This window comes from Duganella sp. GW821-FHT07F09 (assembly GCF_059418705.1).
Window position 1 is genome coordinate 510,626 of record NZ_JBWKQJ010000004.1, and the last position, 115,343, is coordinate 625,968.

A 115,343-nucleotide genomic window follows, 5' to 3' on the forward strand; every position below is an offset into this window, starting at 1 on the left:
GCCGTCCGGGCACACCACCAGCGGCAGTTCGTCCGGCGTCGGCTGGTAGTGGGCCAACAGCTCCGTCGCCTGCTGGTCCACCTCCGGATCGAGCACGCTGTACGGATGGCCGTTGGCGGCCAGGAAGCTTTGCAGGGTGTGGATGCGGCCGTGGCCGCGCGGGCCGACGATGACCGGGCCGCCCGAGTTCTGTTCGATCAGGCCGACGCGGCGCAGGATCAGCGCGCGCACGATGCGCTCGCCCAGGTCGGCGTGCGCGACCAGCAGCGCGCGCAGCGATTCGGGTGGAATCACCAGCACCTCGACCTCGCCGACGGCGTCGGCGTTGCCCAGCGCCGGGCGTCCCGACAACTGCGCCACTTCGCCGGAGAACTGGCCCGGCGTGTGCGTGGTGATATACGAAGTGTTGCCCAGGCCGTCGAAGCGGGTGATCGCGACGCCACCCTTGAGCACCAGCAGCATGCCGTAGCTGCTCTTGCCCGCCTCGGCGATTTTTTCGCCGTCGCTGAAGTGGCGCACGTGGCCGAAACGCAGCATGTGCTTGATGTCGCCGTCGGACAGGGTCGGGAACATCTGGTGGCGGCGGCTTTCCAGATCGGCGGGCAGCGCGGCCTGCGTTTCAGGGGTGGCGTCGGGCAGCATTTCAAGCGGGGAGGTGGACATGGCGGTCGAGTGGTGTAAGAGTGGTCGGCGCGGGCGTGGTGCGTTGCAGCGATGACGCAAGTCTAGCGCATGCCGCCGTTCCAGTCCAAAGACTTCCGGCACTTTACCTCCTCAGGCAGGGGCCTCGCCGGCACTTGCAATACGCGCAACGGCAACTCGGATTAAAATGCATGTTTTGGCGAAACCACTGAAGATTGAACACGATGGCTTACAAGACTCTGGAAGATACGATCGGCAATACACCGCTGGTGCAGCTGACCCGCCTGCCCGGCGCGGACGCGGTCGCCCGCAACAATATTATTCTCGGCAAGCTCGAAGGCAACAACCCGGCCGGTTCGGTCAAGGACCGCGCCGCCATGTCGATGCTCAAGCGCGCCGAGGAGCGCGGCGACATCAAGCCCGGCGACACCCTGATCGAAGCGACCAGCGGCAACACCGGCATCGCATTGGCGATGGCGGCGGCGTTGCGCGGCTACAAAATGTTGCTGTTGATGCCGGAGAACCTGAGCATCGAGCGGCGCCAGAGCATGGCCGCCTACGGCGCGCAGATCATGCTCACGCCCAAGACCGGCGGCATGGAATACGCGCGCGACATGGCCGAGCAATTGCAAAAGGACGGCAAGGGCATCATCCTCGACCAGTTCGGCAACCAGGACAACGCGCGCGCGCACTACGAGGGCACCGGCCCGGAAATCTGGCGCGACACCGACGGCCGCGTCACCCATTTCGTCAGCGCCATGGGCACCACCGGCACCATCATGGGCGTGTCGCGTTATCTGAAGGAGCAGAATCCGAACGTGCAGGTCATCGGCGCCGAGCCGGAAGAGGGCTCGTCGATCCCCGGCATCCGCAAATGGCCGGAAGCCTACCTGCCGAAAATCTACGACCGCACGCGCGTGGACAAGGTCGAGGCGGTGTCGCAGGCGTCGGCCGAACGCATGGCGCGCCGGTTGGCGGCGGAGGAAGGGATTTTCTGTGGTATTTCGGCGGCGGGCGCCTGTGAGATCGCGTTGCGTCTTTCGCAGACGGTCGAGAACGCAACGATCGTGTTCATCGTGTGCGACCGGGGCGACCGCTATCTGTCGACCGGTGTGTTTCCAGCGTAAATTCGCCGCCGTAAACTCGGCGCGCAAAAAGATGTATCCCTCGCCCCTGCAAGAGGGGGGAGGGACACAAGGGTAGAACGAAGCAGGTCAGTGCCGGGGTGAAACTTAACCCTGGCCCTGGCCTGGTTCGCCTTCCTTTGGTTTGAACTGCTTATCGCTGATGCGGAACTTGTTGCGGCGGTCGCCCATCAAGTAACGCAGGTCACGAATGCTCAGATCGCTCACTTCGTGCATGCGGATCAGCAGCGAAGCGCCCACCGGCAGGCGGTGGTGGCGAATTTTGCTGATCACTGGCGGTGCGACTTCCAACGCGCGCGACAGGGCCGCGTCGTTTTTCAAGCGCAGGTTTTCGATCAGGGTATCGAGCAGGCGGTTGGGATTGTATTGCAGCAGGTCATCGCCATCCGCATCGTTGTTCATATCTATGCCGACTTGGTTTGTCATGATTTCGTCTTTTCCTTCTGTAAGTTGTCCTGCAAAGTAAAACACTCGGAGCTCGCTTTGCTGCGTTAATGTTCATCCTTACCAAGGAACGAATTTACACACGGACCGATTCCGGGATAACAAGTTTCATAATATATACACAATTATACAACATCTCGCATTGTAATACTCGACAGCAATAGAAAAAAACTGCATAGACGAGTATTGTTGTCCCGATGCAACATTGTGTGAGAATTATACACCGACTCCTGTGCTACGCTATGGTGCACGCTATTATTTAGCAACTAAAGTTAATTATAAAACAATTTCGTTGTATGGATGCTTATGATTTGATGCTCTAGAAGCCAGTTTGGATGAATAATTTCCAAGTGTCAACTAAACAATACCGCGTGCAAGTGGGGCGAACAATATTCGTTACTGTTGCTTACATCCCTCTTTGCCATCCTTACACGTGGCCGGACAAAATTTCTACAGTCCGCCGCGCGCCAGCCGCACCGCGCGGCCCAGCTCGATCACCGACATCGCATAGAAATAGCTGCGGTTGTATTGGGTAATTGCAAAGAAATTACTGTTGGCCAACCAGTATTCGGTTGGGTCGGCGCCGTTTTGCAGATCGACCAGGCCATAGGTCTGCTGCTCCGGCACAGGTACAGTGGTGGTGACCCCCGCGGCTATCAAGTCCTGGGGTGGATATTTTGCCGTCAGGCCCTGGTGCAGCATTGGTTCCCACGCCTTGTTGGGCGACACCGTGGCCGCGTATACCAGCGGTCCGGCGTTTTCGCGTTGCCAGCCATGCGCCGCCAGGAAGGCGGCCACGCTGCCGATGGCGTCGGTGCTGGAGCCGAGCAGGTCGATGTGGCCGCTGCCGTCGAAGTCGACCGCGTACTTTATCAGGCTGCTCGGCATGAACTGCGGCATGCCCATGGCGCCGGCGAACGAGCCGCGCAGCGACAGCGGGTCGATGCCGTCGCGGCGCGCGAACACCAGCGTGGCCTCCAGCTCGCCACGGAAGAATTCCATGCGGGCGGCGCGCTGCGGCGCTTCCGGATAGGAGAAGGCGAGCGTGGTCAGCGCGTCGACGACGCGGAAGCGGCCGGTGACGCGGCCGTACACGGTCTCGACGCCGATGATGCCGACAATGATCTCGGCCGGGATGCCGTACAGCGCCTCGGCGCGGTTGAGCGCCTCGGCGTTGTCGTTCCAGAACTTGACGCCGCCGTCGACCCGCACCGGCTCGATCGTCAGCGCGCTGTAGGCCTTCCAGTTTTTCGGCTTGCCCGGCGGCGCCGGCTTGACCAGCTGTACCGTGGCGTCCACATAGCGGACCTGGGCCATCAGGGTGTCCAGCTCCTTGCGGTCGAAGCCGTTGCGGCTGGCGACGTCGTCGAGAAAGGCGCGCACTTCCTTCCATTCGCCGAAATTGACGTATTCGCCGACGTAGTCGATGGCGGGCACGGTTTTCTTTTTGACGGGCGGGGCTTTTTTCTTCTTGGCTTTTTGCTGCATGCTGGGCGGCAGTTTGTAGCCGTAGCGGTCGACTTGCGCGTGGCCGGCGCCGGCGGCGGTCAGCAGCGCGGCGGCCAGCAGGGGAGTAATCAGAGTCTTCATCGGCATAAAGGTAACAGTGTTTTCAGCGTCTTGAGCGACGCCGTTCGTTGTTCGGCCCCGGCGCCGCCGTATTTCAGCGCGCCGTACAGGGTTAAAAAGGTCTCCATCGCCGCGTGTTTGTCCGCGCTGGCGGGCATGTCCCGCAGACGGGCAGCATAGCTGAGCGGGCCTTCATCGGGGCGCCGCGCATAACCGTGACGCGCTTGCAGCCGGCAAAAGGCCTGGTACAGTGCGTCGAGCGGCGCTGCCGGCCGGCGCTGCCGCCGCCAATGCAGCAGCCAGGCCAGCGCGCAGACCAATGCCGCACCGAGTGCGCTGCGCCAGTTGCCGAACACGGAACCTAGTTCTGCAAGGAAACTTCGCTGCCTGTCTGGATTGTAATCCAGGACCCATTGATTCCAAGAATTATTCAACGCGGCATAGCGGAATCTGAGTTGCGCCAGCCACGAATCGGGATCGTTTTGCAGCTCGATGAACTGGCCGAAGCCGAAGGCGGACGGCGCCGGCAGCGCCCGCGCCAGATTGCGGGCGATACGCTCGGGCGCGACCGCGCCGGTGGGATCGACCCGGCGCCAGCCCAGGGACGGCAGCCAGATCTCGGCCCAGGCGTGGGCGTCGGACTGGCGCACCGTCAGGTAGCCGTCGAGCGGATTCATCTCGCCGCCCTGGTAGCCGGTGACCACGCGCGCCGGCACGCCCATGGCGCGCATCAACACCACATAGGCGCCGGAATAGTGCTCGCAGAAGCCGGCCTTGCTGGTGAACAGGAAGTCGTCGACCATGTCGCGCCCGGCCAGCGGCGGCTGCAAGGTGTAGCTGAAGGTGTCGCGGCGGAACATCGACAGCACTTGCCGCGACAGTTGGCCGGCGTCGGGCTGGCCGTTCGCCGTCGGCGGCACGGCTTGCTTGAGCCGTTGCGCCAGCGCCAGGGTGCGCGGGTTGAAACCGTCCGGCAGTTCCAGCCAGCGCATCAGGTTCTCCGGCTGCTCATTGGCTTGCAATTGAAAATCGACGTAGGCGCTGGCGGCGTAGCGCACGCGCCGGGCAACCGGTTCCATCGTGAACTGTTCCATCTCGTCCGACTCGCGCACGTTGAAGCCCGGTACGCCGAATCGCGGGCCGGTCAACTCCAGCAGCGCCAGCCAGCGCTTGCCGGTCGGTTCCATCGTCACCTCGTGACGGACGGCCTGGCCGCGCACGCTGATGGCGATGTCCGCTCTTTGCGCGCCGCGCCGGCGCGGCACGCGGGTCCAGGTGCGGCCGTCGTAGTCGCCCAGCACGATGCTGCGCCAGTACAACTGGTTCTGCGGTGGCGCCTGGTCGAGGAAGCGCACGCGGAAGGCGACCTCGTCCGACTGGGCCAGCGACGACAGCGTGCCCGGCGCCATGCTGTCGGAGATGCCGCTGCGGCCGCTGTGGGCGTCGCCCGGCATGCCCCACAGCGGCCCCTGGACGCGCGGAAAACCGATGAACATCAGCAGCGCCAGCGGCGCGGCCAGCAGGAACAGCTTGATCGAGGTGCGCAGGCGCCGCGCCAGCGGCGGCACGGTGCCGGTGTACTGGAACGATTGCTGCGCCGTCAGCAGCACGATCAAGGTGGCGGCCATGAACAGCGCCGCCGGCATCGTCTGCGAATAGAAAAAGCTGGTCAGCAGCACGAAGAAGCTGAGGAAGACCACGACAAACAGGTCGCGCTTGGCGCGCATCTCCAGCAGCTTGAACGCCAGCAGCAGGGTCAGCATGGCGACGCCGGCGTCGCGGCCCAGCAGCGTGCGGTAGGTGAGGTAGACGCCGGCCATCGCCGCCACCGCGACCGGCACCAGCAGCCACATCGGCGGCATGCGCTTGCCGCGCCAGGTGATGGCCGCGCGCCACAGCAGGGTGGCGCAGACGGCCGCGCTGACCCACGGCGGCAGGTGGGCGAAGTGCGGCGCCAGCACCATCAGCGCGGCGGTGAGCAGCAGCAGGGTGTCGGCCTTGTCGCGCGGCAGGGCCGCCAGGCGCCCCCCGAGTCCCACTTTGGGGCCGCGCCGCTGAGCATCGCTCATGCGCCGCCCTCCCGGCCGAACAATGCCAGCGCGCGCAGGCAGGCGGCGCGGTGGGCGTCGCCCAGCGCCGGACCGTAGGCGTGCTGCGCCAGACGGAAAGTGTAGGGCAGGGCGCGCTGCTCCGCCTCCAGCACCCATTGCGTCATGCGCGACAGTTTCAGTTCCAGGTCCAGCTGCAGCGGCAGGTCGGCGAAGTCCAGCGCCAGTTCGGCCACCGCGCCGCCCTCGAAATGCTTGGTCACCAGCTGCCCGCCCAGCGCCGGATCGTGGCGGGCGATCTGGCGCCACGCCAGGTGCCGCATCGGGTCGCCTTGCTGGTAGCTGCGGATGCCGGCGAAATTATCTAGCCCCACGGTGCCGTGGCCGTCCTCGCTGGCGGCGCCGCGCGACGGCAGCGGCTGCGCCGGCGTCTCCGGCGCCGGATACACCAGCACCCGCAGTTCCGGCTGCCAGTAGCTCCATGCCTTGAACAGGCCGAGCGGAAAACGTGTCGTCAGCTGGATGCGCGGCGCGGCCAGCCAGCCGCGCTCGCGCGTCGGCAGCGACAGCACCACCGCGCTGGCGCCGCCGGCCGCCACGTCGGTCGCCTGGCGTGGCTCGCCCTGCGTCTGGAAGCCGAGCCAGATGGCGTAGCGCTCGAGCCTGGTGGGGTTGGCCAAATGCAGCTCGAACTGCGCCTCCTCGCCGGCGAACACCGGCTGGGCGCGGCCCGGCGCCAGCTTCAGCAATGCAAGGTTGCGCGCTGTCAGGAACATGTCGGCCACCGCGCAGGCGCCGGTGAAGAAGGTCAGCGCGAAGCCCAGGCCGAGGTTGTAATTGAGGGCGCCGATCAGCATGATCAGCAGCAGCAGGGTGAAGGACAGGCCGGCGCGCGTGGGCACGATGAAGACGCGGCGCGACGTCAGGGTGACCTCGCCCGGCTCGCTGTCGCGCAGCTGGAACAGCCATTTGTCCCTGCCTTTGCGGTATAGCGCTTGCAGGCCGGAATTCACTACAGTGGCACCGATTTTTGCAACTGCAGCACCAGGTCGCGGCTGGCCAGCGCCACGCCGTGCGCCGCCTTGAGCGGGCGCAGGCGGTGCGCGCAGACCGGCACCAGCACCGCCTGCACGTCCTCGGGCAGCACGTGGTTGCGTCCCTCCAGCGCGGCCCAGGCGCGCGCCGCCTGCAGCAGCGCGATGGCCGCGCGCGGGCTCATGCCTTCGGCGAACATGCCGTTCTGGCGCGACGCGGCCGCCAGCGCCTGCACATAGTCGACCAACGACGGCGACACGTGGATCTGCTTGAGCGATAGCTGGGCGGCGGCCAGCTCGGGCGGCGTCATCGCCGCCGGCAGCGTCTTGAGCAGCACGCGGCGGTCCTCGCCCATCAGCAGCGCGCGTTCGGCGGCGGCGTCCGGATAGCCCAGCGACAGGCACATGAGGAAGCGGTCCAGCTGCGATTCCGGCAGCGGGAAGGTGCCGATCTGGTGGGTGGGATTCTGCGTGGCGATGACGAAGAACGGCAGCGGCAGCGGGCGGGTGACGCCGTCGGCGCTGACCTGGCGCTCCTCCATCGCCTCGAGCAGGCCCGATTGGGTCTTCGGCGTGGCGCGGTTGATCTCGTCGGCCAGCAGCACCTGGGTGAAGATCGGGCCGGGATGGAACACGAAGCCGTTCTTCTCGCGCTCGTAGATCGAAATGCCGTTGACGTCGGCCGGCAGCAGGTCGCTGGTGAACTGGATGCGGTTGAAGCGCAGCCCCAGCGAGATCGCCAGCGCGTGCGCCAGGGTGGTCTTGCCCACACCAGGAACGTCCTCGACCAGCAGGTGGCCGCCGGCCAGCAGGCAAGTGAGCGCTTGACGTATCTGCAAGTCCTTGCCGACAATGATGTCTCCGACCTGGCGTGCCACCGCGTGCAATTTTGTGTACATGATATGTATGGTAGATTAGCGCCTGGGATCAGCAGAATCAGGCGCGGCGTTTGAACGATTCTATGCGAGAAACCGCGCAGCGGATATAGCGTAGTGAGAGAGCATTCACCGCCCTGTAAAAACCATAGACATGACCACAGCCATTTACAGCCATCCCGATTGCCAGCGCCACGACATGGGCGAGTGGCACCCCGAATCCCCGGCGCGCCTGCAAGCCATCGCGGACCAGCTGATCGGATCGCACATCAGCGACCTGCTGGAGCACCGCGAGGCGCCGCTGGTGGCGCTGGCCGACCTCGAGCGCAACCACAGCCGCAACGCCATCGCCATCGTGCGCGACAACGTGCCGGCGCCGGGCGGCACCTATCCGATCGACGGCGACACCTCGCTCAACGCCTGGAGCTGGCTGGCCGCGCAGCGCGCCGCCGGCGCCGCCGTGGCCGCGACCGACGCCGTCATCGATGGCGAGATCGACAACGCCTTCTGCTCGGTGCGTCCGCCCGGCCACCACGCGCGGCCGATCGAACCGATGGGCTTCTGCCTGTTCAACAACGTCGCCGTCGCGGCCAAGCACGCGCTCGACGCGCGCGGCCTGGCGCGGGTGGCCATCGTCGACTTCGACGTCCACCACGGCAACGGCACCGAGGAAGCCTTCCTCAACGAGCCGCGCGCGTTGATGGTGAGCTTCTTCCAGCACCCGTTCTATCCGTACACCGAGCCCGAGCCGATCACCGCCAACCTGGTCAACGTGCCGGTGCCGCTGGCCACCAACGGCGACGCCGTGCGCAAGATTGTCACCGACCAGTGGCTGCCGGCGCTGCACGCGTTCAAGCCGGAGATGATCTTCATCTCGGCCGGTTTCGACGCCCACCGCGAGGACGACATCGGCGGCATGGGCCTGGTCGAGGCGGACTACGCGTGGATGACGGAACAGGTGATGGAGGTGGCGCGCCTGTACGGCAAGGGCCGCATCGTCAGCTGTTTGGAGGGCGGCTACAACCTGTCGGCGCTGGGCCGCAGCGTGGTGGCGCATTTGAAGGCGCTGGCCGAGATTTGAGGCCGCCGGCCGTGGCGGCCGGGTTCGCCCCGGCCCGCCGCAGCCTATTCAGCGCGCTTGAGGTGCTGGTCGAGGAAGGCTTCGACCTGCCGCCAGAAGGCGATATTGGTTTTCTCGTTGCGCCAGCCGTGGCCCTCGTTGTCGTAGATGACGGAGGTGACGTTGGGGTTGTGCGCCTTGATGGCGTCGCGGAAGCGGCTGGCGTGGACGATCGGCACGCGCAGGTCGCCGGCGCCGTGCGCCATCAGCAGCGGTTGCTTGAGTTCGGCCGCGCGCAGTAGCGGCGAATTTTTGCGAAACATGTCGGCGTCGGCGGCGCTGTCCGGGTCGCCGATCAGGGTGCGCATGCTGTAGCCGAGGTCCTCTTGCGACGCGTCCGACTCGCTCGCCGTGAACATCAGTTTGATATCGGTCACGCCCGCCCATGCCACGCCGGCGCGGAAGATTTGCGGGTCCTTGATCAGTCCCATCAACGTGGCGTAGCCGCCGTAGCTGGCGCCCATGATGCCGATGCGCTTGGGATCGGCCCAGCCCTGCTTGACGGCCCATTGCGCGGCGTCGGCCAGATCGTCCTGCATCGCGCCGCCCCATTGCTTCCAGCCGGCCTCGAAGTGCGCCAGGCCGAAGCCGGTGCTGCCGCGGAACTCCGGCTGGATCACCACATAGCCGCGCGAGGCCAGGAAGGCGGCCTCCTGGTCCCACTCCCACGCGGCGCCGCGCACGTGCGGGCCGCCGTGCACCAGCACCACCGCCGGCCGCGGCCCGGCCGCCTTGACGGCCGGCATGGTCACATAGGCGGGAATGGCGCGGCCGTCGCGCGCCGTGTAATGGTGGAAGCTGCGCGGCCCCATCTGCGCTGGCTTGAGATCGGGATGGATGCCGCCCAGGCCGATCACGGCGCCGGTGGCGCGGGTGTAGAGCACGTATTGCGGCGGCTCGCGGTCGGAGGCCGAACGGATCAGCAGCACGGGCGAGCCGAGGCAGTCCGCGCCGCACAGCACGGTGTTGATGGTGCCGGGCAGGGCGGCGTCGATCTTGGCCTGGTCGGCCTTCATGCGTCCGTTGAACCAGACCGTGGTGTCGGCGTCGGTTTCCAGGTGGATGCCGATCAGCCGTTTGGTCGGGTAGTCGATTTCGGCCGTGCCGCGGAAATCGAAGCCCTCGGCCTGCACGGTCGGCTCCTTGTCCATCGCCATGGTCTTCAGGTCATAGCGGAACAGCGCGGCGTAGCCTTTGTGTGACGCTTGCACGTAAAGCGTGTCGGCGCCGTCGAAGAACAGCGGCGTGAAGCGCCGGTTCTCGTAACAAACGCCGTTGTCGATCTGGGCCCAGTTCGTCGCGTCCGGTTGGCGGTAGGAGGCGATGCAACGGCCCTTGACCTGCGACAGCACCACGCGCGGCACGGCATTGGCGTCGGTGATCCATTGATCGCTGGCCTCGGGCTGCGTGCCCTCGAACGTGCTGCTCAGCTTGAGCGTGCGGGTGTTGAGCCGGTACAGGCGCGACGAGGCGGGGCCGATGTCGGTGTGGTTCCAGCGGTATTTTTTCACGAGGATGTCGTCCGAACCGTCGTTGGCGGCGCCGTGGAAGGCGTAGTCGGCGGTCAGCACGCGGCTGGTCAGCATCGAACCGGTCGGTGGCGCGTCGTTGTTATGCGACCAGTTGCCGTTGATCAGATGCCGGTGGTTGCCGCCGTCGCGGTCGATGGCGAACTCGTCCAGATTGGTCTCGAAGTTCAGGCGCATGTTTTTCAGCGTGAAGCCGATGCGGTTCTCGGTGATCCAATGGGTGGCGTGAAACACCGCCGTCTCCGGATCGACCCGGCTGACGACCTTGACCTGTTTGAGGTCGGCGGTGTCGCGGATCACCAGTGCCTGCGTGCCGTCGGGCAGCATGGTGACCATGGCCACATAACCGCCCTTGGGCGAGAGTGCGGCGTGGCTGACCTGGCTGGTCTGGAAGAAGCTGGCGACGGCCGGCATGTCGTTGGCGGCGGCAGGGGGATTCTCGGCGGCGCCGGCGCCGGGGTGTAGCGTGGCCGCGCACAGTGCGGCGGCCAACAGGTGGGGAGGTGAGCGTCGCATGCGATGGCCAGGGTGGTTAAGGATTTGATAATCCTATGTCGTATGGAACTATTTGTCCATGCGCCGGCGCAAGATCGCCTTGCTGCAACCGCCCTCTTTGTGGTCCCGGCCGGCACCGTTTGCTTACACTACTGGGCCTGCTTGACGTTTTTGTCGAGGAAGGTTTCCACCCGTCCCCAGAAATCGACCCGGGTCTTTTCGGTGCGCCAGCCATGACCCTCGTTATCGTAAATCAGCTGGGTCACCTTGTCGTTGTGGCTGCGGACGGCGCCGGCGAAGCGGTGGGCGTGATCGACGGGCACGCGGCGGTCGTCGCCGCCGTGCGCTATCAGCAACGGTTGCTTGAGTTCGGCCGCCCGCAGCAACGGCGAGTTCTTCTGGAACAGCCCGGCGTCGGTGTCCGGATCGCCGATCAGCGTGCGCATGCTGTAGCCGAGGTTCTCCTGCGAGGCGTCCGACTCGAACGAGGTGAACATCAATGTGAGGTCGGTCACGCCCGCCCATTCGACCCCGGCGCGGAAGATCTGAGGATCCTTGATCAGTCCCATCAACGTCGCGTAACCGCCGTAGGAGGAGCCCATGATGCCGATGCGCTTGGGATCGGCCCAGCCCTGCTTGACCGCCCAGCGGGCGGCGTCGGCCAGGTCGTCCTGCATGGCGCCGCCCCATTGCTTCCAGCCGGCCTCGAAGTGGGACGCGCCGAAGCCGGCGCCGCCGCGGAATTCCGGCTGGATGACGACGTAGCCGCGCGACGACAGGAACGCCGCCTCGCCGTCCCACTCCCATGAACTGCCGCGCACCCCGGGGCCGCCGTGCACCAGCACCACGGCCGCTTGCGGACCGGCCGCCTTGACCGCCGGCATTGTCACGTAGGCCGGGATGACGCGCCCGTCGCGGGCCGTGTAGCGGTGGAAGGCGCGGGCGCCGGACTGGGCCGCCTTGAGCGCCGGATGGATGCTGCCCAGCCCGACGAGTTGTCCGGTGGCGCGGGTGTAGAGCGCGTACTGCCTCGGCTGGCGGTCCGACGTCGAGCTGACCAGCAGCACCGGTGACTCCAGGCATTGGCGGGCGCATTCGATGGTATTGATGAAGCCGGGCAGGGCGGCGTCGATCTTGGCCTGATCGGCCTTGAGCGCCGCGTTGAGCCAGACGGTGCCGCCGGCGTCGGTGGTGAAATGGATGCCGACCAAGCGTTTGGACGCGTAGTCGATCACGGGCGAGCCGGAAAAATCGAAGCCCGGGGTTTCCATGATCGGCTCGGCGGCCAGCTTCCTGGTTTTCAGGTCGTAGCGGAACAGTGCCGCCAGGTCCTTGTGGACCGCCTGCACGAACAGCGTGTCGGCGCCGTCGAAGAACAAGGGCGTGAAGCGTTTCGATTTAAAGCACGGGCCGCTGTCGATCTGCTCCCAACTGGTATCGGCCGGCTGGCGGTACGAGGTGATGCAGCGGCCCTTGACTTCGGACATGACGATGCGGGGGACGGCGTTGCCGTCGGTCAGCCAGCTCTTGCTGGATTCGGGCTGCGGCCCCTCGAAGGCCGAGCTGAGCGAGGCGCTGCGCGTATTGAGCCGGTACAGGCGCGACGACGCCGGCGCGAGGTCGGCACTGTTCCAGGTGTATTTCTCGACCATGATGTCGTCGGAGCCGTCATAGGTGACGCTGTGGAAGGCGTAGTCGGCCGTCAGCATGCGCGGCGCGATCAAGGTGCCGATCGCCTTCTCGGGCTTGAATCCCCAGTTGCCGTTGATCAGATGTTTCCTGACGCCGCCGTCGCGGTCGACCGCGAACTCGTCGAGATTGGTGCGCGCGCCCATGTGCAGGTTCTTGACGGTGTAGCCGACCCGCTTGTCGTTGACCCAGTGGACGTCGTAGAACGCCGCCATCGTAGGGTCGAGCTGGCTGACGACCTTGGCTTCCTCGGGGGCGGCTGTGTCGCGGATGACCAGCGCCGGCGTGCCATCGGACAGGATGGTGGCTATCGCCACATAAGCGCCGTTGGGCGACAGGCTCACATGGCTGATCTGCGGTGTCTGGAAGAACGCGGCGACGGCGGGCAGGTCGTCGGCCGCGCCGGCGCCATGCGACAGTGCGGCCAGACACAAGGGGGCGGTAAGGCGGAGGAGAAGGTTGCGGCGCATGCGGAAGCCCGGTTGATGTTAAGAATTTGCCAATTATAGTTCCGAATTGCAAATTCGTCTATCCTGGGCGCAAGATGACTGTGGCGCAATCGCACTGCGCCGTCGTGCGTCGCCGAACGGAATGCCCCTGATCCAAAAACAACTCCGGGGTCAGGTCCACCATTTCTACACGTCCTGGGCTGTAAGGCGGGCGAGTGTCCCGTTACGGTTCAGCTTGTGTAGAAATGGTGGACCTGACCCCGGAGTTGCGGGTTGCTGCTTTGTATCAGGCGTTGACGGCCTTGCCGTTCCTGGACGACCAGCGGTACAGGCCCACCACCACGAACGCGGCGACGACCAACGAGATGATCATCGAGTGCGATTCGCTCAGCGAGGTGTGGATCGCCAGCGGTTCGCCTTCGCCCGACAGCACGATCAGGCCGGCCAGCGCGACGTTGAACAGGCTCTCGCCGACGATGAAGCCCGACATCACCAGCACCGCGAGGCGCTTGGCCGTTTCGCCGCCGGCCGATTTGCCGCAGGCGCGCTCGAAGAAGTAGCCGGCCACCGCGCCCACCACCACCGGCGTGATCACCGAACTAGGCAGGTAGATCGCCAGGCCCACGCCCAGCGGCGGCAGGCTGTATTTGTCGTTGCTGGCTTTTTTCAGCACGAAGTTGATCGCCACCAGCAGCAGCCCGACCATCACGCCGTAGCCGAGCAGGTTCCATTGCAGGTTGCCGCCGATGACGCCCTTGGCCAGCGTCGAGATCAGCAACGCCTGCGGCGCGGCCAGCGGCTGGTCCGAGATCGAATCGAGATTCGGCGCGCCGACGAAGCCGTTGGCGTGGTTGAGCAGCTCCAGCACCGGCGGCACTACGCACGATCCGGCGAACACGCCGATCAGCAACGCGACCTGCTGCTTCCATGGCGTGGCGTCGACCAGCTGGCCGGTCTTCAGATCCTGCAGGTTGTCGTTGCCGATGACGGCCACCGCCAGCACCACGGTGGTGACGAACAGCGCGAAGGCGATCAGCGCCTGCGCCACTTCCGGACCCATGATGCTGCGGCCGACCATGCCCACGCTCAGCGCCGCGCCCAGGATCGTCAGAATGGCGATGCCCGATACCGGCGAGTTGGAGGAGCCGATCAGGCCCGCCATGTAGCCGCATACCGCCGCGGCGAGAATGCCCGCGACCAGGATGTAGCCGATGCCGACGGCCACCAGCGGGAAGGCGATCGACGACAGCGGGCCGCCTTGCAGGAAGCTGGTGAGCAGCCAGCCGGCCGGCACCATCGCCACCAGGGTGACCAGGCCGACGATGAAGATCGGCATATCCATCTCCGTGCGTTCCAGTACCGCGCCATCGAGCTTGGCGCGGCGCGCCGTGTCCATGGCCGATTTCAGGCCGCCGAAGATCGGCTTGGCCAGGCCGGCCAGCGTGATGATCGCGGCGATGCCGATCACGCCCGCGCCCATCATGCGCACTTCGGTTTTCCAGATGCCCAGCGCGTGGCCGGCGGCGTCGACGCCGGCGGCGGCCGGGGTCAGGGACGTCATCAGCGGCACCATGATGCCCCAGGCGATGACCAGGCCGGCGAGCATCGCCAGGCCGACCGTGATGCCCATCAGGTGGCCGGCGCCGATCAGCGCCAGCGAACCGGAGGCGCCGATGCCGGTGGCGCCCGCGCCCGTGCGGAAGTAGAACGACAATTCACCGGCCATGACCTTGACGGCGGCGCCGGCGGCGAACAGCGCCGAGCTGACGGCGCCCAGCACCACCGCGCGCAGACCGGCCTTGCCCTCGGCCGCGCCGGCGCGCGAGGCCGTGCCGACCTTGAGCACCTCGGCGGCGGCGACACCCTCCGGATACGGCAGGTTCGATTGCGACACCAGCGCGCGCCGCAGCGGCACCGTGTACATCACGCCCAACACGCCGCCGATGGCGCAGGCGCCGAAGGTCGGCCAGAACGGCACGTGCGCCCACCAGCCGATCATCAGCAGGCCTGGCAGCACGAAAATCACCGACGCCAGGGTGCCTGCGGCCGAGGCGATCGTTTGGACGATGTTGTTTTCCTGGATGGTAGCGTTCTTGAAAGCGCTCAAAAGCGCCATCGAGATGACGGCCGCCGGGATCGACGTGGCGAAGGTCAGGCCCACTTTCAGGCCGAGGTAGACCTGTGCCGCCGTGAATACCAGCGTAATCAGGATGCCCAGGATAATGCCGCGGAGGGTGATCTCCCTCGGGTTGGACGGTGCAGCTATGCTCATCTTCAGCACTCCGGTTGAAAAATATTGTTTATATGGTCAGAAAAACGGAAAAGCGACTCATGATATCCGAATCCCGGACGGGCCAGCAGGTAAAATAGCGGATTGTCAGAACGATTTTGAAGGTCAGCGCATGTCGATACAATGGTACCCGGGGCACATGAACGCCGCCAAGAAGAAGGCGGCGGAGCAGATGGAGAACACCGATCTGGTGATCGAGGTGGTCGACGCGCGCCTGCCGGAGGCCAGCACCAATCCGATGGTGGAGGAGCTGCGCAAGTTCCGCCAGCGTCCGTGCTTGAAGATCCTCAACAAGATCGATTTGGCCGATCCCGCCGCCACGGCGGCGTGGGTAGCGTATTACAACGCGCAGGAGGGCGTGACGGCGTTCGCGATGACGACCAAGAAGCCGGCCGACGTCACGCGCGTGCCGGAACTGGCCAAGCAACTGGCGCCGCACCGGGGCGTGCCGACCAAGCCGCTGCGTATCATGATCATGGGGATCCCCAACGTCGGCAAGTCGACCCTGATGAACGCGCTGTTGAAGCGCAAAGTGGCCAAGGTCGGCGACGAGCCGGCGGTGACCAAGCAGCAGCAGAAGCTTTATCTGGACAAGAACACCATCCTGGTCGACACGCCCGGCATGCTGTGGCCGAAGATCGCGCTGCCGAGCGACGGCTTGATGCTGGCCGCCAGCCACGCCATCGGCTCGAACGCGCTGATCGAGGAGGAGGTGGCGGTGTTCCTGGCCGACGAGATGCTGAAGTACTACCCGCAGCTGCTGGTGGCGCGCTATGGCTTCAAGGATATCGAAACGTTCGACGGCATCGCGGTGGTGGAGGGCGTGGCGGCCAAGCGCGGCTTCCGCCAGAAGGGCGGCGACCTGGATTTCGAGAAGGCGTCGCACACCTTCCTGGGCGACTACCGTAGCGGCACATTGGGCCGCATTTCGCTGGAGACGCCGGCGTCGCGCAAGGAGCGGTTGGATACGTACGCGGTGGAGGCGGCGGCCAAGGCGGCCGAGAAAGCCGCGATCGCCGAAGCCAAGGCCGCCGAATACGCCAAAGGCAAACGCGGAACGTAAAACCACCGCATATCGCTCCGCCAAGGAGACACGTAGGGCGGATTAGGCGGAACGCCGTAATCCGCCATCGACGAGCCGCCAACACCGACCGCGTTGGTTACGCGCCGCCGAACCGGAAACTCGACACCGCCAGCGCCCCCATAAACGCATCCTCGTGATACGGCACGGACGCCGGCTCGTCTTCGGCCGCGCCCAACGCCACCATCAGCGGCAGCAAATGCTCCTCGCGCGGATGCGCCATGCGCGCGGCCGGCGCCTTTTCCCACTCGATCAACGCCGCCGAGCGCTCGGCCGGCGGCAGCGCCATGGCCGCCCGCAGCCAGCCGTCGAATTGATGCGACGCCGCCGCGCCCTGCGCGTTGAACGCCCGCAGATTGTGGTAACTCAGGCCGCTGCCGATGATCAGCACACCTTCCTTGCGCAGCGGTGCCAACAGACGGCCAACCTCCAGATGCGTTTTCGGATCGAGTCCCTGCTTGAGCGACAGCTGCACGATCGGCACGTCCGCGTTCGGATACACCGGGTACATGGCGCTGAAGGTGCCGTGGTCGAAGCCGCGCTGCCCGTCCAGTTGCGTGGGGTGGCCGCCGGCATCGAGCAGTTGTTTGATGTGCGCCGCCAGTTCCGGCGCACCGGGGGCGCTGTATTGCACCTCGTAGGTGTGCGGAGGGAAGCCGCCGTAGTCGTATAGCATCGGCGGCTTGGCCGACGACGACAGCATGAAGTCGCGGCCTTCCCAGTGGGAGGTGACGACCAGCACCGCCTTCGGCGTGACGCCCAATTGGCGCGGGATGTCGCGCAGCGAGGCGTCCAGTTTTGCGTAGAGGTGGCCTACTTGGTCCATCATGAATGGCCACGGACCGCCGCCGTGGGACAGGAAGTAGGTGGGGAGGGTTTGGGTGGTGCTCATGGTGGTGCTCCGGGTATGGTGTTGATATCCATACTATAGGGATGCCGGGGCCGGCGATCAATGCGCGAAATGTAGATAGGTCATATCTATTTCCTGAATCATGGAGGGCTGGTGGCGGCGCATGCGTGGCGGATTACGGCGTTCCGCCTAATCCGCCCTACGTGTCTCCACGGTGTTCTTGGGTCCCAGGTCTTGGTCGATGTTGGCAGGCGTATAATGCCCGGGTTCTGGTGCCTGCGCATGTGTTCACGTGCGCGGTTAAACGGGAAACACAGGCCGCTTTCGCACTCCGCGAACCGGCCAAGGTGTGCTGCCCCCGCAACGGTAACGCCTGCGCCTTGTCGAGATATCTCCGACAACCGCGCCGGCCAGCCCGGATATCGGCCAGACAGGGGGGAGCGCGCGCCGTCGACCGGCGCGCGGCTTCCGTACACTTCCGACTTGCGGGGACGCAGGCGCGGATGTCTCTTTTGAAAACGATTTGCCATGAATTCCTTCGCGTTTGTTCCGCCTTCGGCGCCACGTTTGCTGGCCGCCGCCGTTTCCCTTTGCTTCACCGCCGCCGCCATCGCCCCGGCCGCCGCCACCGCGCAGGAAGCCGTCGGCGCGCAGGTCGCCCAGGTGCTGGCGCCGGTCGTCATCACCGGCTCCCGCTTCGACGCCGATCCGGCCCTGGCGCCGATCGGCGCCACGGTGATCTCGGCCGAGGATATCCGCCGCTCCGGCGCCAGCGACGTCAATTCGGCGATCCGCAAGATCGGCGGTGTCTACGGCCGTCAAAGCCTGAACGGCAGCCCGGATTTCGATCTCGATCTGCGCGGCTTCGGCACCAACAGCAGCCAGAATCTGGTGATCGTTCTCGATGGCGTGCGCCTGTCGGAAAATGAACTGAGCACCGCCATCCTGTCGACCATTCCGGTCGATACGGTGGACCGCATCGAAATCACGCGCGGCGGCGCCAGCGTGTTGTACGGCGACGGCGCCACCGGTGGCGTGATCAACATCGTCACCAAAAATCCCGGTAAGAACACGCGCCGTGGCAGCGTTTTCGTCGAGGGCGGCCGGTTCAACGCCGGCGAGGCGCGCGTGTCGGCCGCGCAGGCTTGGGAGGGCTTCGCGGCCGATGCGACCCTGGGTCACCAGCGCACCGACAACTACCGCGACAACAACGAATTCAAGCAAACGCAGTTCAGCGGCGGCGCGCAGTGGTTCAACGAGGCCGGTCGCGTGGGCTTCCGTTACGAGGGCGCGCGCCAGGATATGCGTTTGCCAGGGGCATTGAACGAGGCGCAATTCAATGCCAACCCTCGCCAGGCGACCACGCCCGACAACTACGGCTCGCTCGACAGCGATCGCCTCACCGTTTTCAGTCAGTACCGGGTGGCCGGCTACGATCTGGCGGCCGACCTGTCTTATCGCAAGAAGAACGTCGATTCGGCGTACTTCTACGACGGCGGTTCGTCGGTCGGCACCAGCGACAGCAAGCAGATTCAGTTCTCGCCGCGCTTGCGCCGCTTGAGCGAGATCGGCGGTATGCTCAATGAAGTGGTGGCCGGCGTGGACCTGAGCAAGTGGGAGCGTACCGCCGCCAGCGCCGACGCGGAGCAGAAATCGAAGGCGTTTTATCTTCGCGACGAGCTGCGCTTCGACGCCGCGCATCAGGGCCGGATCTCGGCCGGGGTACGACGCGAGATTTTCGACAAGGACTTCAGCAGTTCGAGTGGTTTCGGTTCTACCGGCTACGACGTCGCGCAGGGACTGAACGCTTGGGAGCTGCAAGCGAGCTATATGCCGCTTGCCGGTGTGACGGTGTTCGGCAAGGTTGGTCAAAGCTATCGAATCGCCAACGCCGACGAGAACGCGCTCACGCGGGTGAGCAACGTGGCGCTGCTGCCGCAAAAGTCGCGCGATCTTGAACTAGGCGCCAGCTACGCCGACGCCTCGCGCAAGCTGACTGCGCGCGTGTTCCGTCATAACCTGAGCAACGAGATATTCTACGATCCGACTGTCAACGGCTTCGGCGCCAACGTCAACCTCGACCCGACCAAGCGCCGGGGCTTCGAGCTGGATGCGGAACAGCGCATCGCCACCGACTGGACCGTCAGCGCGCACTACCAGTATGTCGACGCCAAGTTCCGCGAGGGCGTCAACAGCGGCAAGCAGATGGTGCTGGTGCCGAAAAACACGCTGAGCGCGCGTCTGAGCTGGACGCCGGCAGATGGCCAATCCGCCGATATCGGCACGCAGTGGGTCGCCAGCCAGCGTTACGGCTCGGACTTCGATAACAGCTGCGCCGGAAAAATTCCCGGCTTCGCCACCGTCGACGCCCGCTATGCCCGCAAGTTCGGCCAGTGGGAGTTTGCGGTGTCCGGCCTGAACCTGACGGACAAGCAGTACTATTCGCAAGCGTTTTCTTGCAAGGGCGGTATCTATGCCGCCGACGGCCGCCAGCTGAAACTGTCGGCGCGCTACGAGTTTTAAGCCGGTTTTAACCCACTCCCGGGCGCGAACGGCCACGTCGCGCCTGAAAAGTGGTAATCTCCGCTCGTGGCGTGGCTTGATTTGTCACCCGCCGCGCGAAGATGCGCTTTAATTTGGAACGGGTACGAAAATGAAAGAAGTTAGCGACGAACGAAAGGCCGCCGAAGGCAAGGTGATGCATCTTTACAAGGAATCGTCACCGGCCATCGAGACGCTGTTCGAGTGGGCGTATATCAACCATGTCGCATGGAGCCTGGTGGTGGTATTGGCGGGCCTCGTCTTCTGGCTGGTGGTCGCCTTGGCCAACGCGGAAAATCAGCGCTATGCGTTGATGACCAAAAAGTGCGAAGACCCTATGTTCAAGGGCGAGATCGACAAAAAATGTCTGCGGACCGTCGATTCGCGCGACCACTGGTGGCAGCATGTGACCTACGCGCTGAAAAACACCAGTCCGGAGAAATAGTCCAAACCACAAGCCCGCGCCAGCGGGCTTTTTTACAAGGCGAGCGATGAAACAAGTGATGGTGGTGACCGGCAGCAGCCGGGGCATAGGCGCTGCGACGGCCCTGATGGCGAGCCGCCGTGGCTACGCCGTCTGCATCAACTACGTCAGCAACGGCGATGCGGCCGAACAGCTGCGCGCGCAAATCAGCGGCGAGGGCGGCGAGGCGATCGTGGTGCGGGGCGATATGAGCGTGGAGGCCGACGTGCTACGCCTGTTTGCGGCGGTCGACGCGCAACTGGGGCCGATGACGGCGCTGGTCAACAACGTCGGCGTGCTGGAACAACAGTGCAAGCTGGCCGAGATGTCGGCCGAGCGGATGCAGCGTGTTTTCACCACCAACATCATGAGCGCCTTCCTGTGCGCCAGGGAGGCGGTCAAACGCATGTCCACGCGCAGCGGCGGACAGGGTGGCGGCATCGTCAACATCTCTTCCGGCGCGGCCCGGCATGGCGGCGCCAACACCTATATCGACTACGCGTCCTCCAAAGGCGCCATCGATGTGATGACCCTGGGCTTGTCGAAGGAAGTGGCGGAGGAGGGCATCCGCGTCAATTGCGTGCGGCCCGGCGTCACCGACACCGAGATCCACGCCAGCGGCGGCATGCCCGATCGGGTGGCGCGGATGGCATCGAGCCTGCCGATGGGGCGCGCCGCGCAATCGGAGGAAATCGCCGAATCCATCCTGTGGTTGCTGTCGCCGCAGTCTTCCTACGTCAGCGGCGCGATCCTGGACGTCGCCGGTTCGCGCTAGCCTCCGTTAGCCGTGGATCACCACCGTGCAGGTGGTGCCGGCCACCAGCGCCAGGTCCTTGGGCTTCTGGTCGATATGGATGCGCACCGGCACCCGCTGCGCCAGCCGCACCCAGTTGAAGGTGGGGTTGACGTCGGCCAGCAGCTCGCGTCCCACGCTGGCGTCGCGGTCGGTGATGCCGTGGGCGATGCTCTCGATATGGCCGCTCAGTTGCGCCGCGCCGCTCATCAGGCGCACTTGCACCGGGTCGTTCACCTTCAACAGCGGCAGTTTGGTTTCCTCGAAATAGCCGACCACGTAGAACGACTCGCTGCCGATGACGGCCAGCTTTGCCGCGCCGACGGCGGCGAAATCGCCCGCGTGCACGTTCAGGTTGGTGACATAGCCGGCCACCGGCGCCCGCACCACCGTGCGTTCCAGATTGAGCTGCGCCAGGTTGCGCGCGGCCAGCGCCGCCTGATATTGCGCCGACGCGGTGCCGACCGCGAATTGGGCCGTCTCCATGCTCTCGGCGGAGATGATGGAGCTGTCCAGCGCCGCGCGGCGGCTGGCCTCCTTGCTGCGGCGGCCTTTCTCGACCTGCTGCGACGCCAGCATGGCGTTGGCCTGCGCCAGCGCGTTTTGGTAGCGCGCCTTGTCGACGACGAACAGCACGTCGCCTTGCTTGACCATCTGGTTATCGCGCACCATCACATCGGTTACGGTGCCGGCGACGTCGGCGCTGATGGTGACCACGTCGGCCTTGATGCGGCCGTCCCGGGTCCATGCCGATTCCATGTAATGGTCCCAGGCGGTGCGCCCGATCCACAGGGCCGCCGCCAATAGCAGCATGGTCAGGAAAAAGCGGAAGATTTTGGATGCGCTCACGTTAGCTCTCGAAAATGGGTTGGATTATTTGTATAGCGTCAGCAGCAGGGCGCCGAAGATGCAGACGAACAGGCAAAGGCGCACCAGCGCCGGATGCCAGCTTTGACGATACGCGCCGACGTGGCTCAATACACTGTCCAGCGCGACCTGCAGCAGAAGGCTGACGAGGAACAGCGGCAGTACGCCTGGCAGCAGTACGCCGAAGAAGTCGATTTCACGCGGCATGATGGGGTTCTCCTGTTGATAGCTGGTCCAGCAAGGACGTATAAATGGAATGCAGGTCGGTCAGCGCGGTGTGCAGCGGCAGGCGGCGTTCGGGCGCGGCGTCGGCCAGCACCGCGCGCACCGCCGTGCCGGCGTGTAGCAGCGATTCCAGCGCGGTCGCGCCGTGCGCCGGTGTCGGCGCGCGCAGGTAGTCGGCCAGGTGTCGCACCACTTGCTGCAGGCCGTGGCGCGCGGGACCGGGCTGCGAGGCGGCGATCAATTGCCGTAGTTCGATGACGGCGTGGCCAAGTTCCAGCAAGGTCAGTCCCTGGCGCACCACGGAGCGCGCCGCTTCTCCCGGCACCGGTCCCGAGGCCGCGTTCAACTGGCTCAGAAGATCGCGCACGCGATTGTCGAAACGGCGCTTGAGCCGGTTCAGCGGCGCCGTGCAGGCGTTCAACGCCTCGCGCCACAGCGCGGCGGCGACATGGCCCTTGTGGCCCATCGTGTGCTCGGGCAGCACCACCTTGAACATCACGTAGGCGACCACCACGCCCATCGTCAGCGACAGCTCGCTGCTGATGAAGGCCTCGACGTCGTAGCGCATCTGGTTGGCCGGCACCAGCAGGGTGGCCGAGAACATGCCGATGCCGATACCCACGCCAGCCCATCTGGGACCGGTGCTCAGATAGGAGCCCAGCGCCAGCAGCGGCAACGCCACCAGCACCATCGGGCCGAAGTCGTCGGCGCGCGTCATCAGCAGGAACTCGGTGAGGAAGGCCAAGGGCGCGGCGATCAGGAAGCCGGTCAGCACCTGCTGCACCAGCGCCGTCGGCCGCGGCGACGACGACGCCAGCGCGCAGAAGATGGTCGCCATCAGGATGGCGTTGGCGGCGTAGGGCCAGGCCAGCCAGTACCATGCGGCAGCCGCGATCAGCAGGGTGGCCCCGGCCCGCAAGCCGCTGGCGACGACGATGGCGGGCGGCGTCTTCGGCGTGTAGGCGCCGGGATCGCTGACCTGCCGGCGCTTTTCGTGCGTCAGGCCGTGATACAGCGCCGCGAACTCCTCCAGATCACGCACGAAGCGATCCAGCAGTTCGACCGCCGTGTCGAAGTCGATCTGTTGCGGGCGCCCGTCCAGCGGGGTGGATGCCAGCCGCGCGCGTGCCGCCGCGATGTCTTTCGCCAGTTCCACGCGCACCCGTGCCAGTTGGCCTGCGGTCAGGTCGGGTTGCATCGCCCGCGCCAGATGCGCGTGCATCGGTTCCACCAGCTCCAGCACGGGGCCGGTGGCGTTGACGCGCAGGCGGTGGATCAGGCGGTGCAGTGTATAGAAAGTGGTCAGCACCGTCATGAAAGCCGCGTTGAAGGCGTGCAGCTGGCGCGTGTGGGAGCGCGCGTGGTCGGCCTCGAAGAAGGCTGCCGCGCGGCCCGATTCCAGCGCCGCGATATCGGCGGCGAACTTCAGGTGGTTCAGCTCCGCTTCCGCCGGTGACAGGCGCCGTTCCAGCACCTGCTGGCAAAAGGTGATGAAGCCAGCGTAGCGCGTCTGCACGGTGCGCATGACGGCGTGCGAATGGCGGCGCGGAAAAATCACGTCATGCACCACGGCGGCGCAGATGATGCCCAGTCCGACCTCGGTGACGCGGGTGACGGCCAGCGTGAATACGTGGGCCGGCGCGTCGATGGCGGGAACGACGATCATGCAGGCGGTGTAGCCGGCCAGCACGAAGCTATAGGATTGCTGGTTGCGGTGCATGGCGGCGCCGCCGGTGCACAGCGCGACCCACAGCGCCACGCCGATGAACAGCACCGGCGCAGACTGCGGGAACAGCGCCACCAGCAGCAGCGAGGCCGCGCAGCCGACCAGCGTGCCGAGGAAACGGTAGAAGGCTTTTTCCAGCACCATGCCGCTGCTGGGCAGCGCGAGGATGACGGTGGTGGCGAGCGCGGTGGAGGGAGAGTCGAGGCCGAGGCGGAAGGCCAGCCATAGGGCGCAGAAGGCGGCCAGCATGGCCTTGGCGACGAAGACCCAGCGCTGGCCTTCGGTGTCGAACCAACCGGCGGTTTCGGAGCGTAGCCACGCCGCTCCCTTGTTCACCGCTCCCCGCGCCGCTTTGTGTTCTTGTGTTGGCGTGGCGGCGGAGGGAGGGTTCATCGTGTGGGTTCGGCTATGTAAGTGCTTCCAGGTTGTTCAACTGCCGTTTCAGCAGGGCTTCCAGTTGTTTGACTTCTTCCGCGTTGTAGCCGTCGTAGGCGTGGGTGGTCGCGGCCCATACTTCCGGCAGCACCTTGGCGATCAGCGCGCGTCCGGTATCGGTCAGCGAGATCATCACGCAGCGGCGGTCGCCCGGGCGGTTGCCGCGCGTGATCAGTCCCTGCGCTTCCAGGTCGTTGCACACGCGCGTCAGGTTGGCGGGCTTCTCCATGCAAGCCTCGCCCAGCGTGGAGGCGGTGGAGGTCTCGTCGTCCGAGCCATACAGCACCGCCAGCACCATGTAGCTGGCATCCACCAGGTCATATTTGCGCAGCGCGGCGTTGCTCAAATCTTTCATCCGTTTTTGGATGTGGTAGGTCATGCGCATCAGGCGCATCAGATCCTCGGGGAAGTCCGGCATGCGGGCATGGATGTTTTTCAGGCGTTTTTTAGTCGCTTCAAAACTGCTCATTGCCTTGCTCCTCTTATAATTTTTGAAGGATTGATTGTACTTGGAAGCTCCCCGCTTAATCCACTTTTATACCCCCGCCAAGCGCCGACATCAACAAAGCGTAGTTATCCAGTTGTTTGCTCGCCACTTGTGCCATTTGCTGCTGCTCGTTTAACAAAGTCAGCTGCGCATTGATGACGTTGAGCGAGTCGGTCATGCCGGCGTTGTAGGCCCGTTCGGCCAGCTGCTGCTGGCGGCGCGCCGACGCCAGCGCGCGTTGCGCCAGCAGGTCCTGCTGCTTGACGGAGGCGATGCGCACCACCGCGTTGGCCACATCGGCCATCGCCTGCACCACGGTGGCGTTGTACTGTTCGACCGCACCGTCGTAGAGCGCGGTCTGGTTGCCCAGTTGGGCGTGCAGCCGCCCGCCGTCGAAGATCGGCAGGCTGACGGCCGGCGTGATGCCGCGCATCTGCGAGCGGCTGTCCAGGAAGCGCGAGAAGCCCAGCGACTGCAGGCCGACGAACGCCGCGAGATTGATGTTCGGGTAGAAGTCGGCCTTGGCGCCGGCGATGCGCGCTCCGGCCGCTTCCACGCGCCAGCGCTGGGCGACGATGTCGGGGCGCCGGCCGACCAGTTCCGCCGGCAAGGTGTCGGGCACCGCTTCGCCTTGTCCCGATTCAAGGGCCAGCTTCGGCCGGGCGATCGTTTCACCGTCGCCCGGTCCTTTGCCGATCAGTGCCGCCAGCTGATTGCGCAACAGGGCGATCGATTCGTCGATCTGCTCATGGTCGCGCCGTCCCGCCGGCAGTGTCGTTTCAATGTTGGTGACGTCGATGTCGCTCACCAGTCCCGCCGCATGGCGCTTGCGCGTGATCTCGAGGATGCGCTGGCGTTGCGCCAGGTTGTCGGCCACGCTGTCGCGCAGCGCGTAGTCGAGCGACAGTTGAATGTAGCTGCGTACGATGGCCGTCTCCAATGTCAGCCGTGCCATCTGCGCTTCGGCCGACGCCAGGCGTACTTCGTCGAGTGCGGCGGCCAGCGCGTCGCGGTTGCGGCCCCACAGATCCAGGTCGTAGGAACCGGACAGGGTGGCGGTGTTCTTCCACGCGTAGTTGCCGGCCAGCGGAGCGGGCACGGTGCTGTGCGCGGAGTACAGTTCGCGGTCGATGCTGGCCGAGGCGTCCACGCGCGGCAAGGTGCCGGCTTTGGCGACGCCTGCCAGCGACTCGGCCTGGCGCACGCGCGCTTGTGCCGCGCGCAGGCCCGGATTGCCGGTCAGCGCCGCGCTCACAAGCTTGTTCAACTGTTCGTCGTGCAGCGCTTCCCACCAATGCTGCGCGGGCCACGCCACGTCGGCGCTGGCGGCGGCGATGGCTTTGCCGGGATTCAGTTGCGCGGGCTTGAGCGCGGTGGCTTGCGGCTGGATGTGGCCCATGTCCGCGCATCCGCTCAACACCGCCATCGCGCACGCCAGCATGGCGGCTGCGAGGGGACGTGGCGATGGATGCGTGGTCATGGTGATCTCGACGCGCGTTTAGTTGGCGACGTGTTTGCGGGTTTGCGCGACGTCGAAGTCGGCTTCCGTTTGCAGCAGCGTGCCGTTCTTGCGCGCTTCGAGGAATTCGGCTTGAACCTGGGCGCGGGTCAGGCCGGTCGGCTGTTGGGCTTTGCTCGCGGCGACGGCGGTGGCGGCGACGGCGGTGGCGGCGACGGCGGTTTGCGCGGCGGCCGTGCCGGTTGCCGTTTTGGTGGCGCTAACGGAGGTGGTGGCCGCGCCAGTGGTGGTGTTAGCGGCTGGCGACGTGGTCTGGGCCGTGGCGACGGTGCTACCGGCGATGGCGAAGACAAGGGCGGCGGTGCGCAGCAGGTTGTTGGTGACGGTGCTCATGATGGACTCCTTCGTGTGTGTATGGAGTAACTATATCTATGAATAGTACATTTGTAAAGTAAAAAATTCCTATCGGGCCGATAGGGCTGTCCGATGCGTCTCCCCTATATGCGAGCGGGCGCACGGACCGGCCGCCGCCGCAGTGGTCCAATCGGGTTTTCATTGGAAGGAGCAGATCATGTCCGACAGTACACTCGACCCCGATAACATCCCGGCAGGTAACGATCGCGTGCTGGGGCGCGGCCACGGCACGCGTTCGCTCGGCCCAAGCGACAACTCCGACAGCGGCAGCGACGTGGCCGGCAATCCGGACCTCGCGCTCGACAGCGACACCGATGCCGAAGGCACCGGCGAGCGTGGCGATGTCGCGATCGACAAGGTGGAGGCGGGCGCCGACATCGGTTTCGATCGCATCGAAACCATCCCTGGCGCAGATGCGATGGTGGACGGCGATTTCCACGACGTGGTGCCGTTGGAGGACGACGGCAGCGTGCCGGATGACGACGTGCCGCCGGATCAAACGTTGGAGCGTGGCGAGAAGTCGCGGTTGAACGGGCAGCCGGGTTCCCGCCAATAAGTACTTATTTGTGGACGGACGATACCGCCCACAAATTGATATCGCCTTCCTTGGCTTGCTGGTCGATCGCGGCCAGTTCGTCGGCGCTGAAGCTCAGGTTCTTCAGCGCGGCGACGTTCTCGCGGATTTGCGCGCTGCTGCTGGCGCCGATCAAGGTCGACGTGATGCGGGCGTCGCGCAGCACCCACGCCAGCGCCATCTGCGCCAGCGTTTGTCCGCGCGCCTTGGCGATCTCATTGAGGGCGCGCACGCGGGCGAGGTTTTCATCGCTCAGGTGCGATGCCATCAGCGAGCCGCCGCCCGGACGGTTGATGCGGGCGTCGGCCGGAATGCCATTCAAATATTTGTCGCTCAGGATGCCCTGCGCCAGCGCGGTGAAGGTGATGCAGCCGATGCCCTGTTTACCCAGGGTGTCGAGCAGGTCTTCCTCGATCCAGCGGTTCAGCATATTGTAGGACGGCTGGTGGATCAGGCACGGCACCTTCCACTCATGCAGCAGGTGGGCGGCTTCGGCGGTTTTCTCGGCCGAGTAGGACGATACTCCCACATACAACGCCTTGCCCTGCTGGACCGCGTGCGCCAGTGCGCCCATGGTTTCCTCCAGCGGCGTGGCCGGGTCGAAGCGGTGCGAGTAGAAGATGTCGACGTAGTCGAGGCCCATGCGTTTCAGGCTTTGATCGAGGCTGGCCAGCACGTACTTGCGCGAGCCGCCGCCCTGGCCGTAGGGGCCGGGCCACATGTCCCAGCCGGCCTTGGTGGAGATGATCAGTTCATCGCGGTAGGGCTGGAAGTCGGATTTGTACAGGTGGCCGAAATTGGACTCGGCGGAGCCGTATGGCGGGCCGTAGTTGTTGGCCAGGTCGAAGTGGGTGATGCCCAGGTCGAAGGCGGTGCGCAGCATGTCGCGCTGCGAGGCGAGGTTGTTGGTATCGCCGAAGTTGTGCCACAGGCCGAGCGACATCGCCGGCAGCTTCAAGCCGCTGCGGCCGCAGGTGCGGTATTGCATTTCTTCGTAGCGGTGGGGTGAGGCGAGGTAGGTCATGTAGGCAATCTCCAAAATGGTCTCCGGAGATTATATGCGGCGTACGCGGGATATGTCGCCGCGACGCACGCATTGGCGGATTACGGCGTTCCGCCTAATCCGCCCTACGTGTTTGTCGGGAATTCATACGCCAACGAATGTATGCCCCGCGCCGCGAACGCGTGGAGGGCACGCACCGCGAATACACAGGGGAGACACGTAGGGCGGATTAGCGCAGCGTAATCCGCCATGCATGCGTCAAGTTGGCGCATGCATGGACCGACTACGACGGCATTCAGGCGAAGTTGGCCGCCGCGAAGTCCCAGTTGGCCAGCTTGAAGAAGGTTTCCAGATACTTAGGACGCACGTTGCGGTAGTCGATGTAGTAAGCGTGCTCCCACAGGTCGCAGGTGATCAGCGCTTTGGCGTCGGTGGTCAGCGGCGTGGCGGCGTTCGAGGTGTTGACGATGTCCAGCGAACCGTCGGCCTTTTTCACCAGCCAGGTCCAGCTCGAACCGAAGTTGCCGACGGCCGACTTGGTGAACTCTTCCTTGAACTTGTCGAACGAACCCCACTTGGCGTTGATCGCATCGGCCAGCGCGCCGTCCGGTGCGCCTTTGCCGTTTGGCGTCAGGCTGTTCCAGTAGAACGTGTGGTTCCACACCTGGGCGGAGTTGTTGAACACGCCGCCGGACGATTTCTTGACGATCTCTTCGAGCGACAGGTTCTCGAATTCGGTGCCCTTGATCAGGTTGTTCAGGTTGGTGACATACGTCTGGTGGTGCTTACCGTAGTGGTATTCCAGGGTTTCTTGCGAGATGTGCGGCGCCAGGGCGTCGATGGCATATGGCAGTGGTGGCAGGGTATGTTCCATTGTTATTCCTTTGTTTGGGGTGTTAAAACCGAGGGTGAATTATGGCGAAACGTTCATCATTGTAAAGCGGATGCGCCTTCCATGCTCAAAAGGCCCGCTTTCCGTGTGGATACTCAGCGCACCCGGCGGGTGGTCTCGCGCACGATCAGTTCCAGCGGCGGAATCTCGCCCTGCGCGTCCTCGCCGTTGATCACGCGCAGCAGCGCGTGGGTGGCGATGCGGCCGATGTCGTACAGCGGCTGGCGGATGGTCGTCAGCGGCGGCGTCGTGTAGGACGAGCCCGGCAAATCATCGAAACCGACCAGCGAGATGTCGTCCGGCACGCGGATGCCCTTGCGGTACAGGGCCAGCCGCGCGCCATAGGCGCTCAGGTCGTTGGCCGCGAACACGGCCGTGAATTGCTGGTGGGTATCGAACAGCCGGTTCATCGCCATCATGCCGCTGGCTTCGTGGTAATTGCCCTCGACGATCAGGTGCGGGTCGGTCTCGATGCCGGCCTCCTCCAGCGCGCGCTTGTAGCCGGCCAGGCGTTCGTCGGCGTCCATGTTGTTGGCGGGGCCGGAGATGAAGGCGATGCGGCGGTGGCCCAGTTCGATCAGGTGGCGCACGGCAAGATAGGCGCCGTATTCGTTGTTGATCTTGAAGCCCAGCGCGGTGCGGGTCTTCAGTTCGCGCCCGGTCGAGACGATCGGCCGCTGGGTGGAGAAGCCGAGCACGGTCTCGTCCGAGATGCGCCCCGACAGCAGGATGATGCCGTCGACCTTGCGCGCCAGCAGCAGGCGGATGCGCTCGGCTTCCTCGTCGGCGTTCCAGTGGCCGCTGACGATCACCGAGGCATAGCCGGTGCCCTTGAGGCCGTCGTCGACGCCGCGCAGTGTTTCATCAAAGAAAGGGGAGGAGATATCCTGCACCACGATGCCGATGGTCAGCGAGCGGCCTTTTTTGAGGCCCTGCGCCATCTGGTTGGGAGCGAAGTTCATCTTCGCGATGGCGGCCAGCACGGCCTCGCGCTTGTCGTCCGAGACCTTGGCGGTGCCGTTGAGGATGCGGGAAACCGTACTGGGCGATACTCCCGCCTGGCGCGCAACATCCATCAGCGTCGATGGGCCGGAGGGGGAGGGGGTAGCTGCCAAGGGGGATCCTGTTGTCTAATATGAAAACCTTTTCACCCAAGGTTACCATATTCGCTATCCTTTCGGCCAGTGTCGGCCGCGCATTGACTTTCCCCGGCGCCGGGTATCTAATGAAACCAGCGTTGAAAACGATTTCATAAAGGTGCTGCCGTATAATCCGCATAACGAACCGCACCAACAATAACAAAGGAAGAGACATGGATCGCGCATCCTTTTCGCATCTGGCGAACGGCCCGCGCCTGCTGGCCGACATCGGCGGCACCAGTGCCAGCTTCGGCCTGGAGACGGCGCCCAACCAAATCGACGCCATCTGGGTCACCGACTGCGCCGCCTATCCCACCCTGGGCGCGGCGCTGGTGGCCTACCTGTCGCAGCCGGCCACGGTGGCGGCGGGCGGCTACCAGGCGCGCTTCGCCGGCATCGCCATCGCCAATCCGATCGACGGCGACTGGGTCACGATGACCAACCACCACTGGTCGTTCTCGATCGAGGCGGTGTGCTCGCAATTCAGCTTGAAATCGCTGGTGGTGGTGAACGACTTCACCGCGCTGGCCAGCGCCTTGCCATACCTGGCGGCGGACCACAAGCGCCAGATCGGCGGCGGCGTGGCGCGCGCCGGCGCGACCATCGGCCTGGTGGGCGCGGATGCGGGCCTGGGCGTGTCCGGACTGGTGCCCTCCGGCGTCGACGGGCGCTGGATCGCCATCGACAGCGAGGGAGGGCACAGCACCTTCGCGCCGATGAACGAGCGCGAGATCGATATCCTGCGCTATGCACGGCGCTATCACGAGCATGTGTCGAGCGAGCGGCTGGTGTCGGGCATCGGCCTGGGACTGGTGTACCGCGCGCTGTGCGAACGGGCGCGCGTGGAGCCGCGCAACCTGGGCACGACCGAGATCATGGAGCAGGGCCTGCATCGCCTATGCCCGGTGTGCGAAGAGACGCTGGAGGCGTTCTGCGAGATGCTTGGGACGGTGGCGGGCAACGTGGCGCTGACCCTGGGCGCCAAGGGCGGCATTTATATCGGCGGGCGCATCGTGCCGCGCATGAGCGAGTTTTTCGAGCATTCCGGATTCCGCGCGCGCTTCGAGCAGAAGGGGCGGTTTTCGGATTATCTGTCGCATATCCCGACGTATGTCATCACCGAAGAGTATCCGACGTTGATCGGGATGTCGGCGATGTTGTCGGCGGGCTGATTCAGTCCAGCGTCGGCTGCACCGAGTCGATGCCGACTTGCGCGCTGCCTTCGGCCAGCCGCAACGTCAGCGTGCCGCGCGGCCGCAGTTGCGCCGGCGCGCGCACGATGGCGCCCTGGTCGTCGGTGACGATGGCGTAGCCGCGCTCCAAGGTGCGCTGGGGATTCAACAACTCCAGTTGCGACGACAACGCCGCCAACGCATGGCGGCGCCGGCCCAGCTGCGTGGCCACGCTGATCCCGGCGCGATGCTGCAGTCCGGCCAGCGCCGAACGCGCCGCCCGCACGTCCGGCTTGCGCGCCGCCATCCTGCCGCTCAAACGATCGAGCTGATAACGCGACTGCGACAGCGGCATGCGGTTGGCGTGCATCATCGCCGTCGACAGCGCCAGCAGCTTTAAACGCTGCTGCTTGATCTGCGCGCCCGGGTTGAGCAGGCGGCGCGCGTGGCTGTCCAGCGTTTGCGTGGCCTCGCTCACGCTGCGGCGCATGGCCCGGCGCAAGTCGGTGGCGTCGGCGCGCAGCGATGCCAGCCAGTCGGCGCGCGGCGTGGCCGCCAGTTCGGCCGCCGCCGTCGGCGTGGCCGCGCGCAGGTCGGCGGCGAAATCGCAGATCGTGAAGTCCGTCTCGTGGCCGACGCCGGAGATCACCGGCATGCGGCAATTGGCGACCGCGTACGCCACATCCTCGTCGTTGAACGACCACAGGTCCTCGATGCTGCCGCCGCCCCGGCAGACGATCAGCACATCGCACTCGTTGCGCAGCGAGGCCGTGTCGATGGCGGCGGCGATCTTCTCGGCCGCCAGCTGTCCCTGCACCGGCGTGGGATACAGCACGATGCGCACGTGCGGCGCGCGCCGCTTGAGCGCCGTCAGCACGTCGCGCAGCGCCGCCGCCTGCGGGCTGGTGACGATGCCGATCGCGCGCGGGAACATCGGCAGGGCGCGTTTGCGGTCGGCGTGGAACAGGCCCGCCGCGTCGAGCTTTTCCTTCAGCCGCTGGAACGCTTCGAACAGCGAGCCGACGCCGGCGCGGCGTATCGCCTCGACGTTGATCTGGTAGTCGCCGCGCGCGCCGTACAGGGTGACCAGCGCCCGCACTTCGACCTTGTCGCCCTCGCGCGGAATGAAGTCGGCGTACTGCGCGCGGCCGCGGAACATCACCGCCCGCACCTGGGCGGCGTTGTCCTTGAGCGTGAAGTACCAGTGGCCGGAACTGGCGCGGGTGAAGTTGGACACTTCGCCGCCGATCCAGGCCAGCGGGAAGGAGCGCTCGAGCAGCCGCGCGACCGCCTGGTTGAGCGCGGTCACGGTCATCACGGCGGCGGCGGTGGGGGTGGAATCGGAGCGGTCGTCGAACATCATCGGTTTCAAAAAAATAAACTATCCACACTATGTGAGATCTGTAACACAGCGGTCACAGTGCACGTGGAGCGGTAGGTATTATAGATAGGGTCATGATTTTAAAGGCTAATATTTCTGCCTTATTTAGAGGCAATGAATAAAAAGCCTTACGGATCAAGCACTTTAGCTTCGGCGATGGCAGTTACACACAAAGTTATCCACACAAACTGTTCATGACGAGAGCAGGAAATCCCAGTCCTGCGCCCCGATCTTGTGGATATCCATCTCCGGCGCGGCGATGAAGGAATCCGCCAGACGGTCCAGCGACATGCCGGCCGCCACTTTTTCTGTCCAAAAAGCAAGTCCCGCAGCGTCGCCGTGGCGCCCGAAGATGCCCTGGTAGAGCAATTCGACATCGTGCGCTGAATCGCCGTTGAAGATCATCGCATGCAAGGCCTGCGATTCGGCCGACGCGATGAGGTTGAGGGCGATCTGGCCCAGGCTCACGCCTTTGTCGTACGCCCCGGCCCAGAACTCGACGCCCAGGTGGTCGCCCTGGCGGGCCAGCACGCTTTGATACAGGCCGGTGATCGAGGCCAGCGAGGCCGGGTTGTCGACGCTGATCGTGGTGTCGGTGAACGTCATGCTTTCGACGTTGATCACCAGCGCGTGCAGCAGCGGTTGCGCCTTGGCGGTGACGACGGCGTAGCCCCGGTGCAGGTCGATCGTATAGTCCGCGCTGGCGCCGTTGAAGGCGACGCTGTCGGCGCCCAGGCCGCCATGCATGACGGTCCTGGTGCCGATTGCGTTGTCGTTCGCCGGCGCCAGCGCGCCCATTATCGGCGCCGCGCTGGCGCCGGGAATCGCCGAGTTGAAGACCAGCGCATCGGCGCCGCCGCCGGCGAACACCGCGCCGCCACGCGCGGAGGAGACGGTGAACTGCTGGCCGGCGGCGTCGCCGGTGAGGATCTGGCCGGTGGTGTTGCCGGTGACGTTGGCGGCGCCGACGACGGCGGCGAAGTCGATCGCGTTCAGCACCAGCGCGCTGCCGGGCGCCAGCCCGCTGGCGTCGATCACCAGCGCGGTGTGCTGGCTGTCCGTGCTGGTGCCGGTCAACGTCAGCGATCCGGTGGGCGCGTTTGCGCCGCTGACCGGCACGATGGTGCCGACCAGCAGCGGCGTACTGGCCGTCAACTGGCCCAGGAAGGCAATGCCGTTGCCGGTCAGGTGGCCCTGGTCGGACGCCGGGTGATCGGGTGTCACGCCCAGGATGGCCTGGATCAGTTGATCGGTCGAACTGCCGGCGGGCCGGCTTGCGCCGCTGGAGGCGGTCAGGCCGAAGCCGGGGGCGATTTGCGCCAGCAGCAGGTTGGCGCCGGCGCCGGTCACCAGCGGAATGTCGGCCACGGCGGCGTTGCCGCTCGATTCTGCGCGGTCGTTGCCGACGATGCCGATCACGGTGCGCGTGCCAAGGCCGCCGCCGGGCAGCACCACCGGCGTTTGCTCCACGGTGACGCCGTCGACGGTGGTGGGCGGCGACGTCGGCGGATTCGGGGCCGTCTCGATGGTCAGCGCCAGCGCCACGCCGGCGGGCGAGGCGTTGCCCGCCGCGTCGAACTGTTTGGCGGTGAGCGTGTGCGCGCCGACCGCCAGCGTGCCGCTGGTGATGCTCCAGTTGCCGGCGCCGTCGGCGGTGGCGGTGCCCAGCACCGTGGTGCCGTCGGTGTCGTACAGGCGCACCACGGCGCCGGCCAGCGCGGTGCCGGTCAGCACCGGCCGGGCGATGTTGGTGATGTCGTCGCCGGCGGCGCCGCTGTCGCTGGCGAGGGCCAGCACCGGCGCGCCCGGCGCGACCGGCGCCAGGGTGTCGATGGTCAGCGACAGCCCGGTGCCGGCGGCCGAGACGTTGCCCGCGCGGTCGGTCTGCACGGCCGTCAGCGTGTGGACGCCGTCGCCCAAGGTGCCGGTGGCGGTGCTCCAGGCGCCGCTGCCGTTGGCGGTCGCCGTGCCCACCACCGTTACGCCGTCGGTGTCGTACAGGGTGATGGCGGCATTGGCTTCGGCGGTGCCGGTGATGGTCGGCGTGGCGGAGTTGGTGATGCCGTCGCCAAGGGTGCCGCCGTCGCTGGCGCTGGCCAGCGACGGCGTCGCCGGGGCGGCGGCGCTGGTGTCGATCACCATCGCCAGCGCGCTTCCGGCGGCCGAGGCATTGCCGGCGGCGTCGGTCGTGCGCGCCGTCAGCGTGTGGCTGCCGACAGTTAGCGTGCTGCTGGTGATGCTCCAGTTGCCGCTGCCGTCGGCGGTGGTGGTGCCGACCTGGGTGGCGCCGTCGAACAGATTGACGGTGGCGTTGGCCTCCGCCGTCCCGGTCACGGTCGGCGTGGTGTCGCTGGTGATGGCGTCGCTGGAGGAGGCGCCGCTGTCGCTGCCGGCGCTCAGCGCCGGCGCGCTCGGCGCGGCCGGTGTGGTGTGATCCAGCGTGTAGGTCTGGCCGGCCGTGTGGCCGCCGACGATGGCCACGGACGAACCGTTCTGGATGCCGGTGCCGCTGGCGTTGAGGTCCAGCCGCAAGGTGCCGTCGCCGCTGATGCCGTTGACGGTGACGGTGTAGGTGTCGCCGCTGCCGGTGACCGACTGGATGGTGCCGGCGGCGGTGCCGCTGGCCGTCAGCGCGAAGTCGCTCGCGCCGACGCCGGTGACGCTCTGGCTGAAGGTGACCGTGTAGCTGACCGAGGTGGCGCTGGCGGCCACCGTGCCCGGCGCTGCGGCCGCGCGCACGATGGAGCTGACGGCGGGGGCGTCGACAACGTCGACGACGAAGATCTGGAAGGCCTCGTTGCCGGCGGCGTCGGTGGCGCGCACATAGATATGGTAGCTGCCGGCGCCCAGCGTCTGCGCCGCCACCAGGCTGGTGCCGGAGAAGCTGAATTTGGCGTTGTCGGCGTCGATGGTGCCGTTGCCGACGGCGAAGTCGTAGGCGACGGCGCTGGCGTCGGTGGACGAGGCGGTGGCCACGGTGGCACCGTTGGTGGCGGCGGCCAGCGCGACGGTGGTGGCGCTGAGCGCCAGCGCGGCCGGGCCGGTCGTATCGACCCGGTAGGTGTAGGCGCTGGAAGCGGCCGAGACATTGCCGGCGACATCGGTTTGTTTGGCCGTCAAGGTATGCGCGCCCTCGGTCAGCACGCTGGCGGTGATGCTCCAGTTGCCGGCGCCGTCGGCGGTGGCGCTGCCCACCTGGGTGGTGCCGTCGCTGTCGTACAGGCGCACGGCCGCGCCGTTCTCGGCGGTGCCGGTGATGGTCGGCGTGCCGTCGTTGCTGATGCCGTCGCTGTTGGAGCCGCCGCTGTCGCTGGCGGCGTTGGCGCCGGCGATGGCCGGCGCCAGCGCGATGGTGTCGATGGTGAGCGTCGGCGTGAGCCCGGCGCCGCCGCTGTTGCCGGCCACGTCCGTGTAGCTGGCGGCGGTGACGGTGATGCTGGCGGCGACGTTGTCGGTTGCCGCCGCCGGCGTGAAGGTGGCCGTGCGCGTCAACCCGGTGCCGGAGATGGCGCCCAGCGTGCCGCCGCTGACGACCACGTCGCCGCTGCTGCCGTTCCACGTGAACGTGGCGCCGGGGTCGCTGCTGAAGGTGAAGGTGATGGTGGCCGTCTCGTTGGCCTTGAGGCTGTTGACGTCGCTGGTGATGGCCACCGTTGGCGCGGCCGTCACGATCGTCACCGTTTGCGTGGCCGAAGCGGCGCTGGCGTTGCCGGCCGAATCGGTGGCCTTGACGCTGACGCTGTGCGCGCCGGCGGACAGCGCGCTGCTGGTGAGGGTCCAGTTGCCGCTGCCGTCGGCGGTGGCGGTTTGCAGCAAGGTGGTGCCGTCGGTGTCGTATAGCTTGACGGTGGCGTTGGCCTCGGCGGTGCCGGTGAAGGTCGGCGTGGTGTCGTTGGTGATGCGGTCCGAAGTGCTGGTGCCGCTGTCGCTGGCGCTCGCCAGCGCCGGTGTCGACGGCGCCGATGGCGCCAGCGTGTCGAAGGTCAGCGACGGCGTGGTGCCGGCGCCGCCGTTGTTGCCGACCGTATCGGTGTAGGTGCCGGAGGCCACGGTGATGCTGGCGGTGCCGCCGTTGGTGGACGCGGTCGGCGTGAAGGTGGCGGTGCGCGTCAGGCCGGCGCCGGAGATGGCGCCCAGCGTGCCGCCGGTCACGACGACGTCGCCGCTGCTGCCATCCCAGGCGAAGCCGGTGGGCGCTTCGCTGAAGGTGAAGGTGATGGTGGCGGTCTCGCCGGCCTTGAGCGTGGCCACGTTGCTGGTGATGGTCAGGGTCGGGGCGACGCCGTCGACCACCAGCGCCTTGTTGGCGCCCAGCGAGCCGGCGGTGCCGGGCGTTGGCAGGGTCAGCGTGGCGGCGGCGGCCCCGCTGGTCTGCGTGATGCTGCCGCCGTTGAGGCTGAGCGCGCCGGTACTGAAGACGTCGAGGTCGCTGCTGCTGTCGCCGGCCTGCACGGTGTAGTTGAAGGTCAGCGTGTTGGTAGTGCTGCCGCTGGCATAGTTGATGGCGCGGCCGGCGCCGCCGGTGGCCAGGGTCAGCTGCGGCGTCCCGGCCACCGTGACGGCGGCGTCGAAGGTGACCTGGATGCTGATCGTGTCGCCGACCTTGTAGCTGCCGTTGGTGGTGCTGGAGGTGATCGAGGTCACCGACGGCGCGGGCGGCTGGATATTGCTCAGTGCCAGATCCTCCAGGATCAGATAGAACATCTTGCCGCCGTTCGAGTTGGCGTCGGCGGTCACCTTCAACGTGGCGATGTTGGTCAGGCCGGAAAACGTCGCCGTCAGGTAGGTGTTGGGGTTGGAGGAGGTGTTAAAGGTATGGGTCGAGCCGACCTGATTGCCGGCCGTGTCGTAACCTTTGAAGATCAGGTTTTGCACGCCGTTGAGCTGGGTGCCGACCTTGATCGAGGTTGGCGTGAAGACCTGGCCGGCGACGAAGGACATTGTCAGCAGCGTTTCGCCGCGGGCGTAGCCGGCGTCGCTGGCCACGTAGTTGCCGAAGTTGATCACGCCCTCGTTCTGGCCGTCGATCTTCAACTGGTAGCCGCTGTTGGCGGCGACGTTGTAGATGACGTCGTTGGCCGCCAGGTAGCCGCCGCCGTTGGCGAAGTTTCCGGGGTTGTTGAAGTTGACCGTGGCGCTGGGAATCGCCAGCGTTTGCTGATAGAGCGCGGCTAGCGCCGGATCGACCACGGCGGCCGTCTCGATTTGACCGCTGTGGATTTCCAGCCGCCAGTCGCCGCCCTGCGCGGCGGCGCCGGTCAGGTTGGCCGAGGCGGCCACGTCGGCGCCGGTGGCGTCGGCCAGCCGGTCGATGAAGGCGGCGCCGCCGCTGCCGGCGCCCACCTCGCAGCCGTACAGCAGGATGTCGCCGCCGTCGGCTATGGCGCGGCCTATCGTGTCGAGCTCGGCGCGATGGGCGTCCAGGTTGCCGCCGTCGAGCCTGAGCGCGCCGAAGTTGACGGCCGCCGTCGCGCCGTGCGAGATGATGTGCAGCGCGTCGACGCCCTCGCGTCCGGCCAGGATGGCGGCGATCTGTTGCAGGCCGTCCTGGCCGGCGTCGAGCACGTGGACCTCGCTGCCGGCCAGGCCCTTGAGCAGGGTTTGCAGGTCGGCCACGTTCGATTCGATGAAGGTGATTTCGCTGCGTTGGGCGATCGCCAGCGGCGGCTGCGCGGGCTGGGCCGCCGGTGCCGCCGGAATGTGCGCGGCATCGGGTGCGCCGGCCAGAATTTGCAGCCGCCAGGGCGCGTCGTCGTCGAGGTGGGCGTGTACGCCGTTGGTTTGCTTGCTGGTCATGATGGGGTTCCTGGCAGGGCCGGTTGGTTGCTGATCACATTCGCGCGACTGCCGTTGCGGTCACCCCAGAAGGACAGCTTGGAATATTTTTCAAACAGGTCGGGCGGCAGGATGGTGCGCCTTGCCTGGAACTCGACCTTGGCGCGCACGCGGTGCAGGCCGGGCACGCCCAGTTGCAGGTCGAAATCGACGGCGTCGTACTCGATGTGCTCGAAGTCGTGGTCGAACGCCGGCTCGCCGATGAAGTCGTAGATCAGCGGGATCACCTGTTGCGGCGCGCGCGACAGCAGGTCGTAGTCGACCACCAACAAAGACTCGGCCTGTTCGCCGTAGTAGGCCTCGCGCAGCGCTGCCCACGCCGAGCCGACCATCTGGTCGTGCTGGATCAGGCCTTCGAGCCGGGTGTAGACCGAGCCGCGTCCGCCCGCGTGGTTGAACAGGCGCGTGTTCTCATACGGATTGGCGCGGTACAGGCGCTCGATGCTGTCCATGACCCAGGCGACGTTGCGCACGCAGGCGATCACCTTGGCGCCCGGGAACAGGTCCCGCAGCAGCGGCAGCCTGCCGCACCACAGGCGGTTGGTGTCAAGCACGACTTCGCTCGGATTGGTGCTGTAGTAGGCGTCGAACAGGCCGCGCAACAGGGCACGGCGCTGCTGCGCGTCGACCAGCGTCGCCAATTCGCTGCCGGCGCTGACCTGGCCGAGCAGGCCGGTGGCCAGGCCGGCGACGGGACTGCTGATGCCGGCGTGGAAACGGGGATTCTGGCGCAGGATGGCCGACAACAGGGTGGAACCGGAACGGGGCAGCCCGGAAATGAAATGATAGGTGCGATCGGCGTCTGGCATGGTCTCGACAGGAAAGAACTTTATTCAACTGTGGCATATTTATGGACAAAGTTTCTCGCCAATTGTCACAATCGGTCACAATCGGATTGATCCTCGACAATTTCGTTGTTCAGGCGGGACTGTTCCAACGCCGCGTATAGCCGCGCCAGCCGTTCGAGCAGCGCCGCGCTTGGCGCCGCGCCCCGGCGGTCGGCGGTGGCGGCGTCGCCGCTGAACGGCGCGCCGTGCTTGGCGTGAAAGGCGGCGCGCCGCAGCATGGTGGCCCGCTCGGTGCGGCCGGGGCGGATGCCCAGCCGGGCCAGCAAGGGCAGGCCCGGCAGCATGGGCAATTCGGTGTAATTCAACAGCAGCAAGGACCGGTCGCAACCTTGCGCCGCCAGCGCCGTCTCCATCAGGGCGCGCAGCACGTGCAGGCAATAGCGGTCGAGGTCGGACGGGGCCAGGCGGTCGCCCCCGTCGGCATCGGTTTCCCCGCTGTCGTCCTGCTGGCGGAAGGTGATGCCCAGCCAGTCCGGATCGATCAGCCCGGGCAGCATTTGCGGGCCGCGCTGGCGCCGGTGCGAGGCCAGCACCTGCAGCGGCTCGCGGTACAGGAACACCATGGCTGTGGCCGGAAAGGCGGCGCGGAACAGCTCCAGGTCGCGCAGGTGCCAGCTGTCGAGTTTAATCACCAGATGCCGCTGGCGCGGGTCGCGGCGCTGGCCGAGCGCGCGCACCAGCGCGCGCAGCCGGACGATGTCGGTGTCGTCGCCGGCACTTGCGGCCGCTCCGGCGGTCTCAACGCGTTCACGCCGCAGCCGCAGAAAGTCGTCCACGACCGGCGGCTCCGACAGCGCCACGCACGAGGGCAGGGTGGCCAGCATCTGGGTCAGCAGGGTCGACCCGCAGCGCGAGACATGGAAGATGAAGGCGGTCGGTGCCAGCGTGTCGGCCAGCGCCGCCGGCGCCCGCCAGTCGCTGAAACACAGCTGCCGTTCGGCTGGCGGCTGGTGCCGGAAGGTATCGGAGAAAAACGGCTCGCCGAATGGCCGTCCGCCCAGGCGGCGCCACCATAAACCGTCGGGCAGGTCGCTGACGGCCACCGGATACCAGCCGTCCATCGATCCGGCCTGCGCCATGGTGATCTCGGGCGCGCGCAGCAACGCGCGGCGCTGGGGCGCCAGCGGGTGCTCGTCGCCCACGGCCACGGCGCCGAAGCGCGGCGGCGCCGACGGCGCCAGGCCGGCCCGCGCGAACAGCCGACGCAGCCAGGGATTGACGCGGCAGTCGAGCACCAGATGGATGCGGCTGCGCGCGCTGCGGTTGTGGACCGCGTGGGTGCGGCCGGCGTTGAGGTACCAAGTGTCGCCCTGGCTGAAGTGGATGTTCTCGCCGTCGATGCAAAACGTCACGGCCGGATCGGTCTGCAAGGGCACGTGCAGGCGCGCCAGGCCGTCCTCGAAGGCGGTGGCGGCATCGCGGTGGGGCTTGATGACGGCGCCCGCTTCCAGCGCCATCAGCCGCACGGCGGCCTTGTCGCACTCGAAGGCGTCGAGCACGGCGCGCAAGTAGGGGCATTGCGCCAGCGCCGGCGTGTCGAGGAAATTGGCTTCGGACAGCGCGCCGATGTGGCGCGGCTGGCCGTCCGCCGAGCGCAGCGCCAGGCAGCGCCAGCCGCCGTCGTAGTCGCGCGTGTTGAAGTGCTCGACCCATTGCGGCGCCAGCAGCGCGTCGAGTTCGGCCTGCAGCCGTGCGGCGTCAAAGCTGAGCGGCAGCTTCAGGTAGCGGGCCGACGCCGGCGTCATGGGGCCGCCGGCGTGGCGGCGGGGTCCCACCGCATCGGCTCGAACAGTTCGTCGCCGGCGCCGGCGCGGAAACCCAGGTTCAGATACAGGTGGCGGGCCGGATGGTTGTCGCGCCGCACCTGCAGATCGAGCGGCACGCCGGCGATTTGCGCCTGGCGCTGGACCCAGCGCAGCAGCGCGCGCGCCACGCCCTGTCCGCGCGCCTCGGGCAGCACGGCGATGTCGATCAGGTGCAGGCGGTGCGGGCGCCAGTCCAGCACCAGTTGCGCCACGCAGCGCCCGTCGCTGTGCAACAGCCACTGGCGCGCGCACGGGTACTGGCGCCGCTGGCCCTCGGCGTGCACGCGCTGCTGCATGGCGATCAGCGAATCGATCGCCGGGCCGTCGCCCAGCCGCGTGAGGTCTTCGCGGGTGGCGCGGTACAGCGCCGCCAGCAGCGGCTGGTCGGCGTCGGTGGCCGGACGCAGGTCGAGCGCGGGCTCGGCGCCGGCCGGCTCAATTGCGGCTTGGGTAGTATCCATTCAGGCAGATGATGTAGTTAAGGACGAGGAAAGGTGTCATCGTCGGCACCGCCGTGTTGACGCTCACGCTGACCGGCGCGGGCGCGCCGCCGCCGGTGGGGTCGACCGTCACCGAACCGTTGCCGTTGACCGTGGTCTTGACGCCGCCCAGCGTGACCGGTGCGACCGGCGCGACGCTCGACAACTGATAGATCGCCGCGCCCGTGGCGCCGGTCGCCGTGCTGGTGAGGGTGGCGCCCTGTGTCGCGGCCAACTGGCCGCCGGTGCCGGTGCCCACGCTGATATCGGTGGTCGCGCCGAGCCCGCTCAGGGACAGCGTCGCGGTGTGGGTGTGCGCCGGCAGGTTGGCCGCGGTCAGCGTCACCGCGCCGGTGCCGGTGCCGACGGCGGACACGGTTTCCGCGCCGCCCTTCTGGGCCAGCGGCCGGGCGGTCAGCGGCGCCGGGCCGTTCGGTCCCAGCACGGTGCGCCCGCGCAGGTCGGGCAGCGCGAAGGTGGTCCTGCCGTCGCCGCCGTACTGCGCGCCGATGACCGCGAACAAGGCTTGATAAGTGTTGACCTGCAACAGGCTACCATCGCAGAAAGCCCAGTCTTTTGGAGCGTAAGTGCCTGGCCACGGCAGGATGGTTCCAAGGAATGCTTCCATTGCACATCTCCGGTTACCGGCCGTGGCCGGCTTGTTTTAAGGCTGGTTCAGGGCTGGCCGCGAGCGGCTTGCCCCCGGCGCTGGCACCGATACCTCCCGGGCCGGCGTGGAACCCATCTTAAAGATGTTTTGGATTCAATAGAATTAAAAGCAATACTTCCAAGATAGTAGCGTTGTATCTTTTCAATAGTGGCGATTTCACATTGACGGCCTTGCGGCGTCTTGCATGTTTTTTGCGCATGGCAATAAATCTCATTAAAATCAACTACTTAGTAAGCCGCTGCGTGCATTGCGCACAATCTTATCCACATAAAATGTGCAGAAGTGAAAGCCTCTGTGAAGAAAGCGGGCGCTTGCCGGGAAAATCAGCGGAATGACCACATTGCTGTTTTTTTACTCAAGACAAAAATTCCCTTATGAATCAACGATCTTTCACGATGTGGGAGCGGTTGCGCACAATCTTATCCACATCTAGTGTGCAGAAGTCGCCGGCAATCCCGGCGGAGTTATCCCCTGCGGCGGCTCGGTGGCGCTGCGTTTATTTTACGCATGAGGAAAATATTCTTATGAATCAAAGGCTTGGGCTTTGTGAGGCAGCCTTGCTAACAATCTTATCCACAAATTTTGTGCAGAAGTACAGCGGCCGATGGCTAGCGGGTTAAAAGTTGTGCTGTGGATAAGTACTGTGGGGATTAACCGGCGCTTGTGGCATCCTTGCCAGTTTTTTGCGCAGGACAATAAAGATCATTGAAATCAATGGCATGCGTGGTCGCGGTGCGGCTTGCGCACAATCTTATCAACAGAATGTGGGCATAAGTTGGCACAACTTTTGCAATGCATAAACCGGGCCATAACATCCCCGTGTGCGCTTATTTTGAGCTTTGATATTTTTTCCTTTTAAATCAATGGCTTGATGGGTGTCTCCGGGCCTTGCGCACATTGTTGTCCACAGAAAATGTGCAGAACTCCACAAACGCATGCTACTTGCCGAGTGTCGTCCAACAAGATACATTGCGCCTTCGGGTTTATATCTTACAGGAGTTCGTTTTGCTCGCTATTTTCCAAGCCGCAGGTTGGCCTATCTGGTTGTTGTTGATTGCATCGATCGTCGCGACGGCCCTGATCATCGAACGCTTGCTGTACCTGCGCCGTAGCAAAATCCTGCCGAAGAAGCTGTTGGACGAGGTGGTTCAGGTTTATCGCGGGGGCAACGTCAACACCGGCGTCATCGACAAACTGGAAAAAAGTTCCCCGTTGGGCGTGGTGTTATCGGCCGCGCTGCGCAACGTCGACGCGCCGCGCGAAGTGATGAAGGAGTCCATCGAAGAGGCCGGCAGCGGCGTGGCCCACACCTTGGAACGCTTCCTCACCACCTTGGGTACCATCGCGACCCTGGCGCCGTTGATGGGGCTGTTCGGCACGGTGGTCGGCATGATCGAGATTTTCGGTTCGCAAAACGCCACCGGCTCCAACCCGGCGCAACTGGCGCACGGCATTTCCGTGGCGCTGTATAACACCGGCTTCGGCCTCGCCATCGCCATGCCGACCCTGGTGTTCTATCGCCACTTCCGCGCGTTGGTGGACAGCTTCGTCATCGACATGGAGCAGCAGGCGGTGAAGTTTGTCGATATCGTGCACAGCAAGCGCAAGTAAGGACGTCCGCATGAATTTCCGCAAAGGCCGGCACCGCGAGGACCCCGAGATCAACCTGATCCCGTTCATCGACGTGTTGCTGGTGATTTTGATTTTCCTGATGGTCTCGACCACCTACAGCAAATTCACCGAGCTGCAGATCACCTTGCCGACCGCCGACGCGCAAAAGCAGGAGGACAAGCCGTTCGAGCTGAACGTGACCGTCGATGCCAAGGGCAACTACACGATCAACGACGAGCCGGTGTCGTTCCGCGACGTGGCCGGCCTGGCGCAGTCGATGAAGACGGTGGCCGACAAGGGCGGCCAGCCGGGCAGGTCGCCGGTGGTGATCGTCAACGCCGACCAGTTCGCGATGCACCAGATGGTGATCAACGTGATGGAGGCGGCCCGCATCGCCGGCTACGACAAGCTGACCTTCGCCGCGCAGACCGGTGCCGCCAAATAAGTGTCGCTCCCTGATAAACCGTCCTCGCTGGAAACTACGCTGACGAGCAACTGGCTGCGGCGCGGTCCGCTCGCCTGCGCGCTGTGGCCGCTGTCCTTGCTGTTCCGGGCGCTGAGCGGCCTGCGCGTCGGGCTGTACCGGGCCGGCCTGCTCAAGTCGTCGCGGCTGCCGGTGCCGGTGGTAGTGGTCGGCAATATCTACATCGGCGGCACCGGCAAGACGCCGCTGACGATCTGGCTGGTGCAAGCCTTGCAGGCGGCCGGCATGCGTCCCGGGGTGGTCTCGCGCGGCCACGGCAGCGACGCCGGCGGCGCGCGCGAAGTCGTCGCCCTGTCGACGCCGGCCGAGGTCGGCGACGAGCCCTTGCTGATCAAGCAGCGCACCGGCTGCCCGGTCATGGTCGGGCGCGACCGCGCCGCCACCGGCCGCGCGCTGCTGGCGGCCCACCCCGAGGTCGACATCGTGCTGACCGATGACGGCTTGCAGCATTACGCGCTGCAACGCGATATCGAGATCATCCTGTTCGACGGCCGTGGCGCCGGCAATGGCTGGCTGCTGCCGGCCGGGCCGCTGCGCGAGCCGGTTTCGCGCCGGCGCGATTTCACCGTCATCAACGCGCCGCTGCTCACCGACGAGCTGGTGCGCGCCGTCGGCTGCCGATCCCGGCAGGCCATGTCGGGGCCGATCCAGATGACCCTGGTGGGGGAGTACGCGGAGCAGTTGCGCGACCGCGGCCAGCGACGCCCGTTGGCCGGGCTGAACCAACCCGGCCTGCGGCTGGCGGCGGCGGCCGGCATCGGCAATCCTTCCCGCTTCTTCGGCATGCTCAAGGCCGCCGGCCTGTCCGTCGCCGAGCTGCCTTTGCCCGATCATCACGACTACACCGACCGCCCGTTCGCGCGGCTGGAGGCCGATATCATCTTGATGACCGAGAAGGATGCAGTAAAATGTGCGCAAATTGAAGAACTCAGAGACGACCCGCGACTATGGGTCGTCCCGGTAACGGCGCGCATCGATGCGGCGCTGGCCGACCAAATCGTGGAGAAATGTCGTGGACGCTAGATTGCTTGATATCCTGGTATGCCCGGTCTGCAAAGGCCCCCTTGAGTACGATAAGAAAGCCCAGGAAATGATCTGCAAGGGCGACCGCCTGGCGTTTCCGATCCGCGACGGCATCCCGATCATGTGGGCCGACGAGGCCCGCACGCTGCAAGACAAGGTGGATTGAGCGGTGCAGACTATGTCCCACCCGGTCTCCCCCTTCATCGTCATCATCCCGGCGCGGCTGGCGTCGACCCGCTTGCCGAACAAGCCGCTGGCCGACCTCGGCGGCAAGCCGATGGTGGTCCGCGTGGCCGAGCGCGCCGCGCTGGCGGGCGCCGCGCGCATCATCGTCGCCACCGACCACGAAGACATCCGCGCCGCCTGCGCGCTGCACGGCGTGGAAGTGTGCATGACGCGCGCCGACCATCCGTCCGGCACCGACCGCATCGCCGAGGTGGCGCGCACCCTGAACCTGCCGGCCGACGCCGTCGTCGTCAACCTGCAGGGCGACGAGCCGCTGATCGACCCGGCGCTGCTGCAAGCGGCCGCCGCCCGCATCGGCGCCGACGTGCCGATGTCGACCTGCGCCCATCCGCTGCACGACGCCGCCGACGCCTTCAACCCGAACGTGGTCAAGGTGGTGTTGGACAAGGCCGGCCGGGCCCTGTATTTTTCCCGCGCGACCATACCGTGGAACCGCGACGCCTTTGCGCAGTCCAAAGAAGCACTGCCAGCCGGCTACGTACCGCTCCGTCACATCGGACTGTACGCCTACCGCAACGATTTCCTGCAAGCCTATCCGGCGCTGGACGTCTCGCCGCTGGAATCGATCGAAGCGCTGGAGCAGCTGCGCGTGCTGTGGCACGGCTATCCGATCGCCGTCCATGTCACCGACTCGGCGCCGGCCGCCGGCGTCGATACGCCGGAAGATCTGGCAAGGGTTCGGCTGTTGTATTGATATAGATCAGCTTACCGGCATAAATCAATCATAAACAGGAAGCAAGTGCGATATTCATACGGAATATCTCTGTATGCTCCTGTTTTGCCAGTGAAGGACGGTGGAAGCCGTCACAAATTGGCGTTTAGACTAAGTTTTGTGGTAAGTTTCGTACCAACATAGTGGGACTTGCAGTATTTCTACTGTTTCCACACACACACACTAACCACATCCAAAATCTGTTTTAGGAATTTTTCATGCGTCTTATTCTTTTAGGAGCACCAGGTGCAGGCAAGGGCACCCAGGCTAATTTCATCAAAGAAAAATACAACATCCCCCAGATCTCGACCGGCGACATGTTGCGCGCCGCGATCAAGGCCGGGTCGGAGTTGGGCGTGGCCGCCAAAAAGGTGATGGATGCGGGTGGTCTGGTCTCCGACGACATCATCATCGGCCTGGTGCAAGAGCGTTTGCAGCAGCCCGACTGCGCCAACGGCTACCTGTTCGACGGCTTCCCGCGCACCGTCGCGCAAGCCGACTCGATGAAGGACAACGGCGTGGCCGTCGACTACGTGCTGGAAATCGACGTGCCGGATGAATCGATCATCGAGCGCATGGACGGCCGCCGCGTGCACCCGGGTTCGGGCCGCGTCTACCACGTCAAGTTCAATCCGCCGAAGGTGGACGGCAAGGACGACGTCACCGGCGAAGACCTGGTGCAGCGCGACGACGACAAGGCGGAAACCGTCAAGAAACGTCTGGACGTTTATCACAATCAAACCGAAGTGCTGCTGGGTTACTACAATACCTGGGCACAGTCGGGCGAGCCGGGCGCGCCGAAATACCGCCGCATCGCCGGGGTCGGTCCGGTGGAACAAATTCGTGACAGCGCGTTTGCCGCGCTCGCCGAATAAGCGGTAAAGTAGAGCGGACCGAGTGTCCGCTTTTTTTACGCCCTTGTTTTCACCAAGCCGGCCCAAGCTGGATGCCCTCCCGATTTGACGTTTTGCAGTTCGCAGGTTAGTGGGCTGTCTCCACCGGACAGCTACTGAAGTGTGGTTTGTAGGCTCGTTCAATAAAAATAAGGGGACATCTATGGCAGCCAGTCTTTGGTTAGCAGTCGGTTGCGGCGTTATCGCCGTGGTTTACGGTTTATGGTCACGTAGTTGGATTTTGCGCCAGGACGCGGGCAACCCGCGCATGCAGGAAATTGCACTGGCGATTCAGCAAGGCGCCGCCGCCTACCTGGCGCGCCAGTACCGCACCATCGGCATCGTCGGCGTGGTGCTCCTCATCCTCATCGGCGTACTACTTGATATCAACACCGCCATCGGCTTCCTGATCGGCGCGGTGCTCTCGGGCGCGTGCGGCTTCATCGGCATGAACGTCTCGGTGCGCGCCAACGTGCGCACCGCGCAGGCCGCCACCAAGGGCATGAACGAAGCGCTCGACGTCGCCTTCAAGGGCGGCGCCATCACCGGCATGCTGGTGGTCGGGCTCGGCCTGCTGGGCGTGGTGCTGTTTTATATGTACCTGATCGCCGGCTTGCCGCCGGATCTCGGCCCTAATTTGCACAAGGTCATCGAGCCGTTGATCGGGCTGGCGTTCGGCGCCTCGCTGATCTCGATCTTCGCGCGGCTCGGCGGCGGCATCTTCACCAAGGGCGCCGACGTCGGCGCCGACCTGGTCGGCAAGGTCGAGGCGGGCATCCCCGAGGACGATCCGCGCAACCCGGCCGTGATCGCGGACAACGTCGGCGACAACGTCGGCGATTGCGCCGGCATGGCCGCCGATCTGTTTGAAACCTACGTCGTCACCCTGATCGCCACCATGCTGCTGGGGGCGCTGTTGATGACCACGTCGAGCACGGCCGTCGTCTATCCGCTGCTGCTGGGGGCGGTCTCCATCATCGCCTCCATCATCGGCTGCTCGATGGTCAAGGCCAAGCCGGGCAAGAAGATCATGTCGGCGCTGTACACCGGCCTGTGGTGGGCCGCCGGGCTGTCGCTGATCGGTTTCGCGGTCGTCACCTGGCAGGTCTGGCCGGACGAGGCCATGCGCATGCGCATGCTCGGCTGCACCGTGGTCGGCATCGTGCTCACCGGGCTGATGGTCTACATCACCGAGTACTACACCGGCACCGATTTCTATCCCGTCAAACACATCGCCGAGGCCTCCACCACCGGCCACGGCACCAACATCATCGCCGGGCTGGGGGTGTCGATGAAGTCGACCGCGTGGCCGGTGCTGGCCGTGTGCGCGGCGATTTTAGTCTCCTACCAGCTGGGGCAGCTGTACGGCGTGGCCATCGCCGCCACCTCGATGCTGTCGATGGCCGGCATCGTCGTCGCGCTCGACGCCTACGGCCCGATCACCGACAACGCCGGCGGCATCGCCGAAATGGCCGGCATGCCGGAATCGGTGCGCGCCATCACCGACCCGCTCGACGCGGTGGGCAACACCACCAAGGCCGTCACCAAGGGTTACGCCATCGGCTCGGCCGGGCTGGCCGCGCTGGTGCTGTTCGCCGACTACACGCACGCGCTCGAATCGGCCGGCAAGAGCATCACCTTCGACCTGTCCAATCCGATGGTCATCGTCGGGTTGATCATCGGCGGCCTGATTCCCTACCTGTTCGCCGCGATGGCGATGGAGGCGGTGGGGCGCGCGGCCGGCGCGGTGGTGGTGGAGGTGCGCCGCCAGTTCCGCGACATCAAGGGCATCATGGACGGCACCGGCAAGCCGGAATACGACAAGGCGGTCGACATGCTGACCGCCTCGGCCATCAAGGAAATGATCGTGCCGTCGCTGCTGCCGGTGGTGGTGCCGGTGGTCGTGGGCATGCTGCTGGGATCGGCCGCACTGGGCGGCATGTTGATGGGCACCATTGTCACCGGCCTGTTCGTCGCGATCTCGATGACGACGGGCGGCGGCGCCTGGGACAACGCCAAGAAATACATCGAGGACGGCCACTTTGGCGGCAAGGGCTCGGAGGCGCACAAGGCGGCCGTGACCGGCGACACGGTCGGCGACCCGTACAAGGACACGGCCGGTCCGGCGGTCAATCCGCTGATCAAGATCATCAACATCGTCGCGCTGCTGCTGGTGCCGTTGTTGCCGGCCTCGGGCTGGCTGGCGGTGAGCGTCCCGGTGATGGCCGCGCACGCGCCGGCGCGGATGATGCCTGCCGACGCGCCGCCTCCGCCCCGTTCGGTGTCGCCGTTGACGGAAGGCGCGCCGGTGGCGCCGGGCCTGCCGCCGCCACCGCCGCCGGCCTTGGAACCCGCGCCGGCCAGGTAGGGTGGGCGCCAGAGGTTACGAATTGTTTCAGAGCCTTCCGTGCGGCGCGATGCCTGCTAATAATATAAACAGGCGTAGCACTTTGGAAGGTAATGCAATGAAATCTCTGAAACCGGCCGCGCTGGCGGCGGCCTTCCTGCTTGGATCATTACTTTGCACCAACGCCTGGGGTGGCCCCGTGCCGGTGAAAGCGGAGGCGGAAGCGGGCCGGGACGCCTACTCCAAACTGCCCGTGTGCAAGCTCAGCGCGGACGGCAAGCGGCTCGCGGTGGAACCGTGCCGGACCGCGCCCGCAGCCGAGCCGATGCCGCGCCGGCCGGTGCCGCTGACGCTACAGCCGATGCCCCGCAACAAGGTCGCGCCGCAAGTCGCCATGCCCAGGCCGCAGCCCTCCACCCCGATCGAAACGCTGATGCAGCCGCCCGGAACGCCGATACCGGCGATCGGCTGCACGGCCGGCGGCTGCTACGACGCCAGCGGCGTGCGCCACAACGCCGGCCCGGGCAACACCACGATCACACCGGCCGGCAAGATGTGCCAACGAAACGGCGCCTGGCTGCAATGTTGATACTCCGGGGTCAGGTCCACCATTTCTACACGGGCTGAGCGTTAGTGATGCTCGTAGGGCGGATCAGCCGGAACGCCGTAATCGGCCATGAGCCGCCGACGGCGCTTGGCGGATTACGCTGCGCTAATCCGCCCTACGTGTTTCCGTGGTCATTCACGCCGCTACATCCTGGTTTTCCGCTACAATTGTGGTGGTTGACGTTTACGTAAACGTCATAGAGAACAGGGGAGATTTATGCAGATTCAGGACCATGTATTCCTCATCACCGGCGGCGCGTCCGGGCTGGGCGCGGCGACGGCGCGTATGATCGTCGAGGCCGGCGGTAAGGTCGTGCTGGCCGATGTGCAGGCCGAGGCCGGCCAGGCGCTGGCCGCCGAACTGGGCGGCGTCTTCGTCCAGACCGACGTGACCGCCGAGGCCGACGCCGTGCGCGCGGTCGCGGCGGCCGTGGCGCTGGGCTCGCTACGCGGCCTGGTCAACTGCGCCGGCATCGCGCCCGCCGCCAAGACCGTCGGCAAGGACGGCGCCCATCCGCTCGAACTGTTCCAGCGCACCATCAATATCAACCTGGTCGGCACCTTCAACATGGCGCGCCTGGCGGCCGAGGCGATGGGCAAGAACGCCGCCATCGATACCGGCGAGCGCGGCGTCATCATCAATACCGCCTCGGTGGCGGCCTTCGACGGCCAGATGGGGCAGGCCGCCTACGCGTCGTCCAAGGCCGCCGTCGCCGGCCTGACCTTGCCGATGGCGCGCGACCTGGCCCGCAGCGGCATCCGCGTGATGGCCATCGCCCCGGGCATCTTCGAGACGCCGATGTTGATGGGCATGCCCGCCGAGGTGCGCGAGGCGCTCGGCGCCATGGTGCCGTTCCCGCCGCGCCTGGGCAAGCCGCACGAATACGCCCATCTGGCCAAGGCGATCATCGAGAACACGATGCTCAATGGCGAGACCATTCGCCTGGACGGCGCTATCCGCATGCAAGCCAAGTAAAACGGTTTAAACGATTTCGTGTAGGATGCCAGAGTGATCGGGCGCGCCCAGGGGGGGCTTTCCCGGCCGGCGCGCCCTCTATTTGGAGAGCCCATGATTCGTTTAAAGACACTGGCGCGCAGCGCCGCACTGGCCGTACCGCTGTTGGTCGTTCTGCACGCGCCGGTCCACGCGCAACGCGCGACCGCAGACGCCGCGCCGGAAATCGCCACCGGCTACGCCGAGAAGGCCGGCAAGTCCTCGCAAAAATTCATGGTCGCCGCGGCCAATCCGTTGGCCACGCAGGCCGGTTACCAGATGCTGAAGCAGGGCGGCGCGGCGATCGACGCCGCCGTCGCCACCCAGCTGGTACTGACCCTGGTCGAGCCGCAATCGTCCGGCATCGGCGGCGGCTCCTTCATGCTCTATTCCGACGGTAAACGCGTGCAGTCGTACGACGGCCGCGAAACGGCGCCCGCGTCGGCCGACGAGCACCTGTTTCAGGACGCCGACGGCAAGGCCGTCTCGCGCGAGACCGGCGTGATCGGCGGCCGTTCGGTGGGCGCGCCAGGCGTGCTGCGCATGCTGGAGCTGGCGCACAAGCAGCATGGCAGGCTGCCGTGGAAAACCCTGTTCGCGCCGGCCATCAAACTGGCCGAGGAGGGATTTGCCGTCAGTCCGCGCCTGAACGCGCTGATTTCCTACGACCGTTACCTGGCGCGCGATCCCGTCGCCAAAAAATACTTCTTCGACGACGACGGCAAGCCGCGCGCCGTCGGCTACATCCTGAAAAACCCGGAACTGGCGCGCACGCTGCGCGAGATCGCCGCCGGCGGCGCCGACGCCTTCTACAAGGGCCGCATCGCGCGCGACATCGCCGCCAAGGTGGCCTCGCATCCGACCAATCCGGGCAAGCTGACCGCCGCCGACATCGCCGGCTACCAGGCCAAGGAGCGCGCGCCGATTTGCAGCGACTACAAGGCGTGGACCGTGTGCGGCGCGCCGCCGCCGTCGTCCGGCGGCATCGCCATCGCCCAGATGCTGGGCATCCTTGAGGTCAAGGACATCAGCCCGTACAAACCGGTCAACGGCATGCCGACCGCCGAGGGCATCCACCTGTTCTCGGAGGCGGGCCGGCTGGCCTACGCGGACCGCAACCGCTACGTGGCCGACACCGATTTCGTGCCGCTGCCGGGCAAGGGCGTCAGCACCATGCTGGACAAGGCCTACCTGGCGCAGCGCGCCTCGCTGATCGGCGAGCGCTCGATGGGGCGCGCCAGCTACGGCACGCCGGCCACGATGCAGGTGGCGTGGGGCGCCGACACCGCCATCGACAAGCCCTCGACGTCGCATTTCGTGGCGGTCGACGCCTTCGGCGGCGGGCTGTCGATGACCACCTCGGTGGAAGACGCCTTCGGCGCGCGCCAGATGGTCGACGGTTTCATGCTCAACAACCAGTTGACCGACTTTTCGTTCGATTCGCAGGACGCCGACGGTCCGATCGCCAACCGGGTGCAGGCCGGCAAACGCCCGCGCAGCGCGATGTCGCCGACGCTAGTGTTCGACAAGGGCACGCATCGGCTGGTGCTGGCCACCGGCTCGCCGGGCGGTTCGGCCATCATCAACTACGTGGCCAAGGTGCTGGTCGGAACCCTGGACTGGAAGCTCGACGTGCAGCAGGCCATCAGCCTGCCGAACATGGGCAGCCGCAACGGCCCGACCGAGATCGAGGCCGGGCGCGTGGCGCCGGCGGTGATCGAGGAGCTCAAGGCGCGCGGCCACCAGGTGCGCGAGGCGGACCAGAACTCCGGCCTGCAGGGCATCGAGCGCCGCGTCGTCGACGGCAAGGCGCAATGGTTCGGCGGCGCCGATCCGCGCCGCGAGGGCATCGTGCTGGGACAGTAGCATTAGTACAACAGAGTTGTTTTATGGTACCATCGTCGATTACCCAAAGACTGCCTAGCGGCGCAGGAGGCACATGAGAGAGCAATTATGGGACGCGGCGCGCGGGATCGGCATTCTGCTGGTCGTGTACGGCCACGTGCTGCGCGGGCTGGTGGCGGCCGGGCTGGTGCCCGCCGACAGTGCGCTGGTGTTCTCGGACTATGTCATCTACACCTTCCACATGCCCTTGTTCTTCTTGCTTGCGGGAATCAACGCGGCGCGCGGCATGTCGCGCGACAATTTCATCAGCAGCAAGATCCCGACCATCGTCTATCCGTATTTCCTGTGGACGTTCCTGCAGGGCGGCATGCAACTGGCCGTCGGCGGCGCCAACAATCCGGTGACGATGGAGGCCCTGCTGTCCATCCTCTGGGCGCCGGTGTTCCAGTACTGGTTCCTCTCGGCGATCTTCGTCTGCCACCTGTTGGCGCGGTTTTTCAGCACCGACCCGCTGCGGCTGGCCCTGTTCGCGGTGGCGGCCTACCCGGCCGGCATCTACCTGGTGACGGCGTTGCCGGTGCTCGCCAACCCGTTCAGCATGCTGATCTTTTATGTGGCCGGCATTTACATGGCGCCGCATTTGAAATCCATCGTCGTGCGCCTCTCCGGCGGCGCCAGCATCGCGGCAACCGTGCTCGGGCTCGGTATCGCCGTCTACGTGGCCAGCCGCATGGGCGGCTACCGGGCGCCGAGCGCGGTCTGCGCGGCCTTCCTCGGTATCCTGCTGGTGTTGCAACTAAGCCACTTGCAGGCGGCGCCGGGCCTGCGGCGCGTGTTCGAGTTGCTGGGGCTGGCATCGATGCCCATCTTCCTGGCGCACGTGTTCGCCACGGCCGGCGCCCGCATGGTGCTGATGAAGCTGGGAGTGAGCAACGTGCCGCTGCACCTGGCGGCAGGCATGCTGGCCGGCGTGGCGGGGCCGCTGGCGCTGTTCTACCTGGCCTACCGGCTGCGGCAGGAACGGCTGTTGGGCTTCAGCAGCGGCGCGGCGGTGTTCGAACCGGCGCCCGCGCGCGTCGGCGCCGCCGTGCGGCCGTGATCGACGGCCACGGCCGCGCGAGTATACTCCCCAAACGCCGCCGAGCCTGATAACCTTGGCGTATGGGAATACAAAAGAAAACAGGCTTGATCCTGACGGGGGGCGGCGCCCGCGCGGCCTACCAGGTCGGCGTTCTCCAGGCGATCTCGGAGATACTATGGGAAGCGGGCTGGCCTCCGGCGCGTAATCCTTTCGACATCATTTGCGGCACCTCGGCAGGCGCCATCAACGCCACGGCGCTGGCCTGCCGCGCCGACAACTTCGGCGAGGGCGTGCAAAAGCTGCTCGACGTCTGGCAGCATATCGCGGTCGAACAGGTCTACCGCGCCGATTCGCTGGGCGTGATCCGCTCCGGCGCGCGCTGGCTGTCGCTGCTGTCGTTCGGCTGGCTGCTGCGCAAATGGCGCGCCGCGCCGCCGGCGTCGCTGCTCGACAACACGCCGCTGGTCGGCCTGCTGCACCGCATGCTCGACCTGCCGCGCCTCGACGCGGCGCTGTCCGAGGGCCTGCTGCACGCGCTGGCCGTCACCGCCTCGTCCTACACCGCCGGCAACCACCTGACCTTTTACCAGACCGCCGCCGACATCGCGCCGTGGATCCGCATGCAGCGCGTGGCGCTGCAGGACCAGATCGGCGTCGAGCACCTGCTGGCGTCGTCGGCGATCCCGTTCATCTTCCCGGCCACGCCGCTGTACATGGGGGGGCACCGCGAGTATTGCGGCGACGGCTCGATGCGCCAGCTGGCGCCGATCTCGCCGGCGATCCACCTCGGCGCCAGCAAGGTGCTGGTGGTGGGGGCGGGGCGCCTGACCGAGCCGGCCCGCAGCGCCGCCGAAAAAAGCTCGGCGCGCTATCCCAGCCTGGCGCAGATCGCCGGCCACGCGATGTCGTCGATCTTCCTCGATTCGCTGGCGGTCGACATCGAGCGCCTCGAGCGCGTCAACAAGACCTTGTCGATGCTGCCGCCGGAGCTGCTCGCGCAAACCCCCCTCAAGCCGGTCAAGCTGCTGGTGATCGCGCCTTCCGAACGGCTGGACGACATCGCCAGCCGCCACATCGCCAGCTTGCCGGCGCCGATACGCACCATGTTGTCCGGAATCGGCGCGACCGAAACGCGCGGCGCCGCATTGGCCTCGTATTTATTGTTCGAATCGACTTATACTTGCGAGTTGATCCGTCTCGGTCAGCGCGACACCCAGGCGCGTAAAGAGGACGTGCTGGCTTTCTTTGAATCCTGACTACCGACTGCGGGACCGTTTTGCCGTGTTTTAGACGCCAATTTCGACGCTTGTTTGAACACTTGCTGGTGCCGCTGCTGCTGCTGTGGGGACTCGGCATGGCCGCCGCATGGGCCGCCGCGCCGCCGCGCACCTTGCGCTTCGAGCAGCTCGGCGTCGAGAACGGGCTGGCGCAGGAATCGGTGCTGGCCATCGCCCAGGACACGCAGGGCTTCATCTGGCTCGGCACCCAGGCCGGCCTGACGCGCTTCGACGGCTACCGCACCGTCACCTACAAGAGCGCCGTCTCCGACCCCAACAGCCTGGTCGACAACTGGGTGCGGGTACTGCACGTCGACGGCACCGGCCGGATGTGGGTCGGCACCGACGGCGGCCTGGATCTGTACGATCCGGCCACGCGCCATTTCACCCACTTCGCGCCGCAGGAGCCGGGGCAGCGCGGCAACGGCAACCGCCACGTGCGCGCCATCGTCGACGATGGCCTGGGCGGCCTGTGGGTGGGCAGCGCGGACGGCCTGCACCACTTCAACCCCTCCACCAAGCGCTTCACCAGCTGGCACCACGACGCGGCCGATCCGGGCAGCCTGGCCAACGACCAGGTCAACGCGCTGGCGCGCGACGCCGCCGGGCGCCTGTGGGTGGCCACCGCCACCGGCCTCGATATGCTGGCGCCGGGCGCGGCGCACTTTCGCCACTACACGATGGACGCCGGCGGCGACAGCCGCTTCAACGCCGTACTGTCGCTGCAGGTCGACAGCGCGCAGACGCTGTGGATCGGCACCATGGGCGGACTGGAACAATGGCGCCTGCTGGGCGTCGAGCCGCAGCGCCGCCGCCTGGGCGAGCGCGAGGGCATCAACCCCGGGGTGAGCGTGACCACCTTGTACGAGGACGTCGAAAACCAGATCTGGGTGGGCACCCAGGCCGATGGCCTGTTCCGCTGGCTGCCGGCGGAGAACCGGCTGACGCAGTACCGCCACCAGTTCAGCGATGGCCACAGCGTGGCGGACAACCAGATATCGGCCTTGTTCCGCGACCGGGTCGGCACCTTCTGGGTCGGCACCTGGAACGATGGGGTCAGCCGCGTCGACATGGGCAGCGGCGGTTTCGCGCGCATCGTGCGCCAGTCCGACATGCTCAACTCCGTGTCCGACAACAAGGTGCGGGCCATCGTCGCCGAGGGCGGCTCGCGGCTGTGGCTGGGCAGCGGCGGCGGCTTGAACCTGTACGATCCGGTCACCGGCGAGAGCCGGGTGTGGCGCCACGATCCGAGGGATCCCAATAGCCTGAGCGACGACCAGGTGACCGCGCTGCTGCGCGAAAAAAACGGCAACCTGTGGATCGGCGGACGGGCCGGCGTCAATCACCTCAATCCCGCCACCGGCGCGATGCGGGCCGTGTCGTTCATGAGCGCCGACGTCGGCAGCGACACCGTGCGCAACATCGTCGCCGACCGCAGCGGCGTGCTGTGGGTCGCCAGCCGGGGCGGCCTGCACCGGCTCGATCCGCGCACCATGGACGTGCGCACCTACCGCCACAACCCGGCCGACGGCGCCAGCCTGGCCGACAACGTGGTGCGGCCGATCCTGGAGGACCGCCGCGGCCAGCTGTGGGTCGGCACCTTCAACGGCCTCGATTTGCTGGACCGCAAGACGGGGCGCTTCCGCCACTTCCGCCGCGACCCCGCCGATCCGTTCAGCCTCAGTCACGACGAGGTGCACTGCCTGTACGAGGACGCGCGCGGCACGATCTGGGTCGGCACGGCGGCGGGCCTGAACCGGATGGACGTGGCCCCCGATGGCGGCATCCGCTTCCGGCGCTACCTGCGCAAGGACGGCATCGCCGACGACGCCATCGCCTCGATCCTGCCCGACAACGCCGGCAACCTTTGGCTGAGCACCAACAGCGGCTTGTCCCGGTTGAACATCGATTCGGGCCTGGTGCGCAATTACAGCGGCGCCGACGGCACCATCGAGGGCGCCTACTTCGACGGCTCCGCGCTGCGCACGCCGGACGGCACGCTGTACTTCGGCGGTTTCAACGGCATCACCGCTTTTTCGCCCGGGGACGTGCGCGAAAACAGCGTGGCGCCGACGGTGGCGATCACCGATTTCCAGATCTTTAACAAGTCGGTCAGGGCCGGGCAGGGCGAGCATCCGAAGGTGCTGAGGACGGCCATCGAGCACACCAGCGCGCTGACCCTGAGCGAGAACGATTCCGTGTTCTCGCTGGAGTTCGCGGCGCTGCACTACGCCGCGCCCCAGCGCAACCGCTTCGCCTACCAGTTGCAGGGCTTCGACGAGGACTGGGTGGTCACCGACGCCACCAAGCGCTTCGCCACCTACACCAACCTGGACCCGGGCACTTACACGTTCCGCGTCAAGGCCGCCAACAAGGACGGCATCTGGAACGACAACGCGGCCACCCTGGAGATCACCATCCTGCCGCCGTTCTGGAAGACCTGGTGGTTCCGCAGCGTGATCGCGGTGCTGTTGCTGAGCGCCGCCTACGCGGCCTACCACGCGCGCGTGCGCAGCCTGCGCCGCCAGCAGCAGCGGCTCGAGCAGCTGGTCGGCTCGCGCACGGCGGAAGTCGAGCATAAGAACCTGCTGTTGCAGCAGCAGAAGCAGGAGCTGGAACTGCGCCGGCTCGAGGCCGAGGCCCAGCGCGCCGAGGCCGAACAGCGCCGGGTCGACACCGAGCGGCAGAAAAAGGAAGTCGAGCGGCAGAAGGAAAACGTCGAGCAGGCGCACCGCAACATCTCGGTGCTGAGCGAGCTGGGACGGGAGTTGAGCGCCACCCTGGACATGGAAACCTCGATGCTGACCTTGTACCGCCACGTGCATCATCTGATGAGCGCCCAGATTTTCGGCATCGGTTTCGTGCGCGAGGACGGCGGCGTGATCGATTTTCCGTTCGCGATCGAGGGCGGCGTGCGCACCTTGCCTTACCAGCGGCGGCTCGATGAGCCCAACCAGCTGGCGGTGTGGTGCGTCACCCACGGCAAGCCGATCTTCATCAACGACATGCGGGCCGAGTACCGCGATTACATGGACGATTCCGGCCTGGAGTCGGTGATGCTGTGCGTGCGCGAGGATGGCGTGCAACTGGCCCCCGCGCAGTCGACCTTGTACGCGCCGCTGCTCGCCGGCGAAAAGGTGGTCGGCCTGATTTGCGTGCAGAGCACGGAGAGGAACAGCTATCAGCGGGTGCACATGGACATGCTGCAAACCTTGGCCTCGCACGCGGTGGCCGGGCTGGAAAACGCGCGCGCCTACCAGCAGCTGGAGGAGGCGCTGCAGACGCTGCGCCAGACGCAGGATCAACTGCTGCTGCAGGAGAGGCAGGTGCGCCTGCACACCGAGGAGCTGGCGCTGGCCAACCGCGCCTTGCAGGACAACGACGAACGCCTGCGCCTGGCCAAGCAGAAGGCGGAGGACGCGACCCGGCAGAAGTCCGAGTTCCTGGCCAATATGAGCCACGAGATGCGCACCCCGCTGGCCGGCGTGATCGGCATGCTGAACTTCGCGCTGCGCGACGGCCGGCTGCAGGACGGCACGCGCGAGCAGATCCTGCGCGGCCAGGCCAACGCGCAGTCGCTGCTGTCGATCATCAACGACCTGCTGGACTTCTCCAAGATCGAGGCGGGCAAGCTGACCATCGAGAACATCGATTTCTCGCTGTCGGCGGCGGTGCAGAACGTGGTGGGCCTGTTCGAGGAACAGGCCGCCGCGCACAGCGTCGGCTTCAGCCTGGAGTTCGGCGACGGCCTGCCGCAGTTCGTCGTCGGCGACCCGACCCGGCTGCGCCAGGTGCTGGTCAACCTGGTCGGCAACGCCTTCAAGTTCACCCAGCACGGATCGGTCACGATGCGCGTCGAGCGCGCGCACGGCGACGGGCAGGCGCCGGCAGGGTACGAGGGCGCGGTCAACCGCATCCGTTTCACCGTCGCCGACACCGGCATCGGCATCGAGGCCGACGCCATTCCGCGCCTGTTCCAGCAGTTCGAACAGGCCGACGCCTCCACCACCCGCCGCTACGGCGGCACCGGCCTGGGGCTGGCGATCTGCCGCCAGCTGGTGGAGCTGATGGGCGGCGGCATCAGCGCCGTCAGCACGCCGGGGCGGGGCAGCGTGTTCTCGTTCGAGCTGCCGCTGGCGAACGGCGTGCCGCCGCCGCTGGTGCCGCATGTGCCGCGCGAACCGCACAGCCACCAGCTCAAGGTGTTGTGCGCCGAGGATTTTCCCACCAACCAGATCATCATCCGCATGATGCTCGAGGACCTGGGCCACAAGGTGGATATCGCCGCCAACGGCGCGCTGGCCGTCAAGGCCTGTGCGCTGACGCGCTACGATTTGATCCTGATGGACGGCCGCATGCCGGAGATGGACGGCGCCAGCGCCACGCGCCTGATCCGCTCCGGCGGCACCGAGGCGGCGCCGGTGCGCGACCAGGAATTGATGATCATCGCGCTGACCGCCAACGCCAGCGAGGAGGACCGCAGCCGCTATCTCGCCGCCGGCATGGACGATTTCCTCACCAAGCCTATCGACGAGGACAAGCTGCACTTCCAGTTGAGCCGCGCGATCGAGCGCCAACTGCAGCGCGGCGTGGGTCTGCCGCGCATGGAGCCGCGCCGCCATCCCGCCATCGGCACGTCGGAACTGGACGCGATGTTCGGCGTCGAGCCGGCCGCCTCGGAGCCGGCCAGGCTGGCGCAGCACAGCGGCGCCGGCGGCGATCTGAAAGCGCGCCTGCGCAACGCCTTCAACCAGGACGCGCCGCTGCGCCTGGCGGAGCTGGAGCGGGCCTTGGCGGACGGCGATGGCGAGACCGCCAGCCGCCTGCTGCACGGCATGAAGGGCAGCGCGGGCTATCTGGAGGAGCAGGAGCTGCAGGCGCTGTGCGGTGAACTGGAACTGTGCGCCGACCACGGCGACTGGCAGCGGATCGTCGAGGCCATGCCGAAGCTGCGCGGATTGCTGGAACAGGCGGGGGCGACTAGCACGCTGTAAGCCGCCGCGCCGCATCCGCCGCCCGCCGCCCGCTTGCCACGCTTGCCTAAACCGGCGACACCGGTATTTGTCCCCTGTTTATAATGTAAGATCATCACAAGTGCCCGCTGAAGTCATAAGTTACGCAAGGTCGCTGCGAGGTCGCAGATAAAGGCACAGGGAGTTACATGAAAGTTCTGGTAGTTGACGACGATGTCGTCTCGCGCATGGTGTTGATGCATTTGATCGACAGCTGCGGCAAGTTCGACATCGTGGAAGCGGAGGATGGCGCCGACGCGTGGCGGCAGTTGCGGGACGGTTTGCGGCCCGCCATCTGTTTTTGCGACCTGCGCATGCCGAATATGTCGGGCATGGAGTTGCTGCAGCACGTCAAAGGCCATGCCGAGTTGGAAAGCATGCCGTTCGTGCTGGTGACGTCGGCCTCCGACAAGGACACCTTGCAGGAAGCCACCCGGGCCGGCGCCGCCGGCTACATCGTCAAGCCGTTCCAGGCGGAGCAGGTGCGCGTTCACCTGGCCGGCTTCCTCGACCAGGCGGCGTGCGGTTCCGGACACCAGGCCGAGGACCCGGCGGCGACGCTGCGCCGCCTCGGCATCAACGCCGAACGGCTGTTGGTGTATCTGCACGGCTTCCACAACCAGCTTAGCGCCGCCGGCGGCGATCTCGATGCGCTGCTGGCCAGGGGCGGGCAGCAGGAGGCGCAAGCGCGGATCGACCGGCTGCACGCCGGCTGCGTGACCCTGGGCCTGGACGGCGCCGCCGCCGCGCTGAAGGGCTTCGCGCCCGGCCGCTTGGCCAACGAGGCGATTCAGGCGGTGCTGACGGATGTGATACGCACGGTCGATCGGCAGGCCGAATTGGTCCGCAAGAGCACCTCCGCGTGACCCGCGTATTGATTTCGCTCCGGGTTTGTTGCGCATATTGGGCTTGATGTCGAGATAGTTTAGGTTTAAAGTATCTCTGACATTGCCACTCCAGGGCGACCATGAACCAACCTATCGACAGTCCCGCCGGCGCCGCGCCAGCCGGCGCGTCAGCCAGCGCGCACACGGATCATTTCGCGCGCGATCATTTGCCGCCGCCGGACCTGTGGCCCGAGCTGCGCTTCGACCTGCCCGAGTTGCAATACCCGCCACGCCTCAATTGCGTGCGGGAGTTGCTGAACGGCGCCGCCGATGCGGACGACCGGACCGCGATCCTCTGCGAGCACGGAAGCTGGACCTACGCCGGCTTGCGCGAGCGGGTCGACCGCATCGCCCACGTGCTGCGCGGGCCGATGGGACTCGAGGCCGGCAACCGCGTGCTGCTGCGCGGCGCCAACAATCCGATGATGGCAGCCTGCATACTGGCGGTGATGAAGTGCGGCTGCATCGCCGTGCCGACCATGCCCCTGCTGCGCGCGCGCGAGCTGGCCGCCATCGCCGGCAAGTCCGAGATCGACGCGGTGCTGTGCGCCGAAGCGTTGCGCGCCGAGCTGGAGGCGGTCGATCCGCCATTGCCGCAATCGGTGCGCGACAGGACCTTGTGGTTCGGCGGCGAGGACGGTTCGCTGGAAGCGTTGATGGCCGCGCAGCCGGACAGCTTCGAGGCCGTCGACACGGCGGCCGACGATGTGTGCCTGATCAGCTTCACGTCCGGCACCACCGGCATCCCCAAGGGCACGATGCATTTCCACCGCGACGTCATGGCGGTTTGCGACTGCTTCCCGCGTTCGGTGCTGCGCTCGCAGCGCGAGGATGTGTTCATCGGCACGCCGCCGCTGGCCTTCACCTTCGGCCTTGGCGGCCTGCTGTTGTTCCCGCTGCGGGTGGGCGCGGCGGCGGTGCTGCTGGAGAAGCTGACGCCGGAAACGCTGCTCAAGGCGATAGAAAAGTACCGCGCGACGGTGTGCTTCACGGCGCCCACGTTCTACCGGCAGATGGCGCAGATGGCGCAGGTGGCTGGCGCCCACGATCTGGCCAGCCTGCGCGCGACCGTGTCGGCCGGCGAGGCGCTGCCGACGGCGACGCGCGACGCCTGGCGCCGCGCCACCGGGCTGGAAATGATAGACGGCATAGGCGCGACCGAACTGCTGCACATCTTCATCTCGGCGGCGGGGGACCAGGTGCGCGCCGGCGCCACCGGCAAGCCGGTGCCCGGCTACCAGGCCCGCATCCTCGATCATGAGGGCAATTCCGTCGGCCCGGGCGTGATCGGGCGGCTGGCGGTGAAAGGCCCGACCGGCTGCCGCTACCTGGCCGACGCGCGCCAGCGCGACTACGTGCTCAATGGCTGGAACCTGACCGGCGACGCCTACGAGATGGACGCCGACGGCTATTTCTACTACCGCTCGCGTACCGACGACATGATCATCTCGGCCGGCTACAACATCGCCGGCCCGGAAGTGGAGGACGCCTTGCTGCGCCATCCCGCCGTCGCCGAATGCGGCGTGATCGGCAGGGCCGACGAGGAGCGCGGACAGATCGTCGAAGCGCACGTGGTGCTCAAGCCGGACGCCGCGCCGTCGCCGGAACTGGCGGCGCAGCTGCAGGAATTCGTCAAGCAGCAGATCGCCCCTTACAAATATCCACGTTCGATCCGTTTCCTCAAGGCGCTGCCGCGCACCGAGACGGGCAAGCTGCAGCGCTTTAAACTGCGTACGGAAAACCCATGAACATCCTTTGCATAGGCGGCGGCCCCGCCGGCCTGTATTTCAGCCTGTTGATGAAGAAGCGCAATCCCTCCCACAATATCACCGTGGTGGAGCGCAACCGGCCCTACGACACCTTCGGCTGGGGCGTGGTGTTTTCCGACCAGACACTGGGCAACCTGATGAACGCCGACGAACCGACCGCGCGCGACATCCTGCGGTCGTTCAACCACTGGGACGATATCGACGTGTTCTTCAAGGGCAGCAAGGTGACGTCGGGCGGCCACGGTTTTTGCGGCATCGGCCGCAAGCACCTGCTGAACATCTTGCAGAGGCGCTGCGAGGAGCTGGGCGTGTCGCTGGTGTTCGAAACCGAGGTGCGCGACGACCAGGAACTCGCCGCGCGCCACGACGCCGATCTGGTGATCGCCTCCGATGGCCTGAACAGCCGCATACGCACGCGCTACGCGGACAGTTACGAGCCCAGGATCGAGGCGCGCCAGTGCCGCTTTGTCTGGCTGGGCACGCGCAAGAAATTCGACGCCTTCACTTTCGCCTTCAAGCAGACGGCGCATGGCTGGTTCCAGGCGCATATCTACCAGTATGACGGCGAGACGTCGACCTTCATCGTCGAGACGCCGGAGTCGGTGTGGCGCGCGGCGGGGCTGGAGGACATGAGCCAGGCCAGGGCCATCGCCTACTGCGAGCAGTTGTTCGCCGAGCAGCTGGACGGCCATGGCCTGATGTCGAATTCGCCCCACCTGCAGGGAGCGAACATGTGGATCAAGTTCCCGCGCATCGTCTGCGACCAGTGGGTGCACTGGAACGACGCCGGCGGCAAACGGGTGCCGGTGGTGCTGATGGGCGACGCCGCCCACTCGGCGCACTATTCGATCGGCTCCGGCACCAAGCTGGCGCTGGAGGACGCGATCGAACTGGCGCGCTGCTTCGGCCGGGAAGCCGATGCGGAAGCTGCGCTGGCGGCCTACCAGGAGGCGCGCGCGGTCGAGGTCACCAAGCTGCAAAGCGCGGCGCGCAACTCGATGGAATGGTTCGAGAACGTCGAGCGCTACTCGGCGATGGAGGCGCCGCAATTCGCCTACTCGATGCTGACGCGCAGCCAGCGGCTGTCGCACGAAAACCTGCGCCTGCGCGACGCGGCCTATGTGGCCGGTTACGAGGACTGGTTCGCGGCCCGCGCCTTCGAACAGGCGGGTTTGCCGGCGCCGGCCGGCACCGCCGCGCGGCATGTGCCGCCGATGTTCACACCGTTCAAGGTGCGCAACCTGGTGCTGAAGAACCGCATCGTGGTGTCGCCGATGGCGCAGTACAGCGCGGTCGACGGCGTCGTCGGCGACTATCACCTGGCGCACCTCGGCGCGCGGGCGATGGGCGGGGCGGCGATGGTGTTCGCCGAGATGACGTGCGTATCGGCCGACGCCCGCATCACGCCGGCCTGTCCGGGACTGTACGCGCCGGAGCATACGCAAGCCTGGCGGCGCATCGTCGATTTCGTCCATCGGAACAGCGACGCGCACATCGCCGTGCAGTTGGGCCACGCCGGCGCCAAGGGGTCGACCCGCGCCATGTGGGACGGCATCGACCGGCCGCTGGAGACGGGCAACTGGCCGCTGGTGTCGGCCTCGCCGCAGCAGTACCTGGCCGGCGTCTCGCAGACCGCGCGGGCGATGACCCTGGCCGACATGGACCGCATCGAAGGCGATTTCGTGCGCGCCACGCGGGCGGCGGACGAAGCGGGCTTCGACTGGGTGGAGCTGCACTGCGCGCACGGCTATCTGCTGTCGTCCTTCATCTCGCCGCTGACCAACGAGCGTGGCGACGAGTATGGGGGCAGCCTGGAGAACCGCTGCCGTTATCCGCTACGCGTGTTCGCGGCCATGCGCGCCGCGTGGCCGCGCCACAAGCCGATGAGCGTGCGCATTTCGGCCCACGACTGGGTCGAAGGCGGCATCACGCCGGGCGACGCGGTGCGCATCGCGCGCTTGTTCAAGGCGGCCGGCGCCGATATGATCGATTGTTCGTCGGGGCAGGTGAGCAAGCTGGAAAAACCGGTGTACGGGCGCATGTTCCAGACGCCGTTCGCGGACCGCATACGCAACGAGGCGGGCATCGGCGCGATCGCGGTGGGTTCGATCTTCGAGGCGGACCATGCCAACGGCATCATCGCGGCCGGACGCGCCGATTTGTGCGCGGTGGGACGGCCGCACCTGGCCAACCCGGCGTGGACGCTGTGCGAGGCGGCGAAGCTGGGTTACACGGCGGTCGGTTGGCCCAAACAGTATGTGCCGGCCAAGCAACAGATGGAGCGCAATATGGAGCGCGAGCGCCAATTGGCCTCGGCTAACAGGGTTGAACCACGCGGGACGGACGAATGAACAACGCATTGAGAACACAGGACACGCTCCCTTTGGCCGGTAGGCACGCGCTGGTCACCGGCGGCTCGCGCGGCATCGGCGCCGCCTGCGCGCAGGCCTTGCTGTCGCGCGGCGCGCGCGTGACCCTGGCCGGCCGCGACGCCGGGGCGCTGGTTGCGGCACAGACGTCGATGCGCGCCGTGTCGCCGCCGGGCGCCGACATCGCCACCCAGGTGCTGGACGTCGCCGACGAGGACTCGGTGCGCGCCGGTTTCGCCGCCGCCGCCGAACGTTTCGGCCGCATCGATATCCTGGTCAACAACGCCGGCCAGGCCGCCGCCGCGCCGTTCGGCAAAACCGACGCGGCGTTGTGGCAACGCATGCTGGCCGTGAACCTGACCGGCACCTTTCACTGCACCCAGGCGGCGTTGCCCGCCATGCTGGAGGCGAAGTGGGGCCGCATCGTCAATGTGGCGTCGACCGCCGGCCTGACCGGCTACCGCTACACCGCCGCCTACACCGCCGCCAAACACGGCGTGGTCGGCCTGACCCGGGCGCTGGCGCTGGAGGTGGCGACCAAGGGCGTGACCGTCAACGCCGTCTGTCCCGGCTATACCGAGACCGATATCGTGCGCGACGCCGTCGCCAACATCGTCGCCAAGACCGGGCGGAGCGAGGACGAAGCCCGCGCCGAACTGGCCGCCGGCAATCCGCAAAAGCGGCTGGTGCGAAGCGAGGAGGTGGCCAACGCCGTGGCCTGGCTGTGCCTGGCCGAATCGGCCGCCATGAATGGACAGTCCATCGCCGTCGCCGGCGGTGAAGTCATGTGACGTACAAGGACGCTATGCCCCTATCAGACAACGATCAAGAAAAACCGGACGACGACCAGACGGCGGACGGGGAGCCCGTACTGGACCTGGCCAGCCGCCTGACGCAGGACCACCACCAGTCGCTCAAACTGTGGCTGCGGATGCTGTCGTGCACCGTCAAGATCGAAAACGAAATCCGCACCCGGCTGCGCGCGACCTTCGGCATCACGCTGCCGCGCTTCGACTTGATGGCGCAGCTGGAGCGCTATCCGCAGGGCCTGCGCATGGGCGAGCTGTCGAAGCGGATGATGGTCACCGGTGGTAACATCACCGGCATCACCGACCAGCTGGAGCAGGAAAAACTGGTGGTGCGGGTGCCCGATCCCAAGGACGGCCGCGCCTACAGCGTCAAGCTGACGGCGGCCGGGCGCCGCGCCTTCACCGAGATGGCCGTGGTGCACGAGGGCTGGATCGCCGAACTGCTGCAGGACATGTCCGGCGCCGACAAGGGCCGGCTGATCGACCTGCTGTCGCAGATGAAGCAGCATCTGTATTCCGCCGATCGTTCAGCCGATCGTTCCGCCGACCGCAACGCCGACGAAAAATAGGAACCGACCATGCGATATCTTCAAGGCGAAGCCCACCAACTGCCGGGCAACCGCGCCACGTTGGCCGGCTACCAAGCCAGCCATTTTCTTTTCGAGGCCGACGGCGGCGTGGCCACGCTGACGCTGAACCGGCCTGACCGCAAAAACCCGCTGACCTTCGACTCCTATGCCGAACTGCGCGACCTGTTCCGGGAGCTGGCGCGGGCCGACGACATCAAGGCCGTGGTGATCACCGGCGCCGGCGACAACTTCTGCTCCGGCGGCGACGTGCACGACATCATCGGCCCGCTGACCAAACTCGATATGCCAGGCCTGCTGGCCTTCACCCGCATGACCGGCGACCTGGTGAAGGCCATGCTGGCCTGCCCGCAGCCCATCGTGGCGGCGATCGACGGCATCTGCGCCGGCGCCGGCGCGATGCTGGCGCTGGCGTCCGACATCCGCATCGGCACGCAGCGCAGCAAGACCGCCTTCCTGTTCACCCGCGTGGGCCTGGCCGGTTGCGACATGGGCGCCTGCGCGCTGCTGCCGCGCGTGATCGGCCAGGGCCGCGCCGCCGAACTGCTGTACACCGGGCGCTCGATGTCCGGCGCGGAGGCGGAGCGCTGGGGATTTTTCAACAGCCTGCGGGCGCCGGAGGAATTGGCGGACGCCGCCCGCGCCTTCGCGCAGGGGCTGGCCGACGGCCCGACCTTCGCGCACGGGATGACCAAGACCATGCTGCGGCAGGAGTGGAACATGGGCGTCGACCAGGCCATCGACGCGGAGGCGCAGGCGCAGGCCATCTGCATGGCGACCAACGACTTCCACCGCGCCTACCACGCCTTTGTGGCGAAGCAAAAACCCGAATTCGAAGGCGATTGACAGCATGACCGACAAAACCTATCTGGAGTGGCCGTTTTTCGAGGAGCGCCACGCGGCGCTGGAGCGGCGGCTGGACGAGTGGGCCGCGCGCCACGTCGCCCGGCATCATGGTGGAGACGGCGACGTGGATGGCGCCTGCCGCCGGCTGGTGCGCCGGCTGGGCGAGGACGGCTGGCTGCGGCACGCGGTCGCCGGCACGGCGCACGGCGGCGAGGCCGACGCCATCGACACCCGCGCCATTTGCCTGATCCGCGAGACCCTGGCGCGCCACAACGGCCTGGCCGATTTCGCCTTCGCCATGCAGGGGCTGGGCGCCGGCGCCATCAGCCTGCACGGCGACGCGGCGCAGCGCGCGGCCTACCTGCCGCGCGTCGCGCGCGGCGAAGCCATCGCCGCCTTCGCGCTGTCGGAGCCGCAGGCCGGCTCCGACGTCGCCGCCATGCAGTGCGCGGCTGTGCGCGACGGCGGCGACTATGTGCTCGACGGCGAAAAAACCTGGATCTCCAACGGCGGCATCGCCGACTTCTATGTGGTGTTCGCCCGCACCGGCGAACAGCCCGGCGCGCGCGGCATCAGCGCCTTCATCGTCGATGCCGGCACGCCGGGCTTCGACATCGCCGAGCGTATCCAGGTGATCGCGCCGCATCCGCTGGCACGCCTGGTGTTCAATGGTTGCCGCATCCCGGCGGCCAACCGGATCGGCGAACCGGGGCAGGGCTTCAAGGTGGCGATGGCCACGCTCGACGTGTTCCGCACCTCGGTCGCCGCCGCCGCGCTGGGCTTCGCAAGGCGCGCGCTGGACGAGGCGCTGGCCCATGCCACGCGGCGGCCGATGTTCGGCCAGATGCTGTCGGACTTCCAGCTGACGCAGGCCAAGCTGGCGCAGATGGCGACCGGCGTCGACGCCGCCGCCTTGCTGACCTACCGCGCCGCCTGGCAGCGCGACCAGGGAAGAAAAGTCACCAGGGAGGCGGCGATGGCCAAGATGACCGCGACCGAAACGGCGCAGCAGGTGATCGACGCCGCGCTGCAGATGTTCGGCGGCCTGGGCGTGGTCAGCGAGCAGCCGGTCGAGCGGCTGTACCGGGAGATCCGCGCGCTGCGCATCTACGAGGGCGCCACCGAGGTGCAGCAATTGATCATCGCGCGCGAGCTGCTGCGCGAGCAGGCCGACAAGGACGCATGATGGAGATACTTCAACCGCCGCAGTGGGCCAAGCCGCGCGGCTATTCGAACGGCGTGGCCGCCAGCGGGCGCACGGTGTGCGTCAGCGGCATGATCGGGTGGGACGGGCAGGGTGTGTTCCATACCGACGATTTCGCCGGGCAGGTGCGCCAGGCGCTGGAAAACATCGTCGCCGTGCTGGCCGAGGCGGACGCGCGGCCCGAGCACATCGTGCGCATGACCTGGTACGTGATCGACCGCAAGGAGTACGTGGCCGCCTACAAGGAGGTGGGGGCGGCGTACCGCGCCGTCATCGGCGCGCATTACCCGGCGATGACGGCGGTACAGGTGGCGGGCCTGGTCGAGGACCGCGCCCGGGTCGAGATCGAGGTCACGGCCATCGTGCCCTGACGGCGCGCATCCCGCGTCAGGGTGCCATGGCCGCGCCGGCGATGGTGGTGGTCATAGGCGCGCCGGCATAGGCGGCGAACTGCTGGCCGTTGGCCGCGATCCACGCCGGGTTCAGGTGGCCCATGTCCATGAAGACCGGCATCTGGTGGCGCTGGTCGAAAATCATGCAGTCGGCACCCTCGCAGAGCTGGCGGCGCAGCGACACCAGCCGGAAATTGGACTGCGCGCCCAGCTCGGCGAACAGGCGGTCGTAGTCGGCGTTGTTGGTGAGGAAATCGTGCGAGCGCGCGCGTTCGGCGATCGCCTCGCTCCAGTACTTGGTGCGCGAAATCCGCTTGGGGACGTTGAAACCGAAGTGCGGCGTGGCGTCGACCACCACCACGGTGATGTGACGGTCGAGCAGGCCCTGCAGGGTGGCGCGCATGCGCTGCACCGGCAGAGCCGGATTGGCCGAGTCCCTGGGCGTCACGCAGCGGCCGTTCTCGTCGCTGCAGATGCCGGTGGCGGCGGGCGAGAAGAAGGTCCAGTTCTGCGACACGATGACGGTCTGGTAGGCGCCGGAGGCGGCCAGGCGGTAGGCGTCCCCGGTGAATTCGCGGCAATGGTTGTCCTTGCCCAGGCGTTCGAAGCCGGGGATCATCGGACAGCCGGACTTGACGTAGAAGGTCGTGTCGCGCGCGCTGTGCCGCTTGAACCACGGATAGAGGTGGCCGGCGTGGGAGTCGCCGATCACCAGGATCTTGCCGCCGGGCCGGTCGGCGTTCATCCGGCAGAAGCGGCTTTTGTCGGCGCCGCTATTTTCGCAGCCCGGTTCATAGGTGGTGGCTTCGCTGGTGGCGGCGATCGCCGCGAACAGGGCCGGTTCGCTGGTGCGCATGGCCAGGCCGCCGGTGAACAGCACGGCCGCCGACAGGGCGCACAGCGCGCCGCCGGCCGCGCCGAGCGTGAGCGCGCCGCGCGCCGGGACGCTGGCGCGCAGCCGGCGCGCCGGTTCGATGTAGCGGAACGACAGGTAGCCCAGCGCGATCGACAGCGGGATGCCGATCAGCTTGGCCATCTTGGGGGTGTCGTTGAGCATGCCGGTGATCGTCATGGCGATCACCACCGGCCAGTGCCACAGGTAGATGGAATACGACCACGCGCCCAGCCGTTGCATCAACGGGTTGTTGAGCAGCAGGTTGCCTTCGTAGCGGGCCGCCAGCACCATGCAGGCGCCGACCACCGGCATGATGGCGTAGTAGCCGGGCCAGCGCATTTCCAGGTGCAGCACGTGCACCACCCAGGCGGTGATGCCGATCACGGCCAGGCCGGCATAGCTGAGCGCGGCGCCTTGCAGCGGCCGCAGCCAGCGCAGGTCGCGGCCCAGGAACACCAGGCCGCCGGCGATCATCTGCCACGAGCGGGTGGCGACCGAAAAGAACGCGTCCTGGCTGTCGGCCGTCACGCACAGCGCCAGCGAGCCGGCGAACACGGCCAGCAGGAGGGCCTGGAACGCGCCGGCGGCGCGCCCGGCGCCGGCCAGCTGGCTCAGTTTCAAGCCCAGCCAGACGATCGCCGGATACAGCATGTAGAACTGCCATTCCACCGACAACGACCAGGTGTGCAACAGCCAGCGGTCGTCGAGACCGTCCGAGAAGTACCCTTGCTGGCCCGCGTAGTAGGTGTTGGAGATGAACGGAAGGGCGCGCAGGCATTGCCTGGCGAGGCTGGCCAGGTCCGGCGGCGGCAGCAGCAGGGCGCCGGCCAGCAACAACGCCAGCACCATGACGAACAGCGCGGGGAAGATCCGCAGCGCCCGCTTGAGCAGGAAGTGTCCGTACTGGAAATTACCATCCAGCATGCCCGCATGGATGATTTTGGTCATCAGGTAGCCGGAGATGACAAAGAAGATATCGACGCCGATGAAGCCGCCGCTGAGGATGCGCAGGTTGAAATGGTAAAGCACTACCATGACGACACTGAGCGCCCGCAGTCCGCCGATATCGGTCTGGATGCTGGATTTGCTCATGGTTTTGGACCCGTAAATAGTTTATTTTTTTTTAATGCCTGTTATTGAATTGGCATTTCGAATCAATAATAGCGTATATTTTGGCGCGTGGGTTGGTCGGCGCCGAGATGTTGACGCACGGCACTGATTTTGATCGTAAATACATGCTATGTAGAATATAGATTTCGGCATCCAGCGCCCGTCGCCGGCGGGGCGGCGATGCCGTCGAAAGGCTTTATGCAGCCGTCCGATAAATTTCACCTGGCGTCGCTCGACGGCATACGCGCCGCCGCGGCCATGGTGGTCTTTGTCGGGCATGCAGGATGGGGCGGCGTGGTGCCAGGCGGGCTGGGCGTGACGGTGTTTTTCTTCCTCAGCGGCTACTTGATCACGACCTTGCTGCGGCGGGAATATGCCGCCACCGGCGACATCGACTTCAAGTTGTTCTACCTGCGCAGGGCCTACCGGATCTTGCCGCCGATGTATCTGGTGCTGCTGCTGATCCTCGGCCTGGGCTTGCTCGGCGTGGCGCCCCACACGGCCACCTGGCCCGGCGTGCTGGCGCAAAGTTTACAGGTCACCAACTACTATATGATCGTCTCCGGGCTGCCCGGGCTCGTCTACGGCACCGGCGTCTTCTGGTCGCTGGCGGTCGAGGAGCACTTTTATCTGTTGTTTCCGCTGTTGCTGCTGTTCTGCCTGCGCCGCTGGCGCCGCGCGCGGGTGGCCGCCATCCTGCTCGGGCTGGCGTTGGCCGTGCTGCTGTGGCGCTGCGTGCTGGTGTACGGCTTGCACGCACCGGTCGAACGCACCTACCTGGCCAGCGACACGCGCATCGACAGCATCCTGTTCGGTTGCCTGATGGGCTTGTGCTGCAACCCCGCGCTCGACGCCGCCGGCGCGCGCCTGGGCACCGGCGTCAAGGCGGCGGCGCTGGGCGCTGGGGCGTCGCTGTTGATTTTTTGCCTGCTGGTGCGCGACGCCGCCTTCCGCGAAACGCTACGCTACACGCTGCAAGGCCTGGCCTTGCTGCCGATTTTCTGGCTGGCGGTGCGCCATCCGGCGTGGCCGCTGTTCGCGCCGCTGAACTGGCTGCCGGTGGTATGGATGGGTAAGCTGTCCTACACCTTTTACCTGAGCCACTTCTTCTTTCTCAAACTGGGCGCCTCGTGGTTCCGGCACGAGCTGGCGGTCGCGCTGGCCGCGTTCGCTTGCAGCTTGCTGTTCGCGTATCTGGTGTATCTCGTCGTCGAGCGGCCGTGCGCGCGCTTGCGCTCGCGCCTGCATGGCCCGCCGACGGCGCCCGGGACCGGTGCCGTCGGCGGGTGGCGCGGTCGGCCCGGCGCCGCCGACACGCCCTAGTTGTTGGTCAGTACGCCGCGCACCTTGGACGCGGTGTAGACGCCGCTGTCGGCCAGCAAGGTCACCGTGATCTTGCCCAGCGACGAATTCGGCCAGACGAAGGTCGCCGACGAACCGTCGCCGAGGTAACTGCTGTCGAAGTACAGCGCGTTGCCGACCTTCACCTGCAAACGGATCGTGGCGCCGCCGCTGGCCACCGACGTGAAGCGCATCCGGTCGCCGGTTTTGAGCGCGCTCCAGCTGACGTGGCTCGTCCCGGTGCTGTAGTTGATCTGGCTCAGTTTCTTCTCGGTATAGGGGAAGGTCAACGCTTGCTGCCAAGTGTCGAAGGCGCCCGGTCCGACGCCGCCGCCCTGCACCTGCCAGTCGCCGCGCATCGACAGCACGCCCGGTTTTTCGGCCGCGGCGAGCGGCTTGCCGGCGCCGTTCACCCAGGTTTCGGACCACACCACCGGGCGCAGCGCCGCGCGCATGCGCTCCAGGTCGGCCACCACGCCGGTGTCCCAGCCGTTGGGCATGAGCGTGAACTTGGCGCCGTTTTCCACATAGATGCTGTAGGCCGTGTCGTAGGTGCGGTCGACCACGAAGGCGCCGTAGATCTTGAGGGTGTTGGCGATCTTGCGCAGCGCCGGATTGGCGATCGTGGTGTGGTCGAACCAGGCGGGCAGCATGATGCGCGTGCCCAGCGGGATCGCCCCGGTGTTGGAATAGGCCGTGGTGTCGGCCGTCGTGGCCGGATACACATAGGTCGGCTGGCCGATGCCGTTGGCCAGCGACTGGCTCGGCAGCGCCATGGCCAGCACGTGCCGATAGAGTTCGGCGCCGTCGTCGATCTCGTGCTTGCGGATCAAGCCGCCCGAGGCCGGCACGCCCGACGCCCGCGCGCCCTGGCTCCAGTGGACGGCGTCGCCCCAGCCCCTGCCGTCCAGGCGCGACCACGAGTACATGGTGGCGGTCCATTTCCCCCCCGCGTACTTGAGCTGGAAGAACGAATGGACGATGCCGGTTTGGGTGTCGACGATGTCGGCGTGGCCGTCGCTGCCGCTGGCGGCCGTCACCCCGGCCGGCCAATGCGGCAGCACGATGTCGCGGGTTTTGGCCGAGTCCGGATCGGGCACCTTGTGCACGGTCATGGGCTTGTCGCTGGCCGTGGCCTTGAAGACCGTCAGCGAGTAGGCGCCGCCGCCGACGGCCGGAATCCAGCCGGGATTGAAGACGGGCTTGCGCAGCTCGAACGTGCCGAGCTTGGGTTTGAGCGGGCGGGTGTTCCAGGGGGAGTCCACCGAGAACATCCGATTGTAATTGCCCCATCCGGTGGGGGAATCATAGGTGTTTTGGGCCTGGGCCGTGAACGGGAACGACGACATCGCTGCGCCGATGATGCAGGTTGACGCGAGCAGGGCGCGCAGTCGGGTAGGGCTAAATCTCATGTACAGTCCTCGAATTTATATGAAGGCTGTAACTGACCGTGAGCAATTTGTGCTTTTATGAAACTTATTATAGGGCATCAAATTCGGTTTGTGAATTTCTTTTACGCAAAAATTTACAGTGCCTGGCGGCTATGCGGGGTGCTGGGTGGAATTTTCATAGGGAAAAAATGGCGCAGCGCCGCATAAGCGTTGTCGATTCTATATCGAAAAAATTGTTGCGTAAGAACATCGGGGTGGGCGCCGGACGGCGGCCCGGAAGAGGGCGTTGGGGAAGGCGTCGGGAGGGAACGAGGGCAGGGGACGAGGGCAAGGGACGGCCAGGGGAGCCGATGGTCCCCCCGACTGGAATCGAACCAGTATCCCACGCTTAGGAGGCATGTGCACTATCCATTGTGCTACGGGGAGGACGCTACGGGCGAGCGCATTATAGCCCAAGCGGCGCGGCGGCGGGGCGGGCTTTGACGCCGGCGGCGAAGGATTCTGGCACCTGGAGCGCCACTGTCGGTACAATGCACGTTTCTTCCATCCCGACGACGACCGGCCCCCACGCGGCGCGTCGCCAACACACTCTACTCACTATGGCTGTCATCTCTCTTTCTTCGGCGCAACTCGCGTTCGGACACGTCGCGCTGCTCGACCACGCGGAATTTTCTTTGGAGGCCGGCGAGCGCGTCGGCCTGATCGGCCGCAACGGCACCGGCAAGTCGTCGCTGCTGAAGGTGATCTCGGGCCGCTTCAAGCTCGACGACGGCTTGCTGGTGATGCAACAAAACATCCAGATCGCCTATGTCGAGCAGGAGCCGGCGTTCGATCCGGAGATGACGGTGCACGACGCCGTGGCCGCCGGCATGGGCGAGTTGCCGGCGCTGCTCAAGGAATACGACGCGCTGACCGGCCAGTTCGGCCAGGGCAACGACGACGCCGTCATGGAGCGCATGCACGACATCCAGGTCAAGCTCGACGCCGGCGACGCCTGGAACCTGTCGAACAAGGTCGAAACCGTGCTCGACAAGCTGAACCTGACCGGCGACATGCTGATGAAGACGCTCTCGGGCGGGATGCAGAAGCGCGTGGCGCTGGCGCGCGCGCTGGTGTCGGCGCCGGACGTGCTGCTGCTCGACGAACCGACCAACCACCTCGATTTCAGCTCCATCCTGTGGCTCGAGGGCCTGCTGCGCGACTTCAAGGGCAGCGTGCTGTTCATCACCCACGACCGCTCCTTCCTCGACAACGTCGCCACCCGCATCATCGAACTCGACCGTGGTCGCCTGCTGTCCTACCCGGGCAACTTCACCACCTACCAAACCCGCAAGGCCGAGCAGCTGGAGAACGAGGAGGTGGAAAACGCCAAGTTCGACAAGTTCCTGGCACAGGAGGAGGTGTGGATACGCAAGGGCGTCAAGGCGCGCCGCGTGCGCGACGAGGGCCGCGTGCGCCGCCTCGAGGCGCTGCGCCTGCAGCGCTCGGCGCGCCGCGAGCAGCAGGGCCAGGTCAAGCTGGAGGTCGGATCGAGCGAACGCTCGGGCAAGATCGTCGCCGAGCTGGAAAACGTCAGCAAGCGCTTCGGCGACCGCGTTATCGTCGACAACTTCACCGGCACCATCCTGCGCGGCGACAAGGTCGGCCTGATCGGCGCCAACGGCGCCGGCAAGACCACCATGCTCAAGATGATCCTGGGCGAATTGTCCCCGGACAACGGCACGGCGCGCCTGGGCACCAAGCTGCAGGTGGCGTACTTCGACCAGATGCGCACCCAGCTCAACGAGGAGGCCAGCCTGATCGAAACCATCTCGCCGGGCAGCGACTGGGTCGAGGTCAACGGCCAGCGCAAGCATTCAATGAGCTACCTGAACGACTTCCTGTTCTCGCCGGAGCGCTCGCGTTCGCCGGTCAAGTCGCTTTCCGGTGGCGAGCGCAACCGCCTGCTGCTGGCGCGCCTGTTCGCCAAGCCGGCCAACTGCCTGGTGCTGGACGAACCGACCAACGACTTGGACATCGACACGCTGGAGTTGCTGGAAGAGTTGCTCGAGGAATACACCGGCACCGTGTTCCTGGTCAGCCACGACCGCACCTTCCTCGACAACGTCGTCACCCAGGTCATCGTCGCCGAGGGGCAGGGCCAGTGGCGCGAGTTCGTCGGCGGCTACAGCGACTGGGAGCGGGTGCGCGACACGGTCGCGGCCGCGCCCAAGGCCAAGCCGGCGGCCGCCGTGAAGGCGGCCGAGCCGGTCTCGACCATGTCCGCGCCCCCCGTCAAGGCCAAAAAGCTCAGCTTCAAGGAGCAGCGCGAGCTCGACGAGCTGCCCAAGCTGATCGCCGCGCTTGAGGACGAGCAGAGCGCGCTGGCGCTGCAGCTGTCGGACCCGGATTTCTACAAGAAAAACGCGGCCGAGGCCAAGCGGGTCAACGCCCGCGTCGAGCAGATCGAGGCCGAACTGCTGGCGGCGCTGGAAAAGTGGGAAGAGATCGAGGCGCGCCAGCGATAAGGCCCGCGGGAGTGAAAAAATGTTGCGGTGCGGTATAGACACCCGGGGTTGCTTCAAATATAATTTTACGGCGTCGGCTTGCCGCCGCCGCTGTCGAAAATGTAATGTGTGGAAGTCTTGTTGTCACGGTGATATGATTCGGGGTCGCCGTCACGGCCGGGCTTCCGGCGTGCCGGACGAGGCTGCTTTACAGGGTAACCCACGGTACGCCGCCCAGGCGTACACTCTCTAGGACTAAGAGCAAAAATGTTGAGATCGCATACAAGAACATCCTGGTTGTTTTCCCTGTCGACGCGGACGGCACTGTGGGCGTAAGGCGCGTACCCGGCGCCGGGAAACTCATCGCGTTGCCCCTGATTATCAGCGGCCTGTTCGCCCCTTCGGCGCGCGCCCAGATCAGCGACACCATCCAACCCTATGTGTCGGCGGGCTACTCCTACGACGACAATTTGCTGCGCGCCGACAATACGCGCGATAAAGACGCGGCCGGCTCCGACACCTACACCACCCTGGTGGCCGGCTTCCGGGCGGAGCGCCCGATCGGGCGCCAGGTGGTGACCGCGTCGGCCAGCGCGAGCAAGGTCTCGTTCGACAAGAACAGCGCGCTCGACTACACCGGCAAGGACGCCGCCGCCGAATGGCTGTGGCGCCTGGGCAATCAGTTCAGCGGCCACGTGGGCGCCAAGTACAGCGAGTCGCTGGCCTCTTTCGCCGACTTCAACAACAGCAGCAGCCAGCGCAACCTGCGCACCGACAACCGCCGCTACGTCGACGGCAACTGGCTGTTCCACCCGTCGTGGCAGGTCCACGCGGGCTACACCAGCGAACGCTTCGGCTTCGACACGCCCGCGCAAGCGTATAACAACCGCACCGAGAAGGCCGCCGAGGCCGGCTTCGACTACATCGCCAGCAGCGGCAGCACCTTCGGCCTGGTGGCGCGCCAGCTCAAGGGCGACTACGACAACCTGGGCACCAACCCGGTCACCGGCGCCGTCATCGACAACGGCTACAAGCAGGACGAGATCAAGGTCAACGTCACCTGGCTCGCCAGCGGCGTGACCCAGGTCATCTTCCTGGGCGGCTGGGTCAAGCGGCGCCACGACACCGAGTCCGTGCGCGACGACAGCGGCGTCAACGGCCGCCTGATCGTCAACTGGGCGGTGCTGGCGCAAACCCAGTTCAACGCCATGCTGTGGCGCGAGTTCGGCGCCGCCGAGGGCACGGTCGTCAACAGCGCGCTGAGCACCGGCCAGAGCGTCGGCTTCAAGTGGACGCCGACGTCCAAGCTCAGTTTCAACGGCCAGCTGAAAAACGAGAAACGCGATTTCGAGCCGCTCAGCGGGGTGACCAACTTGACCGGCCTGAGCGACGAGTCGCGCACCGCCTCGGTCGGCGGGACCTACCAGGTGGCGCGCCAGGTGGCGCTGAGCCTGAACGGCTTCGCCACCCGCCGCGACGGCAGCGCGGCGGCGCGCACGTCGAGCTTCCGCGCCAAAGGCATCTCTTTCAACGCCAGCGTAGAGTTCTAAGGTCATGACGGTCAACGAAAGTCCCCTGATTACCTTTTTCGAACGTGTGGTCGATCCCCTGATTATCATGGGGATGTTGTATCTGTGCACGGTCGCGCTGGGCGCCAGCTTCACCGGCTATTCGCTGGTGCTGACCATCATCGCCTTCTTCGTCGCCTCGTCGGTGTATAAATACATCGACCCCTACCGCAGCTGGCACACCGGCGGGCGCTGGGCCGCGGCGCGCGACCTGGTGCTGGGCTGGCTGTTGACGGTGGTGCTGCTGACCCTGATCGGCTACGCCAGCGGCATGGTGCCGCACTACGACCGCACCGTGGTGCTGGTGTGGATGGTGGCCACGCCGGTGGCCATGCTGCTGGCCCACCTGGCGGCGCACCGGCTGGGCGCCGACCCGCGCCGCGGGCAGTTGAGCTCGGTGGTGATCGTCGGCGCCAACGACGTCAGCGTCAAGTTCGCCGCCACCATCGGCCGCCTGCCCAACCTGCTCATGAACGTGCACGGCTACTTCGACGACCGCGGCCCGGAGCGCCGGGTCGAGGGCGTGGCCCACCCGATGCTGGGCAAGATGTCCGACATCGCCGCCTATGTGCGCCAGCACCAGATCAAGATGATCTTCATCAGCCAGCCGATCTCGGCCCAGCCGCGCATCCGCCAGCTGCTCGACGAGCTCGAGGACACCACCGCCTCGGTCTACTTCCTGCCCGACATCTATGTGTTCGACCTGATGCAGGCGCGCTTCGGCAGCGTCGGCGGCATGCCGGTGATCGGCATCCGCGAGTCGCCGTTCACCGGCGTCAACAGCATCATCAAGCGCTGCAGCGACATCGTGCTGGCGCTGGCGATCCAGATCATGCTGATCCCGGTGATGCTGGTGATCGCCGTGGCCGTCAAGCTGTCCTCGCCCGGACCGGTGATCTTCCCGCAGCGCCGCTACGGCCTCAACGGCGAGGAGATCATCGTCTACAAGTTCCGCTCGATGACCGTGACCGAGAACGGCGACAAGGTGGTGCAGGCCAAGAAGGGCGACAGCCGCATCACCCGGGTGGGCGGCTTCCTGCGCCGCAGCTCGCTCGACGAGCTGCCGCAGTTCTTCAACGTGCTGCAGGGGCGCATGAGCATCGTCGGGCCGCGTCCGCACGCGGTCGCGCACAACGAGCAGTACCGCAAGCTGATCAAGGGCTATATGTTGCGCCACAAGGTCAAGCCGGGCATCACCGGCTGGGCCCAGGTCAACGGCCTGCGCGGCGAGACCGAGACGCTCGACAAGATGGAGGCGCGCATCGAGTACGATCTGGACTACCTGCGCAACTGGTCGCTGTGGCTCGATCTGTGGATTATCGTACGCACCGTGCTGGTGGTGGCCAAGCGCGAAAACGCGCATTGACCGGGCCGGAACGGGAAGGGTGTCGAATTGAAATGCTGCATTGCGATATTTGTGCCACAATCCGGGTTGGAGGTTGCATTTAATGCATAGCCTTTATAATATTGACAATCGTTTGAGGGGAACGCATACTTTGCCCCCCACGCCGGTCGCCGCCGTCGACCGCCGCCACAAGTGACTGAGGAAGACTATCTTGAACCATACACAATTTGACGGCGTCGCGCGACGCCACGGTCTGCGCCGCGTTGGCGGCGGCGCGCTGGCGCTGCTGCTGGTGGCCGGCTTGGCCGCCTGCGGCAAAAGCGACACCAAATCCGGCCAGGCGCTGGTCAAGGTCGGCAGCGAGGAGATCACCGCGCTGCAGCTGAACGAGGAACTGGCGCGCTCGGGCGTGCCGGGCGCCCAGCAACAGCAGGCCCGTCCGCAGATCCTGGCGTCGCTGGTCGACCGCCAGCTGCTGATCAACGAGGCCATGAAGGACAAGACCGACCGCGATCCCAAGGTGGTGCAGGCGATCGAGCGCGCCAAGTCGCTGATCCTGGCCCAGGCCTACCTGCAGAAGAAGGTCGGCACGCCGGCCAAGCCGACCAAGGAAGAGGTCAAGGACTACTTCGACAAGCACCCGGCGCTGTTCTCCCAGCGTAAGACGATCGACATGCGCCAGCTGGTGCTGCCGACGGCCGACCTGACCGACGCCCTCAAAAAGGACATCGACGCCGCCAAGTCGCTCGAGGACGTGTCCGCCTTGCTCGACCGCAACAACGTCAAGTACGCCCGCAACCAGATTTCGCGCAGCTATGCCGACCTGGCGCCGGCGCTGGGCGACAAGCTGCTGTCGCTGCCGAAGGGCCAGCTGTTCATCATCCGCGAGGGCGAGCGCAGCACCGTGGTCACCATCACCGACGTGCGCGACACGCCGGTCGAACTGGCCGCGTCGACGCCGCAGATCGAGCAGTACCTGATGAACACCCGCGGCAAGGAGGCCGCCGCGGCCGAACTGGCGCGCCTGCGCGCGGCCACCAAGATCGAGTACGTCAACAAGGCCGACCAGCCGGCAGCGCCGGGCACGCCGGGCGCCGCGCCGGCCGCGCCGGCAGCCGCCGCCCCGGCCGGGCAGGAAGACGCCCACGCCCGCGGCGTGGCCGGACTGAAATAACGCGGCGGCCCCCCGGGGGCCGCCCATCCACACCGCACCACACGGAGAACATATTATGAAACGAATCGTATTTTGGATGATGGCGTCGCTGCTGGCGCTGACCCTGGGCACGGCCGGCGCGGCCGAGCTGCTGCTCGGCACCGGCGACGTGGTCAAGATCTCGGTCTACAACAACCCCGACCTGACCACCGAGACGCGCGTGAGCTCGTCGGGCTTCATCACCTTCCCGCTGGTGGGCCAGGTGGCGGTGGCCGGCCTGCCGACGGCGGCGGCCGAAAAGAAGCTCGCCCAGCTGCTGGTGTCGGGCGGCTTCGTCAAGAACCCGCAGGTGAACATGATCGTCACCTTGCTGCAAAGCCAGCAGGTGTCCGTGCTGGGCCAGGTGGGCCGCCCGGGCCGCTATCCGCTGGACGGCAGCCGTAGCGTGCTCGACGTGCTGGCGCTGGCCGGCGGCGTCAGCGTCGACGGCGGCGACACCGTCACCGTGCTGCGCACCCGCAACGGCACCACCACCAAGGATGTCATCGACGTCGCCGAGCTGGTGCGCACGAGCAACATGAAGACGGACCTCGAACTGAGCGGCAACGACGTCGTCTACGTCGAGCGCGCCCCGCGCTTCTACATCTACGGCGAGGTGCAGCGTCCGGGCATGCTGCGCATCGAACGCTCGATGACGGTGCTGCAGGCGCTCGCCGCCGGCGGCGGCCTGACCCCGCGCGGCACCGAGCGCGGCCTGCGCATCAAGCGCCGCGACGCCGAAGGCAAGCTGCAGATCCTCGAAGCCAAGTACGACGACCTGGTGCAGAACGACGACGTGCTGTACGTGCGCGAGAGCCTGTTCTGATAGCGCCGGCCGCGAGGCCGGCCTCCGGCGCGTTTGCGATCGATCGACCATTTTGAGAAGACAACCATGAATTTCACCCATTTGCTCCTGGCGCTGCGCGCCCGCTACAAGATCGTACTGATGATCCTGGCGGTGACGGTCGCCGCCACCGTCGTCATCAGCCTGATGCTGCCCAAGGTCTACAAGGCCAGCACCGCGCTGGTGCTCAACACCAAGGGCGTCGATCCGGTCACCGGCATGAGCCTGCCCGTGCAGATGATGGCCGGCTACGTCATCACCCAGGCCGACATCATCCGCAGCAAGAGCGTCGCGCTCAAGGTGGTCGACAACCTGCGCCTGGCCGAGAGTCCTGCCGTGCAGCAGCAGTTCGCCGACGCCACCAAGGGCAGCACCGACATCACCATCAAGGAATGGCTGGCCAACCTGCTGCTGGCCAAGGTCGAGATCGAGCCGTCGCGCGACTCGAGCGTGCTGACGATTAACTTCCAGGGCGCCGATCCGAAGTTCGTCGCCGCCGTCGCCAACGCCTTCGCCGACGCCTATATGCAGTTCAGCGTGCAACTGAAGACCGACCCGGCGCAGCAGGCCTCCGGCTTCATCAACACCCAGATCAAGCTGCTGCGCGAGCAGTACGAGGTGGCCCAGAGCCGCCTGTCGAAGTACCAGAAGGACAACAACATCTACAACGCCGACACCCGCGTCGACGTCGAGATGGCGCGCCTGAACGAACTGTCGAGCCAACTGGTGCAGGCCCAGAACCAGTCGATGGAGGCGCAGTCGCGTTCGCGCCAGGCCGCCGGCGGCGCCGAGGGCTCGCCCGACGTGCTGAACAACAGCCTGATCCAGGGTCTGAAGTCGAGCCTGGCGCTGGCCGAGGCCAAGCTGGCCGACACCGCCCAGCGCCTCGCGCCCAACCACCCGCAGTACATGTCGGCCAAGTCCGAGGTCGACAAACTGCGCTCGAGCCTGAACGACCAGATCCGCATCGCCTCGAGCGGCGTGGCCGGCACCAGCACCATCTACAAGCAGCGCGAGGCCGAACTGCGCGCCGCGCTGACCGCGCAGAAGGCGCGCGTGCTGGAGATGAACGGCGCGCGCGACGAGTTCGTCGTGCTCAGCAACGAGGCCGACAACGCCCGCCGCTCGTACGAGTCGGCCATGCAGCGCTACAACGCCACCAACCTCGAGGGCCAGTCCAAGCAGTCCGACATCGCCGTGCTGTCGACCGCCAACACGCCGACCGCGCCGGCCTCGCCGCGCCTGCTGCTCAACATCGCCCTGTCGCTGGTGATCGGCACCATCCTCGGCGGCGGCGCCGTGCTGCTGCTCGAGCTGCTCGACCAGCGGGTGCGCTCGGCGTCCCACATGGCCGACGCCTTCGGCCTGCCGGTGCTGGGCGTGATCGCCACGCCGCGCGCGCCCAAGCGCGTGCTGCGCAACCGTCCGGCCGCGCCGATGGCGCAGCTGCAGCAATGACCCGACCCGCCACCGGGCACACCGACTTACACGGAGCATCCACATGAATTCGAATACCGTCCCATCCTACCCGGCGCCGGAGTTGCGCGAGAAGCCGCCGACGGCGTCCGTGCCGGACCGCTCGATCGGCGCCATCCTGATCAAACAGGGGCGCCTGTCGGTAGCCGACGCCGAGAAGGTGATGCGCCACCAGGTCGAGCACAACGTGCGCTTCGGCGACGCCGCGCTGGCCTTGGGCGTGCTCAGCACGGCCGACATCGAGTTCGCGCTGTCGCGCCAGTACGACTACCCCTACCTGCTGCGCGGCGAGAGCGCCATCAGCGAGACGGTGGTGGCCGCCTATGAGCCGTTCACCGCCCGCGTCGAATCGCTGCGGGCGCTGCGCAACCAGCTGATGTGGCGCTGGTTCGAGACCGGCGACGAGCGCCGCGCGCTGGCCATCACCGGCGCCGAGCGCGGCGACGGCCGCAGCTTCCTGGCCGCCAACCTGGCGGTGGTGTTCTCGCAGCAGGGCCAACGCACCCTGCTGATCGACGCCGACATGCGCCACCCGAGCCAGCACGCGCTGTTCGGCCTGGAGAACCGGGTCGGCCTGTCGTCGGTGCTGTCGGACCGCAACGGCGTCGAGGCGGTGCAACGGGTGCCGGCGCTGCTGGACCTGTCGGTGCTGACGGCCGGCGCGCCGCCGCCGAACCCGTCCGAGCTGCTGGGCCGTCCGGCGCTGGGCAAGCTGCTGCGCGAACTGGCGCCGCAGTTCGACGTGATCCTGATCGACACCCCGGCCGGCAGCGAATGCTCGGACGCGCAGATGGTGGCGGGCCGCGCCGGCGCCGCGCTGGTGGTGACGCGCCAGGACGCGTCCCACGTCAACCACGTGCACGACCTGATCGGCGCGCTGGGCGAGGCGCGCGTGCACGTCGTCGGCACCGTGCTCAATAATTTCTAAGTTTTAATTTCTAACCGCAACCCCTAGACCGCGATGGACACCATGCTCAGCCAACCTGTCAGCTCGCCGCGCGCGGCGCTGGCGCCGTCGATCCTCCTGCTGGTCGGGCTGGGCGTGATCTACCTGCCGACGTTCTGGGATTTGTTCCACGGCGCCTGGAGCTCGGACCGCAACGCCCACGGCCCGATCGTCATGACCGTCGCCTTCGGCTTCCTGTATTTCCGCATGCGCCAGCTGCTGTCGCAGGAGCGCTTCGAGCGCCGTCCGGCGCCGCTGGCCGGCGCCGCCGCGTTCGCGCTGGGCCTGGTGTCGTACGTGCTGGGCCGCTCGCAGGGCGTGCTGTTGCTCGAGGTCGGTTCGCTGATCCCCGTGCTCAGCGGCGTGCTGATCGCCTTCTACGGCGTGCGCACCTGGTCGCGCATGTGGTTCGCCTTCTTCTTCATGCTGTTCATGATCCCGCTGCCGGCCTCGATCGTCGACGTGCTGACGTTGCCGATGAAGATAGGCGTGTCGGCGGCCACCGAACACCTGCTGTACTGGTTCGGCTACCCGATCGCGCGCAGCGGCGTGATCCTCACCATCGGCCAGTACCAGCTGCTGGTGGCCGACGCCTGCGCCGGCCTGAACTCGCTGTTCACGCTCGAGGCGCTGGGCCTGCTGTACATGAACCTGGTGCGCCACCCGTCGGTGGTGCGCAACGTCGTGCTGGCGATCCTGATCGTGCCGATCTCGTTCGCCGCCAACACCTTGCGCATCATGTTCCTGTCCCTGATCACCTACCACCTCGGCGACGCCGCCGGCCAGGGTTTCCTGCACGGCTTCTCCGGCCTGGTGCTGTTCCTGTCGGCGCTGCTGTTGATCATCGGCGTCGACAGCGCGCTGAGCTGGCTGGTGCGCAACCGCACCAAGCGCGACGACGACGAGCAGGCCGGCCTGCAACTGCCGGCCGTGGCCGCCGGCGCCTGGAGCAAGCTGACCCACGTGGCGCTGCGGCCGGCGCTGGCGATGCTGGTGGCCATGGTCGGCACGGTCGCCCTGGCGCACGCGCTCACGCCGACCCTGGAGTCGGTGGCCGGCGGCACCACCTTGGCGACCAGCGTGCCGACCCGCTTCGGCGACTGGACCGAGGTGCCCAACGCCAGCGCCCAGGCCGAACTGTCGACCGCCGAGGACGGCGGCCGCAACCAGGAGCAGCCGTACGACGACGTGCTGATGCGCACCTATGTCAACCGCGACGGCGTGCAGGTGATGCTGGCCCTGGCCTACGCCCGGGAACAGCGCCAGGACGTCAAGCTGCACCTGCCCGAGATCTGCTATCCGGCCCAGGGCTACAAGGTCCTCTCGCTTAATCAGACCCAGCTGTCGGTGACGCCGGCCGGCACCTTGCCGGGCAAGCACATGGTCGCCTCCAGCCAGAACCGGCTCGAGGCGGTCACCTACTGGACCCGCATCAGCGACGCCTACCCGCAGGGCGGCTTCGACATGCGCATGAAAATCTTCCGCGACGGCCTGGCCGGCAAGGTCGCCGACGGCATCCTGGTGCGCGCCTCGACCCTGGTGCGCGACCAGAGCGAGACGAAGGCCGCGTACGCCGTGCAGCAGGACTTCCTGCGCCAGCTGGTGGCGGCCAACGACAAGCGCGGCCACGCGCTGGTGGCCGCCGCGCCACGGGCCGCGCCATGATGGCGGCCAACGCCCCCGTGTCAGGCCTGTCGCGCGCCTTCGGCAAGACCCTGATGACCACCATGGGCATGACCGTGGTCGGTTTCATCTCGTCGGTGATCAACGCCCGCCTGCTCGGTCCCGAGGGGCGCGGGCTGCTGTCGGCGGCGCTGTTGATCTGCACCCTGGCCGCCACCGTGGCCCAGTGCGGCATGGGCAGCAGCTATGTCTACCACTTCGGCGCGGCGCGGCGTTTTCCCTACCTGCGCCTGTTCATTTTTTCGTTGCTGGGCGTCAGCGCGCTGGCGGTCGGGCTGTCGGCGGCCGGCCTGCAGCTGAGCCACGCGGCCGAGCTGCACCAGGTCTGGTGGCTGATCCTGTCCTTCGCCGCCTTCATGGCCACCCAGACCTATCTGTTCTCGCTGACCCAGTTGCATTCGAACTTGCATTTCTTCAACGTGCTGCGCTTCGCCCAGGTGTTCGGCAACCTGGTGCTGATGCTGCCGCTGCTGCTGTGGTTCAAGGTCGTCACGTTCGAACAAATCCTGGTGATGCAGTTGCTGGTGCTCGTGGCCATCACCGGCGCCGGCCTGTGGTGGGCCCGCCAGCACCGCATCTGGCAGCTCAAGGACGAGGTGCGCGAACCGGTGCGCCCGTGGTTCGTGCTGCGCTACGGCCTGCACCAGCAGGGCATCGGCTTGCTGGGCATCTTCCTGCTCAATTTCGACAAGCTGTTCCTGCTCAACCGCGGCACCATCAAGGAATACGGCTATTACGCGCTGGCCTTCACCACCTCGCGCCTGATCGGCGCGGTGCAGGAATCGATTTCGGTGGCGCTGTTCTCGCGCTTCGCCGGGCGCGACGAGCAGCAGCTGAGCCAGGCCGTGCGCAACGCCTTCCGCGTCACGTTCCTGCCGCTCATGGCGATCGCCGCCGTCGGCGCGGCGCTGGCGCCGTGGGCGCTGACCCTGGTGTACGGCAAGGCCTTCGCCGACATGACGGTGCCGTTCGCCATCTTGCTGTTCGAATGCGTCATCGGCGGCGCCAGCTGGACCCTGGCGCAGCGTTTCAACGCCGCCGGCCAGCCCGGCCTGGTGCTGGCGCGCCAGTTCATCTCGATCGTGCCGGTGCTCATCGCCATCCCGTTCCTGCCGCACGAGAACACCTATGTCTACCTGGCGTTGCTGATGCTGTGCGGCGCCTGCCTGCGCCTGGTGATGACGATCGTGCTCAGCGTCACCAAGCTCAAGGAGCCGATGCCCGATTTCCTGCCGACCAAGGAAGATCTCCAACTGGTGCGCAAGCTGGTCACGCGCGCTAAATAATTAATCGCAAGCATTCGGAGTTAATCATGAAAGACCACCGTTCGATGATGTTGGATTTGCAGAAAACCCACGACGTCATTTACGACCTGCTCAAAGGCAAAGAGTTTCACTATATCGACATCCCGATGCACGACAACATCGGCGATCTGTTGATCATGCAGGGCACGCTGGCCTTTTTCAAGAAAAAAAACCTGACGCCGAAAACCACCTCGACCGCCTCGGGCTTCCAGCCGGAGTGGGTCAAGCCGGGCGACATCCTGGTGTTCCACGGCGGCGGCAACTTCGGCGACCTGTACGCCAACATCAACGACCTGCGCGAGGAGATCATCACGCGCTTCCCGAACAACCGCATCGTGATGTTGCCGCAAACGATATTTTTCTCGACCGATGAAAAGCGCGACCGCTCGGCGGCCGTGTTCCGCCGCCACAACGACGTCCACATTTTCATCCGCGACAAGGTCTCGCAGGGCATCGCCCGCCAGTTCTCCGACCACGTCTACCTGGTGCCGGACATGGCGCACCAGCTGTATCCGATCGCCAGCACCGGCAACGGCCGCGGCGTGCTGCGCATCGAGCGCGTCGACGTCGAAAAGCCGGCCGTGCCGGAGTCGCTCAAGGACTTGACGTTCGACACCCGCACCGACTGGGTCGAGGTGGTCGGCGGCGAAAAGCGCCTGATCGACTTCGCCTGGCGCCTCGAGGGCCGCTTCAAGGCGCGCCGCTGGGAAACGGCCAGCAAGCTGCTGGGGCCGTGGTTCTGGGTGCCGGTGGCGCAGCGCTTCTCGTCGAAGGCGGTGGCGCTGTTCTCGCGCCACGACCACATCGTCACCGACCGCCTGCACGGCCACATCCTGTCGTGCCTGATGGACAAGAAGAACACCGTGATCGACAACAGCTACGGCAAGAACTCGACCTACATCAACGAGTGGACCGGCGGTAGCGACCTGGTGCGGCTGGTCAAGGTGTAGGCGTGCGACTCGCGTATCTGATCCTGGCGCACAACAACCCGGCCCATCTGGGCCGGCTGATCGCGCGCCTGTCGGCGCCGGGCGCCTCGTTCCACGTGCACATCGACGCCAAGGCCGACATCGCGCCGTTCGCCGCGCTGGCCTCGCCGTCGGTGACGTTCACCGACAAACGGATCAGCTGCGGCTGGGGCGACGTGTCGCTGGTGACGGCGACCCTGGAACTGATGCGCGCGGCCGCCGCGGCGCGCCCGGACGCCGAGTACTTCGTGCTGCTGAGCGGGGCCTGCTATCCGTTGCAGCCGGTGTCCTATATCGAGGACTTCCTCGAGCGCCACCGCGGCACCGAGTTCATCGAGGCGTACGCGCTGCCCAACCTGCAATACGGCAAGACGCTGGAACGCATCACGCACTACTGGATCCGCAAGGGCAAGCCGCTGGCGCGCTTGCGCTGGCCGTTGCAGCACTGGATGAACCGAAACTTGCCGCTGCGCGACTACAAAAAAGTGCTGAACGGCGGCGAGGCCGTGACCGGCTCGCAGTGGTGGGCCCTGAGCGCGGAGGCGGTGCGCTACGTGCTCGACTACCACGCCCGCCATCCGGCGCTGTACCGCTTTTGCCGCTTCGTCGATTGCTCCGACGAGTTCTTCTTCCAGGTGGTGCTGTGGAATTCGCGCTTCCGCGAGCGCATCAGCCACAGCCTGACCTACACCCATTGGGTGCCGGGGCCGGGCAAGCAGAGCCCGGAGACCATCGACGCCAGCTATCTGCCGCAGTTCGAGGGGCCGGTGATCCGCGACGCGGAGCAAAACAACTGCCCCAACGACAAACGCGAAGTGCTGTTCGCGCGCAAGTTCGGCGAGGCCTCGGGCCCGGTGCTGGACCGGATCGACGCGCTGGCGGCGCGCCGCGCGACCGCGCCGCGGACCGAACACGAATTAACTAATCAGGGGTAAAACTGTGGCCAAGATTGATATTTTGCTGCCGGTGAAAAACGGCAAGGACTTCCTGGCGGAGTCCATCGACAGCGTGCTGGCGCAAACGGTGCGGGACTGGCGCCTGCTGGTGCTCGACCACGGTTCGACCGACGGCAGCCGCGAAATGGCCGAGGCCTACCACGCGCGCGACCCGCGCGTCGAGGTGCACAGCTTCCCCGAGGCGCACGGCCTGTCGGGCCTGCTCAATTGCGGGCTGGCCATCGCCGACTGCGAATTCGTCATGCGCCACGACGCCGACGACATCTGCTACCCCGACCGCCTGGAAGTGGCGCTGGCGGCCTTCGCCGCCATGCCCGACGTGGTGGCCATTGGCGGCCAGGCCGACGTCATCGACGGCGCCGGCGCCCCGATCGGCGAGATGAGCATGCCGATCGGCAGCGCCCGCGTGGCCGCCGCCAGCCTGTTCCGCAATCCGATCGCGCACCCGACGTCGATGCTGCGCTTCGACGCGGTGCGCGCCATGGGCATCCGCTACGGCGTCGACTTCCTCGGCGTGCTGCCCGAGGCGCAGCGCATCGAGGTGCCGGCGCTGGCCGAGGATTATTTCCTGTTCGGCCAGCTGGCCATCCTCGGCAAGTGCGCCAACGTGCCGCAAAAGCTGATCAAATACCGCTGGCACGGCAACAACGTCAGCGCCACCCGCTTCATGGACCAGATGGCGGTGTCGATCGACATCTCGCGCTCGCTGGTGCGCTCGTTCTGCGCCATCCACCAGTTGCCGTGGTTCGATCCGGCGCCGTTCTGCAACCACGGCGGCATCCTGCTCGACGTCGACGGCAAGGGCAACTTCGACGCCGAATACGCGCGCATGGCCGATATCGTCACGCGCGGACTGGGCGATTCGGCCGAGCTGCGCCGTGAACTGTTGTACCGCAAGGCCATCGCCACCCGTGGCGAGGCCAGCCTGCTGTGGCGCTTCCATCGCTTCCGCGCCGCCAACACGCCGGAGACGGGCGAATGGAACGCCGTGCGCGCCTGGCTGATCCGCCGCTTCCCCGGCAAGCGCAAGATGCGCGTGGCGGCGCAACCGGCCTGACCAGCGCATCGGCGCTCCGGCGGCGCCCGCGATCGCGGCCGGCGCCGCCCCTTCTCTAAATAGGTACACTATGGCAGTCTTGCACAAATGGCCCGCTTTGAGCTCGTTCAAAGCGCCCGACATCCTCAAAAACCCGTTCCGTCCGGTCTATCTGCTGGGCTTTGCGCTGTTGTGCGTGGCAGGGCTGCTGGGCGCGGCCACCCCGATCCTGGTCGACCTCATGGGCGGCAGCCTGGGCAAGCTGATGGCGTTGCCGGCGGCCATACTGTTAGGCTTGTTCATCATCTACGACCGCAAGCTCACCTTGCTGATGATCATCCTGTTCCGCGCCAGCGGCGACAACGTGCTCGAGCTGACCCGCTTCTCGGTCGGCGGCTACGCGATCGGCGTCGGCGGCGTCATCAACGCGACGGTGATCCTGCTGGCCATGCTGCTGGTGTTCGAGAAGCCGACCCTGGTGCCGCGCCGCGGCTACATGGCCTGGGTGCCGTTCCTGCTGGTGACCATGTTCGGCTTGTTCACCGCGCCGGAGAAGGGCGAGGCCGCGCGCCTGTTCCTGTCCGAGCTGTCGTACTTCGCCGTCTTCGTCGGCGGCTACTATTGCGTGCGCACCCCGCAGGACTTCCGTTTCTGCATGAAATTGATGCTGTGGTCGTCGCTGATTCCCGTGCTCTACAGCTTGTTCGTGCTGGCCTCGATGGGCCTGCGCGTGGGCGGCGAGTTCCGCCTGCGCGGCACCTTCAACCATCCCAACGTGATGGCGTTCTACGTGACGGTGATCGTCGCCGTCGCGTTCTACCTGTTCAAGACGCTGCCGGCCAAGACGCGCACGCGGGTGCGCGTGGGCATGGTGGTCTACATGTTCGTGCTGCTGGCCCTGCTGATGCTGACCAAGACGCGCAGCGCCTGGACCGCCACCGCGCTCGCCTTCGGCCTGTACGCGCTCATCTTCGAGCGCCGCTACCTGCTCTACATGGGCGGGCTGGGCGCGCTGGCGTTGCTGGTCCCGGGCGTGGGCGACCGCCTCGCCGACCTGGGGCAGGGCAACCAGGTGACCCTTTACTCCAACCTGAACTCGTTCGCGTGGCGCGTCTACCTGTGGGAATCGGCGATCGCCTGGATGACGCCGCTCAGCTTCATCATCGGCAACGGCCTGCAATCGTTCATGAAGTACTCGATCGTGTTCTTCCCGCTGGCCGGCAAGATCAACTGGGGCGCGCACAGCGTGTACGTGCAGCTGCTGTTCGAGCTGGGGGTGATCGGCCTGCTGGCGTTCGCCTGGATGTGCTATTCGCTGCTCCATCAGCTCGCGCAGGTGCGCAAGGTCGACAAGCTGGCCAGCTACACCCTGGTGGTCGTGCTGATCAACCTGATGGTGTGCGCGTTCAGCGACAATATGTTCTATTACCTGTCGTACAACTGGTACCTGTGGTTCGCCATCGGCGCCGGCTGCGCGCTGTACCGCATCGCGCCGGCCGCCGCGCCGGCCACCGGCGCGGCCACCCACCACGGCGCCGCGCCGCTGCGGCCGTTGTACTGAGTGGCCATCATGTCCGCTTCCCCGACCCCGCCGGCGGCCGCGCCGCCGGCGCATCCGCCCCACCTGGCCGTGCTCGACGGCTGGCGCGGCATCAGCATCCTGCTGGTGCTGGCGGCCCACCTGCTGCCGCTGGGCCCGCACCACTATATGTTCAACTACAGCGTCGGCATCCTCGGCATGGTGGTGTTCTTCAACCTGTCGGGCTTCCTGATCACCTCGTTCCTGCTCAAGGACCAGAACGTGGCCGGCTTCCTGGTCAAGCGCTTTTGCCGGGTGCTGCCGCTGGCCTGGGTGTACATGCTGGTCGCGCTGCTGGCGACCGGCGCGCCGCTGGCCGTCTGGCTCGGCCACTTCCTGTTCTACGCCAACATGCCGCCGGGCGACGGCCGCTTCAACCTGCTGCTGCCGATGACCGAGCACCTGTGGAGCCTGTGCATGGAGATGCAGTTCTATGTCGGCGTGGCGCTGCTGGTGTGGCTGCTGCGCGCGCGCGGCCTGCTGCTGTTGCCGCTGCTGGCGTTGGGCTTCACGGCGCTGCGCGTGTGGGAAATCGTCATGGCCTCGTCGGTCAGCTACTACCGCATCGATGAAATCCTGGCCGGCTGCATCCTGGCGCTGGCCTACCACGGCAAGCTGGGCGCGAACGCCCGCCGCTGGATGGCGCGCGTGCCGCAACTGCCGCTGCTGGTGTTGCTGACCTGGTCGTGCATGCCGCAAGGCCAGTGGCTCAACTACCTGCGCCCCTACCTGGCCGCGCTGCTGGTCGGCGCCACGCTGGTGCGCCCGGACGCGGTGCTGGGCCGGGCGCTGCACGGGCGCTTCCTGGTGTTCGTCGCCGGCATCTCCTACGCCTTGTACGTGATCCATCCGATGCTCGCGCACACCTGGCTCGGCGAGGGCGACGTCGTGGTCAAGTACGCCAAGCGCCCGCTGCTGCTGTTGGTGCTGTTCGCGCTGGCGTGGCTGTCGACCCGCTATTACGAGCAATGGTTCATGACGGCCGGCCGCCGCTGGGCCGCGCGCCTGGGCGCCGGGCGCGCCAAGGCCGCCGCCAAGGCCGACGATGTCACCCTTTCCCAGCCCTAAAGCGCCTCGCCGCGCACACTAGCCCTAGCCCAACTACATGAAAATAGCGTATCTCATCAATCAGTATCCCAAGGTCAGCCACAGCTTCATCCGCCGCGAGATCCTCGCGCTGGAGCGCCAGGGTTTCGAGGTGCAGCGCATCGCGCTGCGCGGCTGGGCCGATCCGCTGGTCGACGCCGAGGACCTGCGCGAGCGCGACAAGACCAGCTACCTGTTGCGCGCCGGCGTCGCCGGCGTGGCGCTGGCCACCTTGGGCGTGATGTTTAAAAGCCCGGGCCGCTTCTTCGGCGCGCTGGGGCTGGCGTTGCGCATGGCGCGCCGCGCCGACCGCCCGCTGCCGCTGCACCTGATCTACCTGGCCGTGGCGTGCCGCATGCTCGGCTGGCTGCGCGCCTCGGGCGCGCGCCACCTGCACGCGCACTTCGGCACCAATCCGGCCGAGGTGGCGATGCTGGCGCGCGCGCTGGGCGGGCCGGCCTACAGCTTCACCGTGCACGGCCCGGAGGAGTTCGACAAGCCCGAGTTCCTGCACATCAAGGAAAAAATCGCCCGCTCGGCCTTTGTCGTGGCCATCAGCAGCTTCGGCCGCAGCCAGTTGTTCCGCTGGATCCCGTTCACCGACTGGCCCAAGGTCGAGATCGTCCACTGCGGCCTGGAGCCGGTGTTCCACGCCGGCCCGGCCGTGCCGCCGCCGGCCGCGCCGCGGCTGGTGTGCGTCGGCCGCCTGTGCGAGCAAAAGGGGCAGTTGCTGCTGGTGCGCGCGGTGGCCCAGCTGGCCGCGCGCGGCATTCCCGTCGAACTGGTGCTGGCCGGCGACGGCGAGATGCGCGCCGAGATCGAAACCCTGATCGCGCGCCACCAATTACAGGCGGCCGTGCGCATCACCGGCTGGATCAGCAGCGAGCAGGTGCGCGAGGAGATCCTGGCCGCGCGCGCGCTGGCCCTGCCCAGCTTTGCCGAGGGCTTGCCGGTGGTGGTGATGGAGGCGATGGCCTTGCGCCGTCCGGTGCTGACGACCTATGTGGCAGGCATTCCGGAGCTGGTGCGCGACGGCGTCGACGGCTGGCTGATCCCGGCCGGCGACGTCGACCACCTGGCCGCCGCGCTGGAGCGGGCGCTGGCCACGCCGCTCGGGGAGATCGCCGCCATGGGCGAGCGCGCCCACGTGCGGGCGCTGGCGCGCCACTCGATCGACACCGAGGCGGCCAAGCTGGCCGCGCTGATCCAGCGCGCCAACGGCGCCTGAGCGGCGGCCGCGCGGTGTCGATGCCGCGGCTTAGAACTTGGAACGACAAAACGGCGGCCCGCGGGCCGCCGTTTTCGTTTGGCGTGGCGCGGGGCGCCGGGAGATCAGCTCAGGAAATTGCGCTGCCAGCGCCAGGCGTCGGCGCACATCTGGTCGACGTCGCGCTCGGCCTTCCAGCCCAGTTCGCGCTCGGCCAGTTCGGTGGCCGCGTAGCACACGGCGATGTCGCCCGGGCGGCGCGCGTTGATGGTGTACGGAATCGGCTTGCCGCAGGCTTTTTCGAACGCGCGCACCATGTCGAGCACGCTGCTGGCGGCGCCGGTGCCGAGGTTGTAGGTCAGCACGCCCGGGGCGGCCGCCAGTTTCTCCAGCGCGCGCACGTGGCCCAGCGCCAGGTCGACCACGTGGATGTAGTCGCGCATGCCGGTGCCGTCGGGGGTCGGATAGTCGTCGCCGAACACGGCCAGGCGCTCGCGCCGGCCCTCGGCCACCTGGGCGATGAACGGCAGCAGGTTGTTGGGGATGCCGCGCGGGTTTTCGCCGATCAGGCCGCTTTCGTGGGCGCCCACCGGATTGAAGTAGCGCAGCAGCGCGATGCCCCAGTCGGGCGCCGCGTGCGCGTGGTCGCGCAGGATGTTTTCGATCATCAGCTTGGAGCCGCCGTACGGATTGGTGGTGCGCAGCGGCGAGTCCTCGGTGATCGGCACCGTGTCCGGGTCGCCGTAGACGGTGGCCGAGGAACTGAACAGGAGGCGCTTGACGCCGAACTCGGCCATCGTCTGCAGCAGCACGATGCTGCCGTGGACGTTGACGTCGTAGTAGCGCAGCGGCTGGGCCACCGATTCGCCGACCGCCTTCAGGCCGGCGAAGTGGATCACGGCGTCGAAACGGTGGGCACCGAACACGGCCGCCATGGCGGCGCGGTCGCGGATGTCGGCCTCGACGAAATCGACCGGCCGGCCGCCCAGCTTGGCGACGCGGTCGACCACGGCGGCCTCGCTGTTGGACAGGTCGTCGACGATGACGACCTCGTGTCCGGCGTTGAGCAACTCGACGCAGGTGTGGGAGCCTATATAGCCGGCGCCGCCGGTGACCAGAACTTTCATCGTTACTTCCTTTTTATCAGTGAAACGGGGAAAAGGGGCGGCGCTCACGCGGCGTCGCGCGCGGCCGGGGCCGCCGCCGGCGATGGCAACGGGGTGGCGATCACGCGGGCCGGGGCGCCGACGGCGGTGCAGCCGTCGGGCACGTCGCACAGCACCACCGCCATCGCGCCGATGCGGGCGTTGTCGCCGATGCGCACGCCGCCGAGCACCTGCGCGTACGCGCCGAACTCGACGTTGTCGCCGATGACGGGCACCGGCCCGTCCGGGTGGCGGTTGCCGATCGTCACGCCCTGGCGCAGGGTGCAATTGGCGCCGATGACGGTGTCGGCGTGCAGGAAGATGTTGCCGAAGTGCCAGATCCGCAGGCCGGGGCCGATGCGCGCGCTCTTGGGCAGGCTCACGCCGGTGGCCGTCTCGATGACGCGGAACATCAGCCAGTACAGCGCCAGCGACAGCTTGCGCAGCGCGCCGGCGGGGCGCCGGTCGAGCCGGCGGCCGCGCCGGTACAGCCAGACGGCCCAGATCGATTGTTCTTTTAAGAAGGGCCGCCGCATCGCGTAGCGTTGCAGGTCTTCCGCCCAGTCCGGGTCATAGCTCATGGGGTCGGTGCTTTCTTGCCAGGCGGGCGCCTGGGCGCCGCGATTAAAAAGATGTATTTTAATCCATTGTCGCCGGGGCGGCCGTTTTTTTGGTGCACCGCAAAAGAAAAGGCGCATGGCCGACGGGAAGCGTCGGGCATGCGCCGGGCCCGCGTGCGCGGGCGGCAGGCGGAGGGCCTTATTTCTTGACGGCGACCGGCGTGGTCGTGTCGGTGACGGCAACCAGGTCGGCGCGGACCGTCGACGGGCCGCCGACGCCGCCCATGGCCGACAGGATGATCCAGGCGTTTTCCGGCCAGACGAAGCGTGCCGATTCGCCGTTGGCCAGGTCGCCCGACTGGAACTTCATCGTGCCGCCGGACCAGACCTGGATCTTGAGGCGGGCGCCACCGGTGGCGATGACGCTGAATTTCTGCGTGCTGCCAACCGCGGGCTTGCCCCAGGTAACCTTGCTCAGGCCGCTAGAGTTGCCGTTGCTCACGATCGTCCTCGTGGTCGAGGCCGGGAACACCAGGGCTTGGGCCCAGGAATCGAAGGTCGGCGTGGTGGTGCCCCAGCTGCGGGTCCATGGACCGCGCATCGACAGCGCGTTGACGCTGGCCGGCACGCTGCCGCTGACGGCCTTGCCGTTGCCGTCCACCCAATTCGGCGCCGACACCACCTGGCGCAGGTTGGCGCGGATACGGTCCAGTTCCGCCGCCACGGCGTTGTTCCAGCCGGTGCCGTGCAGGTTGAAGGCCGCGCCGTTCTCGACATAGATCGCGAACGGGGTGCCGATGTTGCGGTCGACCACATAAGCGCCATAGGTCTTGAGCGTCTCGGCCACTTTGCGCAGATCCAGATTGGCGATCTTCGAGGTATCGTAGCTCGCCGGCAGCATCATCAACGCGCCCTGCGGGATCTGGCCCGTATTGGTCTGGACCGCGTCACGGTCGGCCGAGGTGGCCGGGTAGATATACGGCGTCTTGGCCGACAGCGCGTTGTAGGTCAGCGACATGGCCAGCGCGTGCTTGTAGGTGGCCTGGCCGTCCTTGATTTCGTGCGCGCGGATCAGGCCGGCGGTGGCGGGCACGCCGGTGGCGCGCGAGCCGTGGTAGAAGTGCGCCGGGTCGCCCCAGCCGGTGCCTTTGGACGGCGACCAGGCGTACAGCGCGGCCTGCCATTTGCCGTTGACGTTCTTGAGCTGCCAGAACGAGTGGATGATGCCGGTGACCGGATCATAGATGTCGGCGTGGCCGTCGCTGCCGGTGGCCGGCAGCGTGCTGGCCGGCCAGCGCGGCAGGGTCACCGGGCGCGACAGCAGGGTGTCCGGATCGTTGACGCCGGCCGCGCCGTTCAGGCCCGTCACGGTCATCGGGCCGTCGGTGGTCTTGGCCAGGAACAGCCCGGTCGACCAGGCGCCGCCCTGCACGGTCGGGTAGTAGCTCGATTTCGGGATCTCATACGTGCCGAGCACCGGATTGACCGGGCGCGAATTCCACAGCGAGGTGGCCGCGAATGGCTTTTGGTAGCTCTCGAAGCCGCCGGCCACCGGGGTCGTGGTGGTCTGGGCGCTGGCGTTGAAGCCGAGGGCGCTGGCGCTGAGCATCGACCAGCCGACCAGTTTGGCAAGATGTTGGCCGGACGAGCCAGTTGATTTCCCGAAGAACATGATTAACTCCTGATTGGATGAATGTGGAGGGCATTAACCGCATCCCTGAAAAATATTATACACAGATTTCTTGCCGTATGGAATTCTTTTGGATTTGACGTTTGAATCTGACGTATTCGCGCAAATACTCCGGGGCGCATGGCGCAAGGATTGTCATTTTTTATTTCATTCTGTTCAATGCCGGGGCGTCCGGCGCATGGCCGGTGCGGCCGCCATGGCGTTTCTTGCGCAAATTGCACCGGCTATTTTTTAAAGTTAATATAATCAATATAATAATTCAGGGTCGTTGTCGATTATAAAAGTCACTGATCAAGGATTAAATATGGTTAGTATTAAAAACGAATTAAATGAATATCCAATGATTGCTCCTTGATATGCTCGAGGTATTAAGCGCGCCGGGTTTGCGCCAGCGCAAACCCGGCGCGGCGCACGGTCCGCCAGCGGAGCGGGCGCGCGGGCGCCGGTCTGCTATATTTCGGTAGCGAAACGCAAGAGACGGGGCCGGCGGGACGATTTATGTGCACATGCAGCATTTTTCACTGGTAAAAATGTTGTTGCTATGTCATGATCCTCCCTGCCGCCCGGGCCAACCCCGCGTGCGGGCCGTGCGGCGCCACGTTTTTGACGCCCCGGCCCCCGCCGGCGGGCATTTTTTTACCTATTTTATAGAGGACCATATATGAAGGCGATGATCTTGGCTGCAGGCAAGGGGACCCGGGTGCGCCCGCTGACCTTCGATTTACCGAAACCGATGATACCGGTGCTCGGCAAACCGGTCATGGCCTACCTGATCGAACACCTGGCCAAATACGGCGTCAACGAAATCATGGTCAATGTCAGCTATCTGCACGAAAAGATCGAAGAGTACTTCGGCGAAGGCGACCAGTACGGCGTGCAGATCGGCTACTCGTTCGAAGGGTACACCAATGACAAGGGAGAGGTCGTCCCGGAGGCGCTGGGCTCGGCTGGCGGCATGAAGAAGATCCAGGAGTTCGGCGGCTTCTTCGACGACACCACCATCGTGCTGTGCGGCGACGCCGTCATCAACCTGGATTTGAAGTCGGCGCTGTTCGAACACCGCCGCAAGGGCGCCAAGGCCAGCGTGATCTGCCGCGAGGTGCCGTGGGACAAGGTCGAGAGCTACGGCGTGGTGGTCAGCGACAAGGAAGGGCGCATCAAGCAGTTCCAGGAAAAGCCGAAGCAGGAAGAGGCCCTGTCGAACTTCGTCAGCACCGGCATCTATATCTTCGAACCGGAGATCCTCGACCTGATCCCGGCCGGCGAGGTGTTCGACATCGGTTCCCAGCTGTTCCCGCTGCTGGTGGAAAAAGGCGTGCCGTTCTTCTCGCAAAACCGCACCTTCAGCTGGATCGACATCGGCAGCGTCAAGGACTACTGGGAAGTGTCGCAGAGCGTGATGATGGGCGAGGTCGCCCACATGGACGTGCCGGGCATCCAGCTGGCCGACGGCATCTGGGTCGGCCTCAACACCAGCATCGACTGGGAAGGCACCACCATCGAGGGACCGGTCTACATCGGCTCCGGTTGCAAGATCGAAGCCGGCAGCACCATCATCGGCCCGACCTGGATCGGCCATGGCAGCCATATCTGCGCCGGCGCCAACGTGGTGCGCAGCGTGCTGTTCGAATACACCCGGGTGTTACATAACGTAAAGCTTGATGAAATGATCGTCTTCAAGGATTACAGTGTCGACCGCGCCGGCGAGATGCGCCACGTGTCCGAATACGGCGATGGCGAGTGGACCAACGCCCGCGACCGCCGCAACAAGCGGCGCAACCCGGCCGATGCCGAAAAACAAGAGGATGTTGCATGAAAATTTATCCAGTAATCCTGTCCGGCGGCGCCGGCACCCGTTTGTGGCCGCTGTCGCGTGCCGTGTTGCCAAAGCAATTATTGCCACTGGTATCGGACCGCACGATGTTGCAGGAAACCGTGCTGCGCCTCAAGGGCGGGTCCGGCTTGCAGGCGCCGCTGATCGTCTGCGGTAACGAGCACCGCTTCATGGTGGCCGAGCAGTTGCGCGAGATCGGCGTCGCGCCGCTGGGCATCATGCTCGAATCGGCCGGTCGCAACACCGCGCCGGCGGTGGCCGCCGCCGCCGAGTACCTGCGCGCCATCGATCCGGAGGCGCTGATGCTGGTGCTGCCGGCCGACCACGTGATCACCGACCGCGCCGCCTTCCACGCCGCCATCGCCAGCGCCGCGCAGTTGGCGGGCGAGGGCGCGCTGGCCACCTTCGGCGTGGTGCCGACCGCGCCGGAGACCGGCTACGGCTACATCCACCGCGGCCCGGCCGTCGGCGCGGCGTATAAAGTCGACCGCTTCGTCGAGAAGCCGGACCAGGCCAAGGCCCAGTCCTTCCTCGACGACGGCGCCTATTATTGGAACAGCGGCATGTTCCTGTTCCGCGCCGAGCGCTACCTAAGCGAGCTGGCGGAATTCGCGCCGGCGATCGCCGCCGCCGCCGCGACGGCGGTGCAAAAAGCCTACCGCGACATGGACTTCTGCCGCCTGGACGAGGCCGCCTTTGCGGCCAGCCCGTCCGATTCGATCGACTACGCCGTCATGGAGCGCACGCAGCACGCGGTGGTGGTGCCGGCCGACATCGGCTGGAGCGACGTCGGTTCGTGGTCGGCGCTGCGCGACGTGCTGCCGCACGACGCGCAAGGCAACGCCACGCGCGGCGACGTCTATCTGGACGGCGTGAGCAATTCGCTGGTGCGCGCCGAGAGCCGCATCGTGGCGCTGGTCGGCGTCAGCGACGTGGTCGTGGTCGAGACCGCCGACGCGGTGCTGGTGGCGCACAAGGACCAGGTGCAGCGGGTCAAGCAGGTGGTCGAGCATTTGAAGACGACCGAGCGCACCGAGCATTTGCACCACACCAAGGTGTACCGTCCGTGGGGCTGCTACGAGGGCATCGACATCGGCGAGCGCTTCCAGGTCAAGCGCATCACGGTCAATCCGGGCGGCAAGCTGTCGCTGCAGATGCACCACCATCGCGCCGAACACTGGATCGTGGTCAGCGGCACGGCGCGCGTGACCTGCGGCGACAGCGTCACCCTGCTGTCGGAAAACCAGTCGACCTATATTCCGATCGGCATGAACCACCGGCTGGAAAACCCGGGCAAACTGCCGCTGCACCTGATCGAGGTGCAGTCCGGCAGCTACCTGGGCGAGGACGACATCGTCCGCTTCGAGGACGTCTACCAGCGCGTCTGATCCCGCCGTCCCAGCGCCCCCGCCCGCGTCGTCCGACGCGGGTTTTTTTTGGCCCGGCCGGTTCATCCTTGCCGCTTCGCCGGCGCATCCATATTGCGGTTTACCCAAGAAAATTGTGTCGCCGTGTGGCCGCCAGCCCACAATGTTCGTCAACCGATAACATGCTGTTGTGTTTTTTGAGTTACCCAAAGGCAATTAATCGCCAATTTGCAAGTAAGTGCCAAGTCATTGTTTTTGAAGAACTTGTTGCTGATGAGCTAGCTTTCCAACACGAACCGATCAATGAAGTTTTCGCATTGCGGTATTTAAAAATACCGCGTCGCAACATTTATTTCACGCTATGAAAAAGGCTTTCAATAAGAATATGTAAAATAAAAAAAGAGCAACTTAATTGCTTTCTTTATGCTATGATGTTGTCTAGTTACTAGTGAACAAACAAGTGGCCGGCTCCGGCGGCCTATAACCTCCTTAAGGATTTTCTGATGAAACTGAAACACATCTTCGCCGCTCTGCTGGCCGCCGCTTCGTTCAACGCCATGGCTGCCGACCAGTCCGTACAGATCTACGTCACCCCGCCGACCAGCGACGACAACCACTTCAACGGCAAGTCCGTTGCCGGCGACGGCATTCTGTCGGGTGGCAGCGACGTCATCACCTTCACCGGCCTGGCTGCCGGCTACTACCTGGTTGACGTCAGCGTCAGCGGCCAGAACCTGACCTGGTCGGCACAGTCGAACCTGAACGGCGTTCCTGGCGAACTGACCTCGGCCGGCAAAGGCCGTTACGCTTTCTTCAGCTCGAGCCCGGCATCGTCGTTCACGCTGAACCTGTTCGGTACCGCCCTGGCCGGCGCTACCTACAGCGGTGACGTGACCGTGACCGCCGTTCCAGAAGCCGAAACCTATGCAATGATGCTGGGCGGCCTGGGCCTGCTGGGCTTCATGGCTCGTCGTCGCAAAGCTAAAAACGCTGCCTAATTAAGCACCGCGTTCGCCGCGGCCGCGCCCAACGGCGCGCGCGGTATGAAAAGCCCCGGCTACGCCCCGGGGCTTTTTTTATTTTTACGGCCACCTTTCCGCCTCTATAATGATGCAAGTCCGGTCACACCGACCGGCGCAAGCGGAGGAGGGAAGGTGCGCGCCACGCCCTGGAATATACAGCTGACACTGGCACACGGGGCCGCCATCGCCGCGTTGGGCCTGACTCTGGCCGGACCGGCCGCCGCCGCGCTGGCGCCGTCCCAACTGGCGCTGGTCGTCAATGATGACGAGCCCAACAGCGTCGCCGTCGCCGCGCTCTACCGCGACGCCCGCGGCATTCCCGAAAAAAATATCGTCCACGTGCGCATCCCCAAGTCGCCGCGCCAGCTCGCGCCGGAGCAGTTCGCCCCGCTGCGCCAGCAAATCCTCGACCGGCTCGGCCCGGACATCCGCGCCGTGCTCATGGTGTGGACCGCGCCGTACGCGGTCGGCTGCAATTCCATCACCTCGGCGCTGACGCTCGGCTACGATGCCGCCCAGTGTTCGGCCCCTTGCGGTCCGGGCAAGCCCAGCGGCTGGTTCGCCGCCGACCAGGTCTCACCGGCCATGGCGGCGATGAAGATCAGCATGCTGATGCCGACCGGCTCGGTGCCGCTGGCCAAGGAGCTCATCGCCCGTGGCGGCACCCGCTATTTCCGTTTCCCGGCCGCCAGCGCCTATTACCTGACCACCTCCGACAGCCTGCGCAGCGTGCGTTCGCGCCTGTTCCCGCCGGCCGGCAAGGTGGCCTCGCACGATTTGACGATCAAGCGGCTGAACGCCGACGCCCTCGAGGACGCGCAGGACATCATGTTCTACCAGACCGGCATGGTCAAAGTCGACAAGCTCGACACCTTGCGTTTCCTGCCGGGCGCGCTGGCCGACCATTTGACCTCGACCGGCGGCGACCTGCTGGGGGAGGGCCAGATGAGCAGTCTGCGCTGGCTCGAGGCCGGCGCCACGGCCAGCTACGGCACCGTCTCCGAACCGTGCAACCACGTGCAGAAATTCCCCCATCCGACCGTGCTGCTGAAGCGCTACCTGAGCGGCGACAGCGCCATCGAAGCCTACTGGAAAAGCGTGGCCTGGCCGGCGCAAGGCGTGTTCATCGGCGATCCGCTGGCGGCCCCGTACGCGCGCTGAGTCCGGCGGCGAAGGGAAGGAGGGGGGGGCGCGTTTGCGCGGATGCAACACTTGATACATGTGAAACATATCGCTGTCATGAGGCGGTCATGACGATGTCATAATATGCAAATTGCTATATTTAATAACAATGCTCACTTGGATCGTTCATGAAAACTCTCCGCATTCCGTCCGTCCCCCGCGTCGTGGCCACCCCGGGCCGCCGCACCCTGATCGCCGCCGCCCTGTCGGCGGTCCTGTCGGCGCCCGCGCTGGCCGCGTCGCCTGTCGTCATCAGCCAGGTCTACGGGGGCGGGGGCAATTCCGGCGCCACCTTCAAAAACGATTTCATTGAATTGTTCAACCGGGGCGATGCGGCGGTCGACATCACCGGCTGGAGCGTGCAGTACGCCAGCGCCGCCGGCAGCAGCTGGGCGGTCAGCAAGGTCACCGGCAACGTCACGCTGCAGCCGGGCCAGTATTTCCTGCTGCAGCAATCGGCCGGCAGCGGCGGCTCCGAGAGCCTGCCGACCCCCGACACGCTGGGTTCGCTGGCGATGGGCGGCAGCGCCGGCAAGGTCGCGCTGGTCAACAACAGCACCGCGCTGAGCGGCGCCGCGCCGGCTAGCGCCTCGCTGATGGACCTGCTGGGCTATAACGCCGGCTTCTTCGAGGGCGCCAACGGCCCCGGGCTGAGCAACACCACCGCCGCGCTGCGCGCCGCCGGCGGCTGCACCGACACCGACAACAACGCCAACGACTTCGCCACCGGCGCGCCGGCCCCGCGCAACAGCGCCACCGCGTTGCGTCCGTGCGGCGTGCCGCAGGCGCCGCCCATCGTCGCCAGCTGCCCGGCCAGCCTGGCGCTGGCCTTCGGCATCGACGGCAGCGCCGAGCTGAGCGCCACCGACGCCGACGGCATCGTCAACAGCGCCGCCATCACGGCCGGCGCCGTGCCCGGCATCGGCCTGGTCAACTTCCTGGCGGCCGGCGCCGCCGGCGGCACCGCCAGCGCCAGCCTGAGCGTGGCGGCCAGCGTGCAGGCCGGCAGCTATCCGGTGGTCGTCACGTTCGGCAACGACCAGGCCCAGCAAGCCATCTGCACCATCAACGTCACGGTCGCCGCGCCGGCCACCCTGACCCACACGATTCCGCAAATCCAGGGCAGCGGCGACACCAGCCCTTACGCCGGCACCGTCCAGACCACCGAGGGCGTCGTCACGGCCAAGGTCGGCACCAGCTTCTTCATCCAGGACGAGAACGGCGACGGCGACCCGTCGACCTCCGACGGCCTGTTCGTCTTCACCACCGCCGCCAACACCGGCACCGTGCAGATCGGCGACCGCGTGCGCGTCAGCGGCACCGTCACCGACTACGCGCCGGTGGCCGGCGGCCGCGTCTACACCGAGCTGACCGCCATCACCGCCATCGTCAAGCTGGCCGGCGGCATCGCCGTCACGCCGACCAACATCTCCTTGCCGCATCCGAACCTGGGCCAGCTCGAAGGCATGCTGGTGCGCTTCACGGCGCCGCTGACCGTCGCGCAACTGCAATACCTGGGCGACCGTGGCGAAGTGACCCTGTCGTCCGGCCGGCTCGAGGTGCCGACCAATAAGTACCGCGCAGGCACGCCGGAGGCGATCGCGCTGGCCGCCGCCAACGCGCGCAACCAGATCATCCTCGACGACGGTATCTTCACCACGCCGAGCGTGATTCCCTACCTGGGCGCGGACGGCTCGCTGCGCGCCGGCGACACGGTCGACAACCTGACCGGCGTGGTCGACTTCGGCGCCAAGGGCGGCGGCGGGGCGGGCTTCAAGCTGCAGCCGACGGTCGCGCCGGTGTTCTCGCAGGACAATCCGCGTCCGGCCGCGCCCGTGCTGGCCGCCGGCAACGTCAAGGTCGCCAGCGCCAACGTGCTGAACTATTTCACCACCTTCACCAACGGCACCGACATCACCGGCGCCACGGGCCAGGGTTGCGTGATCGGTGGCGGCGCGCCGGCGCGCTCGAACTGCCGTGGCGCCGACAATATCACCGAGTTCAACCGTCAAAGCGTCAAGATCGTCGGCGAGCTCAAGGCGCTGGACGCCGACGTCTACGGCCTGATGGAGATCCAGAACAGCGGCGACTACTCGGTCACTAAGCTGGTCGACGCGCTCAATGAGGCGATCTCGCCGGGCACCGGCCTGAAGACCTACGCGGTCGTGCCGCAGCCGCCGGCCACCGGCACCGACGCCATCCGCGTGGCGATGATCTACAAACCGGCCACCTTGACCCTGGTCGGCAACGCGCTGTCGGACGCCGACGCCATCAACAACCGGCCGCCGATGGCGCAGACCTTCAAGGCGGCCAACGGCGGCAAGTTCTCGCTGGTGGTCAACCACCTGAAGTCCAAGGGCAGCTGCCCGGCGCCGTCGAACGTCGACGGCGACAAGGGCGACGGCCAGAGCTGCTGGAACGCGACCCGCGTGCAGCAGGCCCAGCGCCTGGTGGACGTGTTCGTGCCGCAGGTGGTGGCCGCCGCCGGCGACGCCAAGGTGCTGCTGATCGGCGACTTCAACGCCTACGGCCACGAGGACCCGGTGCAGGCCATCATCAACAAGGGCTATGTCAACCAGCTCGAGCGCTACATCCGCGGCGCCGGCGCGATGCCGTATTCCTACGTCTTCAACGGCGAGGCCGGCTACCTGGACCACGCGCTGGCCAGCGCCGCGCTCAACGCCTCGGTGGTCGACGCGGCCGAATGGCACAACAACGCCGACGAGCCGACCGTGGTCGACTACAACCTCGACGGCAAGCCGCAGGACAAGTACACGGCCGCGCCGTACCGCGCCTCCGACCACGACCCGGTGGTCGTCAGCCTGAACCTGCCGGCGCCGGCGCTCGACGTCACCGCCGGCGTGCGCGGCGTCGGCTCCGGCCTGGTGTTCACGCGCCTGACCGGCCGCTGGAGCGGCAACTACGCCATCACCAACACCGGCACCAGCCCGATCAACGGTCCGTTGCAGATCGAGCTGGGCGGCCTGGCGGCCGGCGTCACCCTGGTCAACGCCAGCGGCAGCCACAACGGCGCGCCCTACATCACCGCCAACGTCGGCTCGCTGGCGCCCGGCGCCACCATCACCGTCCCGCTGAGCTTCACCAAGACCGGCGCGGCCGGCATCAGCTACACGGCCAAAATTTATAGCGGCAATTTCTAAGGAAAACTCATCATGATCGTCAAATTCCCCGTAGCATCCCTGCGCCGCGCGCTGCTGGCCCTGGCCCTGGGCGCCTGCGCCAGCCTGGCGTCGGCCGCCTCGACCTTCCACGTCGAACTCGACACGTCGTCGTTCGCCCCCACCGGCTGGATCGACATGCAATTCAATCCGGGCGATCCGTCGAGCCCGTGGGCGCAGGTGTCGTTGAGCGGTTTCACCGGCTTCGGCGATTCGAGCACGGCGGAGCTGACCGGCAACGCCAGCGGTTCGCTGGCCGGCGGCTACACCTTCGGCAACAACGACGCGGGCGGCTTGAACGGCCTGTTCCACGCGGTCGACTTCGGCGGCAAGATCGGTTTCAATGTCACCTTCAGCGGCGCGGCCGACCCGGGCGCCGGTTTCGGCTCGGCTTTCTCGGTGGCCTTGTACAACCAGGAGCGGAACGCGCTGCTGGGCACGAACGATCCGACCGGCTCGCTGGTGTTGCTGAACTGGACGCCGGAAGGCACCGTGGTGCCGACCATGCTCAACAACACGATCGGCACCAGCGTCAGCGCGGTGAGCGCCGTGCCGGAAGCGCAGACGTGGTTGATGATGGGAGCCGGGTTGGCGTTGCTGGGTGGGATGGCGCGCCGCCGCGCCGCGTAAGGTGGGGTGCGGGTCGATTGGGCGCGATGCCTGATCGACCATCGATGCGTCGCCGATGACGCATGCATGGCGGATTACGCTTCGCTAATCCGCCCTACGTGTTTTAGATTGTGCTCGCGGCGCGGCCCGCGACGCGTGCGTTTCAACGGATCCACGTAGGGCGGATTAGGCGGGACGCCGTAATCCGCCATCGTTGAGCCGCCAACGTTTTTTTTAAACCGCCACCGGCAACGGCGTCAACAAATACTCCGCGCAATGCAAGGTCAGCGCGCGCGTCAATTGCTTGCCGGCCCCGACCGGCTCGTACCCCCGGCCGATCTTCGACTGGTGCCCATACAGCAGCATCAGCAGCGCCACCGTCGCGCTGTCGAGCGCGCTAACGGCCGTCAGATCGAGCACGATGTCGGCCCGCGTGGCCGTGGCCGCCGTCAACGCCAGCCGCAGCGGCGCCAGATTGCCGGCATGCCAGGCCCCGCCCAATGTCACACGGCGCACGCCGTTCTCGGTGCGCACATCGACCGACGGCGCCGGCTGGCGGTCGCGCGCGGCGCGGGCCCGGCGCGCGGCCAGCACACCCGGCAGCACCCGCTTGACCAGCAATCCCAGCAGGGCGAGACCGTCCTGCCAGTAGCGCCGCCACAGCGCCGGCTCTTCCTTGATGCGCCACAACCATTCCAGTCCCAGCCCGCTGACCCGCGACGGCGCCTGCACGATGGTGCCGGCGACGAAGTTGATCACCGCGCCCAGGTGGCTGATCAGCGGCGCGTCGAGCGCGCCGAGGTTGCGTTCGATCCAGGCCTGGCCGCGCTTGGCGCCCAGCGCCACCAGCACGAAGTCCGGCTCGGTGGCGTTGATCTGCGCCATCAGCGCCGGACTGCTCATGTCCTCGATGCTGCCGAAGCCGGGCGCGTGGGCGCCGACGCAGCGCAGCGCGCCGCCGTCCGCGTTGAGCACGTCGCCGGCGCGGCGCGCCACGCCGTCCGGGCCGCCGAAGAAATACACCTTCAGCGGTTGTTCGCGCTGCGCCCGCAGCAACTCGAACACGGTCGAGCCGGCCACGCGGTGGCGCAGCGGGATGTCGAGCGCGCGCGCCATCCAGATGATCGGCATGCCGTCGGCGAACGACAGGTCCGAGCGCAGCACCGAGTCGCGGAAGGCGGTGTCGCGCAGGCTGGTGACGAGGAAGTTCAGATTGGGCGTCGAGAAGAAGTTACGCCGCCCGGCGCGGGCGTCGGCCAGCAGCTGGTCGCGCGCCTGCTCCAGGGTCAGGGCGTCGAACGGCAGGCCCAGCACACAATAGACGTCGCGCTGGAAGTCGGTACGCGGGGCCGGCGCGGCCACCATTGTTTCATTCGCTATCACGTTTAGACCTCACCCATTCGACCTGACGGTTAATAAAAAAGCGGCAATACAGCGGAATCTTCTTGAAGATGTAAAACACCGCCATCAGCAGATCGCCGGCGCTGAGGATGCCGCGCCCGTGGCGCGCCCAGGCCAGCAGCACGGCCGCGCCGAAGCCGGCCATCGTCATCAGGGCCAGCAGCAGCGGCAGGCCGGCGCCGGTGAACAGGCTGAACACCAGCGCCACCGCGCTCAGCGCCATGGCGATCAGCGCCAGCAGCGCCAGCGGCGGCACGCACATGTCCAGCGCCAACGCCACCACCATGATGCGTCCGCGCAGCAGGCCGCGCAACAGCAGCGGCAGCGCCTCGGAGGCGATCATGCTCATGTGCCCGTGCTCCCAGCGGGTGCGCTGGCTGTCGGCGCCCTCGGCGCTGGCGGCGAAGCTGCTGGTGACCAGCGCGTGCGGACTGAACAGCGGAGCCTTGCCGGCCAGCGCCAGGTCCATGCCCAGTTTCATGTCTTCGACGATGTGGCCGCTGGCCAGCGCCGCCTGGCTGATCATCGGCCAGCTGAAGGCCATGCCGGTGCCCATCAGCTGGCACGGCAGGCCGAGGCGGTGGTAGCCGAGCGGGCGCACCAGGTTCTTGACGACCCAGGCGAACTGGCCGATTTTCTTCATCAGGCCGCCGCCGGCGGGCATCTCCATCAGATACAGCGCCTGCACCGGGCGGCCGCTGGCCAGCGCCTCGCGCGCCAGGCGGTCGATCGCGCCGGGGGCGGCGATGCAGTCGGCGTCGACGATGATGACCACCTCGGGGGCGTCGGCCTCCAGGCAGCGCACGCCGAAGTCGAGCGCGTAGCCCTTGCCGCGCCGTTCGGTGTCGAAGCGCTCGCGCGCCTCGGCGCCGGCGCGGCGCACGGCGCCGGCGGTGTCGTCGCTGCAATTGTCGGCCACCACCAGGATGCGGTCGCCTTCCAGCAGTTGAGGTTGCAAACTGGCAATTGTTGCGCCGACGCCGGCCTCCTCGTTATGGGCGGGGACCAGGATCGCCACGCGCGGACGGCGGCCGGCGGCGGCCGGTGGCGCGCCCAGCGGCGCGGCCGCCAGCAGCGTTTGCAGCAGCAGCAGCAGCACCGGGATCAGCACCACGGCCAGCATCAGGGATAACAGCGTTGCCAGCAAAAACGTCATAGGGTTCCTTCAGTGAGGGCGGGCGAGACGGCGACCGCCGGATTGCTTTTGTGCGTTGCAATAAAGTTGTGTCGTCCGTCGCCGTGGCCCGGGAGGGCGCGCGGCGCGCACGCTAAAGACGCATTTTAGAATATTTCAGTACGTTACGGTTGGCGCACTGAACACTTTTATGGTTTGTCGGGCAATAAAAAATGGCAACAGCCGGGCGTTGCTTGCACGTTTTTTGTGCGGTGCGATATCATGCCGGGTGGGCCGCGAGGGTGCCAACCCGTCCATTTACCCAATAAAAGGAAGAAGTCGAATGAAATTCTACCCAGTGATCCTGTCCGGCGGCGCCGGCACCCGTTTGTGGCCGCTGTCGCGTGCCGTGTTGCCAAAGCAATTATTGCCACTGGTATCGGACCGCACGATGTTGCAGGAAACCGTGCTGCGCCTCAAGGGCGGGGCCGGCTTGCAGGCGCCGCTGATCGTCTGCGGTAACGAGCACCGCTTCATGGTGGCCGAGCAGTTGCGCGAGATCGGCGTCGCGCCGCTGGGCATCATGCTCGAATCGGCCGGTCGCAACACCGCGCCGGCGGTGGCCGCCGCCGCCGAGTACCTGCGCGCCATCGATCCGGAGGCGCTGATGCTGGTGCTGCCGGCCGACCACGTGATCACCGACCGCGCCGCCTTCCACGCCGCCATCGCCAGCGCCGCGCAGTTGGCGGGCGAGGGCGCGCTGGCCACCTTCGGCGTGGTGCCGACCGCGCCGGAGACCGGCTACGGCTACATCCACCGCGGCCCGGCCGTCGGCGCGGCGTATAAAGTCGACCGCTTCGTCGAAAAGCCGGACCAGGCCAAGGCCCAGTCCTTCCTCGACGACGGCGCCTATTACTGGAACAGCGGCATGTTCCTGTTCCGCGCCGAGCGCTACCTAAGCGAGCTGGCGGAATTCGCGCCGGCGATCGCCGCCGCCGCCGCGACGGCGGTGCAAAAAGCCTACCGCGACATGGACTTCTGCCGCCTGGACGAGGCCGCCTTTGCGGCCAGTCCGTCCGATTCGATCGACTACGCCGTCATGGAGCGCACGCAGCACGCGGTGGTGGTGCCGGCCGACATCGGCTGGAGCGACGTCGGTTCGTGGTCGGCGCTGCGCGACGTGCTGCCGCACGACGCGCAAGGCAACGCCACGCGCGGCGACGTCTATCTGGACGGCGTGAGCAATTCGCTGGTGCGCGCCGAGAGCCGCATCGTGGCGCTGGTCGGCGTCAGCGACGTGGTCGTGGTCGAGACCGCCGACGCGGTGCTGGTGGCGCACAAGGACCAGGTGCAGCGGGTCAAGCAGGTGGTCGAGCATTTGAAGACGACCGAGCGCACCGAGCATTTGCACCACACCAAGGTGTACCGTCCGTGGGGTTGCTACGAGGGCATCGACATCGGCGAGCGCTTCCAGGTCAAGCGCATCACGGTCAATCCGGGCGGCAAGCTGTCGCTGCAGATGCACCACCATCGCGCCGAACACTGGATCGTGGTCAGCGGCACGGCGCGCGTGACCTGCGGCGACAGCGTCACCCTGCTGTCGGAAAACCAGTCGACCTATATTCCGATCGGCATGAACCACCGGCTGGAAAACCCGGGCAAACTGCCGCTGCACCTGATCGAGGTGCAATCCGGCAGCTACCTGGGCGAGGACGACATCGTCCGCTTCGAGGACGTCTACCAGCGCGTCTGATCCCGCCGCACCACCGGGGTCAGGTCCGACATTCGGACACGGCCTCGGCTTTCTCCCCTAATTCTCCCCGCGTAAACGAAAAACGCCGCACCCGTCGGGGTGCGGCGTCGATGGCTGCCGTGCCGATCAGCGAGCGCTGATCCTGCGGCTGGCCTTGGCCGCCCCTTCCGCCTGCGGCACCGGATTGTTGGTCTCCACCAGCAGCGTGGTCGACGAGGCGACGGCGCCGCTCAGGTCGAGGTATTGCACCCCGCCGTAGTAGCGCTTGCCGGTCGGCAGGCCGCTCCAGCTGGCCGTGACGGTGGCCACGTTGCCGGCGTAGACCCGGCTCGGCGCGGCCGCCTTCAGCGCGCCGGCGGTGTCGCCGCGGGTGACCACGGCCGACGACAGGTTGAAGTCGGTCGAGACGCCGTCGGCCGGCGCGTAGCCGACCACGCAGACGCGGTAGTTGCCTGGCGCCGGGCTGTTCAGGCGCACCCATTCGGTCGAGCCGCCGCGCAGGCTGGCGCCGGCCACGCTGCCGTCCGGATTGAGCACCACCAGGTCGAGGTCGTCACCGCCGTTGGACGAGGTGTCGCGGTCGAACAGTTCGAACGCGGCGGCCACCGTGTTGGCCGGGATCGTCACCGGAATGGCGCGCACGCCGACCGTGTTGACCACGCAGGCTTCGGCCACGGCGGCGGCCGTGTCGAGCGGTTCCAGGATGGCCGGCACGGTTTGCGTGGCGCCCCGGTTGACTTCTTTGAGGCCGCCGACGGCCGTGCCCATGCGGCCGTTGAAGCCGGTCAGCACGCTCAGCAGCACCGTGCTGGCGGCGCGGGTGCTGGTCGTCAGCGCCGGCGACGAGACGGCCCGGCCGCTGCGCGCCGTCAACGGCACGCGCACCACGTGGTTGGCGTCGGTCCAGGTGACGTTACCGTATTGCCATTCGTTGAACGCGGCGGTGGTGCGGGTCAGCTTGACCGTGTAGCTGGCGCTGGCGTTGGGCGCCAGGGTCAGGGAGGTCGGCGCCAGCACGGCGTTGAAGCCGGGCAGGCTGGCGCTGCCGCTGTAGGTGGCGGCGCTGGCGCCGACGTTGGTGACGGTGCGGGTCACCTCGACCGTGCCGAGCGCGTTGTTGACGGTGATCGACGGCAGGTTCAGGTTGTAGCCGGTGATCGAGCCCTCGGTGCACTCGCCGCTGAAGCCGGCGCCGCACTGGTAGCGCTTGTAGTCGCGCGCGCCCAGGTCGTACACCAGGCCCGGATCGCTGGCGCCCTTGGCGTTGTACGCGCGGCCGTCGGCCGGATGCGGCACGGTGCCGAACGGGTTGATGTGGCCGGCGCCCTGGGCCCACGGCAGCACGCCCTGCTGCAGCCCGGTCAGGGCGTCGGCGAAGGTCGGCGTGGCGCTGGTCATCAGCGCCGACTTGATCGCCGCCGGCGACCACGTCGGATGTTGCTGGCGCAGCAGCGCGGCCACGCCGGCCACGTGCGGCGACGACATCGACGTGCCCTGGTACAGCGCCCAGGCCGGCGGCGGCGTCAAGGTGCCGTTGATGACGTTGGCGCGCTGGGTCGCGGTCAGCTCGGGCGTGACGCCGGCCAGGATGTCGACGCCGGGGGCGGTGACGTCCGGCTTGAGCACGTTGCCGTCGTAGCGGTTCGGGCCGCGCGAGGAGAATCCGGCCGAGACCGGCGCGTTCGGTACGATCACGTTGCTGAACACGCTCAGCGCGGCGACCGCGTTCTGCGCCGCCGCGTAGGCCTTGATGGCGTTGCCGTCGGCCGCGGTCACGTGCACCGTCGGCACCGAATGGATCTCGGCCACCAGGCCGCCGCCGTTGTCGACCATGATCATGCCGACGCCGCCGGCCTGCTTGACGGCCAGGCTCTTGTCGACGCGGGCGTTGGTGCCGCGCACGCAGGTGACGATCTTGCCGGCCACCTTGGCCGGGTCCAGCGTCGGGCCGCCGTTGGCGCCGACGCTGTAGCACAGGCGCGCCTCGGTCGCGCTGGCGCCGGCCAGCACCGCGTCCTCGGAGCGGATCAGCGGGGTGTTGGGCAGCGCGTGGTTGTTGAGCGAGACGCCCTTGTAGCTGGCGCTGTTGCCCAGGGTGACGGTGCCCTGGAACACGCGGTTGTTGACGGCGGCGGCGATCGTGGACAGCCACGGGCTGACGTGGTTGACCTCGTTGCCGGGGCCGTCGTTGCCGGCCGAGGCGGCCACGAACACGCCGGCGTTGGTCGCGTGCAGGAAGGCTTGCTCGACGGCGTCGTTGATGACGGTGCCGCCGCTGATCGAATAGTTGAGCACGTCGACGCCGTCGGTGACGGCCTGTTCGACGGCGGCCACCGCGTCCGAGCCCCAGCAGCTGTTCTTGCCGCCGGTCGGATCGCTGGCGTCGTTGAAGGTCCAGCAGATCTTGTAGGAGGCGATGCGCGCGCGCGGGGCGATGCCCGAGGTCTGGCCCATGGCGATGTTGTCGCCCAGGGTGGCCGTCACGCCGTTGTTGCCGGCCGCCGTGGTCGAGGTGTGGGTGCCGTGGCCGCCGTGGCCGACGGTGCCGCCGATCGAATCGCGCGGCGAGACGAACTCGGTCCAGTGCAACTGGCGGCCGGTGGCCTTGAAGCCGTCGATGAAGTAGCGCGCCCCGATCAGCTTGTTGTTGCACTGGGCCACGGTGAAGCCTTCGCCGCTGTCGCAGCCGCCCTGCCAGCCGGCCAGCGGCGTGTAGGCCAGGGTGCCGCCGTTGTCCCAGGTCGGCTTGCCGTTGGCGTCGACCCGGTCGGCGTAGGACAGGTTCTCCGGCCAGATGCCGCTGTCGATGATGCCGACGACGACGTCCTCGCCGGCCTTGTCCTTGCCGCCGAGCTGGTTCCACAGGCCGTTGGCGCCGTCCAGGCCGAGGAAGCTGGGCGTGTAGTTGGTCAGCATCTGGCGCGGGGTGTCGGCGGTGATGTTGGCCACCGCGCTGTTGGCCTTGAGCGCGCGCACCTCGTCGTCGGTGAGCATGGCCGAGAAGCCGTTGAGCACCACCTTGTAGTCGTACAGCATCGGCGCGGCGGCCACGGCCGCCTTGACCGACTGCTGCTTCTGGATCAGATAGCCGCTATAGGCCTGGGCGGCGCTGGTGTTGAGGTCGATCCGCTGGCCGGCGGCCGGCTTGGTGGCGGCGATGCCGGCGACGCCGCCGGTGTAGGACGACAGCGGCTTGTCGGCCAGTTGCACGATGTACGGACGACGCGTGTCGTCGGCGTGCGCGGCCAGGCTCAGGCCGGACAGCAGCAGCAGGACCGCTGCGGAAACAGGGCGTAATTTCATTGTGTGGTTCCTCGATGGATGGCTCAAACGGCGGGTGTCGATGCTTGGGCTTGCTTACGGCGGCGCGCGGCGCCGACCACGCCGAGCAGGCCGGCGCCCATCATCAGCCAGGTCGACGGCTCGGGCACGGGCGCGGCCACCAGCGAGGTGGTGGTGATGTTGTCGATGGCGAATTGGCCCAGGCCGGTGCTGAACGCCGAGCAGTCGCCGTTGTCGTCGCACACGAAGGCGAAGAAGTACAGGCTGGTGAAATTGCCGTTGTTGAACAGCGAAGACGAGTTGTAGCTGCCGAATTCGAAGCCCTCGCTGCCGGGGGCGTAGAACTCGTAGTCTTCAAACACGGTGCTGTTGTCGGCGCGGAAGCCCTGCACGCGCAGGAAGCCCGGCGTCGGCGGGTAGTCGTAGGCGTTCGAGCCGAGGAAGGAGGCGTCGAACGATTTCAGGCCGAAGGCGCCGCCCGGCGTGGTGCTGGTCAGTTCGAGGTAGCCGTCGTTGATGAAGGTGGCGTAGTTGCTGCTGCTGGCCGGGCACTGCAGGAAGCCGCACGAATCGACCGAGTCGGTGCCGTCGATGATGGCGCCGACGGCGTCGCCCGCCTGCGCGTCGGGGTCGGGGGAGTAGGCGGCGATATTGAAGCCCTGGCTGACGATGGAGTCGTTGTGGGTCAGGCCGATCGGCGGCAGGCCGTTGAAGTCGATGGTGACGTCGGCGTGGGCCGACGGCAGGACGGCCATGGTCAGGCCGGCGAGGATGGTTGCACGGACCAATTGTGTCAGTCGGAGGCTCGACGCGGCGCGTGGCGCATCGGTGGGGAACGAGCTGCGTTTCATGGATCTACCCTTTTGTGAGTGAAGCGAACGATGGCGTTGATGCCCCTTGACGCGCCGGGACAAGCGTGTGCTCCCGTTTGCGCGGGAGATGTCAATAATAGTAGCAACCCCGACAATAAATTGGCAAAAAGTTTATAAATGAAAATTCGGGTAAGCGGCATTTCCGGCGCGGTAAATTCGGTTTCCGCTGGGAGCGGCGCTGAACCGGGGTTGTGCTTGCGTGTGAATAATTCGCAACATTGTTGAGGATGCACAAAGAAGGTGCACGCGGCTGGCCTGGTTGGCGCCGGCGTGTCGGCCCCCGGGAAAGCGCGGCCGAAACGACAAGGCGCCGCCCCCGTGAAGGGGCGGCGCCTGAGCGGCCGCGGCGTTCGCCGCGGCCGGCTACCACCGGCGTTTACTTCGTGACGGCGGACTTGGGACGCGGACCCGACAGCACCAGCGGCAGCGGATCGTTGGTCTCGACCAGCAAGGCCGTG

Annotated in this window: 87 protein-coding genes, 1 tRNA gene and 1 riboswitch (2 of these 89 running past the window's edge); of the genes, 52 read left to right on the forward strand and 36 right to left on the reverse strand. The window is 66.5% G+C overall.

What is annotated here, in order from left to right; translation table 11 throughout:
* Window positions 1-663, reverse strand: partial view of an FAD-dependent oxidoreductase gene (locus tag AC07P1_RS13760; protein WP_494696328.1) — the 5' portion only. 1,104 nt of this gene lie to the left of the window's left edge; 663 of the gene's 1,767 nt are visible here — the first part of the coding sequence; it begins with the start codon at window positions 661-663; its stop codon lies beyond the left edge, outside the window.
* A gap of 203 nt (window positions 664-866) precedes the next feature.
* Between AC07P1_RS13760 and cysM the strand changes: the two genes are divergently transcribed.
* A complete protein-coding gene (gene cysM / locus AC07P1_RS13765; RefSeq protein WP_494696329.1) occupies window positions 867-1,769 on the forward strand; it encodes a cysteine synthase CysM in 903 nt (300 codons plus the stop codon).
* Window positions 1,770-1,874: 105 nt separating this feature from the next.
* Here cysM and AC07P1_RS13770 read toward each other — a convergent pair whose 3' ends face one another.
* From AC07P1_RS13770 to AC07P1_RS13790, 5 genes are all read right to left on the reverse strand, one after another.
* Entirely contained in the window at window positions 1,875-2,213 is a 339-nt protein-coding gene (locus AC07P1_RS13770; RefSeq protein WP_090315555.1) for a hypothetical protein, read from the reverse strand.
* A 468-nt stretch (window positions 2,214-2,681) separates the two neighbouring features.
* On the reverse strand, window positions 2,682-3,827 hold the full coding sequence (mltB, locus tag AC07P1_RS13775) for a lytic murein transglycosylase B (protein ID WP_494696330.1): 1,146 nt from the start codon (window positions 3,825-3,827) through the stop codon (window positions 2,682-2,684).
* A complete protein-coding gene (locus AC07P1_RS13780) occupies window positions 3,818-5,869 on the reverse strand; it encodes a transglutaminase TgpA family protein (RefSeq protein ID WP_494696331.1) in 2,052 nt (683 codons plus the stop codon). Before AC07P1_RS13780 ends, mltB begins: the two co-directional genes overlap by 10 nt.
* Entirely contained in the window at window positions 5,866-6,861 is a 996-nt protein-coding gene (locus AC07P1_RS13785) for a DUF58 domain-containing protein (protein ID WP_494696332.1), read from the reverse strand. The genes AC07P1_RS13780 and AC07P1_RS13785 overlap by 4 nt, the downstream gene beginning before the upstream one ends.
* Window positions 6,861-7,781 carry an AAA family ATPase gene (locus AC07P1_RS13790; RefSeq protein ID WP_315216991.1) on the reverse strand — a complete coding sequence of 307 codons (921 nt, stop codon included), beginning with the start codon at window positions 7,779-7,781 and terminating at the stop codon, window positions 6,861-6,863. The genes AC07P1_RS13785 and AC07P1_RS13790 overlap by 1 nt, the downstream gene beginning before the upstream one ends.
* A gap of 130 nt (window positions 7,782-7,911) precedes the next feature.
* On the opposite strand from AC07P1_RS13790, the gene AC07P1_RS13795 reads away from it, so the two are divergent.
* Window positions 7,912-8,838, forward strand: a complete 927-nt coding sequence (locus AC07P1_RS13795; protein WP_494696333.1) for a histone deacetylase family protein — start codon at window positions 7,912-7,914, stop codon at window positions 8,836-8,838.
* A gap of 44 nt (window positions 8,839-8,882) precedes the next feature.
* Here AC07P1_RS13795 and AC07P1_RS13800 read toward each other — a convergent pair whose 3' ends face one another.
* The 3 genes from AC07P1_RS13800 to AC07P1_RS13810 form a co-directional block, all read right to left on the reverse strand.
* Complete coding sequence (locus AC07P1_RS13800) at window positions 8,883-10,922, reverse strand: alpha/beta hydrolase family protein (RefSeq protein WP_494696334.1); 2,040 nt, start codon at window positions 10,920-10,922, stop codon at window positions 8,883-8,885.
* 128 nt (window positions 10,923-11,050) lie between these two features.
* Entirely contained in the window at window positions 11,051-13,060 is a 2,010-nt protein-coding gene (locus AC07P1_RS13805; protein ID WP_494696335.1) for an alpha/beta hydrolase family protein, read from the reverse strand.
* Window positions 13,061-13,325: 265 nt separating this feature from the next.
* Entirely contained in the window at window positions 13,326-15,311 is a 1,986-nt protein-coding gene (locus AC07P1_RS13810; protein WP_494696336.1) for an OPT family oligopeptide transporter, read from the reverse strand.
* A 130-nt stretch (window positions 15,312-15,441) separates the two neighbouring features.
* Here AC07P1_RS13810 and ylqF point away from each other — a divergent pair, with 130 nt between their 5' ends.
* Complete coding sequence (gene ylqF, locus AC07P1_RS13815) at window positions 15,442-16,392, forward strand: ribosome biogenesis GTPase YlqF (RefSeq protein WP_494696337.1); 951 nt, start codon at window positions 15,442-15,444, stop codon at window positions 16,390-16,392.
* 97 nt (window positions 16,393-16,489) lie between these two features.
* On the opposite strand, the gene AC07P1_RS13820 is transcribed toward ylqF, so the two are convergent.
* Entirely contained in the window at window positions 16,490-17,302 is an 813-nt protein-coding gene (locus tag AC07P1_RS13820; RefSeq protein WP_494696338.1) for a DODA-type extradiol aromatic ring-opening family dioxygenase, read from the reverse strand.
* 211 nt (window positions 17,303-17,513) lie between these two features.
* Window positions 17,514-17,705: riboswitch (cobalamin riboswitch) on the forward strand.
* 83 nt (window positions 17,706-17,788) lie between these two features.
* Here AC07P1_RS13820 and AC07P1_RS13825 point away from each other — a divergent pair.
* From AC07P1_RS13825 to AC07P1_RS13835, 3 genes are all read left to right on the forward strand, one after another.
* Window positions 17,789-19,783 carry a TonB-dependent receptor gene (locus AC07P1_RS13825; RefSeq protein ID WP_494696339.1) on the forward strand — a complete coding sequence of 665 codons (1,995 nt, stop codon included), beginning with the start codon at window positions 17,789-17,791 and terminating at the stop codon, window positions 19,781-19,783.
* Between the two features lie 130 nt (window positions 19,784-19,913).
* Complete coding sequence (locus AC07P1_RS13830; protein ID WP_315217005.1) at window positions 19,914-20,246, forward strand: hypothetical protein; 333 nt, start codon at window positions 19,914-19,916, stop codon at window positions 20,244-20,246.
* A 46-nt stretch (window positions 20,247-20,292) separates the two neighbouring features.
* Window positions 20,293-21,039: an SDR family oxidoreductase gene (locus tag AC07P1_RS13835; protein ID WP_494696340.1), complete on the forward strand. Its 747-nt coding sequence runs from the start codon at window positions 20,293-20,295 to the stop codon at window positions 21,037-21,039.
* Between the two features lie 6 nt (window positions 21,040-21,045).
* Here the strand turns inward: AC07P1_RS13835 and AC07P1_RS13840 are convergent, their stop codons facing one another.
* The 6 genes from AC07P1_RS13840 to AC07P1_RS13865 are packed head-to-tail and all read right to left on the reverse strand — an operon-like array spanning window position 21,046 to window position 26,649.
* Complete coding sequence (locus AC07P1_RS13840) at window positions 21,046-21,906, reverse strand: efflux RND transporter periplasmic adaptor subunit (protein ID WP_315217008.1); 861 nt, start codon at window positions 21,904-21,906, stop codon at window positions 21,046-21,048.
* Window positions 21,907-21,930: 24 nt separating this feature from the next.
* Entirely contained in the window at window positions 21,931-22,131 is a 201-nt protein-coding gene (locus AC07P1_RS13845) for a DUF1656 domain-containing protein (protein WP_090315529.1), read from the reverse strand.
* Window positions 22,121-24,268: an FUSC family protein gene (locus AC07P1_RS13850; RefSeq protein WP_494696341.1), complete on the reverse strand. Its 2,148-nt coding sequence runs from the start codon at window positions 24,266-24,268 to the stop codon at window positions 22,121-22,123. The genes AC07P1_RS13845 and AC07P1_RS13850 overlap by 11 nt, the downstream gene beginning before the upstream one ends.
* A gap of 13 nt (window positions 24,269-24,281) precedes the next feature.
* Window positions 24,282-24,779 carry a MarR family winged helix-turn-helix transcriptional regulator gene (locus tag AC07P1_RS13855; RefSeq protein WP_494696342.1) on the reverse strand — a complete coding sequence of 166 codons (498 nt, stop codon included), beginning with the start codon at window positions 24,777-24,779 and terminating at the stop codon, window positions 24,282-24,284.
* A 55-nt stretch (window positions 24,780-24,834) separates the two neighbouring features.
* Window positions 24,835-26,277 (reverse strand): efflux transporter outer membrane subunit, encoded by a 1,443-nt coding sequence (locus tag AC07P1_RS13860; protein WP_494696343.1) that lies wholly within the window; start codon window positions 26,275-26,277, stop codon window positions 24,835-24,837.
* A gap of 18 nt (window positions 26,278-26,295) precedes the next feature.
* Window positions 26,296-26,649, reverse strand: coding sequence for a DUF4148 domain-containing protein (locus tag AC07P1_RS13865; protein ID WP_494696344.1), 354 nt, complete (start codon window positions 26,647-26,649; stop codon window positions 26,296-26,298).
* 178 nt (window positions 26,650-26,827) lie between these two features.
* Between AC07P1_RS13865 and AC07P1_RS13870 the strand changes: the two genes are divergently transcribed.
* On the forward strand, window positions 26,828-27,226 hold the full coding sequence (locus tag AC07P1_RS13870) for a hypothetical protein (RefSeq protein ID WP_494696345.1): 399 nt from the start codon (window positions 26,828-26,830) through the stop codon (window positions 27,224-27,226).
* Between the two features lie 4 nt (window positions 27,227-27,230).
* Here AC07P1_RS13870 and mgrA read toward each other — a convergent pair whose 3' ends face one another.
* From mgrA to AC07P1_RS13885, 3 genes are all read right to left on the reverse strand, one after another.
* A complete protein-coding gene (mgrA, locus tag AC07P1_RS13875; RefSeq protein WP_494696346.1) occupies window positions 27,231-28,268 on the reverse strand; it encodes an L-glyceraldehyde 3-phosphate reductase in 1,038 nt (345 codons plus the stop codon).
* A gap of 274 nt (window positions 28,269-28,542) precedes the next feature.
* Window positions 28,543-29,121 (reverse strand): superoxide dismutase [Fe], encoded by a 579-nt coding sequence (gene sodB / locus AC07P1_RS13880; protein ID WP_494696347.1) that lies wholly within the window; start codon window positions 29,119-29,121, stop codon window positions 28,543-28,545.
* Window positions 29,122-29,234: 113 nt separating this feature from the next.
* Window positions 29,235-30,215: a LacI family DNA-binding transcriptional regulator gene (locus AC07P1_RS13885; protein ID WP_494696469.1), complete on the reverse strand. Its 981-nt coding sequence runs from the start codon at window positions 30,213-30,215 to the stop codon at window positions 29,235-29,237.
* Window positions 30,216-30,451: 236 nt separating this feature from the next.
* Between AC07P1_RS13885 and AC07P1_RS13890 the strand changes: the two genes are divergently transcribed.
* Window positions 30,452-31,450, forward strand: coding sequence for a glucokinase (locus AC07P1_RS13890; RefSeq protein WP_494696348.1), 999 nt, complete (start codon window positions 30,452-30,454; stop codon window positions 31,448-31,450).
* A 1-nt stretch (window position 31,451) separates the two neighbouring features.
* On the opposite strand, the gene xseA is transcribed toward AC07P1_RS13890, so the two are convergent.
* The 6 genes from xseA to AC07P1_RS13920 form a co-directional block, all read right to left on the reverse strand.
* Window positions 31,452-32,813 carry an exodeoxyribonuclease VII large subunit gene (gene xseA / locus AC07P1_RS13895; RefSeq protein ID WP_494696470.1) on the reverse strand — a complete coding sequence of 454 codons (1,362 nt, stop codon included), beginning with the start codon at window positions 32,811-32,813 and terminating at the stop codon, window positions 31,452-31,454.
* A gap of 210 nt (window positions 32,814-33,023) precedes the next feature.
* Entirely contained in the window at window positions 33,024-38,627 is a 5,604-nt protein-coding gene (locus AC07P1_RS13900; protein WP_494696349.1) for an Ig-like domain-containing protein, read from the reverse strand.
* The gene (locus AC07P1_RS13905; protein ID WP_494696350.1) at window positions 38,624-39,475 is read right to left on the reverse strand and encodes a sulfotransferase family protein; all 852 of its coding nucleotides are present in this window, start codon (window positions 39,473-39,475) and stop codon (window positions 38,624-38,626) included. Before AC07P1_RS13905 ends, AC07P1_RS13900 begins: the two co-directional genes overlap by 4 nt.
* A 65-nt stretch (window positions 39,476-39,540) precedes the next feature.
* The gene (locus tag AC07P1_RS13910) at window positions 39,541-41,259 is read right to left on the reverse strand and encodes an aspartyl/asparaginyl beta-hydroxylase domain-containing protein (protein WP_494696351.1); all 1,719 of its coding nucleotides are present in this window, start codon (window positions 41,257-41,259) and stop codon (window positions 39,541-39,543) included.
* Window positions 41,256-41,780, reverse strand: coding sequence for a GNAT family N-acetyltransferase (locus AC07P1_RS13915; RefSeq protein ID WP_494696352.1), 525 nt, complete (start codon window positions 41,778-41,780; stop codon window positions 41,256-41,258). The genes AC07P1_RS13910 and AC07P1_RS13915 overlap by 4 nt, the downstream gene beginning before the upstream one ends.
* Window positions 41,755-42,426, reverse strand: a complete 672-nt coding sequence (locus AC07P1_RS13920; RefSeq protein ID WP_494696353.1) for a phage tail protein — start codon at window positions 42,424-42,426, stop codon at window positions 41,755-41,757. Before AC07P1_RS13920 ends, AC07P1_RS13915 begins: the two co-directional genes overlap by 26 nt.
* 1,047 nt (window positions 42,427-43,473) lie before the next feature.
* On the opposite strand from AC07P1_RS13920, the gene AC07P1_RS13925 reads away from it, so the two are divergent.
* The 21 genes from AC07P1_RS13925 to AC07P1_RS14025 all read left to right on the forward strand — a co-directional run bounded on the left by AC07P1_RS13925 (window position 43,474) and on the right by AC07P1_RS14025 (window position 69,441).
* Window positions 43,474-44,079, forward strand: a complete 606-nt coding sequence (locus tag AC07P1_RS13925) for a MotA/TolQ/ExbB proton channel family protein (protein ID WP_494696354.1) — start codon at window positions 43,474-43,476, stop codon at window positions 44,077-44,079.
* 10 nt (window positions 44,080-44,089) lie between these two features.
* Window positions 44,090-44,524 carry an ExbD/TolR family protein gene (locus AC07P1_RS13930; protein ID WP_494696355.1) on the forward strand — a complete coding sequence of 145 codons (435 nt, stop codon included), beginning with the start codon at window positions 44,090-44,092 and terminating at the stop codon, window positions 44,522-44,524.
* On the forward strand, window positions 44,525-45,586 hold the full coding sequence (gene lpxK, locus AC07P1_RS13935) for a tetraacyldisaccharide 4'-kinase (RefSeq protein WP_494696356.1): 1,062 nt from the start codon (window positions 44,525-44,527) through the stop codon (window positions 45,584-45,586).
* Entirely contained in the window at window positions 45,576-45,752 is a 177-nt protein-coding gene (locus AC07P1_RS13940; RefSeq protein WP_209726433.1) for a Trm112 family protein, read from the forward strand. Before lpxK ends, AC07P1_RS13940 begins: the two co-directional genes overlap by 11 nt.
* 12 nt (window positions 45,753-45,764) lie before the next feature.
* The gene (gene kdsB / locus AC07P1_RS13945) at window positions 45,765-46,526 is read left to right on the forward strand and encodes a 3-deoxy-manno-octulosonate cytidylyltransferase (protein ID WP_494696471.1); all 762 of its coding nucleotides are present in this window, start codon (window positions 45,765-45,767) and stop codon (window positions 46,524-46,526) included.
* Between the two features lie 236 nt (window positions 46,527-46,762).
* Window positions 46,763-47,419, forward strand: a complete 657-nt coding sequence (gene adk, locus AC07P1_RS13950) for an adenylate kinase (RefSeq protein WP_494696357.1) — start codon at window positions 46,763-46,765, stop codon at window positions 47,417-47,419.
* A gap of 181 nt (window positions 47,420-47,600) precedes the next feature.
* On the forward strand, window positions 47,601-49,805 hold the full coding sequence (locus AC07P1_RS13955; RefSeq protein WP_494696358.1) for a sodium-translocating pyrophosphatase: 2,205 nt from the start codon (window positions 47,601-47,603) through the stop codon (window positions 49,803-49,805).
* A 97-nt stretch (window positions 49,806-49,902) separates the two neighbouring features.
* A complete protein-coding gene (locus tag AC07P1_RS13960) occupies window positions 49,903-50,373 on the forward strand; it encodes a hypothetical protein (RefSeq protein WP_494696359.1) in 471 nt (156 codons plus the stop codon).
* Between the two features lie 234 nt (window positions 50,374-50,607).
* A complete protein-coding gene (locus AC07P1_RS13965) occupies window positions 50,608-51,366 on the forward strand; it encodes an SDR family NAD(P)-dependent oxidoreductase (RefSeq protein WP_494696360.1) in 759 nt (252 codons plus the stop codon).
* Between the two features lie 93 nt (window positions 51,367-51,459).
* A complete protein-coding gene (ggt, locus tag AC07P1_RS13970; RefSeq protein WP_494696361.1) occupies window positions 51,460-53,250 on the forward strand; it encodes a gamma-glutamyltransferase in 1,791 nt (596 codons plus the stop codon).
* A gap of 73 nt (window positions 53,251-53,323) precedes the next feature.
* Complete coding sequence (locus AC07P1_RS13975) at window positions 53,324-54,328, forward strand: acyltransferase family protein (RefSeq protein WP_494696362.1); 1,005 nt, start codon at window positions 53,324-53,326, stop codon at window positions 54,326-54,328.
* A 62-nt stretch (window positions 54,329-54,390) separates the two neighbouring features.
* Window positions 54,391-55,566, forward strand: coding sequence for a patatin-like phospholipase family protein (locus AC07P1_RS13980; protein WP_494696363.1), 1,176 nt, complete (start codon window positions 54,391-54,393; stop codon window positions 55,564-55,566).
* A gap of 98 nt (window positions 55,567-55,664) precedes the next feature.
* A complete protein-coding gene (locus AC07P1_RS13985) occupies window positions 55,665-60,581 on the forward strand; it encodes a two-component regulator propeller domain-containing protein (RefSeq protein ID WP_494696472.1) in 4,917 nt (1,638 codons plus the stop codon).
* Window positions 60,582-60,748: 167 nt separating this feature from the next.
* Entirely contained in the window at window positions 60,749-61,465 is a 717-nt protein-coding gene (locus AC07P1_RS13990; RefSeq protein ID WP_494696364.1) for a response regulator, read from the forward strand.
* Window positions 61,466-61,566: 101 nt separating this feature from the next.
* On the forward strand, window positions 61,567-63,234 hold the full coding sequence (locus AC07P1_RS13995) for an AMP-binding protein (RefSeq protein WP_494696365.1): 1,668 nt from the start codon (window positions 61,567-61,569) through the stop codon (window positions 63,232-63,234).
* Window positions 63,231-65,606 carry a bifunctional salicylyl-CoA 5-hydroxylase/oxidoreductase gene (locus tag AC07P1_RS14000; RefSeq protein WP_494696366.1) on the forward strand — a complete coding sequence of 792 codons (2,376 nt, stop codon included), beginning with the start codon at window positions 63,231-63,233 and terminating at the stop codon, window positions 65,604-65,606. Before AC07P1_RS13995 ends, AC07P1_RS14000 begins: the two co-directional genes overlap by 4 nt.
* The gene (locus AC07P1_RS14005; protein WP_494696367.1) at window positions 65,603-66,415 is read left to right on the forward strand and encodes an SDR family NAD(P)-dependent oxidoreductase; all 813 of its coding nucleotides are present in this window, start codon (window positions 65,603-65,605) and stop codon (window positions 66,413-66,415) included. The genes AC07P1_RS14000 and AC07P1_RS14005 overlap by 4 nt, the downstream gene beginning before the upstream one ends.
* A gap of 14 nt (window positions 66,416-66,429) precedes the next feature.
* Window positions 66,430-67,002 carry a MarR family winged helix-turn-helix transcriptional regulator gene (locus tag AC07P1_RS14010; protein ID WP_494696368.1) on the forward strand — a complete coding sequence of 191 codons (573 nt, stop codon included), beginning with the start codon at window positions 66,430-66,432 and terminating at the stop codon, window positions 67,000-67,002.
* Between the two features lie 9 nt (window positions 67,003-67,011).
* Window positions 67,012-67,866, forward strand: a complete 855-nt coding sequence (locus AC07P1_RS14015) for an enoyl-CoA hydratase family protein (RefSeq protein WP_494696369.1) — start codon at window positions 67,012-67,014, stop codon at window positions 67,864-67,866.
* A 4-nt stretch (window positions 67,867-67,870) separates the two neighbouring features.
* Window positions 67,871-69,052, forward strand: a complete 1,182-nt coding sequence (locus AC07P1_RS14020; protein ID WP_494696370.1) for an acyl-CoA dehydrogenase family protein — start codon at window positions 67,871-67,873, stop codon at window positions 69,050-69,052.
* Entirely contained in the window at window positions 69,052-69,441 is a 390-nt protein-coding gene (locus tag AC07P1_RS14025; RefSeq protein WP_494696371.1) for a RidA family protein, read from the forward strand. Before AC07P1_RS14020 ends, AC07P1_RS14025 begins: the two co-directional genes overlap by 1 nt.
* A 16-nt stretch (window positions 69,442-69,457) precedes the next feature.
* Here AC07P1_RS14025 and AC07P1_RS14030 read toward each other — a convergent pair whose 3' ends face one another.
* Window positions 69,458-71,449: an acyltransferase family protein gene (locus tag AC07P1_RS14030; protein ID WP_494696372.1), complete on the reverse strand. Its 1,992-nt coding sequence runs from the start codon at window positions 71,447-71,449 to the stop codon at window positions 69,458-69,460.
* A 216-nt stretch (window positions 71,450-71,665) separates the two neighbouring features.
* On the opposite strand from AC07P1_RS14030, the gene AC07P1_RS14035 reads away from it, so the two are divergent.
* Window positions 71,666-72,790: an acyltransferase family protein gene (locus AC07P1_RS14035; protein WP_494696373.1), complete on the forward strand. Its 1,125-nt coding sequence runs from the start codon at window positions 71,666-71,668 to the stop codon at window positions 72,788-72,790.
* On the opposite strand, the gene AC07P1_RS14040 is transcribed toward AC07P1_RS14035, so the two are convergent.
* Together AC07P1_RS14040 and AC07P1_RS14045 are read right to left on the reverse strand one after the other, a co-directional pair.
* The gene (locus tag AC07P1_RS14040; protein WP_494696374.1) at window positions 72,787-74,220 is read right to left on the reverse strand and encodes an Atrophin-1 multi-domain protein; all 1,434 of its coding nucleotides are present in this window, start codon (window positions 74,218-74,220) and stop codon (window positions 72,787-72,789) included. The genes AC07P1_RS14035 and AC07P1_RS14040 overlap by 4 nt on opposite strands.
* Window positions 74,221-74,550: 330 nt before the next feature.
* Window positions 74,551-74,625: transfer RNA gene (locus AC07P1_RS14045), tRNA-Arg, on the reverse strand.
* Between the two features lie 173 nt (window positions 74,626-74,798).
* Between AC07P1_RS14045 and AC07P1_RS14050 the strand changes: the two genes are divergently transcribed.
* The 15 genes from AC07P1_RS14050 (at window position 74,799) to AC07P1_RS14120 (ending at window position 93,896) form a co-directional block, all read left to right on the forward strand.
* Window positions 74,799-76,706: an ATP-binding cassette domain-containing protein gene (locus AC07P1_RS14050; RefSeq protein WP_494696375.1), complete on the forward strand. Its 1,908-nt coding sequence runs from the start codon at window positions 74,799-74,801 to the stop codon at window positions 76,704-76,706.
* Window positions 76,707-77,053: 347 nt separating this feature from the next.
* Window positions 77,054-78,235: an XrtB/PEP-CTERM-associated polysaccharide biosynthesis outer membrane protein EpsL gene (gene epsL, locus AC07P1_RS14055; RefSeq protein ID WP_494696376.1), complete on the forward strand. Its 1,182-nt coding sequence runs from the start codon at window positions 77,054-77,056 to the stop codon at window positions 78,233-78,235.
* Window positions 78,236-78,239: 4 nt separating this feature from the next.
* The gene (locus AC07P1_RS14060; RefSeq protein WP_494696377.1) at window positions 78,240-79,619 is read left to right on the forward strand and encodes an undecaprenyl-phosphate glucose phosphotransferase; all 1,380 of its coding nucleotides are present in this window, start codon (window positions 78,240-78,242) and stop codon (window positions 79,617-79,619) included.
* Window positions 79,620-79,809: 190 nt separating this feature from the next.
* Window positions 79,810-80,772: an EpsD family peptidyl-prolyl cis-trans isomerase gene (locus AC07P1_RS14065; protein ID WP_494696378.1), complete on the forward strand. Its 963-nt coding sequence runs from the start codon at window positions 79,810-79,812 to the stop codon at window positions 80,770-80,772.
* 55 nt (window positions 80,773-80,827) lie between these two features.
* On the forward strand, window positions 80,828-81,616 hold the full coding sequence (gene epsE, locus AC07P1_RS14070; protein WP_494696379.1) for a polysaccharide export protein EpsE: 789 nt from the start codon (window positions 80,828-80,830) through the stop codon (window positions 81,614-81,616).
* A gap of 66 nt (window positions 81,617-81,682) precedes the next feature.
* Entirely contained in the window at window positions 81,683-83,092 is a 1,410-nt protein-coding gene (gene epsF / locus AC07P1_RS14075; RefSeq protein WP_494696380.1) for a chain length determinant protein EpsF, read from the forward strand.
* A gap of 43 nt (window positions 83,093-83,135) precedes the next feature.
* Window positions 83,136-84,038 carry a chain length determinant protein tyrosine kinase EpsG gene (epsG, locus tag AC07P1_RS14080; protein ID WP_494696381.1) on the forward strand — a complete coding sequence of 301 codons (903 nt, stop codon included), beginning with the start codon at window positions 83,136-83,138 and terminating at the stop codon, window positions 84,036-84,038.
* A 42-nt stretch (window positions 84,039-84,080) separates the two neighbouring features.
* Window positions 84,081-85,721 (forward strand): exosortase B, encoded by a 1,641-nt coding sequence (gene xrtB, locus AC07P1_RS14085; protein WP_494696382.1) that lies wholly within the window; start codon window positions 84,081-84,083, stop codon window positions 85,719-85,721.
* Complete coding sequence (locus AC07P1_RS14090; RefSeq protein ID WP_494696383.1) at window positions 85,718-87,025, forward strand: lipopolysaccharide biosynthesis protein; 1,308 nt, start codon at window positions 85,718-85,720, stop codon at window positions 87,023-87,025. Before xrtB ends, AC07P1_RS14090 begins: the two co-directional genes overlap by 4 nt.
* 26 nt (window positions 87,026-87,051) lie before the next feature.
* Window positions 87,052-87,993: a polysaccharide pyruvyl transferase family protein gene (locus AC07P1_RS14095; RefSeq protein WP_494696384.1), complete on the forward strand. Its 942-nt coding sequence runs from the start codon at window positions 87,052-87,054 to the stop codon at window positions 87,991-87,993.
* A gap of 2 nt (window positions 87,994-87,995) precedes the next feature.
* Window positions 87,996-88,946: a beta-1,6-N-acetylglucosaminyltransferase gene (locus tag AC07P1_RS14100; RefSeq protein ID WP_494696385.1), complete on the forward strand. Its 951-nt coding sequence runs from the start codon at window positions 87,996-87,998 to the stop codon at window positions 88,944-88,946.
* 4 nt (window positions 88,947-88,950) lie between these two features.
* Window positions 88,951-90,024 (forward strand): glycosyltransferase family 2 protein, encoded by a 1,074-nt coding sequence (locus AC07P1_RS14105; protein ID WP_494696386.1) that lies wholly within the window; start codon window positions 88,951-88,953, stop codon window positions 90,022-90,024.
* A 70-nt stretch (window positions 90,025-90,094) separates the two neighbouring features.
* A complete protein-coding gene (locus tag AC07P1_RS14110) occupies window positions 90,095-91,564 on the forward strand; it encodes an O-antigen ligase family protein (protein WP_494696387.1) in 1,470 nt (489 codons plus the stop codon).
* Between the two features lie 9 nt (window positions 91,565-91,573).
* Entirely contained in the window at window positions 91,574-92,650 is a 1,077-nt protein-coding gene (locus tag AC07P1_RS14115) for an acyltransferase family protein (protein ID WP_494696388.1), read from the forward strand.
* A 37-nt stretch (window positions 92,651-92,687) separates the two neighbouring features.
* Entirely contained in the window at window positions 92,688-93,896 is a 1,209-nt protein-coding gene (locus AC07P1_RS14120; protein ID WP_494696389.1) for a glycosyltransferase family 4 protein, read from the forward strand.
* A gap of 104 nt (window positions 93,897-94,000) precedes the next feature.
* Here AC07P1_RS14120 and galE read toward each other — a convergent pair whose 3' ends face one another.
* From galE to AC07P1_RS14135, 3 genes are all read right to left on the reverse strand, one after another.
* Window positions 94,001-95,002 carry a UDP-glucose 4-epimerase GalE gene (gene galE / locus AC07P1_RS14125; RefSeq protein WP_494696390.1) on the reverse strand — a complete coding sequence of 334 codons (1,002 nt, stop codon included), beginning with the start codon at window positions 95,000-95,002 and terminating at the stop codon, window positions 94,001-94,003.
* Between the two features lie 44 nt (window positions 95,003-95,046).
* Window positions 95,047-95,601, reverse strand: a complete 555-nt coding sequence (locus AC07P1_RS14130) for a serine acetyltransferase (RefSeq protein WP_494696391.1) — start codon at window positions 95,599-95,601, stop codon at window positions 95,047-95,049.
* Window positions 95,602-95,779: 178 nt separating this feature from the next.
* Complete coding sequence (locus tag AC07P1_RS14135; RefSeq protein WP_494696392.1) at window positions 95,780-97,252, reverse strand: Atrophin-1 multi-domain protein; 1,473 nt, start codon at window positions 97,250-97,252, stop codon at window positions 95,780-95,782.
* 679 nt (window positions 97,253-97,931) lie between these two features.
* Between AC07P1_RS14135 and AC07P1_RS14140 the strand changes: the two genes are divergently transcribed.
* From AC07P1_RS14140 to AC07P1_RS14165, 6 genes are all read left to right on the forward strand, one after another.
* The gene (locus AC07P1_RS14140) at window positions 97,932-99,086 is read left to right on the forward strand and encodes a nucleotidyltransferase family protein (protein ID WP_494696393.1); all 1,155 of its coding nucleotides are present in this window, start codon (window positions 97,932-97,934) and stop codon (window positions 99,084-99,086) included.
* Window positions 99,083-100,492: a mannose-1-phosphate guanylyltransferase/mannose-6-phosphate isomerase gene (locus tag AC07P1_RS14145; protein ID WP_494696394.1), complete on the forward strand. Its 1,410-nt coding sequence runs from the start codon at window positions 99,083-99,085 to the stop codon at window positions 100,490-100,492. The genes AC07P1_RS14140 and AC07P1_RS14145 overlap by 4 nt, the downstream gene beginning before the upstream one ends.
* A 482-nt stretch (window positions 100,493-100,974) precedes the next feature.
* Complete coding sequence (locus AC07P1_RS14150) at window positions 100,975-101,469, forward strand: FxDxF family PEP-CTERM protein (protein ID WP_494696395.1); 495 nt, start codon at window positions 100,975-100,977, stop codon at window positions 101,467-101,469.
* A 156-nt stretch (window positions 101,470-101,625) separates the two neighbouring features.
* Window positions 101,626-102,654, forward strand: a complete 1,029-nt coding sequence (locus tag AC07P1_RS14155) for a TIGR03790 family protein (protein WP_494696396.1) — start codon at window positions 101,626-101,628, stop codon at window positions 102,652-102,654.
* Window positions 102,655-102,803: 149 nt separating this feature from the next.
* Window positions 102,804-105,836 (forward strand): ExeM/NucH family extracellular endonuclease, encoded by a 3,033-nt coding sequence (locus AC07P1_RS14160; protein ID WP_494696397.1) that lies wholly within the window; start codon window positions 102,804-102,806, stop codon window positions 105,834-105,836.
* 12 nt (window positions 105,837-105,848) lie between these two features.
* Entirely contained in the window at window positions 105,849-106,484 is a 636-nt protein-coding gene (locus tag AC07P1_RS14165; protein WP_494696398.1) for an NF038129 family PEP-CTERM protein, read from the forward strand.
* 213 nt (window positions 106,485-106,697) lie between these two features.
* Here the strand turns inward: AC07P1_RS14165 and AC07P1_RS14170 are convergent, their stop codons facing one another.
* Both AC07P1_RS14170 and AC07P1_RS14175 read right to left on the reverse strand, forming a co-directional pair.
* Entirely contained in the window at window positions 106,698-107,846 is a 1,149-nt protein-coding gene (locus AC07P1_RS14170) for a WecB/TagA/CpsF family glycosyltransferase (protein WP_494696399.1), read from the reverse strand.
* Complete coding sequence (locus AC07P1_RS14175; RefSeq protein WP_494696400.1) at window positions 107,833-109,020, reverse strand: glycosyltransferase family 2 protein; 1,188 nt, start codon at window positions 109,018-109,020, stop codon at window positions 107,833-107,835. The genes AC07P1_RS14170 and AC07P1_RS14175 overlap by 14 nt, the downstream gene beginning before the upstream one ends.
* 301 nt (window positions 109,021-109,321) lie before the next feature.
* On the opposite strand from AC07P1_RS14175, the gene AC07P1_RS14180 reads away from it, so the two are divergent.
* Window positions 109,322-110,731, forward strand: a complete 1,410-nt coding sequence (locus AC07P1_RS14180) for a mannose-1-phosphate guanylyltransferase/mannose-6-phosphate isomerase (RefSeq protein WP_494696401.1) — start codon at window positions 109,322-109,324, stop codon at window positions 110,729-110,731.
* 126 nt (window positions 110,732-110,857) lie between these two features.
* Here the strand turns inward: AC07P1_RS14180 and AC07P1_RS14185 are convergent, their stop codons facing one another.
* From AC07P1_RS14185 to AC07P1_RS14195, 3 genes are all read right to left on the reverse strand, one after another.
* Window positions 110,858-114,034 (reverse strand): S8 family serine peptidase, encoded by a 3,177-nt coding sequence (locus tag AC07P1_RS14185; protein ID WP_494696402.1) that lies wholly within the window; start codon window positions 114,032-114,034, stop codon window positions 110,858-110,860.
* Between the two features lie 23 nt (window positions 114,035-114,057).
* Window positions 114,058-114,864, reverse strand: coding sequence for an NF038120 family PEP-CTERM protein (locus AC07P1_RS14190; protein ID WP_494696403.1), 807 nt, complete (start codon window positions 114,862-114,864; stop codon window positions 114,058-114,060).
* A gap of 397 nt (window positions 114,865-115,261) precedes the next feature.
* Window positions 115,262-115,343, reverse strand: partial view of a S8 family serine peptidase gene (locus AC07P1_RS14195; protein ID WP_494696404.1) — the end only. 3,101 nt of this gene lie beyond the right edge of the window; only the last 82 of its 3,183 coding nucleotides appear in the window; its start codon lies off the right edge, out of view; the stop codon is at window positions 115,262-115,264.

What these genes read in the sequence shown, in the direction of transcription:
- AC07P1_RS13900 (WP_494696349.1), bottom strand. Translation starts at nt 38,627, where the DNA reads ATGACCAGCAAGCAAACCAACGGCGTACACGCCCACCTCGACGACGAC.
- AC07P1_RS13870 (WP_494696345.1), top strand. Translation starts at nt 26,828, where the DNA reads ATGTCCGACAGTACACTCGACCCCGATAACATCCCGGCAGGTAACGAT.
- AC07P1_RS14180 (WP_494696401.1), top strand. Translation starts at nt 109,322, where the DNA reads ATGAAATTCTACCCAGTGATCCTGTCCGGCGGCGCCGGCACCCGTTTG.
- mltB (WP_494696330.1), bottom strand. Translation starts at nt 3,827, where the DNA reads ATGCCGATGAAGACTCTGATTACTCCCCTGCTGGCCGCCGCGCTGCTG.
- AC07P1_RS13865 (WP_494696344.1), bottom strand. Translation starts at nt 26,649, where the DNA reads ATGAGCACCGTCACCAACAACCTGCTGCGCACCGCCGCCCTTGTCTTC.
- AC07P1_RS14060 (WP_494696377.1), top strand. Translation starts at nt 78,240, where the DNA reads ATGACGGTCAACGAAAGTCCCCTGATTACCTTTTTCGAACGTGTGGTC.
- cysM (WP_494696329.1), top strand. Translation starts at nt 867, where the DNA reads ATGGCTTACAAGACTCTGGAAGATACGATCGGCAATACACCGCTGGTG.
- AC07P1_RS14025 (WP_494696371.1), top strand. Translation starts at nt 69,052, where the DNA reads ATGGAGATACTTCAACCGCCGCAGTGGGCCAAGCCGCGCGGCTATTCG.
- AC07P1_RS14160 (WP_494696397.1), top strand. Translation starts at nt 102,804, where the DNA reads ATGAAAACTCTCCGCATTCCGTCCGTCCCCCGCGTCGTGGCCACCCCG.
- AC07P1_RS13975 (WP_494696362.1), top strand. Translation starts at nt 53,324, where the DNA reads ATGAGAGAGCAATTATGGGACGCGGCGCGCGGGATCGGCATTCTGCTG.
- adk (WP_494696357.1), top strand. Translation starts at nt 46,763, where the DNA reads ATGCGTCTTATTCTTTTAGGAGCACCAGGTGCAGGCAAGGGCACCCAG.
- AC07P1_RS13985 (WP_494696472.1), top strand. Translation starts at nt 55,665, where the DNA reads ATGGCCGCCGCATGGGCCGCCGCGCCGCCGCGCACCTTGCGCTTCGAG.
- AC07P1_RS13955 (WP_494696358.1), top strand. Translation starts at nt 47,601, where the DNA reads ATGGCAGCCAGTCTTTGGTTAGCAGTCGGTTGCGGCGTTATCGCCGTG.
- AC07P1_RS13820 (WP_494696338.1), bottom strand. Translation starts at nt 17,302, where the DNA reads ATGAGCACCACCCAAACCCTCCCCACCTACTTCCTGTCCCACGGCGGC.
- AC07P1_RS13845 (WP_090315529.1), bottom strand. Translation starts at nt 22,131, where the DNA reads ATGCCGCGTGAAATCGACTTCTTCGGCGTACTGCTGCCAGGCGTACTG.
- ylqF (WP_494696337.1), top strand. Translation starts at nt 15,442, where the DNA reads ATGTCGATACAATGGTACCCGGGGCACATGAACGCCGCCAAGAAGAAG.
- AC07P1_RS13795 (WP_494696333.1), top strand. Translation starts at nt 7,912, where the DNA reads ATGACCACAGCCATTTACAGCCATCCCGATTGCCAGCGCCACGACATG.
- AC07P1_RS14115 (WP_494696388.1), top strand. Translation starts at nt 91,574, where the DNA reads ATGTCCGCTTCCCCGACCCCGCCGGCGGCCGCGCCGCCGGCGCATCCG.
- AC07P1_RS13790 (WP_315216991.1), bottom strand. Translation starts at nt 7,781, where the DNA reads ATGTACACAAAATTGCACGCGGTGGCACGCCAGGTCGGAGACATCATT.
- AC07P1_RS13805 (WP_494696335.1), bottom strand. Translation starts at nt 13,060, where the DNA reads ATGCGCCGCAACCTTCTCCTCCGCCTTACCGCCCCCTTGTGTCTGGCC.
- AC07P1_RS14150 (WP_494696395.1), top strand. Translation starts at nt 100,975, where the DNA reads ATGAAACTGAAACACATCTTCGCCGCTCTGCTGGCCGCCGCTTCGTTC.
- AC07P1_RS14095 (WP_494696384.1), top strand. Translation starts at nt 87,052, where the DNA reads ATGAAAGACCACCGTTCGATGATGTTGGATTTGCAGAAAACCCACGAC.
- AC07P1_RS13990 (WP_494696364.1), top strand. Translation starts at nt 60,749, where the DNA reads ATGAAAGTTCTGGTAGTTGACGACGATGTCGTCTCGCGCATGGTGTTG.
- AC07P1_RS14015 (WP_494696369.1), top strand. Translation starts at nt 67,012, where the DNA reads ATGCGATATCTTCAAGGCGAAGCCCACCAACTGCCGGGCAACCGCGCC.
- AC07P1_RS13850 (WP_494696341.1), bottom strand. Translation starts at nt 24,268, where the DNA reads ATGAACCCTCCCTCCGCCGCCACGCCAACACAAGAACACAAAGCGGCG.
- AC07P1_RS14035 (WP_494696373.1), top strand. Translation starts at nt 71,666, where the DNA reads ATGCAGCCGTCCGATAAATTTCACCTGGCGTCGCTCGACGGCATACGC.
- AC07P1_RS13960 (WP_494696359.1), top strand. Translation starts at nt 49,903, where the DNA reads ATGAAATCTCTGAAACCGGCCGCGCTGGCGGCGGCCTTCCTGCTTGGA.
- AC07P1_RS13835 (WP_494696340.1), top strand. Translation starts at nt 20,293, where the DNA reads ATGAAACAAGTGATGGTGGTGACCGGCAGCAGCCGGGGCATAGGCGCT.
- AC07P1_RS14010 (WP_494696368.1), top strand. Translation starts at nt 66,430, where the DNA reads ATGCCCCTATCAGACAACGATCAAGAAAAACCGGACGACGACCAGACG.
- AC07P1_RS13995 (WP_494696365.1), top strand. Translation starts at nt 61,567, where the DNA reads ATGAACCAACCTATCGACAGTCCCGCCGGCGCCGCGCCAGCCGGCGCG.
- AC07P1_RS13885 (WP_494696469.1), bottom strand. Translation starts at nt 30,215, where the DNA reads ATGGATGTTGCGCGCCAGGCGGGAGTATCGCCCAGTACGGTTTCCCGC.
- ggt (WP_494696361.1), top strand. Translation starts at nt 51,460, where the DNA reads ATGATTCGTTTAAAGACACTGGCGCGCAGCGCCGCACTGGCCGTACCG.
- xseA (WP_494696470.1), bottom strand. Translation starts at nt 32,813, where the DNA reads ATGATGTTCGACGACCGCTCCGATTCCACCCCCACCGCCGCCGCCGTG.
- AC07P1_RS13910 (WP_494696351.1), bottom strand. Translation starts at nt 41,259, where the DNA reads ATGACGCCGGCGTCGGCCCGCTACCTGAAGCTGCCGCTCAGCTTTGAC.
- kdsB (WP_494696471.1), top strand. Translation starts at nt 45,765, where the DNA reads ATGTCCCACCCGGTCTCCCCCTTCATCGTCATCATCCCGGCGCGGCTG.
- epsG (WP_494696381.1), top strand. Translation starts at nt 83,136, where the DNA reads ATGAATTCGAATACCGTCCCATCCTACCCGGCGCCGGAGTTGCGCGAG.
- AC07P1_RS14145 (WP_494696394.1), top strand. Translation starts at nt 99,083, where the DNA reads ATGAAAATTTATCCAGTAATCCTGTCCGGCGGCGCCGGCACCCGTTTG.
- mgrA (WP_494696346.1), bottom strand. Translation starts at nt 28,268, where the DNA reads ATGACCTACCTCGCCTCACCCCACCGCTACGAAGAAATGCAATACCGC.
- AC07P1_RS13980 (WP_494696363.1), top strand. Translation starts at nt 54,391, where the DNA reads ATGGGAATACAAAAGAAAACAGGCTTGATCCTGACGGGGGGCGGCGCC.
- AC07P1_RS13830 (WP_315217005.1), top strand. Translation starts at nt 19,914, where the DNA reads ATGAAAGAAGTTAGCGACGAACGAAAGGCCGCCGAAGGCAAGGTGATG.
- AC07P1_RS13965 (WP_494696360.1), top strand. Translation starts at nt 50,608, where the DNA reads ATGCAGATTCAGGACCATGTATTCCTCATCACCGGCGGCGCGTCCGGG.
- AC07P1_RS14110 (WP_494696387.1), top strand. Translation starts at nt 90,095, where the DNA reads ATGGCAGTCTTGCACAAATGGCCCGCTTTGAGCTCGTTCAAAGCGCCC.
- AC07P1_RS14135 (WP_494696392.1), bottom strand. Translation starts at nt 97,252, where the DNA reads ATGTTCTTCGGGAAATCAACTGGCTCGTCCGGCCAACATCTTGCCAAA.
- AC07P1_RS14190 (WP_494696403.1), bottom strand. Translation starts at nt 114,864, where the DNA reads ATGAAACGCAGCTCGTTCCCCACCGATGCGCCACGCGCCGCGTCGAGC.
- sodB (WP_494696347.1), bottom strand. Translation starts at nt 29,121, where the DNA reads ATGGAACATACCCTGCCACCACTGCCATATGCCATCGACGCCCTGGCG.
- AC07P1_RS14000 (WP_494696366.1), top strand. Translation starts at nt 63,231, where the DNA reads ATGAACATCCTTTGCATAGGCGGCGGCCCCGCCGGCCTGTATTTCAGC.
- AC07P1_RS13810 (WP_494696336.1), bottom strand. Translation starts at nt 15,311, where the DNA reads ATGAGCATAGCTGCACCGTCCAACCCGAGGGAGATCACCCTCCGCGGC.
- AC07P1_RS13930 (WP_494696355.1), top strand. Translation starts at nt 44,090, where the DNA reads ATGAATTTCCGCAAAGGCCGGCACCGCGAGGACCCCGAGATCAACCTG.
- AC07P1_RS14040 (WP_494696374.1), bottom strand. Translation starts at nt 74,220, where the DNA reads ATGAGATTTAGCCCTACCCGACTGCGCGCCCTGCTCGCGTCAACCTGC.
- AC07P1_RS14175 (WP_494696400.1), bottom strand. Translation starts at nt 109,020, where the DNA reads ATGACGTTTTTGCTGGCAACGCTGTTATCCCTGATGCTGGCCGTGGTG.
- AC07P1_RS14005 (WP_494696367.1), top strand. Translation starts at nt 65,603, where the DNA reads ATGAACAACGCATTGAGAACACAGGACACGCTCCCTTTGGCCGGTAGG.
- AC07P1_RS14090 (WP_494696383.1), top strand. Translation starts at nt 85,718, where the DNA reads ATGATGGCGGCCAACGCCCCCGTGTCAGGCCTGTCGCGCGCCTTCGGC.
- xrtB (WP_494696382.1), top strand. Translation starts at nt 84,081, where the DNA reads ATGCTCAGCCAACCTGTCAGCTCGCCGCGCGCGGCGCTGGCGCCGTCG.
- AC07P1_RS13800 (WP_494696334.1), bottom strand. Translation starts at nt 10,922, where the DNA reads ATGCGACGCTCACCTCCCCACCTGTTGGCCGCCGCACTGTGCGCGGCC.
- AC07P1_RS14030 (WP_494696372.1), bottom strand. Translation starts at nt 71,449, where the DNA reads ATGAGCAAATCCAGCATCCAGACCGATATCGGCGGACTGCGGGCGCTC.
- AC07P1_RS13860 (WP_494696343.1), bottom strand. Translation starts at nt 26,277, where the DNA reads ATGACCACGCATCCATCGCCACGTCCCCTCGCAGCCGCCATGCTGGCG.
- AC07P1_RS13825 (WP_494696339.1), top strand. Translation starts at nt 17,789, where the DNA reads ATGAATTCCTTCGCGTTTGTTCCGCCTTCGGCGCCACGTTTGCTGGCC.
- AC07P1_RS13780 (WP_494696331.1), bottom strand. Translation starts at nt 5,869, where the DNA reads ATGAGCGATGCTCAGCGGCGCGGCCCCAAAGTGGGACTCGGGGGGCGC.
- AC07P1_RS14165 (WP_494696398.1), top strand. Translation starts at nt 105,849, where the DNA reads ATGATCGTCAAATTCCCCGTAGCATCCCTGCGCCGCGCGCTGCTGGCC.
- AC07P1_RS13905 (WP_494696350.1), bottom strand. Translation starts at nt 39,475, where the DNA reads ATGCCAGACGCCGATCGCACCTATCATTTCATTTCCGGGCTGCCCCGT.
- galE (WP_494696390.1), bottom strand. Translation starts at nt 95,002, where the DNA reads ATGAAAGTTCTGGTCACCGGCGGCGCCGGCTATATAGGCTCCCACACC.
- epsF (WP_494696380.1), top strand. Translation starts at nt 81,683, where the DNA reads ATGAATTTCACCCATTTGCTCCTGGCGCTGCGCGCCCGCTACAAGATC.
- AC07P1_RS14020 (WP_494696370.1), top strand. Translation starts at nt 67,871, where the DNA reads ATGACCGACAAAACCTATCTGGAGTGGCCGTTTTTCGAGGAGCGCCAC.
- AC07P1_RS13890 (WP_494696348.1), top strand. Translation starts at nt 30,452, where the DNA reads ATGGATCGCGCATCCTTTTCGCATCTGGCGAACGGCCCGCGCCTGCTG.
- AC07P1_RS14140 (WP_494696393.1), top strand. Translation starts at nt 97,932, where the DNA reads ATGAAGGCGATGATCTTGGCTGCAGGCAAGGGGACCCGGGTGCGCCCG.
- AC07P1_RS14050 (WP_494696375.1), top strand. Translation starts at nt 74,799, where the DNA reads ATGGCTGTCATCTCTCTTTCTTCGGCGCAACTCGCGTTCGGACACGTC.
- AC07P1_RS14130 (WP_494696391.1), bottom strand. Translation starts at nt 95,601, where the DNA reads ATGAGCTATGACCCGGACTGGGCGGAAGACCTGCAACGCTACGCGATG.
- AC07P1_RS13770 (WP_090315555.1), bottom strand. Translation starts at nt 2,213, where the DNA reads ATGACAAACCAAGTCGGCATAGATATGAACAACGATGCGGATGGCGAT.
- AC07P1_RS14185 (WP_494696402.1), bottom strand. Translation starts at nt 114,034, where the DNA reads ATGAAATTACGCCCTGTTTCCGCAGCGGTCCTGCTGCTGCTGTCCGGC.
- AC07P1_RS14120 (WP_494696389.1), top strand. Translation starts at nt 92,688, where the DNA reads ATGAAAATAGCGTATCTCATCAATCAGTATCCCAAGGTCAGCCACAGC.
- AC07P1_RS13855 (WP_494696342.1), bottom strand. Translation starts at nt 24,779, where the DNA reads ATGAGCAGTTTTGAAGCGACTAAAAAACGCCTGAAAAACATCCATGCC.
- epsE (WP_494696379.1), top strand. Translation starts at nt 80,828, where the DNA reads ATGAAACGAATCGTATTTTGGATGATGGCGTCGCTGCTGGCGCTGACC.
- AC07P1_RS13920 (WP_494696353.1), bottom strand. Translation starts at nt 42,426, where the DNA reads ATGGAAGCATTCCTTGGAACCATCCTGCCGTGGCCAGGCACTTACGCT.
- AC07P1_RS13915 (WP_494696352.1), bottom strand. Translation starts at nt 41,780, where the DNA reads ATGGATACTACCCAAGCCGCAATTGAGCCGGCCGGCGCCGAGCCCGCG.